The sequence below is a fragment of the Halorubellus litoreus genome, assembly GCF_055378595.1.
Genome location: NZ_AP043835.1, coordinates 1 through 115,343, shown reverse-complemented (window position 1 = coordinate 115,343; position 115,343 = coordinate 1). Strand labels below are relative to the sequence as shown.

The window sequence follows — 115,343 nt, the reverse complement described above, 5'->3', positions numbered from 1 at the left end:
CGGCGAGACCACCGTCGACGAGAACGGGAATGTAGAGGCTTCAGACGACGATGAATCGGATGTCGAGGAGGGCGAGCCACCAGCATCGCCGCTGCCGGCGGCATACAGCCCGAAAACCGAGGACGAACTCGACGAACTCGGGCTCACGCGCGACGACGAACACTTCCTTCTGCTCGTCCTGCGAGCGATGAACGGCGACCTCGAGGACTACGATCTCCTCGAGAGCATGACCCAGCTCCGTGACGGCGCTGGCGACCCCGACGTCGACCTCTTGGAGGCCGAAGGCTACCTCGATACGCACCGCGTGCTTCGGAAACGCTACTACACTGTGCTCCCCGAGGGTCGACGGCATCTCGAACGGACACAGACCGTCAGTCCCGGCGAGGGAGATCTCGGCGAGAAGACGCCGCACAAGGTCGGGGTGGCGCTCCTCGCGAGAGCGTTCGAGGACCGCGAGGAGGTCGACCGGGTCGAACGCTACCATCGTGCGTCGGAGGATGTCAAGTACGACGTCGTCGGATTCGACGCAGACGACGAACTCGTTCGCGTGGGCGAAGTCGAGACCGTTAGCAACAATCGCGAGAGCGTCGTGACCGACTTTGAGAAACTTCGGAATGCGGACGCGACCGCCGTCTGGCTCGTTCGCAACACCGACGCAGGCCAACACGTCATCCAGAGTCTCATCAAGAATGGGGACTTCCCCGATGTCCCAGAGCACGCTCGCGGCGGAACCATCCGTGAAACCGTCGAAGAACACGGAATCCAGGGTCTCACCCAACTGGAGACGTATCGCCAACTCCAGAACCGACTCGACACATGATGTGGCGCCAGGCAACCCGCGAGGAGATCCAGACGTACTATCGCGAGGAGTTCACTCAGCACCTCGCTGAACGGCCAGAGCACATTACGGCGACCGGTCCACTGCAGTTCGCGCTGGCGTTCCGGGAATCGTATCCGACACGAACCGACGGCCGCCCGCCACGGGACTTCATCCGTCGGGACACTCGCACGGACGACGGCCACAGCACGCACTTCGACCACATGGGCGACGTCCTCGATTTCATCCGAAACCCGGTGCGGAATGACCCGCTGGGCGACCTCGCCGACCCCGACACCATCGAGCAGCGCGACCCAGTCCCTGACGCCGTCTACTACGCGCTCGACCACTGGTCGCGGTCGTGGCTCATCATGGTCGACATCGACGCGAAAGACATCGCTCGCGACCGCGCCACCCGTCTGCTCCGCGACTCTGGCGTCGACCCCGACGGCTGCACGACCGACGACATACTCGCAACAGCCGGGGTCCTCGACGGCCCACCACTCGACTATCCCTACGAGTTCACGGACATCCAGACTGCCATCGAGCAAGGGTTCGAGGTAGCCGACGTGTTCGAGACGCGATTCAACGCCGAGGAGACACAGGTGTTCTACACGGGCCAGGGCGTCCACGTCTACCTCTACGACGACGACCACCCCCACGCCTGGGATGAAGCCTCGCGTGAGGTCCTCAACACAGTTCTCACCGAACGCCACGGCATCGCGGTCGACGAACAGGTCACATCTGATCGCCGTCGCGTCGCCCGCCTCCCTGGGAGCCTCCACGCCGACGTCTCCCGCATCGTCACACCAATCGACAACCCCGGGTTCGACCCGCGAACCGACGCCACCCCGGAATTCCTCGCATGACCACCAACGCACCAACCGTCACCGACCACTTCGACGCCCTCCAGCGCGCCGCCCTCCCGGGCGAGCACAGCCAGCTCGCCCTCCAGTACCTGTTCGACCACGGCTACACCGCCTTCCACACCCAAGATGGGGACGTCGATGCAGACTCCCTGGTGAGTGCGGTCGAACGGTTCGCGCTCGAAGCGTTCGACCCCGGCGACCCACGCAATCGTGACGGACCGTTCGTCGAGGACCCGGCCGTGCTCGCGACGATCACATCGCTTGCGACTGTCTGCGTCACGGACCACCCAGCACTCGCGGACACGCCCACCGACCGCCTCCAGCTGGTCGCAGACCTTCGGTCGCTCTATGCCGCGACCATCCAAGACCTCGCTGTCGACGCCGGCGACGACTTCGTCCAAGAGCTGGCCGAAGTCATCTACGCGAAGGACCCCGGCGAGCAGGGACCACATCTCGGACGCGTCTGCACAGGTGTCGTCCATAACCCCGAGTTCCTCGACGACGATGGGACGTTCGTGGAGATCCCGATGCCAGCAGCGTCGCCCGAGTGCATCGTTCGCGTCACTGATGATGGAATCGGCGGTGCGTACGATACTCGGAAGGGGACCGTCGACGGCGAGTTCGCCACACGAGTCTGGGATAACAACGTGTACGTGCCAGTGGAGGATTGTCGGCGCAAGCACTGGGAGCGCCTGAAACGCGGGTTCGGGGCGCTCGTCGACGCACAGAACGCGAGTCTCGACGAGGATCAGCGTGAGTGGATTCGGAATCGTGCTGATGGAGTTGGCGAGCGCATCGATCGCTTGCTGCAGGCTGGCCGTGAAGGTCGCGTCTGGAAGGGCTGGGATGGCGATGATCAACTGGTTCAACTCGTCTCTTCGGCGTTGTCTGCATCGGACCTCGATAGGGACGGCGTCTACCCGGCCGATGTATTCTTCGAGGCCTTGCAGCGGTACGAGCCGTCGGCTGGCTGGGAGGCGTCGCTATGCCAGCGCATCTCGAGTGCGAGCACGCTCGAAGCGCGCCTCGTCGACGCCGACAGTAATCGACTAGAAGTTATGGAGAGGAAGGGTCGGCGACTATTCAGTCTCGAGTCGAGAACCGGCGGGAACGAGGTGCTGGTCGAAGCGATCGAGGACCTGTTCGAGTTGCCGTGTATGGGGAAAATGGACGAGCGGCTCAGGGAGCGTGGGCCGGTCCGGAAGGACCTGTTCAATTTCGTCCGGATGGTACTCTGGTTGCCTGAATACGAGTCCGCCTCGGTGGACGAGGTGGTCCGTGATCTGCAGTGTGTGTTCGACCGCTGGCCGTGGCACGACCCGGCCGAAACAGAGTACCAGATTAGGTATGAGTTCGGGAATACAATCAGTGGGGAGACACCGCTGCCGATGAACTGTGACAACGACGACATGCAACGCTACTGCATCGGCCAGGACGAGTGCCCATACTCTATCTGGGGGAGTGTTCCGTTCGCTGAAAGTATGTACGAAGCGGTTGACGCCCCTCATCGTCATCCGGATTACTGACTCGAACTGGCATACCGACCTCCTCGTCTCGCCCACTACAGACTTTTCTTATATAGAATCAAGAATACCAATAATCCGTTCTTGGAACTGGCCAGCTGAACTTGTCTTGATGACTCTGGGAAGTCACGTCTCGCTCAATTAGATGACTCCTCGCTCACTCTACTCTATTTTCCGCTGTTTACTCGGATATATCGAACCCCTGCAACGGACCCTGAATCGGTATCGTTCCTCCACAACCGGGCTAAATTGCCTGAGGTGCCTTATTTCGGTGTCCTCGGACAATATTGGCGCTTCTAGAAACCTCTCAGACAATCTCTCGTCGCTAGAGGTACCGAGGACGACTTTCCGGTGCTTAATTCGTTACCCCGGCCACAATATCAGGTGTGTTTTCTCCAAAGGAGTGGGGGTATCGGGCTGTCGTGGGGGTGTGTGCGTGGCGGTGTGCGTTGGGGGTTGGTGGGTGTGTGGTGGGTGGTGGATACCCGGGGTGTTGTATCAGGTGGGTGATGGTGTATAGGGTGGGTTGGTTTGTTGGTCTCCGGGCGGGGGTGGAGAGATGAGTAGTGATCTTCGTGGTACGGGTTGTGGTGCATCAAGTAGTGAATATCTCAGTTCTGTGACTGACATGGTGGGTGGCCTTTCGGGTGGTGGAGTTGGTGAAGTAGTGTTGAGTTCGGGGGTGTCGAGAGACGGTGTTCGTACGGTGCACGAGCTCCCGTTCGGTGTGTCAGGTGAGAGAGTGCTTTCGCTAGTGGAGCACCTCTTGGTGGATCTCGAGTACGAGCCGGTGGGAGTGGCCTATCGGCGCGGCACGGTGGGTGGTGTGGAGCGGATCGAGTACGTGGCGGTGCCGGGGTCGAGTGGGGAGGTGTTCGAGCGCCATCGGTACGTGCCGCGACATGGTTGGGTGAGTGAGACGGTGAGTCGGGCGACGGTTCGGGAGGATTTGGTGACGGTGTGTCATCGCGACGAAGACGCCGTGCTCGTGGTTCGAAATCGGGAGTCGTTGGAGAGTATCCGTGGTGGGTTCGCGCTCCGGGCATGGCAACCGGGCGGTGGCGACCACGATGGTGACGGGAGCGCTGGCGTGGCGGGAGTGTAGTCGATGCGGGTCTGGTTGTACTAGCGAGAAGCGCGATGCTCGAAACCGCTCGCGAAGAGAAGGTGAGTTCTTGGAATCCATCCATCACGTCGTTGAACCCACTATCTCCTGCCATCGAACTCACACGAATAGTAACTACTTTGAGTGTTGCACAGATATATGCAACTATAGGATGTACGAGGGATGTGGCAAGAAGGAACTCAAGGTCCTCCTTGCGCTCGACGCGGGTGATTCGATCTCGGGTGTTGCGCGGAAGATCGACGAGAACCGGGAGACGATCCGACGTGTCGTGAACCGTCTCGAGGACGCTGGATACGTTGCGTACGACGGTGGTCTCCAGCTCATCGACCGGACTGTTCAAGACGCCGGTCTTGAGTTCCTTGCGGCGGCAGCATCCGTCTCGCGACCTACGATTCCTGAGGCGTACGTCCTCCCGCAGTTCGCGAATATGGAGTACGCGTATACTGCCATCGATGCGGTCTACGTCTGGACGCACGGTGGCTACCAGGTTGCTCGCAACCCAGATGATTATCCGCTATTCATTGCCGTCCACGAGTCCGACCTTGACGCCTGGGCGGCGTTCTTCGACCGCTTCGGTATTCCGACTGCAGAAGAACGCCTGCCCGCTGAGGACCTCGATGGCGCCATCCAGGTCGTTCTAGAGCCACGAACACAGATCGATACCGAGATGGTCGACGGATACCCCGTCGTCCCACTTCAAGAAGCGGTGACGTTTGCAACCGAATACGACGCGACCTTCGAGCCGGCTCTTGAAATGCTCGACCGGATGTACGACGACGTTGATACTGAGGCAACCTATCGGATGGAGTCACCTACGAATGAGTAGAACCGCTCAGAATTAGACTGGACACATGACGAATGCTACGTAGGCTGGCTTGTCTTTCTACCCTCTTGCGGTCAAATATTCGTTGAGCGATGTTCTATGCGTCCATCGGTTACCGCGACAGCGTCTTTCTCTTCCAGACGCCTCACAATCTCCTGTACGTCCGCTGCAGGCCAGTCGAGTTCCTGGTACAGGTCAGTTACCGATTTCGGTTCATCGAGTGCGTGCAGCACTTCGAGTTCCTTGTAGACGCGCTCGGTGATCTCTGCAACTGGGTCGTGCAATGGTGTCGTTACGTTGTGTTGTTCGGTGAGATCGGTTAACGCTTCGTTCACGTACGTCACGAACAGCTCTTGGTCTAGGAGTTCGACCTGTGTCTCGAGTTCTGCTTCGACGATGTCGAACGTGAGACCGGTCTGCATCAACGAGAACATATCTTCGATGTCGTCGACTCGACCGGCGACCGCTTTGAACAGGAAGATGTCTTCTGTACTCACGAGTTCGACCACGAGATTACCCGGGTCAAGGTACCGTTCGCTCCGTTCACGAATGCCTGGAGACAGCATCAGTTTGCCGATCACTTGTCGGTTGAAGATGTCGATGCGACACCCATCCTCGTTCTCGAGGATTCGCTGGGCGCCGAGTTCTTCGTACTCTTCGTCCGGTTCCTGGACGATATCGTATCCCAGGTCGAGGAGCACTGCTTGTAGCTGACTTAGGTCGTTGCCGGAGGAGACGATGAGGTCGATGTCTTTGGTCGTTTCTTTGAGTCCGCGAAACGCCATCGACCCACCGCCAATCAAGAAGACGGTGAGTGGGTTGTCGAGCTGCTGGCCGATGCGCTCGAGTTCTGAACGGATGTACGCGCTATCGAAACGCGCTCTCATAGTGACACCTCGTACTCGTCAGCCAGTTCCTGGAAGTCCTCCCACTCGGGGAGTCGAGGCGTCCGCTGGGCACCGCTGGTGTCGAGATAGGTACAAAGCTCGACGACGGTGTCGTCGACGCCGTACTTGGTGGCTTGGGCTCTTAGTTCGTCGCGGTCGATGTTGACGTGACTGAGCAAGAGTAGACAGTATGACTGCGTTCGTGCGCCCGAATCAATCACGAGCATGTGGCAGCACAACCTCTCCGGGGAGAGCTCATTCGTTGTCTCCGAGTAGAGGTAGTATCGACGGTCACGTGCCAACAGCGGGAGGCCATATCGCTGGAACTGGTCTGGCCCTGTTGGAACGAAGTGCTCCTCGCTGATCTCAGTCGTTGTCTGTACGAGGAACTCGTCGAGGGATTCCCACAGGATGGTGTAGGTATCAGCCTGTTCTTCGACAGTCTGCCGGTGAGTGTGATGGGCAAGCTCGCGAGCGAATACACTCAGCTGTTCGAAGCCGTCATTTAGTGCATACGCACCGTCGTCAGTTTGGTAGATGAGTCCGCGATGCTGAAGTGGGGCAAGCGCACGGTGGACGGTGCTTCTGTGGACGTCGGCGTGGCGTGCGAGTTCGGTCGCGGTCCGTGGGGTATCGAGATAGTAGCACACTCGAAGGGCTGCTCCTGACAATAACTCCGGCCAGTCGATGTGTGAATACTGCTGGGTGAGGTCCGTGAGTAACTCGAGTGCCTTGGTGTCCGACAGTCGAATCTGCTTTGTCTTCCCCCGGCGGCGTGTCTCGACGAGGCCAGCCGTTTCGAGCCGTTCGACGAGTTCTGAGGTGTAGCTGAGACTTCGATTGATATTCGTCGCGAGTTTAGAGACGGTTTGCTCACCGTGGAGAGCAGTGAGGGCGCGAATCTCGCCTTCCGTGAGCATACTGTTGCAAAATACCAAACCAAGATATAAATGACTTCGGTATTATGCAACACAACAGGAGCTTAGAGACGAATACCCATGCCTTCGCATCATTCGACTACAATCGCCACCCCGCTTGTGTTGTGCCTTCTCCGGGAAATCAGTCTCGGCAAGGCTAGCGAGCGCGTTGGCCGCTCACGTTGGGATATGCAGATCGTTCTCGAATCGTTCGCCGTCGACACGTGACAGGGATTGCGGACACTCGAGGAGCCCACTGCGGACGCTGCTGTCGAATTCGAACTCGAATGAGGGTCAGATGTCCTGTGGGTATGCCGCCCCGAATCGATGTGCAAAGCTTGTGCATGCGGACGCAACACCTATGATGCTGTGTGCAATACTTGCACATGAGATGGGTGCGAGTGACGAACCACGACGGGTACACTTCCAATCCCCGGAGTACCTCGTGGAACGCCTCGATGCAATCGCGGATCTCTTCGACAAGGATCGAACTGACCTCCTCGTGGAAGCGATTCGCGAATACCTCGAGGAGACCGCAGAGAGCGAGACGTTCCAGGAGCTCGTGGCGACGAAGTACTACGACGACCAACTCGAGTTCGAGACGGTCAAACAACTCGTTGGCGCCGAAACCGCCCAACGCCTCCGGCTTCTGAAAGCGGACTTGGAGGGTGAACCACTCGACCTCGCGGCACCTGACGACGTCGACATCTATAGCGAGGACGTGACGACTGCTGGTGACGACGATTCGCGGGAGACGGAATGAGTCGGTCGCGTCTCCAGACGGTCGTTGCGGATACGAGTGCACTCGTCAGTCTCGCCGTCCCAAGCGCTGCCCCGAACTACGATACGACGTCGAACCCTGACCCCCTCCAGTATCTATTGACGTCGTGTACGGTTACGGTGCCCCGCGAAGTCGTCTCGGAGCTCGAAACGCTCACACAGTACCAGGATATCCACGCTGCTGCCGCCGCGAACGTCCTCGCCGCCAGTGACTACTACACGGTCGAAGACCCCTACGAACGAGCCGACGCATCAGATACACGCCCGACGTACGGGCTCGACGCCGGCGAGACTGACGGTATCGTCCTCGCGAACAGTCTTGCTGTCGATGGCTTTCTCACCGACGAGTTCGGCGGCACGAACTTCGCGCTCATCCACGCCGTCCTCACCGGACCTCGAATCGTCCCCACCCCTCGACTCATCTGTGACTACGCCCGCAACAATCACATGACGCACGACCACGCCCAGACACTCCTCACCACAATCGGTTCCCACCGGAGCTGGGAGAACAGTCCATACGTCACCCAACTCCGCTCCCTCCTCGACTAGCACTCTCTTGGACTCGCGTCGAGCAGACGCGTCTCTGCCAGGTCTCCGGAGTTTCATTACGTTTCGTCGTCGCTTGGTGGTCGACTCGATAACCGATCAAAGCGATTCTGGGCGGCCTCTTGCCGGTCCTCTGTCTTTGCAGGCTCATAGCTCCAGTCGACGACCGCCTCGTCTCGAACGATGACTGTGAAGAGGGCGTCTGCGTGCCGCCCATCCTCAGGGAGGTCACTCGCCTCCCGGACGTCGCTGGCGACGTCCTCGCCATCCTGTTCGTAGAAGATCGTGGCGAGCCCATCCTCGATCGAATCCACGACCGCCGTGTAGGTGCCGTCATCGAGGTCGATCATTCGTATGCCTCCTCTAGCACGATATCGCCTTGGCTATTCCGCACGATTACGGTGTCGCCACCATTGTTCCAGATTGGCGAGCCACTCCCCCAATAGAGCGCGGCGGTGGTGTCAGCGCCACTTCCTGTGTAGAGGGTAAGCGTCTCCCCTGGCGCGAGCGTCGTCCCGTCGGGGACAGTATACGTGTGACCTGCTGCATCCGCGATCGTCCACCCCGAGATGTCGAGCGTCTCACTCCCGGTGTTCTCGAAGACGAGGTACTCGTCGTTGAGATTCTCTCCATCCGACCCTTCGGCGTCCGCATGCACCTCCCGGAGGACGAGCTCACCGTCAGCCACTGTGGTTGTACCGCCGTCCGTCGCGACCGCCGTCGTCGACGAAGGCTGGAGACTACGCCCGTTGAGGACCGTGCGTTCGACAACCGCACCGCTCGACCCCGGTTCGACAGCGTCACCATCCCGAAGTCGACCTGGGGTCGTGGGCGCGTCAGATTGCGTCCGAACGGACACTCGCTCCCCGTCACTCACCAAGACGATATCGCCGTGTGTCGCGGTCCAGTACGCTGGGATATCTCGCGTGCTCAAGCGCTGGAGCATCTCCTCAGTTGGATGCCCGTACTGGGAGTCATACGCGCTCGAAATGACCACGGTCTGTGGCTGGACTGCATCCAGCAGGCCGGGGCTCGTCGACGACGACGACCCGTGATGGCCCGCCTTCAGGACCGTCGCATTCAGTCGCTCACCGTACTCCTCGACCAGGTATGCTTCCTGGTCGTCCTCCGCATCGCCCGTCAAGAGCACACTCGTCGTCCCATAGGAGAGTTTCAGGACGATACTGTTCTCGTTACGCGCTTCACTCTCCAGATACGGCTCCGGTGGGCCGAACACACCCACATCGACGCCCTCGAATTGAACTGAATCACCCTCCCGTGTCTCATACAACGTCACCCCATGCTCTTCGATTGCATCGAGGTACTCGCTATACGTCTGCGTACTCGCCGCAATCCCCGGATCATAGACCGCTCCGATACCGTCGGCCTCCGTCTCATAGTACTCGATGATCGCCGCATTCCCACCGATATGATCCGCGTCATTATGCGAGACGACGAGGTGGTCGATGCGGGTGATGTTGTGCGCTCGCAAGTACTGGAGGACGTGCTCGCCATCGTCCTGATAATGCCCCGTATCATACACCAACGTCTCTCCCGTCGGCCCAATGACGAGCACACTCAACGACTGCCCAACATTGATATAGTGAACCTCCACCGATCCGTTCACACCCCCACCCCCACTACTATTCGTCCCCACTCCAGACGTCGTCGTCACCGTCGACTCCTCCACAGTCGCATCCGACTCCGTCTCCGTCACCGGCACCGCACTCGAACACCCAGCCAACACCACCACCAACGCCACCAAGAGCACACGGAGCGAGCCGCCCGAATCTTGCATACTCACCCCTACAACACCCACGCATAAGACCCTCAGCCCGCCCTATCCTGTCGACTATTGCAACAGCTGGGGTACCTTGAGGCGGTTGGAATCAAACGAGGAGCTTCGAAGTCGTTGAAGCCAGACACAACAAACTATCAGCTGAAATCCACCGTAGTGCGGTCACAGTGGTCGCCGATAGAGTCAATATTTAATACCCGAATTCATTATATGATGGCAGTTGTTCATGAGTATGTCCCGAATAGTTCGAAATCTGGGTTCTATATTCGGGACGGGTTTGATGGAAAAGTCGTCACCTATCAGGTCTCAGTCCCTGCGGAAAACCTTCTCCGAGCCTTGGACTTCGAGGACGGTGATTCGCTCCCAAATGAGCTCTTTGGTGTTTTAAATAAACTACAGCTGATCTACACTCACCACTCAGGAGTCGAACCAATTGAATCTCTCAAAGAACTCTCTGACCTCGACAGCGAGATCGGAGTGCTGGAAGCAGAAGACCGCGAAGAGATGCTGGAATACCTCCTCAACCATGTGAAACTAGAGGACAACGAGGAGGCTGAGATCCGAGAGTATGCAGCGGACCACGACATTTCTCTGAAAGAACTTTCAACAGCCAAGTCTTCGGATCAGCGTCCAGATACCGACGACGCAACCCCGGGCCACGAAGATACTAGCGACCCCAATCGCTCCGCAACCAAGCCCCCGTCACGGTATTCAGGCAAGAATCTCGGCAGTCCAGAGATCGAGTGTGAATATTGTGCGGCGGAGTTGAACGCTGTCGATTATCTGAATCACGTAAAACTCTTAGGTGGAACTCATTCCGAACCTGGGGAGTTCCCAGATGACTTCACTCCTGGCACGGCCACGGTACTCAAAGACGCTGGAGCAGATATTATTTATCCAGAAGATTCTGATGACGGGTATCGCTACTATCCCGTCTGTCGGTGGTGTGGACAGCGGTTCTTCCGTTTCCCCGCTTTCGAGATTCATCTGGACAGTAATCGCGAGGGGAAGGACTTACAGGTCCATGAGATGAATCCAGAACGCTACTCGCGGCCTGTGTTACTACCCTTTGATGGCGATGACCTTGCAGTGTCTCGCCAGATTCTCGCTGAAGGATTCACCGACACAGCACTTTCAGACATGTCCTTCGCGACTGATTCCTTGGGGCGTCCCCCGAATGATTGGGGTCACGAGACGTGGCGGGCAACTGAGTCCGACACGGAACAGTCCGAGCGTAATGCAGGAAGCCAAGGACCCGCCACGGTTCCTGAGCGACGTGAGGCATACGAGAAACGGTGGCTGTTAGTCGGACTATCGCGGTTCTTAAAGATTCTTAGTAAGTATACTGATGATGAATCGATTCGAACCGAACTTACTCAACAGCAGGAGACAATAATCGACAGACTTCACGAACTTCGAGCAGAGACCGAAGATACCAGTCTCTCACTCCGTGAATACCGTGAATCATGGACTCAGCCGCAGGATGGGTTGAAAGTACCAGATGAACTGCTTGATGAACTCTTACCTGGGAAGTATCGCGGAGATCTGTATGTTCCGCCTGGCTATTGCTATCCAATTGAGAGCGTCTACGACCGAATGGAGCGAGCATGGATTGAACAACAATTCCCAAGCGGAAACGAGAGTTCACCATCCCCACACACGTCTGACACAGCAGTTCCAAACCAAGAACAGAACGGGACCGAAGAGACGGCGGATTCAGGTTCTGTCATGGTCTCACTTGACGTGATTCAAGATACCTTGGAGACCTTTCGAGCACACGAAGACGCTAAACGAGAATCCTCGTGGTTCCACGCCGCTGAGATTCTCCGAAATAATTTAGATCAAGACACCAACAAACAACTTCAGTCCGATTCCGAAGCTACACTCGAATCCGACACATCTCAATGAATCGTCGTAGATGACAGCCCCGGGCAGATTGGAGATTGCCGGAACCAGCTTTGCTCTGTCTCTCCCAATTGCTTTTAATTCGCTATCCGTCTAACCCCGAGTAGAGATGGTGACTGACGCAGGGGTGTACGACGAGGACTGGCTTGATCTTGAGTGGTCGCCGTGGGTGAGTCTCGAACCCGAAGACGAAGCATTAGGCATCTTCTCGACAGACCCAGGGCTCTATCGCGTCCGACACCCAGCGTACGATGGCCTCATCTATATCGGTGAAACCGGGCGCAGCCTCCGTGGCCGACTCCGCGCCCTCATCCGAGGTGTCTTCGACGACCAGATGCCGTACAGTGACCCACATACTGCATCCCCCAGTCTCTGGGCAATCGCAGACCGCCACGGCCGTGGGTTCGAAGTCTCAGGCACCACAACCGAGCACGCTGCGGACAAACACCAACGGAAAGCCATCGAAGAAGCCCTCATCGCACGCCACCGCCGAGACACCAACACGAACCTCATCGGGAACTTCGGCCGCATGCCCCCCGGCTACACCAAATCCAGATCCAGATCCACCGGCGACCGCGGCACCAAATCGCCCGACGCCGACCGAGACTACACCACCGGCGTCGACCCTCTCCCATGGACCAACGCCACCGACGTCCTCGCCCCAGACTGGATGGGGCTTGACTGGTCAAACCCACGCCCGCTCAGCGACGTCACAGACACCGTTCCACCAGCCCCCGGCCTCTACCGCATCTGGAACCCCAACACCGCACCGCCACTCGAATACATCGGCCAATCCGTCACCCTCAAAAACCGCCTCACTACTCACCGCCGCAACCGAGACCCAACCCTCCACTTCTCATACACCCCCCGCCCGGAGAACAACGAGAAATTCCAACTCAGCCAAACCGAATCCGAACTCATCGGCGCCCACTGGCTCGCCACAACCCACCCACCAACCGACCAATTCTAACAACCCAACTACACACTCCCGTCTCAGGGACCCCACGTAGCAAGCCCTCAGCCGGCTCGCGGCCGCTCCGCGACATATCCGCGCTCCCAGCCAATCGCGCGGATAGGGGTCGACGGAGGCGACCACGCCAGGGGCGCGAGCCGGCTTCGCCCTTGCATCCACCAGGCCTGCACGAATTCGGCCGAGCGTGTGACCGCTGCAGTTCGGGTGTGAACAAAGACAGGCCGCCCGGGCTGGCTTTCGTGGGGTTGACCGCCGGTCGGATCGGTTCCGCATCGGCGTTTCCTCGCGGCGGCCGTCTCGCGAGTCGACGCGCACGCGCTGAGCGCGCGCACGGATTCCATGTCGACCCCATGCGGGGTCGTGCCTCGTCGGCCGCCGCGAGCGCTACGCCTCGCACGCCGCCGACCGCCGGGCGGCGTGCTCGCCCACGGCGCGTCCGCCACGCCCACCCATATCCTCCAGGCTTCTCTCTCGGCGCGCCGCCCCGCGGGGTCGCGACAGTGGTCGCGACTGCCGTTGCGTTCACGACGCCCTCGACTCCTCGCCTGGCGGCGAGATTCTCGACCGTCGTGACGGACGGGCCGGCGCGCCGTCGGAGACACCTCACCCGTCCGCCGCGGCCGACACCCGTGGGGTGCTGGCCGCGACGCACGGGGTTGCGGTGCCACTTCGTGGCTTCCCGAGGCGCTGTCGCGCCGGGGGTTCCAAAGAAAACCCCTTGAAGCGGTCGATAGCTCGCGGTCCGCACCGCCCGCGAGCGATTCGCTTTCCGAGCGATCTCGACGCCCGCAGTCCGCCGCGGACCGGACGCGCCCACTACGGGGGCGCGTTGCGCTCCGCCGACGGCCTGCGGGGTCGAGACGACCAGCATCAAGGGGTTTGTCTTTTCGAAACTTCCAGGTGTGGTTCCCGGGGCGAGAACAGCCCGCAGGGGCCGCCAGCAACCACGTGGTGGGCGGTCGACCAAGCGCGTACTCGGCGCGAGGACGTGGTCGGTCGTGCTGCCAGTTTGTGTGCCCCACGGTGGGGTGAGGGGCGACGTGGAAACGCGTGGCTCAGCAGTCGTAGAAACGAGGCGTGGTGATGACACGCCTCAAGCGGAATCCTAAGAGGAATTCCAATGTACGATACGAGTGATTTCGGTAAGACGGTTTCGGTGGCAGAGAGCGAGACTGACGAGTTCACGCGGTCGGTGCACGAGGCGACGCCGCATCTGCGGGAGACGCCGGTAGCGCAACAGGTCGAGGACCCACAGGGCGTGCTCGCGAGTGCGGCAGCGGAGACCGAGCGCGGTGAGGAACTCAGACCCTCGAACGCCCAGGAGTTCCAGGGCGAACGCGATTACGACTGGAGTACGCGCGCTGGTCTGGACCATCCGTGGGGGGCGACGCTCGCCCAGGAGGAACGGCGACTCGCCGAGGAACGGGAACTCAGAGCACAGCGTGAGCGGGCACTCAGAGCGCACGATGCGGGCGTGGACCGTGCGGGGTCGAGTCGCGTGCAGTGCGAGGCGGAGGCGCGTGAGCAGCGAGTGAGGATGATTGAGCGCGGGCAGAGGGACGAGGTGTCGTCGATTCGGGCGGACCCACGGTCAGAGCTCGACGCGGGCGCCATCGGGGAGTGCAACCGGGACGCAGACAGGTTGTCGAGTGCGCGGTCGTGTGCGCCATCGCGAGCAGCACTGAGTCGGATGCTCGCCGAGGAGCGAGCGGACGGGAAGGGAGCGCTCGCAGCCCTCCTGGCGGTCCAAGAGCAGTTGGATGAGATGAGTGGCGTCCCACGTGCCATCGAGTCGTTCGAGTCGTGGATGGGGAACCCGGGATACGACGTGCGGGTGACGGTCGAAGCCCGCGTCGAGACGCTGTACTATCCACACTCGACGAGCCAACAACAGGTCGCTATCCTCGACGATGGAACCTCGAAGGCGAAGTTGACGGTGTGGCGAAGTTCGCTCGAAGACACCATCCTCCGCGAGGGCGACCGGGTGCGGGTGACGGGCGGCCTCGCAGGATGGTACTCGGGACAGGCGCAGGTGGCGGTGGACTCGAAGACGCGCATCAGCGTCCTTGAGCGCGGCGATGGACCAGCGACCCGGCGGAGCGACGGCACCGTCTTCGGCGCCAAGTACCACAAGCGCCAGAACCAGGCATAGACCCACAGCACTCTTTTTTCGCTGTCGACCACCTCCCCGCCCACCGCTCCCGCCCCCTGGCGGGGGCGGCAGCCACAACCCCGACGACCGCACCACAGTGACCGCAGAAAACCCATCCACACACGTCGAGGTCGCGCGCGAAAAAGCCCAAGGACCGCACGACACCACCTCCCACCCGCCTCCAGGTTCCAGGCGACTCACCCACCGGGTAAGTCGCCGGGCTTTCCCTTCCGTCACCACGGCCACCTTTCAGATCCTGACAACATTGGGCGCTGGGTAGAGCGGTTCAGTACAGCACGACGGACTGGTTCTATCCACAGACCTAGCGCTGAATCTCCTGGTAAGTAAGATTGCGAGTTGAACACCGGTCGCGGTCAGGCGTACGCCGAGCGGAGCGAGGCGTTTCACCGCCGGAGCCGTCGGAGACGGCGGAGGCGGCCTTTTTCACCCATGTTTTTGCCGCGAGCGGTTCGCGCGGAGCGCGAACCCGAGCGGGAAAAAGATGGTCTGTATCTACCGCTTTAGAGGACCGAAATCAGGCATATTGGTTTGCTGTTTCTTCTCTGTCTGGGGCGTTGACTCATAGGCCTTCTATAGGTGACCTGCCGTCTTCCTTGTTTGAGATTTTCCGGTGTCTGCTCACCGTCCCCGGCACCACCTTTTTATGCCGTTGCACAGTATCAGACAGTATCCGAAGAGATGAAACAAGGTATAAACATATGCGTAGATGTGCCCTCGTCGAGCGATGGCACGGTCTTCCGGATAGAAGCAGCCGACGAGATACTTCGACTGCTCGCTGACGCCCATGAGACCGAGTTCACGATTCCAGAACTCGTCGACGCAACTGGCGTGACCAGATCGACCGTGTGGCGGGCCGTCGAATTACTCGAGAGCATCAGTGCTGTCCAAGTCCGCGAGACCCCACAGCGAAACTACGTCTCAATCCATCCAGAACGCCTCCAGAAGAATGACCCGCTCTTAGCCATCGAGCAACCGGAGTTCCGCGCGCCGATCCGGGAATTCGTCGACCGAACGGTCGATGCTGTCGGAGCGACCGACGAGGTCGAAGACATCGAGGGAGTCCTCGTCTTCGGGAGCGTCGCTCGCGGCGAGGCTGACCGCCGCAGCGACATTGACCTCTTCGTCGTGGTTCGTGGCGACCGAACAACCGCCAGACGAACAATCACCGACGTCGTGTCTGAACTCGAAGACGAGAGGTTCGATGGCGATCGTTTCGAGTTCGAGCCCTACGTCGAGACTACTGAGAGTGCAACACGGGCAGGATCGAAACTGCAGGAGATCTTCCAGGAAGGCATCACCGTCTATGGCGGCGACGAGCTAACTGACCTTCGGAAAGCGGTGTTCAGCGATGAGTAGCACGCGTATCGACCAACTCATCGACGACGTCAGGGCCGCGTTCGACCGTCGGCCAATGAAAATCGAACCCGGGCTGGATGTCAGCAGCCCTGCGCTCTTGCAACTCCGGAAAGCATGTCGGCTCCTTGCTGGCGCAGACGCACTCCGTGATGCGGAATTCTATACCCTCGTCATCGAAGCGTCGTTCGTCGCCATCGAACGCACCGTCGAATTTCGACTCCTCGAGCAAGGCACCACAGACCCCGACGACCTCCCAGGCACGCACCCGGGTGTCTATGAGGAAGCCGCTCGGATTGGGATTTTCTCCGAGACGACAGCGAACGAGCTTGCGGAGCTTTGGCGGGATCATCGAGCGAAGACGTACTATCAGGATGGGCTTGCTGCTGCTGACCGTGGTGAGAAGATGCACGCACTCGCGCAGGAACTCCACGCCTACATCGTCGGACAGTCTAGCCAGGGCCACGAGTGCATCTGCGAGTGACGATCTACCGATAGACGCCAATTTTTGTTCCCCCGGGTGGGGTGCGGGGTGAGATGTGTGGTGCCCCGCGTGAGTTGATTCCAATGCCTGCAAGCAACTATGCCGAGATGGCTGCAGAGATCTCCGACCAGTTCGACGACGCCGGCGCCGACCTCATGCACAGCGAGCGCGAGATCGCCGAGCTGCTCGCGACCCTCATCGATGACTACCAGGTCCAGCGCGACGAAGCCAAGTCCTCGGTCCAGCATCGCCTCCTCGAGGACACCAATCTCGACGCGACGACGTTCTTCGGCGGGTCCAACACCACGCTCGACGCGGGCGACCTCAGTGGGGCTGACGTCTGGGGTGGCATGGAAGTTCAGGTCCTCCAACTGTGGGACGTCGACCACGACGCCATCGCCCAGAAGGGGCTCATCGGCGACGAGACGGGGACGACGATGTTCACCGCGTTCACATCGAGCGACCTCCCCCGATTGGAGGAGGGCGCGTCGTATCGGCTGACGAACGTCGTCACCGACGAGTACGACGGCGAGTACTCGGTGAAACTCAACTCGAAGACCGGTATCGAGCCCCTCAGTGAGGGCGTCGCGGTCGAAGATGCGTCGACGACGTTGGAGGGTGCGCTCGTCGCGATCCAGTCACCGAGTGGGCTCATCAAGCGCTGTCCCGAGGACGACTGCTCGCGCGTCGTCGGGTCGGGGTCGTGTCCGGACCACGGTGACGTCGCCGGTGAGTTCGACATGCGTCTCAAGGCCGTCCTCGACGACGGTGAGGACGCTCACCGGGTGCTGTTCGATCAAGCGGCGACCGAGGCCGTCACGGGCATCTCGATGAGTGAAGCGAAACAGCAGGCGATGGACGCCCTGGACACGAGTGTGGTCGAGGACCGGATGCGTGACCTCCTTGAAGGCCGGTACTATCGCGTGGAGGGCCGGCAGACGGGGTCGTGGTATCTCGTCGATGGCGCCGACAAGTTCCACAAGGACACGGACGTGGACGCGCTCCAGGCCGAAGCGAGTTCGCTCGCCAACCAACTCGGCGACGAGATAGCCGACGCAGCAGCCTGACCGGTCAGACGCGGCCCGTTTTGTATGCCCCCTGTCGGGGTGGAGGGGTGAGACGAGAGCCCCCGACGCAATCGAGGTTCACTACTTATGGAACGACAACCAGCGGTTCGACTGTTCGCCGAAGAGCTGACTGACTGCACCGACGAGTTCACGGAGTCCGACGAGGAACGAGCACCGTCGTTCGTGACGCTCCCAAGCGGTGGGAAGGCCAACCGGGTGTTCATGGTCGGGACGCTCACGAACGTCGAGGATATCGGGTCGGATTCGGAGTACTGGCAGGCTCGAGTGGTCGATCCGACGGGCGCGGTGAACGTGTACGCGGGCGAGTACCAACAGGAAGCGATGGCGACACTCCGCCAGCTCGAAGCACCGACGTACGTCGCGGTCACCGGCAAGCCCCGCGTCTACGAGCCCGAGGACAGCGACGAAGCCTACGTGTCGCTCCGGCCAGAGTCCATCCAGGTCGTCGACGAAGACACGCGAGAGACGTGGGTGGTGGAGACGGCCGCCGCAACGATGGAACGCATCGGCCGGAGCATCCACCCCGACGAGTCAGAGGGCGAACGCGCCCGGGAGGTCTACGACGACCTCGACGTCGGGGCGTACCACGAGAGCGTCGAGCGCGCACTCGAGAGTCTGGAAGTCGAGGCTGACGCGGACGTTGGCCCGGCGGGGACGCCCGCAAGCGCGGACTGACCACAGCGAGCGCGAACATTTTCGCGAGATAGTTTCGCAACTCCTGTTCGCTGTCTACGAGAAAGCCCACCCACGCGCGTCGAGGTCGCGCGCGAGGAAACAGGCACCCTAGCGCCGCGGCTTCCCCGCCTCCCCACCCTCCGCTCCGTGCTCGCTTCGCTGCGCGCGCAGCCACGACCTCACCGCACCGCCTCACATCGACCGGTGTTTCTCACTCGCCCAGCCAGCACGCGCGAGATTCGCCAAGCGCGTTCAAATCCATGTCTCAGATTGTCTCCGACACTGTCGAGTCCAGCAGTCGAACCGACACCAAGTCACGCTCGTGTCCCGAGTGTGACGGCACCATCGCGACCACCGACCACGAGTCCGTCTGCCAGCGCTGTGGGCTCGTCGTCGACGACCACCACATCGACCGTGGTCCGGACTGGCGGCCCACCGACGACACCGAGAGCAAACGCCACACTGGGACCGCGCGAACGGAAACCCTTCACGACCGCGGGCTCACCACCCAGATCGGCCACGGCCACGATGCGAACGGCAGGAGTCTCTCCGGGAAGAAACGCAGCCAGCTCAACCGGTTGCGTCGCGAGCACAAGCGCGGGATGTTCGAATCCAAAGCCGACCGGAACCTCGCCGAGGGGTTCACCGAGGTTCGACGCATTCTCAGCTGTCTCGACCTCTCGACGAACCTTCGCGAACAGGCCTGCCGGCTCTTCCGAACCGCCCAGTCCGAAGAGCTCCTGGTCGGCCAGTCAATCGAGCGCGTCGCCGCAGCCTGCGTGTACGCCGCCTGTCGATGTAACCAGACGCCTCGAACCATCGACGAGGTCGCCGAGCCCGCGAAGGTCGGCGCCGATACCCTCCAATCGACGTACAACACGTTGAACGCCGAACTCGACATCCCTGCCCCACCCCGCTCGCCAGTCGAGTTCGTCCCACAGCACGCCAGCGCGCTCGACGTCCCGGATCATGTCCGACAGACCGCGCGCGAGCTCGCCACCGTCGCGACGGAGACGAACGTTGCGATGGGGTGTGACCCCAGTGCGTTCGCCGGAAGCTGTCTCTACCAGGCCGGCCGCGACCATTCGTACCCAATCAGCCAGGATGCGGTCGGTGACGTCGTCGGTACGTGCGCGAAGACCATCCGCTCGCATCTTGCGCGGCTGGACGGCCTCGAGGACGACGCGTAATCACTACGCTGCGGTTTGTTCCTCGCCGAGCGAGGTGCGCGAACCTGTTGATCATGTCCACGACAACCCAGACTCCAGATGCAGCAAGCACGGGCACCGAACACGACGCACCTCTCGATTGGAGCGCGTTCACCCTCACGGCCAGCGGGCCAGCCACTCGACTCGCCGTCGACGACGACGCTACGTGGTGCGAACAGACCGAGACCACCCTCCACGTCAAACGCACCATCGACGACTACGACGACCTCCTCGCATTCGTCGACGTCTCTCGAAGCCGTCAGACGCGATACTTCGAATCCAGCGAGACGAACCGTCGCGACGACCGCCACGACGATGTCGTCGACACGCTCTTCGAGGAAGCCAGCGACGACCACCACCTCGGCGACCACCACGCCGAAGACTGGACCGTCCAAATCCAGGCCTCACTCAGCGCCTGGACCGACCTCTACAACAGCCTTCACAAACTCGACGACGCCGTTGACGACACCCACAGCAGCCGACTCGACCGCCTCGAAACCTTCCAGGAACACGACGTCCCCGGCCCGACGCTCGACATCGTCTGCGCCGTCGCCGCCACCCACTGCGGGAACGATTACAAACAGACCGACCACCTCATCGCCTACACCGACGCCACGAACACTAGTGAGCGTCTCACCGTCGCTGAGTGATTACTGTCGAGCGCAGCAATCGCCAACGTCTCTGCCCAGAACAATAATTCTTCTCTCCTTGTGTGGAATCAACTTGTTAAACCGCTATCTCTAAATACGGGGATACTGCAGTCAGTGGTCCGCACAATGTCCACACACGCTGACCCGTCGATTCGCTACGAGTGGTCGCTCGACGCCCTCAACGCCCACCACGGCGCACGCTGTTCGGGTGGCGCCAGCAAAGACATCTTATCCTTGTTGTTTGCGATATGGCTCAAAGACCAGGGCGACGTCTCCGACTGGGAACAGGCACCCGTTTTCGGGAAAATCGTGCATACCCATAGTACGCTTGTCTTGCCGACTATTGCCGTCTGGCTCGGGATCGACCAGAAGACCATCTACGATGCGCCTGCAGTTGGCACACCACCATATGAATTCCTCGGGCCCGATGGCGACCTCCTCAAGCTCGATCGAACCCTCTCTACTGACTGAGCGAGCAGGATAACCCCGCTACTCCTGTTCGAGAACGTCCCCAGACCCGAGATCGAGATCTTCCCCTACCGAGTCGATAATCGCCCGCCCCTCGTCACGGAGTTGCTTTGCGCGCTCAAGTGAGAGCTCACCAGCTTCAATCGTGTCGATGATCTCGTGGACGCGGTCCATCTTCTCGGAGATCGATGCCTCAGGGTCGATATCAGATTCAGCGTCGGTCATAATGGATGTCTTGGTTATGCCAGGATGATGTACGCGAGGAGCAAGAGTAACACGGCGACAAGCAAGGCGATAGCGGCGCGCTGTAGTCGCTGTCGCCGTTCATACTTTGCCTGCACGGCTGCTTCAGCCTCCTCCTGTGTTGCTTGCACGGCTTCCTCGACAGCCGCTTCTTTCGCTTGTTCGTGTGCTTCGGCTTGTTCGAGCGCGTCGTAGGCGTACTCGAGTCGATTCCCAAGTTCGGTCAGCTCCTGACTGGCCTGCGTTTCGAACGCTGCTTCCAGGCCTGTCTCGGTCCGCGTAAGGACACGCTCAGTGTGGCTCGTGTAGACGCGCTCGAGGTCTTCCTGTGCCCGATCGAGCTCTGCCGTTGCGTGCCGACTGAATGTGTCTTCGAGCCTAGCGGTCGCGTCTCTGAGTTCCTGTTCGAGCGTCTGTTTCTCTGGGACGACCTCGCCAGCATGTGTCGGTGTCATCACCCGCCTGTCGGCGACCTCCTCAGCGAGCGTGCGGTCGCGCTCGTGACCGATGCCGACGACAACCGGCGTCTCGGTGTTGAAGATTACACGACAGAGCGGGGTCTCGTTGAACACGCGGAGCGTCGTGTCGGCACCGCCGCCTCGTGTGAGGACGAGCACGTCGACGGCGGAATCGCGATCGAGGACGCTGATGGCCTCCATCATCTCCGTCATTGCTGCGTCTCCCTGCACCGTCGCGTGCTGGACGATGATATCCACGTCGGGATGGCGCGCGTGAATGCTCGTCACCGCGTCCTCCCGCGCATCACTATCCAGACTCGTCACGAGCCCGACTGTCTCCGGATGCTCAGGGAGCGGCTGTTTGTGGTCATCGTCGAGGGGGCCGTCGTCGGCCAACGTCGCCCGATTCTCCGCGTATATCTCGTTGTACTCGCTCTCGCCGAGTTCGATGGCGTCGTCGACCATCACCGAGCAACTCCCACGCGCCTCATAGTAGGTCAAGTCACCACTGACGGCCACCTGGAGGTCATCTTCGAGTTCGGCATCCACCCAATCCCGGCGATACCCGAGCAACACACTGTGAATGCTGTTGCCGTCGTGCGTCAGATCGAAGTGAGCGTTGCCGTTCGCCTCTCGATAGTCACTGACGTCCCCGACGACGTAATCGAAATAGAGTCCGTCACTCGCAGCCAGCACCTCACTGATGGACGAATTGAGCGTCTCAACCGTGACAGCTGTTGATCCATCCAACTCCTCGTGACCAGAGAGAATTCCCTCGAGCACGCTTCAAAACAGACGAAGTACACTCTCCACCTCTAGGGAACTTCCTCCAACCACCTATGCCCAAAACAGACGAAACCCACTCTCCGACTCCTGCTCGACAATACCTCAATCTCGTCCTCTGTCTGGTGGTGGCGATTGTCTCGGACTTGATCGCGGTTAGTTTGAAGTCCGAATTTATCGTCCAGTTCCTCGTAAGCGCGTTTCTCAAGAAGATCTACCAAGAGATCGACGCGACGTTCCTGAAGTTCGTCGATTGTTCTGAAGCTATTGAAGTACTCTGTGAGGTCGTCGTCGATCGCGTTGCGTCCGCCGGTGGTGACTAGAGGAAGTGGTTGGTGGTTCGGAGAGTCCGCCTGATGGGTTGGAGAGGCGGTTTCTGTGGTTCCCATATAAGCGTTGCAATACTGCAACAGTTTTATTACCCGTTGTGTAGAATGGCTATATGTAGACAGAAGAGCAGGGACCAAGCGTAGTAAGTGCAGTGTGAATCAGCGTCCCTCGCAGATAGAGTGAGTCAATCAGCCCATCCAGATCACCAATTTACAAATTATGAGTGCAAGTTCGGACGCGTCACCGTTGCAGCGGTTATTGGGTAGTGATGCACGTGCGGAGCTGGTCACTGCGTTCTTAAGCCGGCCCGGGAAGGAGCTTAGCGTCTCGGAAGTCGCAGACCTGGCGGATGTCGATCGTGCCAGCGTCTACCGTCACGTTGACACCCTTGTCGATGTTGGCCTCGTCAAGGAAGTTGAGGGCGGCAGTGGGAGATCGTTTCGCCTGCAAATGGACGACGAGCTCACCCAGTCCCTGGGGAAGTCACACCAGCTCTTGGTGCAACGCAGCCAGGCTGTGTCACCCCCCGATTCCGAGGAGGCAATTCAATCCGAAGACTCCCTAGAGAGCCTGCTTCCGGGACCACTAACTGTGGATCTCCTCAGACAGCTCTTGAAGGGGTCACAAGCATTCCGGCGTGGGGTAATAACCCTCGCTCAGGAGTGTTACGGAGATACGGATCAGGACGACACCGGAGTCAAAACCACTCTCGGTAACGTGAGCAGCAATTTGGGGGCTGCTCAGAGTCTCAAGAGCCGTATCAATTCGTGATCCCCATGTACGAAGGGGAGAACTTCGAAGAGGCCGTCGAAAACTTATTGTTCGATCTCAATAGTCTTGCCAGTGGTTCGGTCGACTCGACACTTGACCAGAATGGTGATGATCCTCGTTCTATCACAATTCATGTCGAAGAGCCTGAAGGCCCCGATTATTATATCGAAGGCAAAGAGGGAGACCGGTTCTTCTACATCAAGTGTTATTACAACCTTGTCATCGATATCGCGAACACACTAGGTCGCGATCAGATTCGTGACAAGCGAGAAGCTAGTTCATACCAGTATAGTGATAACGACCTATTTATATACCTTCCATCGGAAGTCACCTTAGTTGACGAACAAACAGAGGAGATCTGGAATAAGGACGGACAATCCAAAAACGGTGAGGAAAGTACTGACGAACCGGACGATGACACTGAGTTAGAAGACGTCAAAGTGTGGCGAAAGCGAATCGCAGCTGCACTTGATATTGTCAATGGGGTCTCCGATAAAGAAGAACAGGAGATTATATTCAACCTCGTCGATATCTTCTCCAACGTACCGGTAAAGTTCCGTGTGAATTCGGCAGCCAATGGGGGGCTAACAGGACTCGAAGTCCGTGAACGGATCTTCCCGTACGAGGAGAGCTTTAATATCAAATCACTCGATGAGTCAATTGTCCGGACGCGAATTCCAGCGAATATGGGGATGCTGTTCTTCCAATACATATATGACGTGAATATCCGCCAAGACGAGGATGGGACAATTGCAGAAAATCCCGCAGAACGACCAAACTTCCCGAACTAGCTCATTCCGTCGTCAAGTCCTTGGGAGCGTCGAATACCTGGACTTACTCGTCAAGCTGATCCCGGATGCGTTCTATCCAGTATTGGTCACCCTGCTCCCATGCAGCTATGAGAGATGGCTTTGAAAGGGGGTCCTCCGCATTAAGTCTCTTCGCAGGTTGCAGATAGAGTGTTTCTCTGTCACTGTTAGTCGAGGAACTAAGTGCGGTTTGGTATGTCACCACAAACCCAAATGCGACCTGATCGACGCCGGAATCCTTGGTGAGATCTTGGAGGAGATTTCCCAGTGGCGTCGGCGACTTATGACCGTCCCACTCACCAAGCCCCTTTGAATCAAGAACCGCTTGAACTCGCTCCAGGCAATCAAGATCCGGTGGGCGTTCGATGACTTTCGTTGATGCAAAGAACGTATGCTCTTCCCCGTCTGGACGGATCGAACTCGTCCCAGCACTTGTTTGAGGGCTACCACTAGTTGACAACAGGTCATTCCCCGAACGAAGGAATGTACCGTCATACTCGCCTTCAACAACAAGGAAGCATTCGAGTTGTAGATTCGTAGCCACGTCATTACCAGTGTTCGTGAGGGTAAGCTCAATCCATTCACCACCCGGTGGCGTATCATTCGGGAATTCGTCGTTCAGAGGATGTTCATCAACCGGTTCTGGCTCGGAAGTAGCCTGTACTAACGGCCGGTGTGCAGCTTTTAGAATGTCTGACTGGGAATCGAGGATGCGGTTCTGACGGAGATATACCCAGCCGAGAAAGAGGGTGAGCAAGGAACCCACGATGACGTCAGCGGCCGTTATCACCGTGCTGGCGCTAGGGGTAGAAGATGCAGTGTCTTGGTTAGCGTCTTGTAGTGCAGGTACATTGTCGAGTAAAATCTGAGGGTAGAAGAGCGAGAGGAATCCAACGCTAAATACTGCTAATAGAACGACAGCGACGGTAAGCCGGTTCGAGGTTCTGGTATTCATGTTTGGATGTGATGTAGGGCAAGGAGGTATCAGAACGGAGCACACATCGAGTAATAGTTTTTCGCTCGGTTTCTATTTTCAAGGACTAGATCCCCATTGTCGTAGGTTAGTCCAGAACGATCGCCGGCAAGTTCATCAGCGACATCATTTACGTCTTCGTCTGGGTAGTCAGAGATCGCAGAGCGAATCTCATAGAGCGGCTTCGAGAATTGGGAGTCGGCATGTTCGTCTTCTTGATATGGGATCAGAAGTTCTTCTAAGATGGCCGCCGCTATAATGTCTCGTTTACTGATTCCATCGACATCTGACACAGTCGTTGAAACTTTTCTTCATCAGCAATATAATATTTTGGGTCTCAAGGGACTGTCTAGTTAAGCCAGTTTGAGGAACGAGCAGGTCGTTGAGTTAATCGACCAAGATGCTCGCAGACCTGCTCAGTGAGTGCTATGAGGCGGATTTAGAAGAAGCATAGTGAACACCACGTAAAATGTGTCTCCGAGCCCGACTCTTGGATTGGTTGGACAGAACCGACCTTTGTTATAAAGCCCGAGGATGAATTCAACGTCGGTAGCCCGACAGCAGAGGGTCTCGATGAGATTTTGGACCGCTTCGAGGCGGTTCCCGGGGGAAGCTGATGTCGTTGGTGTTGGTCGGTATCGCCGCCGACTCACAGAACGCGTCGAATTGTCCTCCGATCTTCGAGGACGGTCGATTCGAGTACATCCCGATACCAGAGCAGTACGAAACCACAGAAACTGCGACGTACGCGAGTGAGGGGCACGATGACCATCTCTCATACGTGGTATATGACGGGGAGGAGACGGCGTCATTTGATGACATTCGAATCCACCACGATCCCAACTTCGATGCCCTCACGTTCGGCGACCCCGGTAAGTCTCGAAGCAAATTGCTCACGCTTGCGCACGATGATGTCGTCGGATTCTACTCTGGGCTGACTCCTCCGAGACAAAAACGACCGAAGCACCGATACCTGATTGGTTACTTCGTTGTCGACCGTGTCGTGGATTTCAATTCGCTCGATGAGGAACAAATCTTGGCCGAAGTCGAGCGGAACCGGCAGAACGCTCACATCAAACGCTACTTAAGTAGCATGGATCGTAGCCACCTCGAAGACCTCGTAATCGTCCAGGGCAAGAGGCCAGGCGGATTGTTAGATAATGCGGTGAAGCTGAGTGGCGGCCGGCCTGACGCTTCGAACTACTACTTTGAGACGGAGTGGCTTGACGCTTGGAAACCCTCCACCGAGTATCTGGGAGGCATCAAGCCCGTGATAACCGCTGATATCGGCAAAGCTGATTTCATCGAATCACTTGAACACGTGGCGGGTATGGACAAATGAGAACGGCATAGCGAAGATTCCGCCCAGCACGTTCGTCTCATCCAGAATCGTGATTAGGTCTCGACATCAGCTCGTACGGAGTGGTGGTCGAGGGTCGTAGTGAATACGTCGTCTGTCTACACCGACGACCTGAACGAAGTCGGGGAGATCGATTGAATCATCTCAAGTAGAACCCAAGAACACCTCACTTGGGGATGAAGTGCGGTGATTGGATCCTATACGTAGTTCTGATTTTCAATCGACTCAAGGCAACCGTTCAGCGCTTCATAAATCTCGGTGAAATCCCCCGTTGTCCGTTGCTTCGTCCAGGATGTCGTATCCATGGTATGAATCAGTGGCTGGTAGTGAGCAACAGAGACACGAAGATCGTTGATGGTGGATGGTCGAATCCCCAGGTTCGACTGGTTGAATCCGATTTCCTCCTGTATCATGCTGTTTTCGACAATCTTGATTAGATCAGACAACAGTAGGATGTCAAGCACGTCCTGTGCGACTTCGGATTTCTCACTATACTTCTCGCTGCGCTCCTTGACGTCGTTCCAACTGATTCCAGCGTCCATGAGTGCATCTTCCCAGTCAATACCGTAGTCACGGATGGCGTTCCGCAGCCCAATCTCAAACCGAGCGAACTTCGCGTACAGGTGGAAGTACACCTCCATGCTATTGAGGTCGAAGCGGGTGACGATGCCTCGGACGTCATCTTTCGGTCCGACCAGACAGAACCGCCGTTCTCGTAACCGGTCAAGAGTTTCATCGAACGACGACGTAACGGGGACGAGTAGGCTCTCTTTGATTTCCTTGATATAGCCGTCAGCGAGCGTACCAGTGTCGGCCCCAGTTAGGTCTGCTTTCGACACGAGGCCGAGGCAGACCTTACTATCCCGCTCCCGGACGGGTGCCGCGTCGTAGTCGTTCTTCACCAGGGAGAGGTAGACATCGTGGACGTCGTCATCGGGGTAGAACGACATCGGGCCCTGGGTCATGATGTCCGCGACACCAATGTCATAGGGGACCGTCAGAGCCTCCTGTACACCGTCGAAGTCAACCTCCGATGCGTACTCCGGGTCTGGCTCTGCATGTGCGACGGTCGTAATGACGACATCCAGTTCAATCTGGTCGTACGGCGATTCGACGGGGCTCGCGTCAATGTCCTCGATGTGGAACGTTGTGAGCCGCCTCTTGAGCTCGGGAATCGCGGAGTGTCCGCGCTTGCTCGTGAAGTCGGGGGTGACGAACACCAATCGTCCCTCGCGTGCGAGCATTCCCAACCCCTGCTCGAAGAACGCGAGGTACAGATCCTCGTCCCGACCCGGTTCGTCGGCGGAGATGGTATCGAACCGCATCGCCAAGTCCTCCCGAACCTCCGGAGAAAGATCACGCAGTCTGGCCACCGGAGGGTCGCTCAGGATGTATTCGAACTCCCCGAGGTCGGGCAGACTGCCGAGAAAGTCGAGGTGTCGAATGTCAAGGGGCAGTTCGTCAAACAGTTCTTGGACTTCTTCGACGAGGCCCTCGTTAGTCTCTAAAGCGACGCTCTCGGGAAAGTCGAGATCGTGACGGTCACAGTACCGGGAAACAGCTTCGACGAGTTCACCGCGTCCAACGCCAGGGAAGAGGATGCGTTCATCGGGATCGGGGGTACCGTCTGCAAACAACCGACGAACCATCTCATCGGCAACGTCGGTCGGTACCTGTCCGACGGATTCTGGAGCCTTGGGGTCCCTCATTAGGAGCATCAAGACACTTTGGGACGAAAAAGGTGGACCCTGGCCAGAGGCCGGTAGCTCGTGATGTCACGTTACTGTATACACCCTCTGTATCGAACGATTCGTACCTCGGAATCGTTGTCGGATTCCATGATTGATTCGAGTCAATGGTAAGGATGTCTACTGAAATATCGTACTATTCGCGGAATCAACGGCGCCCGCCGAATGCGCTGTCCGACCGCGTTTTATTGACCCCCTCGTGGGGTGGAGGACGATCAACCATGAGCACGACCGAAAGCACTCCCAGTGACACCGACGAACCGACCACGCCAAACCAAGCGGAAGCAGGCACTGACTCAGACGCGGACGACACCGAGCAGGCGTTCTTCGACACCGAATCGGCCGCTGACAGCTTCGAGGCGACCGTCGAGGCGAGTCTCCTTCAGGACGTCGTGACGGCGGTTCGGGCGTTCGTCGACGAAGCCCGCGTCCACCTCTCCGAGGAGGGCATCGGCATCAAGGCCGTCGACCCAGCGAACGTCGGGATGACCGAAATACGGATGCCCACGATGGTATTCGAGCAGTATGAGACGCCCGGCGGTCTGATCGGGCTTGACCTCGAGCGCTTCGCGGAGGTCCTCGGCATGGCGAACAAGGGCCAACTCGTCTCCCTCTCCCTCAACGAAGCAACCCGGAAGCTCGAAATCAAGGTCGATGGTCTCGAGTTCGAGTTGTCGTGTCCCGACCCCGAAACCATCCGGTCGGACCCCGAGATTCCCGAGCTAGAGATGGACGTCGACGTGACGTTCGCGAAGGCCGAGTTGAGTCAGGCGTACAAGGCGGCGAATCTCATCGCCGACCATATCGAAGTCGCAGGCAGTCCCGAAGACGAGGCGGTGGTGTTCGCCGTCGAGGGCGACAGCGACGACATGCAGTACACCGTCGACGACGAGCTCGACACAATCGACAGTCTCACAGATAGTTCATCGCTGTACAGCCTCGACTACGTCAAGGACGCCCGCAAAGGGATGCCTCGGTCGTGCCAGATTGGGATGCGCTTCGGCCAAGACCACCCCATCGAGTTCACGTACCAACTCGGCGACGCCATCGACGTCCGGACAATGATAGCCCCACGAATCCGCCACTGACTCGCCCACGCCGGTTCTCACAAGGGAGGGAAGCACGCGACGACACCGATTTGTAGCTCCCCTCGGCGAGTGGAGGGACCACGAAATGGCCACGACACCCACCGAACCCGAAGAGTCGACAGACTGCACGTCTGAACAGGACCGAATCCTGCCAGGGAGTGAGTCGTTCACGGACGTCGACGACCGCCGCGACGCAATGCACGAGACGATCGACGCCTGGCTTGACCAGCTCGCCAGCGGCGTCGACGACGCACAAGCGAGCGAGCACTTCCAGCAGTGGCTCGACGTCCAATCCCAGTTCCACGACTACTCGCTCAACAACACGTTGCTGATCTACGCGCAGATGCCCGAAGCGACCCGCGTTGCGGGCTACAATACGTGGCGTGAAGAGTTCGACCGGCACGTCCAGGAAGGCGAGCAAGCGATCTGGATCTGGGCTCCCATCACCGCCGCGAAATGCCCCGACTGCGGGAACAGTCCCTCGTACCACGACAGCATCGACTGCGAATACGACGACGCCCCACCAGCGGAGTGGTCGACGGGCGTGGTGGCATTCAAACCTGTCCCGGTGTTCGACGTGAGTCAGACCGAGGGCGAACCCCTGCCCGAACTCGACACCACGACGCGCGGCGAGCCGGGCGACCTCTTGGAGCGTGTCCGTGCGGTCGCTCTGGACCGCGGGATATCATTTGAGGTCGTCCCGAGCGGGGAGTGGACTCACGGCGATGCTGGCGGTGTCTACCAGCACGATGCGGAAGCGATCGAGGTCGAGGCCCAATCGAACGACGCCGATGAAGCGCGTGTCGCCGTCCACGAACTCGCCCACGCCATCCTCCACGAACCGAGCCTCGACGAGAACGAACGGCCGAGGCGCGAACTGGAAGCCGAAGCCACTGCGTACGTCATCGCTCGCCATTTCGGGCTGGACGCATCGAAATCGCGGTTCTACCTCGCCGCGTGGGCCGATCAGGACGAGGCGGACGTCCGCGAGCGCCTCGACCGCATCCAGTCCACTGCCGCGTCCCTCATAGAATGCCTCGACGACACGCTCGAATCACATCGGTGAACCCCGTTTGGTTCGACCAATTCAACGTTGAAAACGCTGTGAACTAGGTCTGCGAATTTACCACCGGAGTTCCCGCCAGTTTCAGTGGAGATTCGTACCGCCGTGCAAGATACATAACGCGAGTCTTAGCATAGAATGAAGCAACCACGGTCTACTTTGCCAATACCCTTTCAAGAAACCATAGTACCAAAATATTATTATAGTACTTATAGAGATATTTTTTATGCGAGAGCCTCTTTCAGGTCGATGCGGATATACCTGGCCCGAAGACTACGACCCTCAATTCACGTTAACTCCTAATCTAGAACTCGGTATCGGGGTAGAGAGCTGTTGCTATCGGAAATCGCTTCCAGACACCAATTACTGTGCTTGGCACGCAAATCCCAGAGAAACTGAGCATAAAACCGTCGAAAACCTTCGTGAAGCTAGGGCCACACCACATATTCGGGAGTTGAATTCTCCTTTCGATGAACTCTTAGATGGGGCTCAGCTCCCGAAAATGAAGCTCACAGACGCGTTCATGGTCGGCGAAGATTCTCTGAGGAATTGCTCCCTGCGAGAAGGGAACTTCGAAAACGCAGAGTTAGAGTCTTGGGATTTGCATTCTGCACACCTCTCGCGAGCAAATCTACGAGATGTTAGTCTTTGGGGAACCGACCTGTCTGAAGCTAATCTCACCGAGGCAGATCTCACCGATTCCTTCCTATCAGGGGCTCAATTCGACGATGCAATTCTACGTAGGTCAACCCTCACGTCTGCGAATTTAAGAGGGACGCAATTACCTAACGCTGATCTCACTAAGGCAAATCTCACAAACGCAGAATGTAGCGACGCACAGTTGACCCACGCAAATTTAACTAAGGCGACCTTGACAGATGCCTCACTCCAAAACACCAATTTATCGAACTCGAACTTAGAACGAGCTACTATGATTCGTACAGACTTATTTGACGCCATACTGCCAAACGCGAAAATGGAGGGCACTTTGTTCGCTGACGCACGTGTTAATGAATCTACCTTCCAAAACCTCGCCTCCGAGGAAAATCAAAAGAAGGATCGTAAGCTTCGAACCATTTTTCGAAGATTAATTTTAGGACCAGAAGGCAGAGGTGCTTATAGGTGTGCATACGACCCGAAAGCGCTCAAGAACATCGCAGAATCAGATAACTCTGACTACAATAATCCGGAAGTCCGTGCCGGTGGAGTGTATTTGGAACTTGAGCGTCTAGCAGACAGAAATGCCTTACAAAAATGGGAAGGTCGATTTTTTATCCTTCGACAAGATATGCAATTGTATAAACTGAACCGGGAAAGTAGATATTCTGCAGCACTTTATCACTCTATGGAGAAGTCGATATTTGGATACGGTGAACGATTTAGCAGAGTAATTGGATGGTCTATAACCATTATTTTGCTATTTGCGCTAACATATCTTCAAGGTGGATGGATTCGCCCGGTAAAGCCAGGAGGAGCATTAGGTCCGGCTATTTCTTCGAGTCGCTTATCAGAAGGATTGGGAGTCATTTGGGAGAGCATATATTACAGTACCTTGACCTTCACTGCACTCGGGTTTGGTGACTTCCGGCCAACTACTTCTATCGGTCAGTTTTTTACTATAGCCGAAACCGCCCTTGGTGCCGTTATGATTGCTCTTTTAGTGTTCGTAATGGGACGCCGTGCTTCACGATAATCTTCATCTTGATATAAATTTTCCATTTTATGCACATATTAAATCTTCTTTGCTGAATGTGCCTTCTGTATTCAGCACCCGGTTTTGACGGATTCGTGGAAGGTTACCACATAGAGTGATAGATCGTTTACCTGTATCTATCAATTGGCGTTTCCAGGACTCGGAAGTGGAGCGCACGGGATTAACCAACAAGAAACCACTACACGGCCCATTGTTGGTTAACCCAGGGTAAGGCCTCCAGATTATCCTAAGCAAAAGAGAACGCAGCGTCCACAGGAGGCATTCGAAGTCGAATCTGGGGGTGAAGAACGTACTTTATCAGATTTCTCGTGTCCCGTGCGGACTGGGACATACCACAGATGACCGAGAGTACCCACAGTTCGATCGACCAGCAGTTCGCGTTCACTGACGATGGCGAGCTCGAGCCGACTTATGAGTCCGTCAAGACCTCACTGGCAGACTTCGGTGCCAACGTCGACACGCGTGAACGCGAGTCGCGACCTGATCAGCCTACCGCCAGTAGCATCCTTTGTGACGACCGCCCGCTTGACGATGCCGAGGATGACGGTCAGCAGGAGACGTTGTATCCCGATGTCGAAGACGACCAGCAAGCCCTCGACGGTAGCCAGGCCAGCACCATCTCGACGTTCTCGACCGTCGAGAGCGACGAGACGTCGCCCGGCCCACGCTACGGTCAGGCACTCGCCCAGACCGTCGAGATGCGGGGCGTCGATACCGCGTTGCGGGCCGTCGAGGGTATCGGCGAACAGACCACGAGCGTGCTGATGTCGGCGGGTGTCACCGACCAGGTCGACCTTGCACTCGCCTGGACGAACCCCAGCGAGCGCGCCAGTCTCGAACGCGCACTCGAGGCACTGCCAGCGAACTGCCAGCACACCGTCCGCGAGACCGCAGCCAGCCTCTGGACGCACCTCCACCGCTAACTCAGTCTCGCGTTTTCTCCACTAATCCTCTGCCTCATGTTTAAATCCGATTCCGCGTACAGACTCAGTAGCCCGATGGTCACGGACCCGAACCCACACTACGACCCCGAGGATATCTACGGAATCGGTGCCGTCACCGACCCCGTCCTCGACGACCACACCCCTCGTGACGAACGCGAGTGCCCCCGCTACGGCCAGCCGATGCCCACGGACCGCGACCGCTGCGAGGACTGCCAGTTCGACCACAGTACCGAGACTCTCGCCTCGGAATCCCAGTCACCAGCCTACGAGTGGCAGGCCGACCGCGTCGCCGTCGTCCACGTCGACGAACCACTGGCGACGCTCGCCCAAGCGTTCGCCCGGACCGCGATCCGCCGACGTGACCGCGACGGCTCTACGCCCTCACGGTCGAAGCAGAGCGTCCGCCTCCTGGACGACCTCGGCACACTCGAACAAGACCACCTCGGCAGTCCGGATTGGCGCGAAATCGACGCACTCGCGAAGGCGGACAGCGCGGACGCCAACGCCCTGATCGATGCTATTCGCGAGCAGAACACCGACCGGCCTGTCTTCTACGATGCTGACGGCGATCCGCTCGATGAGGTCGGTGACGTAGACAACGGCTGGCTCGTCGCTGGGGTCCTCCGCACGAAGACTCGAACACTGGCGGACTGTCCAACGCGCGTCCTCAAGTGCCACGACTGCGGGCCCGGACCCCATGCCCACCGGGGGCGCGAACGCGCCGACACCCGCGTCGACGACCCACTCGTCACCGGTGCCAACCTCTGGACGTGCAAACGCTGTCGCCGAACGCGAACCGGCCCACCCGCCGAGTCCGAGACCGGGAGTCGTGACCGAGAGTGGCCCGACACCACCGCACAGGAACGCGCCCACGAGGAGGACGCAATCGGCACCGAGATGGTCGAGTACATCGAGACGCATCGTCGCAACTGAACGCAGTTACCGATGTATACGGTGGTTTTCGGCCTCTGAAGGGCTGACAGGCAGTTCACCAACACCGTCCAGTGGTCGATATCGCCGCAAGTTCTATAATCTACTATCTCATTAGAGATAACTAAGAGCAAGCCAATTGACGCGGCTATCTGGAGGATCCAAACAATGATAGAGATGATGGATGCCACCGCTGCGAAGATCGTTTTAGCGATACAGCGTGGTGATTCTATCAATCGTGTTGCGAGCAAGATCGGCGTCTCGTACTCGTGGGTGTACGACTGGGTCGAACGGTTAGCAGAGGCTAATATTATCAGTAATGAAGATAGCGGGCTCCGAGTTGTCGACCATGAGTTGCGCCAGCAGTACGCCGAGATGATGGCTGCATTGTACAGTCGCGAAACCATCTCTCAGGAGGACGCGTACGTCATTCCGCACTTCGCCGGCATGGAGTTCGCGTACACGGAGATCGACGCGGCGTACGTCTGGACGCACGGCGGCTACCAGATCGCCCGGGGCCACGACGACTACCCGGTATTCATCGAAGTCCACGACAGGGATATCGAACGGTGGATAGCCTTCTTCGAGCAGTTCGGTGTCGACACGACGATCAACGAACGCCCGGACGCCAGCGCCGTCGACGGGAACGTCCACTACGTGTTGTTCCCACAGACAAACGGTATCGAAGTCGAGTGGGTCGACGGCAATCCCGTCATCCCGTTGGACGATGCCGTCGACCAGATGATGGCGAACCGGCCAGCGTACGAGCCGGCCTTGGAGATCATCGCCGACGAGTACGACAGGGACATCGACGCCTCACACCACGAGGCCACGGGCGTAGATGGTTCGTAGCTCCCAGTCTGTCATGGAGCTCCTTTCGCCGGGTGTGCGAACTGGTGGCCGCCGAAATCTGAGAGAATATAGTATTACCCGGAAGTCCTATGTTCCTTCAATGTGATTGGTGAGATATGAGGAATCCAGCGGACGCGCCACCATACGAGGACGTCAACGACGCCGTTACGGAGGACTGGGTCGACGAGACGACTCCGTACGAGCGTGTTCGACAGGTGGTCGCGCACACGTACTCTCCAGTCACAGCCGAGACGGTCGCTGACCAGGCCCAGACTGCAACAAAGACTGCCCGCAAGCATCTGGACGCGCTCGCAGACGAGGGCTTCGTCACCACTGCGCCAGGCAAGCATGGCGCGACGACGTACCGTCGCTCGCCCGAGTCACTCGTCGTCGAACAGGCCGCCGACATCCTCCAACACGTCTCGACAGACGAACTCGTCTCCCGAATCACCGACATGCGTGAGCAACTCGAGAACTATCGGGCCGAATACGGCGTCGATTCGCCCGAAGAGCTAGCAGTCGAGCAGACGAATCAGATGCTAACGGATACCGACGAAGAGCACACGAGGATTGAGCCTGAGGTATTACAGGAGTGGCAGACGACGCGGCGTAATCTCGCATTCGCAAACGCCGCATTGTCGATTGCGAACGCTGAACGGTTCGTCGATGGGGACCGACAGCAGACAGACGGCAGTCTCACCGCCTGATCGATGGCGCGAACACCAAGAACAGACGAATCCCACTCTCTGCGCGGCCCGATCGACCGCGCGGCCCTCATCTCGATTCGTGACGTCATCGACCGCGAAGAGCCACTCGCTACGCCAGCACTCGACGACTACCTGAACCCAACGGCTGTCGAGGTCCAGCTGGATGATGGCCTTCGAGCAGCGACGGCGGCGCGCATCGACGTCCAGTGGACTACCAAAGACGACTACAAATTCCACTACACGGACACCGAGGATGTCAACTTCCGTTGGGGCAAACATCACCACGACGGCGACTACATCCACGCTGAGGGACTAGCGCACTATCATCCACCGCCGGATGCATCCTCGAACCCTGACGAGGTGGAGGATTCCTGCATCGAGCAGTCCCTCGAAGTTCTGGTCACCCGTGCCGTCCTGAGACTCTGGCGGACAGCCTACCACCGAGATTCGTTTGAACCCCTAAACGCCGCTAGCAATCCGCCCTGACAGCCACCGTTTCCCATCCATGAGTGACAGATATCGCGGGGATGCTGGACCTTGAGGCAACCCGACGTTCTCGCTCACGAATCCTGTTTATCAGTCCCCTGGCGGGGTGGAGGAACTCTCAGATGGCATCGAATCCACCAGCCGACAGTCCAGTTGCACCTGCTCTCCGACTCAAGCTCCCACCCGCAGTCGAGCATCAACTTGCTCAACAGACGGGCGAAATCTTCGCCGGCGGTCCCCACCAGAATCGATGACGACGGTCGCTATCGACTCCGACGACGACGACGTCACGGTCCCAAGTTACGGACGCAACGCCGAACAGTCGCTCGCGAGTGTGCTGACAGCGGTCCGTGAAGATGTCCTCAGGGCAGACTGCACTGACCAAGACGACGTCGTCGGCGCGACGCTGCGCGCACTCGAACGCCACCTGCCTGGCGTATCGCTTCCAGACATCCTCGAACTCCGGGTGCTCGTCGACACGAACGCCACGGACCCCGAGTCAGTATTCGCCGACACGACCGAACAGGCACTCGACCACCTCGCCACCTGGCACTAGCCTGCCTCGTACTATCTATATGTCCACGCAATCAGACCACCAGTCGACTGTATCGTTCACCACCCGCCACGACCTCACGTTCACGCCGACCGAACCCCCGGACGACCATCGCTCGTTCCCACGAGACACCGACATCGAGGGCGTGGCGTGCAAGCAACTCAGCGGCTACCAGACCGTCCAGGGCCGCAAGCGCGAGCTTAGCTGTTCGCCCGGCGACGGCTACTGGGTCGTCGACGACGCCAAGACCGTCACCAATTACGTCGACGAGTACGGCGACGCGGTGTGGCCCATCCCAGAGACGTACACGGCGTTCGACGGGTTCGAGCGGTATCTCGGCGAGATGGACGGGGCGGGCCGCCGGTACGGCTACGGCATCGACGCCACTCAACTCGAGAAGGCGCTTCGACTCCTCACCGGCGGCGGGCATTACGACCACGACGCGTACACGCTGGTCGCCTGCGGACGGAAGCCGTTCGTCCTCAGCGGGCCAGAAGGCGTCCTGCTCTCGCGTCCCGGCCACATCGCGCGGCCACAGGACGACAGCCAGTGCCCTGAACGTACCGTCACCGGCACGCGTCCACGCTCGGACACCGAGTACGAGCTCGCCGTCGAAGAAGCCAACCCAGTCGTTCTGGATGGTATCGAACGGTTCGTCGAAACGCTCGACTACGTCTACAACTCCCCGATTTCGAGCCACACTGCCGCGCCGCACTCGACGTCCTCGTTCCACTTCTTCGAGACCGAAGCCGAGACGACGGTCAAAGTGAGTGCGGAGACGCTGCTGACGGTCGGCCAGCTCAAAACCCACCACACCGACGTCTCCGTCTACGGGGGTGCAACCGTCGACGCGCCTCACTCCTCAACGAGCGTCGATGTCGAGTGGACTGGCCCGGACCAGTACGTCGGCGACATCCATCGCGGCGCACCGGTCGTCGGCTACGACGTCGACTGGGAGACCCGCGGCGGCCGCCGCCGCTCCGTGCTCGTCGTCCGCACCCATCGCCTCGTCGAACGCGACCAACTCGATACCAGCCTGTACGTCCTCCGGTCGCAGGATCAGGAACTCGGCTGCGTCGAACACTGGTGACCAGGGATGGCCGCCACGACGGACCGGACAACCCCCGGCCAGCCTGTCGCGGTCTTCGACGCCCTCCCACCAGAGACGCTCGTCCAGACCGCGAACACCGACCTCATCCGAGCAGCCGTCGAACTCCTGGACTCAGTCGACGACGTCAAGCGCGTCGTCGCCGCCGAAAACCAGCACCGCGCCCGCCCGGGCGTGCTTCGACTCTGCCAGGAGCGCGCCAGACAACTCCGTCACTCCTCGAGCCCAGACTGACCCTCAACAGTGGGATCAATTCCGTCGGCAAGCCCTCGCAGATACTCCGCCACCACTTCCCGTTCTCTACCTGCAAGGTCGCTCCACACTCGAACTTCGCACACGATTCGCTCCTCGCTCCCCTCCAAGACGGCATCCGGAAGGTACTCCGTCAGGTCAAGCCGGTCGTGATGCCAACCGTCTTCGCTCATACCGATGCTCGTGCCGCTTCCGTCTTGGACCTGTTTATTCACCCCCATGCGCGCTGGAGGCGACGATGTCTCACACCATTGACCCACACCGAACGCCGCCCAGCGACGGGCCTGAACCGTTGATCGACACGACCACCCATCGGCTCGCTCATGGCATCACGCTGCCGGGGCGAACTCAGCGTGCGCTCGAAGAGCCGATGGCGGTGACGCTCTACAAGAAAGGCGGCGTCTATCAGGTCCGAAAGCAAGACAACTCCACGTACCTCGTCGACATCGTCAACGGGACCTGCACCTGTCCGGACCCACACGACCACGACAAGCACCAGCGCCGGGTCGAACGAGAACTCGAGCTCGACCGAGTTCCGACCATCGGTGGCAGCATCCCGTGAACCAGAGAACAGAGACGGCGAGGAATGTGCCTGCCAAGCTGCTGGAGTATCCACAGTGGATCGTCTGGCGCTCGGAACTACGCGATGGGAAGCGCACGAAGATACCGGTCGACCCGTCGACACAGCAACGCGCGAGCGTTGACGAACCCACGCAGTGGGTCGACTACCAGACCGCACGCCGGTCCCTTCGTGTCGACGGCTTCGACGGCCTCGGCTTCGTCTTCACCGACAAGGACCCATTCGTCGGTGTCGACCTCGACGACTGCCGCAACCCCGTCACCGGCGAGCTCTCACCGCTCGCCCACGACATCACCACCACCCTCGACTCCTACGCCGAGACCTCACCGTCAGGACTCGGCGTGCACGTCCTCGCGAAAGCCGACCTCCCGGGAACACGACGTCGGCGGGGGAGGCTCGAAGTCTACGACAACGCCCGATTCTTCACCATCACGGGCCGGCACCTCGACCACACCCCACAGAAACTGTGCGAGCGCGACGACGCCCTCGCACAGGTTCATGAGCAGTACCTCACCGGCGATGACACCACCGGCCAGAGCGACGAGCAGGCTACCATGTCCACTCCGCGGGATTCGGACGACGTCAGTTCCGTCGATGGAAGTGGCGACGCGGTGGCGGCCGTCGTCGCACGTGCTCGGAACGCCGTGAATGGTGGGAAGTTCGACGCCCTCTGGAGTGGCGATACTACGGGGTACTCGAGCCAGTCGGAAGCCGACATGGCACTCGCGTGCCTCCTGGCGTACTGGACGAACCAGAACCCCGCCCTCGTCGATGCCTGCTTCCGCGAATCCGAGTTGATGCGCGAAAAATGGGATACAGTCCACTACGCCGACGGCAGCACGTACGGCGAACGAACCATCGAGCGTGCACTCGCATTCATCGACTAAACTCCCTCTTGCCCTCAGTTCCCGCTCCGACTCACTGCTGTAGTTTGTCAGCAGCCGGGCTGGCTCGACTGATGGCCACCCCACAACAGCCCGCTGGCGGTGCCTCCGCGAGCAAGACGATCGAGCAAGCCCGCAAGGTCGGGTACGTAGCGTTCCTGCAGCGGGTTCCGTTCGCGGTCGACGCCCACCGTCTCGGGTACGCAACCGGCATCTGCGAGGATTACACGCTCCAGCAGTCCCAGTACGCGAACGTCGACGTCCCAGTCTCGGTGCTGGATAACGATTTTCGCGACCCCGACGTCGAGCGTTGGACGCGTGTGTTCGAGCGCCACGAACCGAACGTCGGCATCATTGGCGACGCCTTCACCGAAGCGGAAGCCCGAGAATACGTCGAGGTCGCCCAAGAGCTTCGGCGAGCGTATCCAGAGGCGACGCTGGTGATCGTTCCGAAGTGCGAGGCTGCATTCGACGTCATTCCCGACTGGGTCGTGCTCGGGTATCCGGCTGGGAGTCACGCCGGGAAAGCCGACCACACTCCCGAGGAGTATTCAGCACTCGCGGACTGGCGTGGGCGCAGGCTCCACCTGCTCGGCGGCGCGCCACAGCGTCGCTGGACGCTCATCCAGGAACTCACGCAGCCGACGGTCACCGGCCTCGAACCAGCGAATATCGTGGGAATGGACTACAACGGCTTCTTTGCGAACGCTCTCCGATATGGCGATGTCTGGTATCCCGTCCAGCCACACTGGCGGACCCACGACGACAGCTCGCTCCGCGAGCGCGTCCGGATGAGCCTCGAGCACGCCAAGGCATACTGGCAGCAGCGCGGCGTTTGGGCCACTCACGAGGACCAGAGTGCGGTCCTCTCACCAGACGACCCCGTCTTCGCAACCAGGGGCACACCCTTCGACCCGACCGAAGCAGAGCTCTTCGATTGCGAATTCGGCCAACCCGGTGGCGACGAAGGAAGCGGCGTACTCGTTGAATACGACGATGGGATCGTACTCGCCTACACCAGCCAGAAGCACCGACGGTTCCTCGAGCACCGTACTGGCGTCTATCGCGAACATGGTGACCCACAACGAGTCCGTGCCCAGCAATCTTAGTGGAGAACTGAACTGTCCACAGCTAGAGGCCAAGTCCATTGGTGATTGCTATCACATCTCAGAAGACTCATATCGTTCGATACATCTAGTCCTAGTCATGCACGACCTGACCGGATTCCAGCGCGACCTCCTGTACGTCATCGCTGGCCAAGACGAACCTCACGGCCTCGCAATCAAAGACGAGCTCGAGAACTACTACGAGAAGGAGATCCACCACGGCCGCCTTTATCCCAATCTCGACACCCTCGTTGACAAAGGCCTCGTCGAGAAAGGCGAACTCGACCGCCGCACCAACTACTACACCATCACCCGCCGCGGCAGCAGAGAGCTCGAAGACCGACGCAACTGGGAGACGCAGTACGTCGAAAGCGCCGAAACTTCTGTAACACAATAGGGAGTCTAGTAGAAAGCCAAGAAGAGACCTACGGGAGATACCGTCGAGGAAGACAGTTGGAATCGTTCGGTTCTAGAGTCCGGGAAGCGGAAAACTGATCGAAAAAGAATCTGCGTCAAGCCCCTTAGGGAACGTTCTTCGATTTCGATAACGTGTAAGGTGTTGCTTGAGGGACTCAATTACTGAATGACCTCCATGTCGATGTTCCAGACGAGACCATCCCAGACCACCATTTCCATGATCGACATCGAAAGGCCATCGAGATACTCGAGGACGATGCGCATTCCAAGATGGTGGGCAACCTGATACGGTGATTTACTCCGTTTTTGTGGGTTCTGTATGAGTTCTCAGCCGATGGGCCTGGACGAGAAATGCTACAGAAAATAGTGCTGACAGGAGTCTACCGAGTGGTGCTTCCAATGAAGCAAGAATCGCTCGCGCTTGCCATGGAAGCCAATCTGGCCCCATAGTGTACGAGACGTTGGGATAGGCAGACGAGAACACCTGATTACGGAACTGATACCTATTCTCCCGACTCGACGTTGGTTCAGTCTGTTGGTTTACCCACTGTTCAGCTGTTCCACTCATCGAGAACCCACGGTTGTTCAGGTGAGTGATTAGTGAACCCACAGTCTGGTTTGACTCCGATAGCCGATGGTCTAAGTCTGATAACAGAGCAGCTCCCCAAAGATACGAGCGCTTTGAGGTCGCGTCTGCTTGGTTCAAAGCCGTTCCATTCGGGACCTCGCGATAGCGAGCTAGCATCCCATCATACTCCCGTGGAGACATATATCCGCTCTCAAGTTGGAGCCGAAGTCCGAGGTACTGAGCACTGCCCTCCGTGAACCATTGTAGTCCGCCGGTTACGCGAAAGTCTTGGCGTGTATGAACGTACTCATGAAACCAAATGTTCATCTCCTCAGGTGACCCCGACGAATATTCTGCTGGGGCGATAAACTCATTTGCAACGGCCCACCCAGGATGATCTCCCTGGGGTACTGTCGGTGAGGCGAACACCCGAACGGTTTGGTCGGTTTTACCGCCATGGAGTCGACGTGAGCTTTCGTTCAAGACACTGAGTACAGTCGCTGGTGAAACACTACTCTCTCGGGAGATATTTGGCTGGACGAAGACGTGTTCTTGACATCCAATCATCTGACGCGATACAGAGACGTTCCCTAAATAGACGAACTGTTCGCCAATCGCTCCTGCAGAGGCTGGACGTACCGAAACATTTCCTCCAGCAAGATCAAGAGCAGGCCCAAGCAGCCATCTATCTCCAGATGGATACGACCGATTTGTGTCCCTTGGGTTGTACGTCTGGGAGTCATCTGGGTTAATCTCCACCGTAATCGATGCGTTTCGATTATCTCCATCCCATCGGAACCGAGTTCCTGTCTTACGGAATCCTGTTGAGTTTATGATGGCGCCATCGCCGTTTAGCCCTACTCGGAAGGTGGAGTTTCGGGTCTCAGATATGTTGAACACGACTCGATACTGAGAGGTGTTCGAAGTTCGTTGATAAACTGCAGTCACCGTACTTGCAGTGAAATTGGAATTCTCAAGGTCCGGGAGGAACGTTGGGTTCTGATAGTACCCCTGTTCTTGAGTACACTCTTGAGGGAGACCCTGTCGAGGATATCGCTCTTCAAAAGCTCCAGTTCCCGCTCCGAACGCCGGACCAAGTGCCGCCAACCCAAACAGGACAGCCAATACAACAGATAAAATCAACCGCAGGTGACTACGTTCAATGGCCATACATGACAAGTGCTCGTATCATAGACTGATAGATTCTCTGACTTCGGCACTATCTAGTTTAGCACCTCCGCAGCTGGCGTGTGTCCATCGAGCGCTTGATGCGCTCGTTGGTGGTTGTAGTAGTGCATGAACTGTGCAAAACATTCGTGGACGCTCCACCGACTGCCTACCCACGAGTTATGGAAGCGTTCAACCCGTATCTTGGAACGCCTTCATATAGGGGAAACCCGACGTCGGGAAGACCGTCTCCACACGCTACAAGCTCGACGAACTCATGGCCTCCGCCCAAGAGTACACCATCGCCTGCGACTTCATCTGAATCAACTGCAACGGCCTCACCTCCTCCTACCAGGTCGCCATCAAGCTCACCAACGACATCGCCCCACCCCAAGGCCAACTCCCCGCCACCGGCCTCCCACCGAGCGAAGTCTACAACCGCATGTGGGACGTCCTCGACGGCTACGAAGACACCGTCATCATCGTCCTCGACGAAGTCGACAGCATCGGCTCCAAAGACGAGCTCCTCTACAAACTCAGCCGCGCTGAAAAAGAACGCGACCTCACCGACACCGAGATCTCCGTCATCGGCATCAGCAACAACCTCTCCTTCCGCGACAAACTCGACCCCCGCGTCCAGTCCTCACTCTGCGAACGCGAACTCCAATTCTCCACCTACGACGCCGGCGAACTCCAGGCCATCCTCCGCGACCGCGCCGACACCGCATTCAAACCCAACGCCCTCGACGACGGCGTGATTCCCTACTGTGCCGCACTCGTGGCCAGCGAGTCCGGCGACGCCCGCAAAGCCCTCGACCTCCTCTACGAAGCCGGCCAGATCGCACGCGCCAACGACGCCGACGTCGTCACCGAAGCCCATGTCCGCGACGGCTGGGACGAACTCCGTCGCGAACGCATCGTCGAAGGCCTCGCCGAGTGCAACCAACACGAAGATACAGGACCAGAAGAACGCCACACCCACACCCACCGCCTTCCCGTCGGTCGGTGACCCGGATCCGGACACCACCGTTGCACGTGACCTCGACGCGAGCGCGCTCTCCCGGCACGTCCCCGACGGCTACCAGCCCGCACAGATTCCCGACGAAGCCACGCCCGCGTCGCTGAGCTTCAAGGACGTCGACGACCTCTTCGATGCCGCCGCTCGCGCGCTCGCCGAACACGCCTACGAGGGCCTCTACATCGACGAATTCCGCGAACAAGACTGGTACATCGAGATATGGTCGGAGAAATCCGACGTCGTCTCCGAGGGGCTCGCCAGCGAGTACGGCGCCACCATCCGACCCGCCGGCGGCGGCGAGTTCTCACTCTCTATGTGCCAACAGGCGCTCGACATCGCGGACGCGCGCGGTCAGGACCTCGCAGTCATCATCATCTCCGACTTCGACGCCAAAGGCGCCGACATGCCCGTCTCCGTCGCCCGCAAGTTCGAACTCGAAGGCGCGCTCCGCGGTATCGACGTGGAACTCGTCCACGGCGCCGTCACCTTAGAGCAGGTCAAAGCGTACGGTATCCCGGGCGACCCGGCGAAGACACCCGACGGCCTCGAAGACGACGTGCGTGGCGCGAAGGGCTACGAGACGCACAAGGAGTTGTTCCGCGAGTTCGCCGGTCAGTACCCTGTCGAGATCCGCGCCTTCCAGTCGCGCTACCCGGCCGCGTTCAAGACCGAACTCGAGGAGCGCCTCCAACAGTACGTCGACGACGACCTCCCTGACCGCATCCGCGAACACGTCTGGCAAGCCAGGAGGACGCCTACGACGCCCTCCGCCGCGCCTTCGAGGACGACGCTCAGGACATCGAAGCCGCCTACCGAGCGCTCGACGATGCACTCAGTCGGTATCGGGGCCGCGTGAAGGCCGATGTCGAGGCGACGAACCAGGGGTTAGCGAGACTGCGAGACCGCGAACACATCGTTCGCGAAGACGAGAACATCGAGCGTGCTCGGTGAGAGTTCAGCAAGGCCCTCGGCGACGTCGACGTCCGCACCGCCCCCGACGCCATCGACCTCCAACTCCCCGAGGCTGACGCACCCGGCGACGACGACCCGCTCCTGGACACAGGCCGTGGCCTGCTCGACCAGCTCGCCGCGTACCAGGACTACAACATCCGCGACTAACCCGATCGTTCTTCTCCGCACAGCTGTGTGATCGACGTCGACAGCCACGCCCACTCAAGCCCACGCCTCAGATATCATGGTGAGGGTGGCTGTGGGTAGCCTGAACCACCCCCATGACCCGACCCGACACCAAGGTGTGGGGTAGAATCAAAACTATTTCTTGATGGCGCCGTACCTTATCGGATAAGCCGTACACCGCACGGCCGTGAACTGAATCTTCGGGCCGTGACTCGATAGGATCGAACGGCAATCGAACTTCACGATTTGTGGTGCGAACGTCCTACAAGAATGAGACTGAATCAGGAATCACCTTTTCAGATGAGTATGATACAATCGCGATACTTGGTGACATAGAACTCAGGACGCGAAAATTAGCAGACTGAAGAGGCGGTGTTGACGGAAATATACTTGACCGTAACTATTTTCGTCACGAAAATCGAACTGATAATATGGCTACCCGAAGACATATCGTGACAAGTTTAACAGGTTTCATTGCGGTAAGTACTGGATGTCTCGAATCGGTTTCTGAGGGTCCAAAGCCTGAAGCCTCGGCAACAAAGACCGTTGCTGAAAAGAGATTTACTCAGTTGGAGGAAGAGCCAGCGCATATCGAAGCTCGGCTCTCTGACTTAAAACCAGTAGGAACGACAAACAAAATTACTCCGGCTGATGGATGGGTTCCATCAAATTGGAGTATAAATAAACAAGAACATCTTGAGGGTGTTGATATTGATAATACTATAGATAACTCAGAAGAAGTTAATAAGTTCTTGACAGATATAGGTTTCTCTGAATATTCCTTATTAGTTCATCAGTACCCGATTTTGTCATGCCGGAGTCGAAATCTCGAAACTCTGCAATGGGGCGATCCTGCAGAACAAGGAACTCCAATTAAACTGAACTATTCCCTCTCCAAAAGAGAATGTAATACGAGTAGTGAGGAGCATGTAGAAATGACTATCGTAAGGGTTCCTGCAAATATCCCCTTTGTTGGGTATTTTTCAAGTATGGTAACTAAATAACGTAATTGTCGGCGCTCCCAGTAGGACCATCCATATCGTATGTATACTATTACTTGAGATGGTTATGTTTGATTCGCAATTAACTAAATGGATTAATTAAAAATTCTATGCGTGGCAGCCTCTAACGCTATTCGGAGGTGATGGAATCTCCTACTATTTATACTTGATTTTCGTTAAACATCACGAAGAGTTCATCATCACAATATTGGTGGATATTATATTCACTCTCCTCGACACAAGGAATACCTTGCATACGCCCGTAAAAATAACTTGGGGCGATAGCGTCTCCGTCACTAGGTCTATCCGATACCCACCCCGTAGTTAGTCCCAGAGTAACGTCGTTATCATAAGCCGCCATAGGAATACCCCCATTCCAATACTGGTATTCGGAACGGACTCTCCTGTCATCAAGATAATCTACCTCCCTCTCTAACCTGGGATGGTCGACGTTAGCACTGACCGAAATTCCTGCTGGGACTGAAGCAGAGACAGAGCCAGAAAGTGAAGTCGTTTTTGATTGGGATGGGCTGTAGCTTATGTTCCCCAAATTAAGAAGGTCTGACCGTCTCCAATTTTGAGTTTGTATAGATTTGTCATTCTCCCAGGTGTCTGAGTTCGGTTCTTCTCCCCACCATTCATTTGCGGTAGCCGGGAGCATCTTACTCTGCTGGACCATCCCCCACTGGGACCTCTCTTCATCATTCCCGTTTACTCCGTCATAACGAGATAGGCCAGTGTAATGTTCCAACTTGCCGACTTTCATAGCACAGTCGCCCTCTAAATACCAGAGCGGTTCTTCCTGGCGTAGGAATACGTCGTCATCCCAACTCATTACTCATCACCTCCGAGATCCAGGAAGTCATCGATGTCCTTATGTGAGGTTTTCACATCTTGGTATGACTCTTCTACATTATTTTGAACGCTTGGATGACTCAGTCGTCGAACCGGTTCAGGAACCTTTGACGGGGCGTATTTAACCAGAATATCCGGTGAAGAACCCTTCCAGTTGACCCCGTATCCTACAATTGTCTTTTTTCTTTTAGATTTCTTTTTTTTGGGTCGGGCGTGAACATCAGGAAGCGCAGCAGAGTTCACTCCCTTTTCCTTCATAATCTTATTATGGAGGATTTGAACGGATTTCTTCGTCACCGGAACATTCCGGTTGCCTTTCACATATCCCTGTTTTTTATTTGTAGTAAGAACCGGCTGATCGGGGCCTGCTGATATGGTGCCACGCTCCTCTCCAACCGATTGTGCTTTTGAACCGGCTCCGGTGGAAACTCCAGCCAATCCAGCGAGCGACGAGCTGGTTAATTTCAGTACCTTTCTCCTCGACTGATTCAGATGTTTACGCGCCACATTTGCTCCAGGAAGAGACAGAATAAATATGTGTCGGAATTATATTATTAAAAATATAGCCACGCCTCTTAGAGTATTTTGGATATTTATCTTCTCAAGTTTTCTTGATTAAACTCCTTCTGATAGTAATTTGGACCTGATTGTCCAAACGGGACTGCCCAGTTTGGCACCTATCCGACTGGCGTGCGTCCATCAAGCTCGTGGTGTGATTCGTGGTGGTTGTGGTAGTCCCTGAACTGCGCAAGCAACTGACGGACTCTCCGCCGGCTGTCAACCCAGGACTTTGGAAGTGGTCGACCCGCATCTTGAGCGTGTGAAACCACTTCTCAATCGGGATTCGCTCCGTGTAGTTCACCCGACAGCTCAATCCAAGTCGGGCAAAGGCAGCCCGATAGCCGTACTGGTCGACGAGAAACACCGCCTCCGAGCAGTCGTGTTTCTCCGTCAGTCGTGCAGGAACGCAGCCGCTGGATCAGTGCTGTACCGGCCAACCAACGCGACGTTGAGGATCAGCTTCGTGTCGACGCCTATTGCAGCGTGCAACCAAGACTGGTCGCCATTGATTTTGAAAGCGGTCTTGTCGACGGCGACCCGCGACGGCTGTGCCGTCGGCGGGTCGCAGCCGCTGTCAGCGAGCCGATGCACCCAGTTCCAGACCGCTCCATAAGACCGTTCGACGCCTAATTCCGCGAGAATCGTTGCTGTTTCTCTGACTGAACACCTGGTCTGGTGGAGGCGGACGGCGAAGGCCCTGACGGGCGCTGCCGTCCGCTCGCGCTCCCAAACTTCTTCTAAATCCCCGTCATACGTCTCGTTGAGCAGGTCTGGAGCATCTCTAGACAAGCTACTCAACGAGCTGCTCGTTCCTCAATCTCCACTAACTAGACAGTGCCCTGGCCCAAATCCCTACAGCGAAATTGTTCGGTAGTACCATTGACACGGCCGACAAATTGTCTGACTGGCGGGTGGTGCCTCTGTGCATCCTGCCCACACTTGTTGAGTCACGTCCCCGCCTGCTTGTTCACTCACAAATGCACATTAACCTCACATCCCGTAGCCGGCACTGGCGTTACGGTGATGAGGTTGTGGATGGGTTCGGGAATAGCTCAAGTAGATTTGTGAGTGTCGACTCTACTAGGTCTTGGATTGCTGTTTCGAACGCGTCGTACGTGTCGCCGCCTGTTGGGAACTCTTCAACCCAGAATTCGGTCGGCGACCCACCTCTATCGTTGCTGTGTTCCACTGAGTACCGGCCTGAGATGGTGCCGTCTTAATCTGGATAGAACATCACTGGTGGTGCGTCAGCGTATCTTTGGTACGCGACGACTTGATAGAGATTCTCGTTTGGGAGTGCTATCCTCTCTCCACTTGGCGTCCGCAACCCATACACGGCTGCCACGTTCTAAGAGGGACACGTCCGGTTGCAGCTCTTGTAACTCAGTCTCCACCCACCCGCCACGCATGCTCCGCCACCAACCCTTCACCCGATAACTCCCGCCGCTCGGGACTAACCGAGTGAGTCACAGCGGCCGCCAGATCGCGCGTATCCAGATACCAATATCCATGCGTCGCACAGAAATCACGAGCTGCCTCAGTCAACGGCTGCGGACGCTCACCAGGCACCGCCTCCCGATGCGTCGCCGCGACCAGAACCATCTGCACCTCATTGTCGAAACCAGCAGTCTGAGCTCGCTCCTCCCAGTCTTTGAGTTGCCGCACCTTCTCAATCGCAATCGCATCGTTCTGCCCAGTGATTTCGAAAATATAATCGCGGTCCTCGCCTGCGAGTTCAGCGTCCCACTCCCCATCTCCCGCAGTCATTACTAGCTCGCTTCCAAGTTCCTCAAACGCCCACGCAACCAGTGTTTCTAATTTCTCGCCGGACGCCCACAACAACTCCTTCGCCTGCTGCACCACCTCATAATCAGCATACACTGACTCCAAGCGCTCTTGAACAGCTTGCTCACCGTCTAACTGAACACTCTCCACCCACGCCGGGCGTGTCAGATCACGCTCTGTCGTTACACCGAACTGATGCTCGAGCGTCCCCGCAATCACGTCGGAGGGAGTCCAATCGCCAGCCACTGGCACCAACCCAATACGACCATCCCAGAGTTGCTCGCGAGATTCCGATGCCACTGCTGTGACGGTCTCACGCATCGGTGTCATGTCGACCGTACACGCAATCGTCGCTCCCGCAACTGTCCGTGCAAGCGCCTGCTCACTGGCGCCTTTGGACATGAACACCTCAGCAAATGACGGCTGTTCATCCCCTCTGGCCGGACCCACTTTTTCAATCGTGTACGCCCGTTGGAACGACTCCCCAAAGTACCACTCCCAGTCAGACGCAACCGATCCACTATCCACAGACTCGCCGGAATCCGCAGCCAATGAAATATCCAACGGCAACCACGACAACAAATCCACCTCCCGCATCTCAGTGTCATCACTAGTAGAGACGTACCGTAAGTCAACGGTTCGCTGCCCTGGCATGAGTACAAACAGCCAGTTCCCAGCCTCCACCAGCTCAGAAATATCTCCCGAATCTGGGAACGAGACCGCATTCGATGGCGCACTCCCCGGTGCCGTCACCTGCGAATTCCCCACCAAATCACACAGATTCGCGAATACAACCTCGTAATCCAACAGATTATACTCTTCAGTCCACCGTCTCGACGCCGTTGCCCCACCCACATCAGCCCCAATCACCAACGAACGCATCGTACACCAGCCAAATACGGCATCCCCTCCTTTCCCTCTACCGATCCCACCACCCAACGAGACACAGATGCCCTCCAAAGGAACAACCAGACCGTCCTTCCAGCACCCCCACTCGAGCATATACACCTCACCCCCTCGCTCGTCAATCATCGACTCCACAACCACACAGCCCCTATTCGCTCAGGGGAGCCGCTGCTTCCGCAGCAGCTGAATCGATATCACGAAGCCCAGATTCACCGCCACGCACATCTACCACACACCCAACTCAACAACCAACGTCCCAGCCACCGTGTCGAGGTGTTCAGATTGGTGTGCGAGCAGGGAGAGGTCGTAGAATCAAGCTGTTTTCATCCCCACGCGCAGGCGGCCAGACGACAATACCCGTCACGTTAGAAAGGGGAATCAGCCCGCAGTCTTATCCCAATTCACGACGAGCATCTGGTCGTGTCCGACGGCTCACTCGAAGCGACGCTCCAAACAATCGAAGCGCGGCTTACCGACGTCGAACAGCGTCCCGCAACCACCCTCGGCGTCCTCGGGGAAGCCACCACCGAACGTTACTGGGAGGCGATGTTGGTGTACTTCCTCGACCCGGCCAATCCGCATGGCTTCGGGACAGATGTGCTCGCTGCGTTCCTCGACGCCCTTCGAGCCCACGACGGCACTCGAATCACTCCCTCACGGCACGATCTTGACAGCGTGCAAGTGCGCTCGCAGGTAGCGACCACGGACGGACTGGTTGACATCGTGCTCCGGCAGGAGGATGCGTGGTTCGTCTGTCTCGAACTGAAGGTCGACGCCCGAGAGACGAACGCGCAGACAGAGCGGTACGCGGACGCGTCTGCATTCGGCGACCTCGTCGTCGACGACCACGACGGACTTGGGGAGTACGTGTATCTCGCCCCAGAGCGCGCCCGGGCATCGACCGCTGGGACCTTCGTTGACGTCGCCTGGGAGCACGTCGTCCCGTACTTCGAGGACGTGGTACGCGCCAGTTCCGGCCGGTATCCCGCGAAGAGCCACGCACAGTTCGCCGATTTCATCGATACGATCCGCCGTACACTCACCATGGACGACGAGACCATCATCTCCGAGGAGACCAGACTGTACACCGAATACGCGGATATCATCGACCGCCTCACCGGCGCGTTCGAGGACGACAAAGGGAAGATCTTCACGCATCTCAAGACCACGTTTCTCGCCGACAGCCGTGGCACGCATGAGGAGTGGGCGGTGAACACCCGGCCGAGTTCGTATATCAACTTCTCGAAGGACGCATGGAAGAACCTCCCATCAGGCACGACCATCGAGTACGAACCTCACGTCACCCTCACCCGAGACACCCAACAGATACGGCTCCGACTCGATATTGAGCACGGCGACAAAGACGCCATCCGAGCCGCCCTCTGCGACCGCCTCTCCGAGTCGGAACTGGAGTCGATTCACACGGCCGGCTGGGAGTTCACAGACACCGCCTACGCGTATCTCGCAAAGACGGTACCACTCGACCTAACCACCCCCGAAGCCTCCATCACGAACGCCAGCGACGACCTCCACGCACTCCACAGCATCATCGGGCACCACATCGACGCCATCGCCAGCCAGCGTCGAGACTCCTGAGAGCTAGCAGATCCCATATCATCCACAGCAGTCCTGTCGCGTTCAACTCCCCCAGCCACCCTGTACTGTGATTTGATTGCGGTAATCGACACACGATCACCGACCGCCTAAGGTCGGTTGTGGAGGATGTGGCGACGAATCGGACGTGACGTGATTCTTGAGACCGCATGACAACAGATGACGGGTTCGCTGAGGAGACACCGCGTGGCGGTGAAATCGTCGGGCGTCAGCCACGCGACGCTGAACAAACTGGCGGGGTAATCCCGGGGGGTCTCCTCGACTGGTTTCCAGACATCATCATAGACACGAATACTAACTGGCCCTTTCCTCACATACGAATCCCCAGTGCAAACTCACAAACCAGAATCAATACGCACTGTAGCGTGCCTGACGGCTCCAGCGACGGAGCTGACTAACTGCGAATGTAGACTCCGCCGCAATCGCATACGGGTCCACAACAGCGAGATCCTGAGCAGACTCAATCCCCAGCGATTCAAAATCGTCTGCACGCTGTGCCCCAATATTCTCAAGTGACTCAAGTGGAATCGATTCTTCTGGCAACAGTTTCCGAACAAGCGCCGTATCCCCGCGGAGATACGCTGCCTCCCGAATCCATTTCTTTACCGTCTCAACTCGAGACTCGGTATACTTCGCAACGGCCCCCGGATCAGCGCCCGCTAAATCCGCAACCGTCTCAACCCCCGCAGCAGTCAAGGCCGCAGCCTTCTCCGGCCCAATCCCAGTTATCCGCGTAATTGACCCCCCATCCCAGTCTTGCGCCGCCGAGACCAACGCAGCCAGGCGACTCTGGGACAACGCGAACTTCGAACTCTCCTGTGCAACACCTACGGTAGCGAGGTCCCCAATCGTATGAATCCCCTCTCGGGCCAGGGTGTTTGCGGTATCATCACCCACCCCATCTAGCGCTGTTACTGACTGAAAGCGCCACGCAGCCCCATCTTCGTCCGCCGAAGTTTCGTGATCTTCGTCACGTGCTGGCGGTGCGTGTGGGCCAGTCGGGAAATTCGGGGCCGGTGAGTACAACGGGACTGACCCTTGGTAGCTCGCCAACTCGATCCGACTCCAGTCCTCGGTGGCCAGATACCTGTCGAGAACCCGTTCACACCCCAGTTGCTGGATGAGGTCCGTCAGTTGGTTGCCGTCAATGAGTTTGATCTGGTTGAAGTCAGCCGCAAACTCCACCGCTGGACCGGTGAATGAACTGGTGGTGATAATCGCGACCACGTTCACATCCCGACTCATCGCCAGGCCACTGATACTCCGGACGTCACTCGTATTCAATTTCGATTCTGGCCTGAATCGCTTCACCTGCATATGGACCTGCAAGTCGAGCGGGAACGACTGGGAGGCAATCACGTCAATTCCCTTATCGTGACTGTCTGGCGTGAGTTCTGTCTGCCAACCCTGAATCTCCCAGAGCGCCGCCACGAATTCCTCAAACGCCGTCGGCGACAGCCGCCGGAGCTTCGAAAGCATACCCAACCCCGCGGGGTCAACACCTATTGTTATGCAATGCTGAACCCGTGCTTTACCTGCTGGTCCACTGGCGGACAGCCATCACTCCAAAGTGTCGTGACTACCCGTCTGCAAGTATGGACGTGTTGGGGCGACGCCGGCCACGACCCTCGTTTTGATCTGGCAGTTACGGCAGCGGTCCAAGCAGTTCACGACCAAATTTGAGGACGAACTAACCCAAGAATATTGCCTCCATCTTCGGTGTATACAGACCGTTGCCGTCAATCAGTCGCAGGTGTGGTTCTATTTCTAAGTGCTGTCAACTTCGGCCATCTCCTGACCGTCACAGGCAACTGACCAGCTCGCATCCAGACATAACTACCCGCGGTACACTTCTGCTAACAGGAGCTTATCAATATCTACGTCGCAAGCCCGTACAGTATCTGCATCATCGATTGCACCAATCGAGATAAGATGGGCGATTGCAGCCTCTATCTCGCTCTGAATCCGTTGTCCACGGCGTGACCAGCCGAACTTCCTGGCCGTTTCGAGCACCAGATCATCCTTCGTCATCTCAAGGCCGTTTTCCAAGATGTGGTACGCCGCCTTCGCGAACTCTTCTTTCGGAATCTCATCTGCCGGGCGATTATCCGCACCGGTGTTCGTCCGTACGGACACCTCCTCAATATCCGTCGGCCACAGATAGCCATCTTGCTGGACGATCTCGTCTCCGACGAGGTGCGTGATGATCCCGTTCAGGCTGCGGCGGATTTTCTTTCCAACACGCGAAATGCCGTACTGTTGAACCAAGAGGGTGAAGACGGCGTCCTTCTCAATTGGGCCGTGGTCTTCGACAATTTCCAGGAGTGCACTTCGAACCCTCCTGTTTGGGATGTCCTCGAAGTCGCGATTCCCACGGGACCGCTCTGGCGGAGCTTGATACGGCTCGAAGAGATCAGTTCCCCCATCGGGCTCTGCTGGTTCCGGTACTGCTTCGGCAGATTCAACGTCGACATCGACCTCGTGCTCCGGTTCGAAGTTGTCCGCAAGCAAGTCGTCAACCTTCGACTCTATCTTCTGGAGCTCTTGTTCTTGGTTCGACGCCCAGTCCGGCGACCAGATTCGATGAATCGTCCACCCGAGATCCTCCAATATCAGTTGCCGCGTCCGATCACGGTCACGCGCGGTCTTCGTCGAATGATAGGCCGCACCGTCACACTCGATCCCGAGCAGGTATCGGCCCGGATACTCGGGGTGCTGGATTGCAAGGTCGATACTGTATCCTGAGCTCTGAATCTGGGTTTCGACATCGTACCCACGGTCCGTGAGCGTGTCGTAGACGGCTTCTTCGAACTCCGAATCGAACGTGAGCGTGGTCCCTGGGTCATCGTCACGGACGAGCGCTCGCTCCCCCTGCTTTGCGTACTGGAGGTACGTCTTGAAGTCGTGCACGCCCCGGGCTTGGGTGCGGCTCAGATCGATATCGCCGGGCTGTAGCGAGGAGACGACGACGACGCGCTCCTTTGCGCGAGTAACGGCCACGTTGAGGCGGCGTTCACCGCCGTCATTGTTGAGGGGACCGAAGTTCATTGTTATCTTTCCCGACTGGTCCGGGCCGTACGTGACGCTGAAGAGCATCACGTCCCGTTCGTCGCCTTGCACGGCCTCCAGGTTCTTTACGAAGAACCCTTCGAGTGCGTCGTCCTCGTCGACGAAGGCATCGAGTGCTGGGTCTTCTTTCCGACGTTCTTCGATGGTGTCACGAATTGCGCGTTCCTGTGCTTTACTGAACGCCACAACACCGACACTCTTGTCTGGTTTCTCGGTCGCGTACTCGTGGAGAATATCGACGATTCGGTGGGCTTCGGGCACGTTCTGCCGGGAGCCACCGCGGTCGTAGATGCCGTCCTCGACGAACTCGAAGTCGACGCCGGTGTCGACGGCTGCATCGTTATCTGGGAAGGTGTTGAGACGGCCGGCGTAGTATTGCTGATTGGAGAAGGCGATGAGTTCGTCGGAGCGACTCCGGTAGTGCCAGCGGAGGTGCATCTCTGGCAGTACTGCCGCCGCTTCATCGAGGATGCTTTCGAGGTCCTCGCGGACGTCATCGTCGGCTTCGACGTCGCTGCTGAAGAATTGCGTTGGTGGGAGTTGTTTGGTGTCGCCAGCGATGATGGCTTGGTCGCCGCGGATGAGGCTACTGATCGCATCCTGGGGCATGACTTGGGACGCTTCGTCGAAAATGACCGTATCGAACTCGATTGCGCCTTGCCGGAGGTATTCGGCCACTGCGAGTGGACTCATCATGAAACACGGCTTCAACCGCGTGATCATGTCGCCTGTCGTCGCGAAGAGTTCGCGGAGCGGTTTCCGGCGGCGCTGTTTCTCGATTTCGCGGCGGAGAGTCACTTGCTGTGAGCTCGATGCGTGTTCCAGGTTCATCGACGGGCGCTGTTGTGTGACGCGGTGTTGAATCTCGACCTTCGAGAGCTCGAGTTGTTGTTTGTCAAGGCGACGGAACTCTTGGAGGATCTGCTCGTGGTGGTTCGTGTTGAACTCGCCGAGGTCCGTGCGCTCGTAGATTCCGTTCAGGAAGGCCGTGTAGAACTGTTTGCGGAATCCGGAGACGAGGGCGTCAGCTTCGTAGTCGCCGTCGAGGAAGGCGTCGATGTAGCCGCTTGCGATGGTGTCCGTGGCGGACTCGAGGCCGTTCGAGAACTGAATCCAATCTTTGAGTTTCGGGAGTGCGTCTTCCAGATCCGCGAGCGTGGCTTTCGTCGCTTCGAAAGAGGCGGCGTACAGCTGCGTTCCGTCGGGTGTGGTGAGGTCGTCGACGGCTTGGATGCGCGTGAATTCGTTCGCGGCGTCTTCCAGCTCTGATTGGAGCGTGGTGGCCTTCGTGTGCCAACTCTCGAAGTCGGGAGGAGTGGCTGCCGTGCAGAGCAGCGATTCAATGCTGGAGAGGTCGACTGTGTCGTTCGTGCTGATTGTGCGAACCCACTCTTGTGCGTGCTTGACACGGTCCCAGTCGGTGGCGGTCTTCTCGTAGAGTGGCCCGAGCGTTTCAATGACGTCCTCGTAGTCCTCGAGTTCGCGTTCCAGCTGTGTAATCTCGATGAGCGTCTGGAGGTCGTCCAAGAGCGCCGATTGCCCGGGATTGTAGTCGTCTGTTGCGTGACTGAGGACGCGTTTTTTGAGACGCCGGTAGGAGGGTTGGATGTATCGAAGCAGCCCGTACTGGGCCAGCTCCCCGTGTAGGTCGCTTGCGGGGAGTGAGTAGATGGACGATTCGTAGTGCTCGCTGATGGAGGCTCGTTTCGCGGCGAGTTCCTGGCTCGTCGCCGCAAGTGAGGCAACCTCTGATTCGCCGTCGACAAACGCCGGGTCGAACAGCGCGTCGTGCCAGGACACGTCGGGACGGTCCACCAACTTCGCAAGTGCGTCAATGAACGCTCGGAACTCTCGGACGGAGTCCGGAGCAATCCCGAGTTCGTCGCGTGCTGCAGCGGCGGTCTCTGCCATAGCATCAACCACGTCCTGTTGGGCGGTGAGTGAGTCACGGAGTCGGTCTCCGGTGTTGACCTGCCACGTCGTGGTGGTGGTGTGTCGCCAGGGGTGTGAGTCGTAGTTGGAGAGCTCGTCCGAATAGTTTGCAAGCTGTTCGAGCGTCTCGATCGCAGTATCGAACTCGGTCCTGGTAACCTCGAATGCGGTTGGTGGGGTCCACAAGGGCGCGTTGACGTCACCATAGCTGGCGAGTGCACCGTGGGCGTCGTACGCGGTTTCGTTCAACGCACCGTAGGACTCGTGAAGGATCTCCCCGTATTCGTTGAGATCATCTCGCCGTTGCCGAAGTTTCCCAAGTTGGGAGGCACGCTCGGATGGCGCTTTGACGGTTGGCGCGTTGAGTTCTGTCTCGAGGCTGGACAGAATCGAATCCTTCGTTGCATGTTTGCCGTGGGCTGATAGACAGAATCGACCTAGGTCAACCTCGTCGAGTCGGTCCTTGACCACGTCCAAGGCTGCTTGCTTCTCACTGACGAACAGCACCGTTTCGTTGGCGGCGAGTTTCTCAGCGATAATGTTCGCAATCGTCTGACTCTTCCCAGTCCCCGGCGGCCCTTGCAGGACGAAACTCACGTCGGATTTCGCTGCTTCAATCGCCTCCTGCTGGCTCGAATCGGCCTCCAACACTTGGTGCGTTTCCATCGGGTCCACGGCCTCGTCAAGCGTTTCCGCGCCCGGAACGCTGCTGGCATCAGCATTCAGCGCACTCTGATCGCCGTTCAACGCTCTGACGATGGGATTCGATTTAATTTCCCCGCGATTCTCGTCGAGATCCGTGTACAGACTCAGCTTCGCGAAGTCGAAAATCCCGAGCACGACGTCATCACTAATCTCCCACCGGTCTCGCCCCTGAATAAGCGATTCCACCGCAGACACCGTCACGTCAAGCTCAGCCAGGTCAACCGTCTCATCACCAGGTAGTTCAATACCGAATTCGCTGGTGAGCTTCTTCCGGAGCGCCGGGTTCAGAATGACCTCATCCGTCGAACTGATAACGTAGTCATGACGGTCCGGATCCGAAACCGTCTCTCGCTCAAGTTCGACAGAGACCAGCGCCAACGGCGACCGAAGTTGTTCTTCGGCATAATCAACGCTATACCACTCCAACATCCCGACCGCGAGGTAGAGTGAATCGACACCCTTCTCCTGGACGTGCTTGCGCTGATTCAAGTCCACGTTGTATAGCGAGCTCTCCGTCGCCTCCGGCTCTCGAATCGACACTAGCTCCGTCGCAGGCCGCTCCGTCACAACTGCCCCATCACTCCGCGCACCGCTATCTGCATCCGCAGGTTGCTCCTCAGCGGGTGCGTCACCTGCCGGATCAGACGTCTCGTCAACATCTGGTTTGTAGACGTAGAGATCATCCCCCTCGGCAAGGTGAGTCGTCAATTCGAGCCAGTTATCGTTCTTCGTCGGCAGTGACTTCGTCTTCGTCGCCGAGAAATCGACCATGTTGTTCCGCCGCGTCAAATCCAACAACTGCTCCTGCCAGCTGTCAATCTTCTTGTCCAAATCAGTCCCCATCACGCACTACCATCCCACATTAGTCCGCCACCCATCAGTGCAATCCTAGGGTACCAACAACCACACCCCAATGAAGGTACTGGCCACCACAACACCCGCAATCAGCAACGTGAATCCAATTGACTCCTGCCCCCAGTCCCCACGGTCCGGTTCCACCAGGTCTAGCGGTGCTACCACCTGAATCGTCGGAGTGTGTAGAAACCGTCGAGTTCGTGCGTACCTGACCAGTCTGAGGTGAGGAAATCTCGGGGTGGACGTCTGGATGTGCTTTCAGTCCGCGACACGATCACCGGAACAATCGTTCGACGAGAGGAGCATATCAGCCGGAAGCTCCAACTCGAGTTTGGTGGTCGGAATGGTCTGCGAGATGGTCTCGTGGCGATGGCTGGGCTGGTGAGGTATAGTCGGGCAAGACAGCGTCGCAAGCGTCCCCTCGGAGCGCGGATTCGCTGAGGAGACAGTGTTGGGCGCTGAAATTGTCGGGCGTCACCAACGCGACGCTGTAAGACGCGGCCAGATGATCCAGAGTGGTTGAATCCGACGAAGGCGTCTGCACCAAGATACGCAGCCAGCGACTCGTCACGAGCCGGGACGCGCCGCTCCGGCCCGACCTCGGCGGCGCGGTCGTCAAACAGCTGCCAGAGTCGCGACACCGTCTGACTCGTCAGCTTTCGATGCACGCCACTCTCACCGACCGGCCCACCCAGATACACGCCCAATCGGGTTGTTCTTTGATTGTGGTCAGATTCCGAATTGTGGAGCGTGGCTAGATACTAAAAACAATTAACAGGCCAGACTGTCTGTGGCTACCAAGGAAATGCTCGGTCTTGACCCGCTTGTTGATAATGCAGAAAGCACACTCGAGGATGTCTATCAGGAGTTGCTACCGGAGACGGAAGAGGTGCGTATCGCGACGGGTTATTTCTACCTCTCAGGATTCGACCTTTACAAAGACGATTTGTCAAGCCTGAAACGGCCAAAGGACTCCGAGACGGCGCCTCTCCGAATCCTCATGGGCCGGCAAACGAACATGCAGACAGCTGATGAGATTGAAGAGGGGCGATCACTCCGAGAGCAGTTCAAAGCCGAAGTGAAGGCCGACATCCAGGACCTCAATAACGCCCAGTTGGATCGGCTCGAACGACTGCGCGATTTTATCGCTGATGGGCTCGTCGACGTCCGCGTTCGAAACCCTGAACAAGGCTACTTCCATGCCAAAGGAGCGTGTTTCAGGATGGTTCCCGACGACCCCACTACGCGAAAGGGAGACCGCGACCGACGCCCGAGAGCAACCATCGTAGGATCGTCGAACTTCTCACAGAGCGGGCACCAGAACAACATCGAGCTGAACCTCACCAGTGCAGACCTGGGAGACGCTGAGGAGTTCGAGCGCTGGTATGACAACCAGTGGGCGAACGCTGAGGATTTCAGCGAAGAACTCGTCGACGTCATCGAGAACAGCGACCGATATCAGGAATACAAGGACCAATCCACGGACGACGACACCGAGCTCGGCACGTACATCGAACCGTTCGAGCTCTACAAGCTGCTCGCATACGACGAACTCAACGGCAACGTCAGTATCCGCGATAGCCCCCTCTACTACTTCCAGACGCTCGGCTACGAGAGTGCCAAGGAGAAGCTCGCACAGTACGACGGCTGTATCATCTCCGACTCCGTCGGCCTCGGGAAATCTTTCATCGGCGGCGAACTCCTGCACGACTATCGCCACGCTGGCGACCGGTGTCTGCTGATTGTTCCAGCGAACCTCACCGACCAGTGGCGGGACCTCCTCCAGAACGACACCGACGAAGACGGCAACCCGTACTTCGGGCTCGAGGTCGACGGCACCCACCTCGATGTGATGAGTATCAGCAAGTTCCAGAACCTAACCTACGAGGAAATCCAGGACGTCAAGAGCGAGTTCGAGGTGGTGCTCGTCGACGAGGCCCACCGGTTCCGGAACCACGGCAAGTGGCGTCCCCAACCCGACCACGACGACGATTACAAGGGGACGCGTCGGCACGCGAATCTCCGCCAGCTTCGCGGGAAGACGATGATCATGCTGACGGCGACGCCCATCAACAATTCAGCGACGGACCTCAAGAATCTCATCAGCTTGTTCACGAGTGCTGAGGAGTTGCGGAATAAGGCGTCGCTGGATTTCGATGCGTTCGACGAGTACATCGAGCTCTCTGAGGAGCGCAAGCAGATTGCGGCGGGGAAGGAGGAGGTAAGCGACGAGGAACAAGCGGAGCTGACGAAGAAGCTCCAGCAGCGGTCTGGGGAGATCTCGCGGATGCTGAACGAGGTGATGGTGTTGCGGACGCGGAATCACGTCAAGACCCAGATTCAGGATGGCGAGGACTTCGAGATGAGTTTCTCGCCACCGACGCTCTCGAAGGAGGAGTACTCGCTGCCGCGAGCGTACCAACCCATCTATCGGATGTTGCCGGACGTGATGGATGCGCTGCATCTGCCACATATCACGGTGAAGAATCCGAATGCTGGTGGGACGCTCAAGGCGTTGTACAAGCTGAATCTGTTGAAGCGCTTGGAGTCCTCGACGTACGCGTTCGTGCAGTCTATCGAGACGCTGCACGGGAGTGAGCGCCAACTCCTGAGCGTGCTGGATGGGCTGCCTGAGGACGAGGATATCGACGTGTTGCGGCGCGTCCAGGCTGGTGAAGATTCGAAGACAATCGATGACTTCGTTGAGGGCGCTGATGCGGCGGAGGATCTGGAACAGACCTTGGAGGAGTTCGGGTTCGACACGACGGCGGTTCGCGCTGACGACGCCCAGAGCGAGCCCGAGGACGAACTCGCCGACGCTACCATCGGCGAGGTGAAACAGTACATCCGCGAGGACCTCACGCTGTTGGCGTACTTCCTGTCGCAGTTCATCGGCGACGTCGCTCGTGACGCCGGTGCGGTCAACGACCACGCCGTCGACACCAGACGGTGGTTGCACGAGCACGACGCTGGGACGCTCCCGGAAGTGCCCGAGGACGAACACAATCCGATTCTCTACCCGCGCAGCGACCTAGAAGACGTGGTGGCGGCGACGGCTGAGTTCTACGATGCGGTTTTCGCGCTGCGAGAGTTCCGCGACCCGAAAATCGACCGACTAGCGGACGTGCTCAACGAGCACGATAGGAAGGTCCTGATCTTCACGCAGTATCGCGGGACAGCCGACTACGTGTATCGCACGCTGCGAGACGACCCGAACTCGCCGCTGACGGCATCGAACAGCGCCGTCGTCAAGGGTGGGGACGAGAACAAACAGCAGATCATTCAGCGGTTCGCACCCGAGGCATCTGGCTATCAGCAGACCCTCGCCGAATCTGGGGAATCAGAGTTGCAGTACGTGGTCGCGACAGACACGCTGAGTGAAGGGGTGAACCTCCAGGACGTCCACGTGGTCGTCAACTACGATTTACCGTGGAATCCGATGCGTATCGTGCAGCGAGTTGGGCGAATCGACCGCATCGGGTCGACGGAGGAGAAGTTCGTGCACAACTTCTACCCGGACGGGGACATCGAGGCGGCCATCAAGCTCCTCAAGCGCCTGCAAGCGAAAATCAACGACATCGCGCTCATCGTCGGGAAGGAGAACAACATCCTCGACCCGAACGAGGACCAGATACTTGAGCAGGCGGGCGTGGATACCGAGAAGACCATCGGCGAACTCGAGGTCGAGGAGATAGAGGATTCGCTCCGGCGGAGTCGGGAGGTGACGGACGTGAACGAGCTCGACGACACCTCGAAGAATCCACTCTTGCGGAATGCGGGGAGTGACGAGGACGCGGCGTTCGAGCGGTATCTGTTGAAACAGGAGCTGAACGAGGACTTCGGGCTGGATACCGAGGACTTCGAGTTCGCAGAGGACTTCTTCGACACATCACCGAGCGAACGCGAGCACCTGTACACGAACGCGACCGATCACACCGAGGGCCCGCTCCCCGGCGTGTTTGGCCTTGCACATCTCTGGTTCGAAGACGACGACTCCCCACGGGATGCACCGCTCGGGCGGACGCGGCGGGCGCTCTACTACAAGCGGTTCAGTGGCGACGAGGTGAAAGAGCGTCCCGTCCGACACATCGGACTCACTCCCGGCGTGGGTGGAGAGCCGATTTCTGGTGATGGGGAGCATGCGGTGGCGAACCGTGACCGTATCGGCGCCGTCCTTGAGGAGCGATTGGAGTCCGTTCGTGAGAGCCAAGTCGGTGGCGCGTTCAAACACGGCGAGAAGCTCTCGCCCGAACAAGAGACCATCCTGGACTTCATCGACCAGTACGTCAAACCCAAGTATGGAAATGACGAGGCTCCCGTCGACGCACACGAGACGGTCGAAGAGTGGGCGACTGTACTCGCGGACGATCTCCAAGGGGTGAAGCTCAAGAACACCGACGAGGACCGCATCCTCCGAGAGACGTTCCGCGAGCATGACGACTACGAGTCGTTCACCGACTGGCCCGTCACCGAATTCCTCGAGACCTTGGAGACGTTCCTCGCGGAGAATATCGCGGCGTCCGCCGAGTATCAGGAAACGCTCGTCGACGAGAGCGACGTGCAAGGGCGGCTCGTCTGCTGGGGTGTCATCGACCGCTAACCACCGGCTCCCTGTCGTCGGACAACATTGAATGGTTCACATCTGTAGTTGCTACTGGCTCAGCCGCTTTTGTATGACCTATCGTTTCACCAGAGGAGTGGCCGATTGCATCAGGTTCCCGCACGTGGGTTTTATGTGACCTCCCGGGTTGGTGTGGGGCATGGCTGACCAGATCTCCGCTGGGGATATCGCGGACTGGGATTCGCTCGACGACATCGCGGCTTCGTTTGAGAAACGCGGCTTGAAGCGGTACGACGGGCTTGACGCGGAGAACAAATTAGCGCTGCAGATCGACGACGGCGAGTTCATTGTGTTGGTGGAGGCGGGTGCTGGGGAGTCGGCGAACGACTTCAAACCGGAGAATCGGGCGCGACGGACGAATCTGGTCGCGACGAACGACTACGAGTCGTTCACGTTCCTCACTCGGATCCGGAGTTGGGAGGGCCAACAGCACGGCCGCATCAAGCACCAGAAGCTCTCGTTCACGAAAGAGCAGATGACGAGCGATAGCGGTCAGAAGAACACGGTGCTCCAGAAGCTCAACAGCATCGAGTACGGTAATCCCGACACGGTCGTCGACACGCTCTACGACACGAAGCAGGTCGTCAAGGAGTTCTACGAGGACTTCGAGAAACTCCGCACGGACCTCGTCCAGGAGGTCGCTGGTATCCCCGACGACCGCGGGGACGCGAAACAGCGGTACGTCCAGATAGTCCTGGACCGCATGATCTTCCTCTACTTCATCCAGGAGAAGCGCCTCCTGGACCGGAATCGCTCCTATCTCCACGACAAACACGAGGACGTCGTCGAGGACGAGGGGGACGTGTACGCGGACTTCTATCATCCGTTGTTCTTCGAGATGCTCGCCGAAGGCGTGGACCGCGGGGACTTCGGGAGCCTCCCGTACCTCAACGGTGGCCTCTTCTCGAAGAACCCCGTCGAGGAAGAGTTCGAGGACGCCCGCCTCGGTGAGACGACCGAGCGGACGAACGAGCTGTTCGGGGACATCCTCGACTTCCTCTCGGACTGGAACTGGAACGTCGACGAACGACTCGACATCGTCGACCCGAAGAACCTCTCGCCCGCCATCCTCGGCCACATCTTCGAGCAGACGGTCAACCAGAAGGAGATGGGCGCCTACTACACCCCCGAAGAGATCACCGGGTTCATGGCGCGCCGCACGATCCACCCGTATCTACTCGACCAGCTGAACGACGCCGTCGGCGCCGACTACGAGGATATCGACGAAGTGTTCGCACTGGACGACATCGAGAGTGGGGATGCGAGCGAGGCGCTCGCGGACGGCGGCGCCATCACCGCCCAAGCCCCCACCGACAGCGTCGACACCAACCACGTCGAGACGCTCTACCACGACGTCCTCACCGAGATGAGCGTCCTCGACCCCGCCGTCGGCAGCGGCGCCTTCCTCCTCGCCGCCCAAGAAATCCTCCTCGACATCTACCTCCAATGCATCGAGTACTTCCAACACCTCACCGACACCGGCCACGGCTGGGAACTCACCAGCAAAACCCGCGACGAACTCGAAGCCATCAATTCGAGCTCCGGCGGCCCCTCCCTCTACGCCAAACGCAGCATCATCCTCAACAACCTCTACGGCGTCGACATCGACGACGGCGCCGTCGAAATCTGCAAACTTCGGTTGTGGTTGTCGATGGTCGCCGACATCGAAGACGAACCCAACGAGGTAGAGCCGCTACCGAACATCGACTTCAACATTCGACAAGGGAACTCCCTTATTGGATTTTCGGATTTCATTGAAATCGATAATCAAGGGAATAAGCCATTGTCGAACTGGGGAGAAGGAGTCGGAACTGGCGTTCGAGAATTATTTGAAGACGTGATTGAAGCTATAGACAGTTACAACACCGCTAAAGATCCTGAATCCCGACGTGATGCTCGTTACCTTGCTGAATCACGTATAGATTCGCATGCTGACTCCTTGGATGAGAAGGTCCTTGAAGAATTCCATGAGGCCGGGTTATCATCGTTGGGTATAGAGGACATCCGTGAGTTTGACCCATTCCACTGGGTCCTGGAATTCGCACCAGTGTACGACACTGGCGGGTTTGACATCGTAATCGGGAATCCACCGTGGGAGGTTCTCACTTCGAATCGGGAGGATTACTTCACTCAATTCGATCCAATATTCAGAACGCGGGGGAAAAGTGACAAAGATTCGAAGCAGGAGGAACTCCTCAAAAATACAGCAATAGAGAATGGCTGGGAAGAACACCAGGACCAAATGCAAACACTGTCGACGTACTTTACTAACGGCTCAAGTTTTTCGCTTCAAAGCCCGGAAGTAGGAGGACACGGAAAGCACGATCTCTCTGCCCTCTTCATGGAAAGAGTATTGGACTTAGTAGGGGATCAGGGGTATGTATCACAGATTATACCTGGAAGAAATTTCATAGGCACCTCAGGAAAGGACTTACGAACTCACTTACTTTCCGATACATCAATTGAACATATAGTCTCATTCGAAAATCATGGCATATTCGAGGATATCGATAACAGATATAACTTCGGCATAGTAACGCTACAGAATTTTGGGTCGACGGATTATCTTAGGGGGATATTTAAACAGCATGACCTAGAAGTTCTATCGTCATTTGACAGCAGTTCGTTTAATATATCAAGTGAAATATTGCTAGAATATTCCCCAACAGTCCGGCTCTTCCCGCAAATAGACTCTGAAACCGAAATCGGTATAATTCAGAGTATAATCCAGTTCCCACCCTTGAGTGAAAAACAACAAGAGAATTGGTATATAGATATCTACAAAGAGGAGTTGAACCAGACCAGAGATCGTGACCGGTTCGTAGAAAATCAACAAGAAGGCGATTATCCTGTTTACGGAGGCGAGAACATCTATATGTTCAGCTATGATTCAACATTTTTTGAGGACATCAATTCGCCTTCCCTGTGGAGTGTAGATGAGTCAAAGGATCAAGAGATAAGTGCAAAATATAGGATTCGGGAGAAGAATTTGAGGTCACTTAAAAAGTCTCTCTATCAAGAGTTTGAAGGCACCGGTTCACAGATCGGATTTGTAAATAGCCTTTTGGAAGATCACGGCCGTGGAGAGCTAAATGAAGAAGATGTGTTATTAGATTGTACTGAATATCGGATAGGGTTTAGGCATATATCAAGAGCCACAGACGAACGTAGTTTCATAGCAACAGTACTACCTAAAGGTGTTGTATGTTATGAGAAAGTCCCCGTGGTCCGTCCATACAAAATTAAACCTGCACTGGAAGATCTCGGGGATTCACCACTTCATAGCGTTTACGAACGAGTTTTCTCAGATGAAGAACTTTTCGCAGCAGTTGGTCTACTGAATAGCATCTGCTTTGATTACTTAGTCCGTACTAAGCTTGACACTAGTATGTCTAAGTATGTAATTGAAGAGTCACAGCTCCCACGACTCACTGAGGGGGATGCGTTGTTTAAATACATATCCCACCGAGCCGCTCGGCTTAATTGCTACGGCAAAGAGTTTGCAGAGATGCGTGAACGTCTCGGAGGAATTAATCCTGCAACAAATACCGAGGAACGTCGAGACGTACAGGCTGAGCTTGATGCGGCCGCTTTCCACGCCTATGAGCTTAGTAGGCAGGAGGTGGAATATATCCTAAACGACTTTCACAGGGTTAGTAACCCCAGAATAATGACTGAAGATTACTTCGAGAGAGTCATTGAGAAGTTCGATTCGCTCAGTAATCAAGCTCAAAATCCTTGATTTCCAGTATCCGGGGTGTCGAATAACGTTACGCTTGGAACAACTTAGACCCGAATTTACCCACTCAGATGTTTATTGACTTATACTGTAAGTGGCAAGTCTGGCATCGTCGCTTCGCAGTTCAAATACAGGGTGGAATAATGCTGCGGCGTGAGCCGGGTAAAAGAATCCAATCGTTGGAATCAACTGCGGTCTAGACGCCCTCGTCTTCCAGTTCGGAGACGTCGAGATCGCCAGCAAGGTACGCGCGTCCGTGGTCTGAGAGTCGGTAAATGCCTGCAGCTTCGTCTTGATATTCGATTAGATTGTGGTCACGAAGGAGGACCACGTGTTCGCGGATTGTATCTCTGGCCCAGTCGGAGTTTTCAGCGATCAACCGAGGGGTCAGAACTAGCTCGCGGTGGCCGCCCTCATTTGCGAGGATTTCGAGGATATCCCGGTCTGAGGGAGTCATCCAATTGGCTAACCGGGGTTGCATTAATCATACGCCATAGCGCGCCCCAATTGACTGTTTTCATCAAGAACTTTTTCCACCCTATCCAAAGTAAAAATCACACAATCTCGGGGGTAAAGCGTAAGTATCCGGCTCACACAGGACTGTGTGACGCGAGCTTCATCGCGGACCTGTCGCTCTCCGAGCGTGGGTCCTCACGAGAACTGCGGGCCCCGATGCGTGGACATCGGGCCCGCGTGGGCTCCGTCGAAGTAGGCGACGCAGCCATGAGCAAGGATGCTAGCGCGGGAGAAAAACCTCCCGCACCGACCCGAGACGCACCATCCACCAACCAACCCACTGCGGTCATCGTCGAACAGACGCATCGCGTGACGCGCGACGGCATCACCACCACCACCACCACAAGCGTCACCACCCCCACCCAATCACAGCGGATCAGCGAGGCGGTGGCGGACCAACTCCACCTCGCCTTCGACATCTCCCCCGAGGAGCACGACCTCACCACCACGCCGGCGTGGACGTACGCCGACCACGCCCTCACCCGCCTCACCGGAGGTGACGGGCGGTGAGCGACGACGACCCGGAGTACGGGGTGACGGACGCGTGTCCGCACTGTGACGCGGGCCCAGAGGCGTTGTATCGGCGGGCGCCAGGCTTCTCGAAACCCACACGCGGGGAGGACGCCGACAAGGACTGGTACTGCCGCCGCTTCGAACACGCCTTCGACACCCAGCGCGGCCCGAACGCCAACACCCCGGCGGCTTCAACCATGGGAGCGTCGCCGATCGGCTCATCCAACCCCCACTCAGCGCCGTCACCAGCGAGAACACCCGATGACTCCCTACACTCGATGGACGATCACCGCCGCCACCACGCGCATCGCCCTCGCCACCACGGGAGGACTGCTATGACCCCCACCGCGGTGGTCGACGACGACACCACGCTCAACGCTGGCATCATCGTCGACCACGCCAAAATCGGCCCCCTCCAGGTCACTCACAGCACGCGCGGCTACCCCACCAGGGTCGAATCCGCGGTGCTCGACCCGCCCGGGCGCTAGTGGGTCACCTTCCGCGCCGACCACATCCACGCCGCGTGGAATCAGACCCTCACCCCACGAGCGAGACCAGCCCCGCCCCCGGAGCGCACGCGGAACCAACGTAGGCCCGGATGGCGGATGGCTCGTCGACGACACGCACGACTGCATCCCACGGATCGACCAGACGACCGACCACGAGCGCAGCCAGCTCTGCGGCCAACTCATCGACCAATGACGAACCACACTCCCCCCACCGACCAGACGCACACCCACACAACCGACAACGAACAGAACGAGCGCGACGCCAACCGCTTCGACACCCTCTCCGGTTTCCAACGCGCCATCCTCCGCGCCCTCGACGCCACGCACCCACAGGCGAGCGAGACCGCCACCAGCATCCGCGAAATGCTCCGATCCTACTCCCACTACGACGCCGACGAACCATCGTCGAGTCGCTTCTACCCCACCAAGCTCTGCCTCGAAGACCGCAACTGGGTCTGTATCCAGCACGGCCTCGAGGACGCCCGGCGCCGCCACTACCACCTCACCCGCCCCGCCATCCAAGTCCTCACCGCCATCACCGCCGTCGAACTCGGCCACAACACCACCACCCAGCCAGACACCACCACTGCGGACGCTGGAGGTGATGCGGGATGACCGACCACGAGAGCCTCGAGGAGCGACTCGACGAGCTCGAAGACGACGTCGGCGAGCGCCTCCAGGAACTCGAAGCACGCGTCGGCACCCTCGAAGCCGAAGTTGAGAATCTCGACGAGACCGTCGAGGAGCTTGAGAGCGAGAACGATGCATTGAATCGCGAGGTGGATAGGTTAAGAACGAAAGCTGAGCGAGAACAGCGGAAACGCCGGGGTCTCCAACGCACCATCGCGCACGTCGAACGCGACATCACGGATCGCCTGGACTTCATCACCACCGACGTCTGGGAGCTCGAAGACATCGTCTACGGCGAGCTCGACGGCGCGGCCGCCGACGTCCACGTGCAGAACGACGGCGACGTCTTCACTCGGCTCGAACACCTCGAGACGCGCGTCGAGGAGGTCGCCCACGGCGAGGTCGACGCCGCAGAGCTAGCAGCACAGCAAGCCGGGCCGAGCGTCGAGGACCTCACGCCGTTGCATCAGTTGTACACGACGGCGACGAATCTGGAGCCCTACGAGCACGAACTCAGCTCGAACCAAGAGATCGCCGCGCGGCTCTTCCCACATCTGGCGCAGTATGCAACGCCACATGGCGACGAATTACATCTGTCGTCGAACAAGCTCCAGGACGTCATCGAACGCGAGGTCGCAACGCCCGAACTCGCGAAGCGCCTGGACGTCCGCCATCCCAACCGTAACACGGTGCGGCGCGTGATGGAGTTCATCGGCCGCTTCGGCAAGGACCTCCTCGAGTTCGCACCAGCGAGTGGCGACGAGCGACGGAACGATCGGAACCTCATCATCATCGATAGGGACGCGTGGCACGAGTACACCAGTCAGTTCAGCGAGGCCGACGCTGTCAACGGTGTGACCGCGACGGCCAGTGAGGGCGATAGCGGACAGCAGGTGTTGACGGATGACGGGGGTGATGTTACGGTGTCGTAACCAGCCACGAGCGAACACCGTAACACGCTGATCTGGGCGATAGCCCCAACATATCACACGGCCAAGTAATTCCACCGACGCCGCCGCTGTATGCATCTATTCGCTAGTGGTTGGTGCGTGGACTCGTCCGGGACTCGTCCGGCTAGGGGCAAGTCTCGGACGAGTGGTTGTGCGTTACGACCTGGGTGACGAGCGTGTTACGACGGCGTAACACACGACGGGAGAACCCCTAATATGGATTCTGTGATGCGGGTGGGAGCGAGAAGGCCGTGCCGGCATCGCGGACGTGCACGGGCACCCGGATCGATTTCGGGTGTCGATGCTGGAGGGACTGCAATCGGGCCGGGTGGGGGAGGGAGCACGTTGCGTAGTGTCTGCACGTGGTCGCCCCCGCATGGACAAAGCTCGTGCGTGGAGAGGTTGTGGGTTGGAGAGGGTGACAAGGAGGTGGTTGGTGTGCTGGGGGGCGTGAGTAGTGGTGGGCTGTGTTGCTGAAGATGTTCGGTCGGGGGTGGGAGTCGGTGTGGGGTAGGGCCGGGAGTAGGTCTTTGGGTCTGCAATGCGAGTGGGTTGGGTATGGGATTGGGATGGCTATGAGTGTGGGTGGGAGTGAGTGGGCGGCGATTGATGCGTGGTGGCCTGAGTCTGAGTGCGCAGCATTGGTTAGTGGGCGGTATGCGGGAGATCGCGTCACGGTTGACTCGGAACCCGGGTGTGGGGCTGTGGACGAATGGTGGGCGGCAAGCGAGGCCGGGATGGGGGTCGGTGTTGGTGTGGGGGAGAGCGTGGTGGGTGAGTGCGATGGTGGGTGGTGGGGGTCGGTTGATACGTGGTGGGGTGACTTTGCTGGGGCGGGGCGTGAGACGGCGGGTGCGGTTGTGGCGGCGTTCGAGCGGGCGAATGAACAGTGGGCGGCTGGGGAGGGGCCGTTCGACACCGACCCGTTAGCAGGTGATACTAACATGAGTCGTGGCGAGCGCGGCCCACTCCCCCCAGCCACAGAACCCGACTGGTCAACGTGGCTGGCCCGAACACTCAGACCCTCCCACGCACTACCCGAGACACTGTTCGACACCACACTCAACGACAACCCAACCACTGTCCGAACCGAAGCCGTCCTCCCAAACGCCGACGGGACCGACCGCCGCGCGGACCTCCTCATCTTCCACGACGACCGCGCCGTATCCATCGAAGTAAAACTCGGCGATGAAAACTACGCGAAAACAGCGGAAACCGTCGCCCTCGTCGAACACCACTACCCCAACTACGAGTGGACACACGTCTTACTCCTCCCCGAGCAACAGCAAGACGCGCTCACCGCCACCCTCGACAGCACCACTATCGACACGGATACCGAGCGGCCGCGGCTCGACTGGCCGGGGAAGCCCTCGGTGCGAGTGCTGTACTGGCGGGACGTCGCGGTGGCGTTGCGGTCCTGTCTCGTACGCGGGGCATGTGTGGATGCGTATTGGGCGGCGAATGCGTATCTGTTGTGTGCGAGTATCGAACGTCGTGTCGTCGGCTTTCAGACGGCGGCGGTTGTCGCGGAGTTAGCCGGCCCGACAGGGATCGTGGATTTGTTGCCGACGGCACAGCGGACGCGCCTGTTGAGCAAACAACTACGGTACTTGCGTGAGTGGGTTGAGGCATGAGTGAGGATGTGGTCTCGAATGGGTTGGTGGATGATCGGTACGTGAAGGCGCTCCGGTTGGTCGAAGAGTTCCAATCGCAGGTTGGCGCGCTCCTACGGCAGTTTGAAGCCCAGATGATGCAGGCGCAACCGGAGCTGTTCGAGCAAGGTGAGACTGCACGGCTAAGGCAGAGTGAGAATCCGGGGAGTGGCTTGGCGAATCATCGGATTAATCACTCGTTGTCGGGGCCGGCGGCGCCGGATGGGGTAGATTTGAACGTGCATCTGTATTGGATGCCGCCGGCGGAGTACAACCGGACGGATATCGATGGGGCGCTCCGGGCGTTCGGATACAAGCTCAAAGGCGCCGATACCGGGATCGATGAGTCAGTAGCTGAGCAGACGCGTGCAGGTGAGTGGGAGCTGGAGATGGCGCCGAATCCGTATGATTCGAACACGGTGTTTTATCGACACGTCAGTTCGAAAGCCGAGATCATGGATGCGATGACCGTGTTGGTTGACCACTTTGAGACGTTCGGCGATGCGTACCACATGGAATCCCAGTCGTGAAGACGCCAAGGAGAGAGTCAGCAAGCCCACCACCGGGCCGAGTATTGGTGCCGAGAGAGCCTGTGTGAAATGGGTCGTATCGCTGGGCTGCTCATTGCCCCTCTCCTGAGTTCGGAACTGGGTGAGTGTGAGAAAGCGTAGAGTTGAGACGATACGACAGAGGAGAGTGTGATCGGATTGGAGCTGCTGACCGCCACAACGAGTGTTAGCTGTAGATGTGCCCTTCCACTGGATTGTGGGGCGTGACTGAGGCGGGAAATGATCGACTTGTGTCAGGACGGTTGCCAGCGGGCTCCTCCCGCTGAAGAATCACGACACCGTTATTGACTTCATCCGGCGCCATGGATACACCAATCTCGAAGCCGGCCACGACCCCGTCATGCCCGGCGTGGATGCAAACATCATCGGCTGGCGACTCCCCGAGGTTCTCGACATCGATAGCGACACTGGCACCCAGGATGCTGCCGAGCGAAAGCCGACGAATGGCTACGCCCTCGCAACCGGCGTGAAAGAAGAACTCGACTGGCACTACAAACAATACAATACCCACGAGCTCACGGCAGCGTTCGGCGAGGAGTTCGCACGCCTTGACAACCAACCCGCCGGCGCTAACCGCGAGGGCCTCCTCGGCTTGTACGAGTATCGGCGCCTCCGCACCCACCGCTCTGTCGACATTATCGAATGCAACACCGGCGACGATGCGATTATTGAAGCGTACAAGGCGTACAATCGTGAGAGTCGGAAGACGGCAATCTTGCTGAGTAACGATTACGGGTTCGTTGAACGCGGTCGTGACGCTGGGGTGCCCACCCAACACATCGCCTATCCGGTCGACATTCCACGGAAGGCGACCGGGTCCTGGACACTAGCCACCGAACTACTGTACTATCTCGCCGTGTTCTTCGGCGTGGTTGTACTGCCGAAGGTGACAGTGTATGGCGTTTGGAACGGCAAAGGCGGCCGGAATTGGCAGCATGAAGAACTTGATCTCGATAGTCGCAGCCCGAAACTCGAACCCGTCCTCCAACGCGACCGCATCCTCCTCAACGCAATGCCATAAAAATCCCCAACTCCTTCGTCGTAACGAAGGTACACGGGGTCGTCAAGAACTCTGTCCGCCACCGCAACAACACGATCCCTCAACATCTGAATGAGCAAGACCATGCCAGGATCAGACAGACCGTCAATATTGGCGGTTAGTCTGTTAAATTGATATCGGGCTCTAGAAGCGCCTGCTCAATCTGGCGTTCGACCTCTCCAACATCGATTCCTCCCGGGTACGTCGTGGTTCGTGCTTCGTCGAGTGCAGTGTAGTATAGAGTCGTTGTAATTGAATCGACGTGCGCCGTCGCAGTGAGCATTGCTGCGTACGCGTCGAGTTGCGGCTGGTAGTATGCGGTCTTCTCAGCGAGGTCCTCCGGTTTGTGGTCGCCGGTCTTGTAGTCGATAATGTGGTAGTCGCCATCGTCGACGAGTAGGCAATCGATGAAGCCATAGAGTTCACCATTAGGGAGTTTGGCGGTGAGTTCCAGTTCGTCGTAGCGACGCGTCCTAGGGGTCAAATAGTTCTCTACGAACGTAATGGCGCGCGATGCGTGGGTTGCGACTTTCGATTCATCTGTAGCCGTGATCTCGTGTTCGACATCCATCGCGAGCAGGGTATCTTCGATTACGGCACGCCATGCAGACCGTGGCGGCTGCAGTTCACAGATGCGATGCACTGCCTCTCCGAACACTCGACCACCTAGTACGTCGTCGGCACCACCCCCAGTGGTGGCGTCACCTGTGGATGCTCCCGCACCCATAGTGTCTGCATCTTCGTCTCCGCCGTCGGCCGCTGCAGTGCCTTCGTACTGGATCGTGTTCGTGTCCGCATCGTAGATCAGCTCGCCGTCAGCGTGGTCGCTTGCGAGGTCGGCGAGTTGGGATGGGGCCAGCCGATAGGTTGGCGCTGCGGGGTCGACTTGTGTGAGGTCCGCGTGGAGCGACGACGGGGGCGAGTTTTCGGCCTCCTTGATCGGTGCCGGTCGTGGTGGCAGCGAGATGGTGTACTGTGGGGTGACAGTCGCGCCCTCGCGCTGGAGCTCGCCTGGCAGCGTGCGTGTGAGGGAGCCCGTTTCAGACGCCAGCAGCTCCGAGAGATCGTCATCAAGCAGGAGTGGCTGCACCAGATCACCCCAGGACCCAGGGTTGTCAGGGTCGGCTGCGTCGAGGTTGAGGTTGCCGGTGTCGGTTATCTCGCCACCGTGTGTCCCGGCCAGAATCAAGTGGTCTTCAGCGCGCGTGCAAGCGACGTAGAGCACGCGTTTCTCTTCGGCTTGCAGGCGTTGCATCCGAGCGTCGCGAATCCCCTGTCGCGCCACCGTCGAACACGACTCGAAGGGATTCGCGGGGTCCGGAACTTGCAACCCAAGTTCCGGCTGGCCGTCGATGACTTCGAACTCCAGGCTGTTATTGATCGGGCTCTGCGTGTTGTACGCGTCCATGATGCCGGGCACGATGACGACGGGAAATTCGTCGCCTTTCGCCGCGTGCACGGTCATGACTTGTACACCAGGACTGCCCTCGGGGATGGCAGCTTCTGGACTGTAGTTCGCGTGTTCATGCTCGGCGTCTAAGCGGTCACGAACCGCCCCGAGGGTCGCATGGTCATCGTGTGCAGCGACAAGATCGAGGAAGTGGTCGATATTCGCGACTGCCTGCCGTGGGCGAGCGTCCGCACTCACACTCGCTCGGTAGCCCGTCCGCTCCAAGACCTCTTCCACGAGCGTACTCCACGCGTCAACAGTGGCTGGGGAGCCATCACAACCACCCGCCGTGCGGGCGTGTTCGAGGACGTCGATCGCTCGAGTGATCGCTGGGTCGTCGCTCTCGTGAAGCCGGGCCCAAGCGCTGTCGGCGTCCGCGGTGGCGAGGGCGTGTGCGAGGATGTCGTCCTCGATCCCGAACAGTGGTGAGCGAAGGACCCCATAGAGCGGGATCTCAGCGTGGGGATCAACGAGGACATCGAGTAAGTTCAACAGCGTCTCGACTTCTGGCGTCTCGAAGAACCCATCGCCCTTAACGACCGTGTACGGTATGTCATATTCCTCGAATGCGTGTTTGAACGCCTGGAGATGCGTGCGCTTGCGGAGAATCACCGCGATGTCATCGAACGACACCGACTCGGTATCCACTACGTCTGCGTTCGGCGCCGTGGTGTCGTAGATTTGGGTGTGGTCGTCGACGAGGGTGGTGATGCGGGCGGCGACAGCGTGGGCTTCATTCGATCGCGTATGGTAGGCAGGCTGGGTTCGAAGCGGGTGCGACTCATCAAGTACGTCAGGTGCAAGATCTTCATCTGGCACGAGCAAGTATTCGGGTATGGTCTCGATGTTGGCTGGATTGTCGCGAGCGGCCGTGAGGGGTTGTGGTGGGGCCTCGAAGGGGTCGCGATCCGGCGTATCAGCGTCGAAAATGCCACTGAACAGCGCGTTAATGAATTCCAGGGTCCCAGGGAGGGTTCGGAAGTTCGCTGCGAGTTCGAATCCGGGTCGGTCGCCGGTTCGGACGCGGACCGCAAGGTCCTCGTCGACGAGCGCAGCCAACGCCTGGGTGTTTGCGGTGACAAGCTCAGTTCTAGAGGCTTCGAACACGGCGACGTCGGCGCCACGGAACCGGAAGATCGACTGTTTCTCGTCACCGACGACGAACACGTTTTCGCCACTGTAGTGCCCGCTGTCCGCCCCGAGTCGCGTGAGTTCCCCGACGATCTCCCACTGCGAGGGATCTGTGTCCTGGACCTCGTCGATCATCACGTACTCGAACTGCGCTTGGAGCGCCGCACGGACAGCTCCCGCGCCCGCGTCGGCAGTGAGGAGCCGCTGGGTCGTCTGCACGAGGTCTGTGTAGTCAACGAGGTTCTGGTTACGTTTCCGTTCTTGATACCGCTCAGCAACCGTGTCGAAGGCAGTTGCGAGTGCGAACACGAGCGGTGTCGTCTGGCGGTCCACGTCGAGGTCGACGTCCCCGAGTGCCTCCTGCCAGCGCTCCGCCTCCACGGCTGCGACAAGCTCTTCGACAGTCTCGCCGACTTCCTCGCGAGTCCTGGTCGATGCGTTCCACCCGCCTTGTTTCGGACTGTAATCCGCATACGTACCACCGCCGCTCTTGGTGAGGATGTCGCTCAAGTCAGCGATCAGTCGGCGCCGCGCCGCAGGGGTCTGCGGACCACCGAGTCCCCCGGCAGCATCGATGCACTCGATGACGTCCTCGATCCGGCCGATACTCGTACCCGGGTCACTCGTCGGTGGGTCAGCGAGGAACGACCGTAGCGAGTCCACAGCCGCCCGAAGCGCCGGTTTGGAGAGGATGGCTTGGGCGTCGTCGTCTGGAAGCGGGTGGAACGTTGCCTCGACGTGCTCGATGTACTCATCAGCGGTGTGTTCACTGTCGGCCCAGTACGTGGCCCAGTCGCGGCTGCGTGGTCGTTCACTGAAAAGATCTGAGAGAATGTTGTGGAGACCCGACTCGCTCGTTAGATTGGCATCGAGGAGCGTCTGCACGCAGGGCGGTTGAGCAGCAATGAACTCGTCGATACTGTCGGCTTGGAGTTCAGCCCCCTCGACGTCGTCGACGAGTTCAAAGCCCGGCTGAATCCCTGGTGCGTCGAGTGCGTGCTCTTCGAGGATGCGCTGGCAGAACGCATGCAGCGTATGCACGTATGCGTCAGTGAGTTCATCTAAGACCTGTCGCCAGCGTTCGATGTCGGTCGTGTCGTCGGGATCTGCGCTGGTGATACGATCCAGGACGCGCTCTCGAATGGCGCCAACGAGGTCACGTGCTGCACGTTTCGTGAACGTTGTCACCAAAATCTCACGCGGTCGGAGGTCAGGGTTCTGCTCGAGGAGTGCGACATACCGGAACGAGAGCGTTGTGGTTTTACCGGTGCCCGCACCAGCAATCAACGGATAATTTGCGCGGGTTGTGCCGACAGCGTGGCGCTGCTCGTCGGTCAAGTCACTCGGCTGCATCAGGCATCACCCCCATCCAGCGACTCAGTTGTTGGTTCATACTCCTCGCCACGTGCGGCCACTGGGACGTACACATCTTCCTCTGGGCGGGCGTCAAGTTTGTCGATGAACGCATGCCGGCGATCAGACCGCACGTCACAGATCTCGCTATACTCACAGTACGAACAGCCAGCAGCGTCGGGGTCGTTCACAGTGGGGTGGAAATACCCCCGATTGATGTTCTCGATGATTCGCGTGATCCGCTCTGGGATGGTCTCAGTCAGGAATTCTGTAAACGCTTCCTGTGTCTCGAGTCGCGGCGTGTTATGCCGACGGAGTGGGCTTCCCCCGTGTTTGTGCCAGACGGCCGTCTCGGCACTTGCGAGCACGGTGCTGTAACTCGAGACGTTATTCGGGCCGGCGAGCTGATAGTATGTGCCGCCGAGTGGTGTGTGTTCGAGATCCGCGGTTGCGAGCAGGAGGTAGACGGGGAGTTGGAACGCTAGCCCGTCGAGAACTTCGTCGGCGCCTGGTGTGTAGCCAGTCTTGTAATCGCGGACGACAAACTCGCCATCCGGCGTGACATCCACTCGGTCGACTTTTCCGTGTAAATCGACTCCGTCGATCGTTGCTTGGAGATACCGTTCGAAGTACGCTGGTTGTGTCGTGAGTGGCTCAGTCATCGCGTCTGTCACACCCCGGAGCGTGCGTTCTTCCGCAAGGAAACTGGCCAGCGTCCCAGCAACAGGCTCAGCCATCCCCCATGGATTGTAGTACGGGTTCACGGCGTCGCTGGCGAGGCCCGCCAAGAGCGATCGCTTCCAGCGGTCAGTGACCGCATCCGGATCATCTACATCGGAAAGCACCGAAGTTGCTACCTCGAACAGGTGGGCTTCGAGGGTCTCGGGGTCGTGTGTGCTGAGGTCGATTGGCGTGTCGTCCTCACCCTGGAGCGTCGTGTAGAATTCGTCAAGGATGTCGTGAACGATCGTTCCCTGGTCGGCGCTGGTCGTGTCTTCATCCTCGCGTTCGAGATCAAGCAGATAGCTGGCGTAGTGTTTGAACCCGCACGCAGCGTACGTCTCAATCTCACTCGGCGACATCGCGCCATCGGAATCATCCTTGAGCAACCCGACGGTCTCCGATTCGAGCCACCCATTCCGAGCGCCGGGCTTACTCCGCGCCCGGCTCGTAGCCGTGTCGACGCCACGGGATACCGTCGAACTCCGTGCAGCGGCCTCATCCTGACTCAGATACGTGGTGAGGACATCCTGAGTCGAAGTGTGGGCGGTGGTGAGTGCGTCGCGGCTCTCGCCACCCAGCACGGCGAGGGCGCGCCAGGTGTCACTGCTGGACCCAATCTGTTCCGACGGTGCTGCCTCGCTGGTCAAGTGGTCGTATTCATCAACACTAGTCGACTTGAGGGTGGTGTGTCTGCGGAGTTCCTGCAGGAGGCCAGCAGGAATGTACTCGCTGCCATCCTCGCGCGTTCGTGGGCGAGTGAGCGTCGCCGTCTGCGCACTCGTGATGAGTGAGGCAATGCGGTGATCAGCACGCTGGTCGGGGTTCGTCCGATCAAAATCCCGGTGCGCTTCGTTCAACCGCCGTGTGAATGCCAGCCGCCGCCCACCACTCGGATAGTGCGCTTGCGTAAGCCCTGCAATGTAGACATGCTCAAACGTGCGTTCAGTCTCATCAAGCACACCTACGAGGTCCACACTGGCATGCTTGGGGCCGTGTGTGGTCGAGACGGTCGCGTTCGCGAACGCACGTCGTAGCGCTTGCACCCAGTGGGGGCGCGACTCAAGCATCGGACGTGCTGTCACAACGTCGATCGTACGCTCGACCGTCTCCCAGGCTGCCGCCCCCACCTCAGACGCCGCATCTTCGTCCTCCGGCTCCAACCCGAAGGTTTGTCTGATCGACTGGAGGTCCTCGATGGATCCAGCGGCGACCGCACTGGCCTGTTCTTGCAGCTCCGTAACGAGTGCGGTCGCGTCAGCGTCCAGCTCTGCAACTGCATTCTCCGCGATCGCTGCTTGGAGTGTCTCCCCGAGTGTGATCGCGTCGAGTGCTGGTTCGTGGCTGGTGAGGTCCGTGCAGGGACTGGTGAGAACCGCTGCCAGTGCAGTCGGGTCAGCCGGGTCAGTGAGAAACGCAAGCAAATCAAACATCGCCGCGCCCGGTCGGGTGTTGTCAAGGTCTCGGTCGTGAGTGTACCGGAGGGGGAGCTCGCGCTCGGCCGCTGCCGCAGCAAGCGGCTCAAGATATGTGCCCGGGTCCGTCATCACGATCCCAATGTCTCCAGGGGGAACCGCCTCAGTCGTCACGAGTGACTGCACGCGCCGCAGAATGTGTCGTGCTTCGTGCCCCACGTCCATTGGTGCAACAAGCTCAACTCCGTCGCCGACTGGCACGGGGTCTCTCGTGGTTGGGTGATAGAGTCGCCCGAACACGGTGGGGTCGAGTGGGGGCGCTGTGGCTGTGTTGTCGCTGACCCGGTGTGGGGTGAGGTCGAGTCGTGTGGTGTATGTGTGCCAGAGGTCTTGGAGTGTCCGATCAGTCCCCGTGGGGGTCGCTTCAGTGAAGCGGGTACTGATCGCGTACGTCGGCCGGTCCGCTGTGAGCCACTCGAGGAGCTCGGCCTCAACTGGTGACAGTCGCGAAAACTGGCCGACGATGACGACGTCCACATGAGAGAGATAGTCCGCTGGCGTCTGGCTTGTGACGTGCGCGTATCGTTCAGATCGTAAGGATCGGTCTATGGTGTCGGTGAAGCTGCTGCGAGCGGTTTCGAATGCGGTTTTGAGTGCTTCGAGGTCAGTGGCGAGCTCGGGGAGGCCTTCGGTCTGCAGGCGGTCTGCGATAGCGGTAGGTGAGTGGAGCCCGGCGAACTCTGTGAGCGTGAGCAAGTCATCGAGTTCTGTGAGGTGGCCGGTACTCATCGGGTCGGCAGGGGGTGCGAATCGATGGTCCGACTGGAGCGTATGGAGTGCGGTCTCGACGGCTTGTCGGTGATGGGGGCGAGTGAAGTGCGTCGCCTGACTCGCGATCGTGCTTCGATCGTAGACCTGATCCACGATGGCGTCAAGCCCTCGCGCCGCGAATTGAATTGGGCGGCTGTGCTGACGCCAGTGGTCTCGAAGCCAGTCAGCATCCTTGGTATCTGGCGTGAGGTATAAGACTGAGCCTGGTTGCGGTCCCGCGTGTGTTGTGGCTCGTTCAAAGGCGTGGTCTCGCAGTGTGGTGGCGTCACTGCCAACGAGAATTAAATCAGAGGGTGGGCGTGCAGTCATCGTCCGGTCTCACCGAAGCACTCGTTGAAGATGGTACACCTATCAGCCCAGTCATCAATAATCGTTTGCCCTCAGCAAGGGGTCGTGATCAGATTAGCTGATTCCATACGAAGGCGAATTATTTGAGCCACTCGTCAGCAGTTCCCGCCTCGGTATGGCTGAAATCGTCCGAGAAAGCGGTAGTTCTGCGTTTTACATCCCGAAAGACACGTTCGACGCGATTGCAATTTCCATGGCGTTCGTAGCGAAAATCGAGGCCGTGACGCGTGCAGGCGTCTTTCAGCGGTTTCGCACCATCGATGAGAAACACGACGTCGACGACGCCGTGTTTCTCGGGTAGTTCCGCAAAGAACGTGTGCGCGGACACGTTCGTTGTGGTCGGTTCGAGCTTGGTATGCAGCCGTTCATTGGTTATCGAGGCTGACTACGCATCGGGCGACCTAACCATCACTGTCGAACGAGCCGACGAATCCTGAAAATCCGCCGTCCCGACGAGAGTTTTTCGAGCGCCGGCGATGGGTGCCGGCGCAGTCGGAGAAAGCGAGTAACGAACACCGGTGCGTCGGCGTTTCGAGGTATTCGAGATGCACATGGTAATTTACGCGCTCGTAGAGGCATCGACAAATGAAAAAGCGTTAGCTGCGGGGAAGGCGGTGTTCGATCGATTAGTCGGCGTTGACCCACACGCTGGTGCAGTCTTTGACTATTACGTAACTTTCGACGAGAAAGACACGTCCGTTGCGGGGAAGGCGCGATGGGGAGAGTTGCCGACTGTGACCCCCGTCGACTCTGATGCTGGTCAGGATCTCCTTGAGCATGGCTGGAAGGCAACGAAAGAGGAATTCGAGCGTAATCTAGATCGGGTGAAAGAGGCCATCGACGAACTCTCCGACGAGGAGATCATGCGCGACGAGGACCTCGCCCGGCACGCCTTCCACCAGGTCGGTGCGTACGACGGCCCGACCATCTATCTGTACACCGAACACGCAACAGGGATTCGCCACCGTGGACAGCTTGACAGAGTCCTCGAGGAGAGTGAAGAGCTCTGGATCGTGCCCGCTGACGTCCACTACTGAAGAATGCTCGGCATCATCAACTGGCGACGCGAAAGCCGTTCCTTGACACTCGCGTATCAGAACACCGAGGCCGGTTACCGAGCCATCTTGTATCGCCCGTCCGAGTCCTACTGGTACAAATGGCGTGGGGTGATTCCCGTCGACGGCTAGAGGGTGTGGTCGGGGAGATCGGAGATGAAGGACGCACCCTCGTTCCGTGACGTGCTTCGGGGGCATCCTGCCCCGGAGCTCAGCTGTCCGGAATGGCCAAGCGACGACGGTCACGTCTGAGAGAAGTCAGCAGACGGGGCGACACAGCGGTGGTACGACTGCCCCGACTGTGGGTACCAAGCCCCCTCACGCGTCGTCTACGGCGCCGACCGGTGAGTAGGTGGCCCCCGCTGGCGGCTGTTTTTGTCCGGCCACGAGAGGGTGGCCCGGGACGGCCGGGGTGACCAAACAATGAGTCTCGAAGTACGTGACCGGTATCGTGAGGCACTGTTCGAGTTCCTCTGGTGTCCGGTCTGTGGCAAGGACGTCTTCACTCACATCCCCTTCGAGGGGGTGTTCTGCAAGAACTGCAACACGCAGGTCCAACTCCAGGAGTCCCGAGAGACACGCGGCTACGAGGCCGCCGTGCTCGCCTGCTTCGATACCACCACGACCTGGAACCTCCACGTCGACGAAAAACTGCGTCGCGACTTGCCTGATGGGTCCGCACGCGTGAAGGTATTGGGCGCACCGGGTGCCTATGAGGTTGATTGGTGGAGTCCAAAGCCAGGTGCGGACTGGAAACCGCTGGAGCGCGGCGAGTTCGACGACATCGAAGAGTCAGACGAAGTGTCGCATCTGGCATAGCCCCCCAGAGGTCTTTTCGGAGGGTAACAGAGTGCTGTGGTTCGGCCCAACCAGCTTTATAATCGGATGTTGTCTTCTGCCGACAATGTCGGACAGACGATCGAAAGCGAAGGTCTGGGATGAGTTTGTGCAGAGGACAATTCTCGCAGACATCCAGTCGACTGCAACCCCGGATCCGGTGCCGATGGTCGACGACAGCGGCTCGACGTTGTCGATGACCGACGAGTACGATGCGTATCGCCTCGGGCGGGGGAGTGGTGACTATCTGTATCTGTTATACCTCCTTGACGAACCCGTAGCCGGGCCTGTCGACGTGATTCCGGTGTATATCGGCGAAACAAGCAACGTTGCGAGTCGACTGATGAACCACTTCAGAAAGCTCCGGGACGCGCTCCCCATTTCGGAGTGGGAAGACGATGGGTCGTGGGGGAGTTACGGAAAGTATGATCACATCGCGACCACGTACGAAAAATCGACTTCACAGCTGTACGCGTGGGTAGTCAACGTTGACGACCTAGAGGTCGGTCCGTACGGCTACCCAACGTACCGGCACGAACTCGAAGGGAAACTGGTCGGGCTGGTGCACTCCCTTCCCCGGTACAACCGTGTGTTCGCCAATCGCGACTTCGTCCCCAACCGTGTCCCCCACGAGATGGGGACTGTCGGTCACGAGTGGGTTGACACGGACCTCACATCAATGAATGAGGAAGCGGCACGTCTCGCCGAGCTCTCCACTGAGAAGGCGCCTGCGGAAAGTAAGACGGAACTCTGGTTCGAGTGGGTTGCGAAGACTATCTGTCGAGACATCGCCCACTCCGAGGAGGTCGATCCGATACCCCTCTTCGAGACTGATGAGGACCTCGTTGTCGAGACGAAGGCACTCGGGTCCTCAACGGTCCTCAAGCGAAGCGACGCTATTGACGACCGGATTCGGCGAGAGGGAAAACGATGTGTTCACACGAACGGCGTGAAAGAGGGGGCGAGTGGCTTACTCTACGTCCTGTTTCAACTCAACGCTGCGAATCCCTCCCCCAGAGATGTTGTTCCACGGTACATCGGAAAAGCTGAGGCGTACGGAAAAAAGAACGAACTGAGTGCGAACTTCGAGGAGATTGCGAAAGACCGGAGCGGGACACGGAGTTTCGCTCGGTGGGGAGACGGAAGTTTCTGGCACGTTGGAGAACTCTCGGAGACCGTATTCGGCGAGGACTCGAAGAAACTCAGTTGGGCGAGCGAACTCTTCGAACAAGGCACGCGCCAACTCAAACAGGAGACGTATCTGTGGATTCGCGCCTGGGATCCAGAAGCGTATCCAGGGCCGTACGGCTATCCAGCGTATCTCGCAGAAGTTGAGCCGCTCCTCGTCGGACTCGCATACGAGGCGTGGCCTGAGTCCCTCCTCAATCACAATGAGGTCCCGGGTGATGCACCGGCGAACAGCCGCGAGATCGAATTTCGACCAGTAACTGACGGTACCTGAAGGCTTCCTCATAGCGACACAGCCTCCCTTTCACCATCAGCACCCACACGCTCCGCCAACCGCTCTACTCTCACCGCAGACAACGTGCCCCATCCACTATCCCACTCTACATATCAGAGCGCAGGCAGTAACTCTCGATGCCAGACTACCGGACCAAACGTAGACATCCCCGCCGTCCCCAACTCACCCACTCCCAACTCCTTCAATCCGGGACGAGGGTGAGGCATCGCAGCTGGCAGTCCCAACCACGTGGTGCTTCAACCCCGCAAGGATTCGTGAGTGATGCGCGTTAGATCGGGGGTCGCGGTTACGTTCAGTGTCCGTTCTCGAATTCCCTGTCTCGTTCGTTGACCCAGTCTTTGACCTGGGTTGCGTCGTGGAGTGTGAGTCGGTAGCCTTGGAGGTGGTATTCGTCGCCGGCCTGGGTGCTGGTGATCATGTCACCGGCGCCCTGGAGGTTTTCGGCGCCAGGCTTGTCGAGGATGACGCGAGAGTCCGTGTTCGACGGCAGCCGGAAGCTGATACGGCACGGGAAGTTCGCCTTGATTTTCCCGGAGACGATGTCCGCGGAGGGGCGTTGGGTTGCGAGGAGAATGACGAACCCGAGCGCCCGGCCGACCTGGGCGAGCCGGGTGACGGCGTCTTCGAACGCATCAGCGTCGTCCACGGACATCTTCAGGTCGGCGTACTCGTCGATCACGACCACGTGGTACGGGACAGGGTCGTGACCCAGGTCGGCCGCGTGCTCGTTCAGTTCCGCAACTGACGTGGCACCCACTTCCTTCAGGAGCTGTTTGCGTTCCGGGATACGGTTCTCGACGAGGTCGAGGAGTCTCGTTGCGCAATCGTTCGAGGTGTCTTCGTAGGTTTCGACGTGCGGGAGGTCTGCGAACCGCCCAAAGTCGACGCCTTTCGGGTCGAGGAGACTGATCTCGACCTCCGACGGGTCGTTGGTCGCGACGAGACTACAGAGCACGGCGCTCAAGAAGTTGGACTTCCCGGACCCCGTAGCGCCAGCGATGAGCGCGTGCCGTTCGTCGGGCAGCGAGAGCGCGTGGTGCTCGCGTTCCGTGTCGACGCCGAGCGGGATCGTCAACGGCTCCTCGAGTTCGGGTGCGAGCGCCTCGAGGCCTTCGCGGAGATAGATGTCCTGTGGGTTGTCGTGGGGGATTTCCAGCCGGACCGCGCCTTTCGACGGGATTGGCTTGCCGACGATGTTCCCCTGGGCCTGGATGTGGACGCTCAGCGAGTCGAGACTCGAGAGAATACCTTCGACCTTCTGGCCTTCCTTCGGGAGCACGTCAACGCCGATCTTGCGAGGGCCGACCGAAATACTCGACGGATTTGGCGGGTGGACGTCGACACCGAGCGCTTCGAACCCGTCACGGATGTTCGACGCGAGCGTCCCCGTGTCGAACTCCGTCTCGGGCTCCGGACTCTCGTCGAGTCTCTCGACGACCGACTCCAGTCGCGACTGCCCCTCGCCGGAATCAGGGCTCAAATCATCAGCTGACGACGGTTCTCCGTCAGCCGGATCTTCGCTTTCGTCGGGTGGATCATCGGCAGATGCTCCGGGTGAATCGTCAGCTTGCTCCTCGCTGCGAGCGTCATCGCCCGACGAGGTCTCCGTCACCGGCTCAGCCGAAGGTTCTGGTTCCTCGGGATTTGATTCCCCCGTCTTTGCATCTGCTGGTTGAGGGTCAGACTCAGTGGTTTCGGCCGCTCTTGCAGATACGGCCGACGCATCGGATGCGTTGTCGTCCGGCGTTTGAGCGTCGGTGAGCGAATCCGCCTTGGGTTCGCTATCCGGACCTGTTTCGTCACTATCGCTTCCAGATGGCCGACTGTCATCGCCGTCACCTCCGGTTGAGGCATTGGGGGTGGCTGCGAGTGGCTCGGCGGTGTCGCGGGATGTGTCCTCGCCGTCGGGGGCATCGCTGTCGTCGGATGGCGACTGCGCACTGCCGGCGTCGATTTCGAACGATAGCTGATCCAGATTGAGGTCAGGGAGGACATCTTCGATGTCGTCCGTCCGGAGGAGCCGTAACGCGTCGATAGACGTTTCGATGGAGCGAACGCGATCTTCGAATCCGACCTCGGATTGGACGGTGTTCTCGCGAACGCGGATCACTTCCCCGAGCGATCCATTCCTGTCCTCGACGAAGGACACCTCGAAGTCGCCCTCCTGCAGCGACCGCCATCGTTGTTCCACCCACGAGCTCGCATCGTCGTCGAAGACGTCGTAACTCTGCATTCGTCGCGCAACGTCCAGTACGACTTTCCCGAACTCGCCGTGCAGGATGTCTTCGTCGGCGTAGTTCTCTCCCGGATCGAAGATCGCCTTGAGGTTCTCGACGGCGCCCACGACCTGGTCGCGACCGGTGGAGATCTGCGAGGTCCCGCCTTTTGTCTCGACCACCCAGAGCTTCAGCTCGTCGTCGGATTCGTCTCGGGGCACACCGACGAAACAGAGGTCGTCGCTCGCCTTCCCCGTCGAATCGTACTGCAAGAGGCCGTCACTGCCACCGCGATACGACCGGTCGTGCCGAGTGAGCTCATTGAGGCTGAGTGGAATCCACAGGTGGTCGGGCGCCGACCGCTCGAGGAGCCGCTGGCTCAACGCGAGCCCGCCGACGAACCCGATCGTCTCGATTACCTCAGTGCCCTCTGACTGCTGGAGGTCCAGCGCCATCTCGCCGTCGATCGAGACGAGAATCGAGAGCACGGTCTCAGGATCCATCAGGTGGTCCAGGTTCGCTTCCGAGAGCGCTCGCTGTAACGCAGTCAGGTACGGCGTGCGCTTGCTCGTGGAGGTGATGACGTCGTAGTCGGGCGACGAGGAGTCGTACTGGTCGCTGTAGTGGATCATCACGCGGTCGTCGAGGTCTTCGAGCTCCGTGTCCGACCGGACGTAGAAGTCGATGCCGACGTTCGGCTGCACGTGCACCACCCACAGCGAATCGTCCCACAGCTCCGCCAGGTCAGCACCCTGCGTCGACTCGATGTTCTTCTTGACGGTCTGACCGGCGTGATAGGCGTTGCTCCACTTCCCCGCTTCCAGAGCGTTCGTGCGACGCGCAACCTCGTGGATGAGGTCGCGTTCGCCACCGTCACAGCTGAAGCCGACGGTGTAGACCGTCTCACCCTGCGTTACTTCGACGTCGATCGATTCCCGGGGGAACAACCCGTCGTTGAGCATCCCGGACGGCAGTTCGCCGACGTCGATGACGCCGGGGTTCTCTTCGAGGAGCCCACGGAAGAACGTGAGATGGGCTTCCGTCTGCGTGTCGCTACTGTATTCACCGGCCTGAACGTACGTGACATGCGACCGGAGCCGGTCGACGAGTTCGTCGTTCTTCTTCTCGAGGTTCTGTCGGAGCCGCGACTCTGCACTCTCCGTGAAGAACCGTTCGAGCGCTTCTCCTTCGGCGTCGCTCCCGTAGATCCGCAGGAGGACGCGCGGCGGGTCGACGTCGGCCTTCTCGATTTTCTTGTAGAACTCGTAGAGGCCCTTGACGACGGGCCGCAGGTCGCCCATGTTGACGAGATTGAGCTGGATCTGGCGTCCCGAGTGCAACTGGAACAGGATCGGGAACGCCTGCACGAACGTATACAGCTTGTCTCGAACCACACGCTCCATGTAGCGCGGCGTCACCGACCCCGGCGATTCCACCGGCGAATAAACCGTCCACAGCGGCGTCTCGGCGTACGGCATCCCACGCAGTAACGAACCGGTGGACCGTTCAGTCGTCCGATACGGGTGAAGACCGTTCGCGTTGAATTTCGAAATGAACTGCTCGCGCCGGAACCCTCCAGTCACGTTTCGCGGAACGAGTTCGTCGTCGCGCCACTCTGCGATCCGAAGTGCGTACGCCAACAAGACGGGATGGAACGGCGTCAGCCAGAGTTTCTCCGTCGTCGTCGACCGGATCGTACACACGTCCCGCAACGGCTCGTACTTCGTGAACGCTTTTTGCGACGAGATATCGTCGACCGCATCGTTGTAGGCTCGCACGACCGCTCGCGCTCGCTGCTGGGTCGGCTCGTCCCAGGGGTCAGTGGACGGCGTCCGGTTACGCTCCGCGAAGTGTTCGAAGAGCTCCCCGTATGCCTCGCGCAGGGCCGCGTCTAGCTGGGACTCGTCGCCCGAAAGCGACCCAAAGTCCGGGTCTTCACCCTCAACTTCCCGTGGCCGGATGCTCCCGTCGTCGACAATCTGCTCTTCGATCTGCAACAGCTCCAGGGCCTCGTCTTCCAGTCGAATCCCGTCGTCGCCGGCGGTATAGATCTCTCCCCGGTCGGTGTCGATGTCCATCACCTCCGGCAGCTGCAGGTCCGTAGCGGCCCAGCGGTCGGGTTCGACGATCGCCGCGAGCATCAACGGGAACACCACCTCTTCGGACTCCGCCGTCGATACTTCCGTCAGGAACGCGATCTCGATCGGGACCCCGTCCAGTGGAGCGAGCTGGCACGCGACGCGTTCCACGACGTCCGGCGGATTCGGATCGATGGTGATCGGCCGGTCGAACTGGATCGTTTGTTCCTCGCGCAGGTCGACGACCCGACGCTCAGATTCAAACCGCAAGTCTTCGAGCGGCTGTAGTTCGATTTCGCCGTCACCGTTCGAGACCAGCGCCTCCCCGTCGACGTCGACGTCGAGCGAGATACCACGCGTCGCAGCGAAGAACCACTCCGGGACGACGGCAAGGTTGAATACGTGTGTCGGCTTCCCCCGCTTCGTCTTCTTCCCAACCCAGAACCGCAGGGTCCCGAACCACGGGCGGTCTTCTGGCAGCCCCTCGACGGTGGCAGTCGCTCGGTTCTCCCGCTTGGAGAGCCGGCCAACGTCGTCGCCGTCGGGCCCCCAGAACGCTTTCGGGGTCTCTTCCAGATCGTTCGCGAACTCGACAGTGAGCGATAGCTCTCCATCGTCCGAAACGGCGAGGATCGAGCGTTCCGTTCGGTCGCTATCCAGCGGTTCGTAGATCCGGTGTTCGGCCGCGTTGATCGATAGCTCCCGGAATTGGATCGGTCCACCCCCGGTATTCTGTGCTTGCCTCGCATCGGAGTGCTTGAGTTCGGACCAGTCCGGCGACTCCAGGACCTTGTTCACGAACGTCTCGTCGTAGGTGGAACTCAGCCGACTCTCGGTGTTTGTGCCGGCCTGATGCGCACGCCGCAAGTTTTCGGCGTGATCCTTGTTGTCCGAGAGTGCTTTCGACACACTCTCGTAGAGACTCTGTTCGTCCTGTCCCTTCTCGAACCAGTCGTCACCGAGCTGGTCCTCGCGGAGATACTGCGGCAGATCACCGATGAGCTCCTGGACGCGCTCCGCGTCCTTCGAGTCGATCGCATCCCGGAGCTCACAGAGCGTTTCGAGCACCGAGATGTCGTCGCTGTACGCCGAGTCGCCTTCGAACGAATCCAGCAACCCGTCGAGGAGCGCGCGTCCCTGACGGTGCTTGCACGTGCCCGGATCGAGGACGCTCTCCCGGAACGAGTCGAGATTGATCGGTGCGTCGTCGCCGAACAGGGCTTCGGACGCTTCGAGTGTATCCAGACTCGCATCCGTCTCCAGCACCATGATCATCGCCTTCGGGCTGTCACCCTCGACCGACGCAGCGATCTGGTTGCGCATCGTCGTCGCGAACCCCTGCGTCACCTCGTAGGCACTCGCGGCCGCCCCGTCGCTCACGTCAGGAACGACGCGCACGATCGACACCGGCACCCCGTCGGCCGTCTCGAAAACGGGGAGTTTGTCGCCCCCAGGGGTCTGGCTTCGACTCCGACCCTCGGCCAGTTCTTCGACGAGCCCAGCAGCGAACGAGTCTGCTAACGCGCCACTGTGGAACTCGCCGAGCAGTATCTGTCCACCACGCGGCGGATTGGTTTCCAGATACGCTCTGACGTGCGCCGCAAGTGCCTGCTCAAAGAGATCGGACATACACAGCACCTCCACTGTCACTCTGCCGGTCAATCATCCCCATCTCGTCCAATTCCTCGAGCGCGTACCGTTCGCTCTTGGAGTCCAGGAAGATCCCCCGTCGTTGGAGATAACTCACGAACTCGTCGTAGTGCGTGTCGTCTTCATTCATAGCAAATAGCCTCGCGAAGAACCGGAGCGCACCCCGGTTCAGTCTGAACGTCGGCCCGATCTTCCGCTGTGTCCGCCAGTACTTCCGATCCCCGCCGTCGCCGAGCTGGCGGACGACGTTGATCCCCATCGAGATCGGCGTCTGGTTCGACTGGGTTTTCTCCTCGTAGTACGACCGAACCCGGTTCGTCATGCGCTGTGCCACCGTCGGCAAGTCGACATCGTCAGACGGCTCGGTATCCGGCAAGTGCTCGCAGAGCTCGACGACAACGGTCCGTCGAACCGAGTCGGGGAGCGCCATCGCTTCCGACAGCGTTACTGCCGTTTGTTCCCGGTCCGTCTTTCGTTCGACCACCGCTGCGATCTCGTTGAGGACAGCGAGTCGACCCCACGAATCGTAGACGTGGCCCTCCACGCCCCGTTGGTCGCGCGCCCGCCATTCCTGCCTGAATCGACGGTCCTGGGACGCTTTCTCGTCCCAGAGCCCGAAGTACAGTTGTTTGATCTCCGGTTCGTAGTCCCGTTCGGGGTCCTTGGCCAGCCGGTCGAACTCTCGTTCGAGATTCAACGCCAGCTGGGCGTAGTACATCATGAAGTGGAAACAGAACAGGTCACGCGTCGACTGCAACCAGTTCGACGGGGAATCGTACTCGTCGTCGAGCCACCGCCGCAGGTCGCTCTGGAACGCGCTCGCACACTCGTCCACGTAGGGGCGCAGCGGATCCGTCGCCGGCTCACCGACTGCTTCGGTTTCGATACGACCGATCACGTCGACGAACACCTGTTCGAACAGGTTCGACGGTTCCAGCCCTTCCAGCCGGGCCACGAACGCATCGTGTAACTCTTGGTTGAACTCGGCAGGGCGCCCGCTCGACATCAGCATCCGATACCAGTCGCCCCAGTTCCGGGTTTCGTGCGGTTCGACGTGTTTCGCGATGACGGGGTGAAACGGCACGACGTACCGTTTCGCTTTCTTCCCGCGTGCCCCCCGTGATCCGGTCGTCGTGTAGGTCGCCTCGAACACGTCCCAGACTTGTTCTGCAACGTCGTCGTCCACCGACTCGTGGCGTTCGAACACCGACTGAATCTCCTCCAGGTCACTGGTGGAGGGTGACGCCCCGAGGACGCCCGCGAGGATCTCCGAGAAGATCGCTTCGCGCAACGTCGCCGCAGGCGACGTCGGGAAGAACCCGTCGTCGATGACTCGACTGATCTGTCGTCCCAGAGATTGGTCGTCGCTCATAGCTGCTCACCCGATTTGATCTCGATGGTGTCGAAGCCACCTTCCTCTACGCGGAAGAGTTCAGTATCCAGCTTGTTGACGACGCGAACCTGCTCCTGTTTGTTCGTGAACTCGGAGAGCCGCGACTGGATGAGCCGCATCCCTTCCGATCGCTCTAGGTCGAGCGCGTTCGGATTATAGCCATCTCGGATTCGCGTCATCAACTGATAGAGCTCGAACGTCACTGGCACGGGCACCGTGACGTCGGTCCCCTCGGGCTTGAGGACGAGCCAGAGCTGGCCTGGCGTCGTCTCCTGCTGGGTTTGTCGATGTGAGGCTGCACGGTCCGGGTCCGGTTTGCTCCACTTCGAGAGGAAGCGGTAGTCCGTGGATTTGATGCCGTCGACGAACTCGATGTAGTCGTCGTCGGTAATCGACCCACTCCACCCCTGTAGGGACGCCTGCACCGTCCTGAGAACGTCGGTGACGTACTGCTGGAGTTCCGTGTCGTCCTCGACGGTCGATGGCTCCTGGTTGAGGTAGGTCAACGCACCGAGGAACTCGTCGAACTGTGGCGATTCGAGCGCCGTCTCGATGGGTGCCTCGATACGCTGTTCGTCGACCAGATACAGCCGCCGGAGCGCAGTCCGAATCCGGGTTGCAGTCTCGACGCGCGACCCTAGTGGCGTCTCCCCGAGCAACGTCGAGACGCGGTCCGGGGCGGCACCCCAGCTGAGGAGGATCTGGTCGAGCGAGACGCTCGAGCTCGCCGCTGGGTCGAGCTGGCCAGCGCCGGGATCTGACGGATCGTCTAGCCGCTCGAAGATAGTATTCCAGAGAAGCGATTCCGGCGGAACCGGGTTACCTCGAATCCCTGCTCCGACGGGACACGCGCCCTCAACCGCGAGTTCCTGCAGCGACCGTGGGAGGATCATCGACGTGACGTGATCCAGGATCGACCGCGGATTCAGGTACGTCGTGTTGACGACGCCACTCGTCGCCAGTAACTTTGCGACGCGTTCCCTGACCGTCTCCTTCGTGAACTGACTCGCGTTGTAGTGGAGCGGGCACTTTTCGCCCGCCGGACACTGGTCTTTCTCACGTTCGAACGCTTCGTGGAACGGACTGGCCGGTGAGTCGAACGCGAACTTCTCGACGATCTCACGGAGGAGCCCCTCTCCGAGTTCGTCCGGGCGAGTCTCGTACAGTCGTCGGTGACCGAGGTTGATTGCGTGTACGTTCTCGGTTTTGTACTCTCGCTTCGTTCGGACTGCGTCGATTGCCTCCCAGAGGCCGGGGTACTGGTCGGCGTACCCCTGGCGGTCGAAGAAGTCGATGGCGAGCCCGAGGTTGATAGCGAGCCCAGACCGCGGCCCTCGTTGCCGTTCTGCGTTCCGTGCACGCTTTCGGAGGAACCGGTTGAGTGCCACGTCGTAGGTTTCGTGTTTCGTATCCGCTGCTGTGGCGTCCATTCGGATGTGGGATTCATCCACCGGTTTGTCAGCGTCCATCGCCCGTTTGAACGCCCGAGAGAGGAGCGCACTTTTCCCGTCACCCGCACTGCCCGTAATGACGAGTAGTGATCCATCCTCCCGGTAGTCGTCCACGAAGAAGTCCTGTACGGCCTGATCTTCGATAGTCGGGACGTACAGTTCCTTCCGCAACTCGTTTCGGTCAATGTGGCCACCGACGATCGCTCCCGCTTCTCCCATCTGGCAAGATCGCAACAGGTGGAAGAGGGACCGATCAGAAAGTGACCCCGCGTCAATCGCACTTGCAGTCATATCAACGATAATTTACGGATCGTAGTTCCTCGAAGCCTCATTTGATCAAGCGATTGCACATCTGCCCCCCAACGTTAGATCTTTTTGGCTAGCAGTTGCTTTCCCCGGATTACCTCGGTGCAAGATCGGGAAGTCTCTGTGAAATAAGGGCTGGTGGTCAACCGTCTACGTCGGCGACGAGCGCTTCGAAGTCCGCGCGGATGAGTGGGCCGACGTCGTGGCGGGTGCCGGTTTCGGTGTGGCGGACACTGGCGGTGAGCCACTGCCACACGAAGAGGTTCGTGTCTTCGTTCACCAACGAACTCGTGGTAGATGGCTGGGTGTCGCCGCACCCATCACCAACAAGACCGTCGAAACCGTGAGCCTCCTCCCCCACTCGAAACCTACGCCGCACTCCCGTGGACCAGCCCACAGTCACACCCCGATCGTACTGTAATCCCGCAGTTTCGTCTGCTACTCTACCGTGCTCGGCGCCCCATCACAAGAGAGGTTCGAGCTCTGTCAGGCACACGAATGGATTCCGGGCCGGAACTCCCTGAGAAGGTCCCCGAGTCACGTGATTTTCGGCCGTTCAGATGGGGCAGCTGTCGTTTCACCCGAGTAGTTATTATCGTCGGCGAGAGTGAAGGTGTCATGTCACTCTTGGGGTCGGAGGATGCAACTGCGTCGGGGGTTGTCAGGGACGTCACCTGGCACGAGAGTCAGACGCCGTCGAATCTCTCGTTCCGGGTCGAGCAGACGGACGAGACGGGGAACGTCACGGGGTACACGCAAGCGCGTGCTGGATCCATCGACGCGAAGAACGTCGTTTCCGAGGGGGACGAGGTGACGGTTCACGGGAGTCTCGGTGGTGACGGGCTGTTGGAGGTGTCGGAGGTGGAGAACGAGACGACGGGTGTGACGTTCTCGCCGGACGGGGGTGAACTTGGAGGGCTCGTCTTCCTCGGCCCGCCGGTCGTCGGCGCGATGCTCGGCGGCATCGGTGGCCTCATCGGGATTGTGCCAGGCTCTGCGTCGGGCGGGGTGATGGCTGGGATTTTCGCGGGGGCTGGGCCGGGGCTGGCGGTTGGCGTGGCGTGTACGTTCCTCGTAATCCTCGGGCTCGCGGTGTACGGTGCGGTGCGGTGAGGGTGTCGTATGCCTGGCCCAAACGTCACGACGGAGCACGTGAAGTACGTCGAGCGAGCCTTCCTCGACGACGCCGGGACCGCGAACCTCGCCGGGGGTCCGACGCTCGGACCGGACGCTGGCTCGCTCCAGTTGTGGCGGGTTCGCAGCATCCCTGACCACGATTGGGACGGGCGAGCGAACCCCCTCGAGGGTATCGCGAGCGTCCTCACCGGACTCGCCGGCACGGGCCACGGGCTCGGGCTGGCGGTCGTCGGCGAACCTACGGGCGTCTCGGTCTACCTCGCGTCGTGGCCAGCGATCACCGAAGCGACTGCCGGACAGGGAGGACGGCCAGTCCCGCTCGACGACCTGCTCGCGGGTGCGTATCCGGGTATCGAACTCGACGCGGTGGAGTCGTCGACGCTCGCTTCGAGCTTGGACCCGCTCACGGCGGGTGCGGTCGTCACTGGGAGTCCGGCGACGCCCCTCGAGTTCGGGGCTGACCGGGCGCCGGGTCGGGACCTCGACGCGGACACCGGTGCCGGTCTCGACCGCCTCATCCGGTCGCTCGGGAGCGACACCTGGGCGTACGTCCTCTGTGCGTCACCGGTGTCGGGCGAGGGCGTCGAGGGGTTGTCGGACCGGACGCTGAACGAACTGCGGAGCGTCCAGAACAGCGTGCAGCGCGCGGAGGGGGAGACGCCGATCGCGTCGGCGTACCAGCAGGTGCTCGACGGCGTTCGCGAGAAACTCGCCGCTGGACGGGCGAGCGGCGCGTGGCACACCGTGGGGTACCTCCTCGCCGCCGACCCCGTGACTCGCGACCGTGCCTGTGCGGTTGCGACCGGCGCGTTCGGCGGTGTCGACTCGCGCCCGGACCCCATACGGACGATACCGACACCCGATGCCGCCTCGCTCGCGGCCGGGTTCGCCATCCCCGCCGCACCCGGACCGGACGCGCCGGGGACGTTCGAGTACCCGTATCGGTATCCGACCGTCCTCTGCTCGGCCGAGGTCGCGGCCATGCTCCACCTCCCGACGCGCGAGACCTCGGGGTTCCACGTCCGCCCGCAGCCCCAGTTCGACGTGACACCACACGGCAGCGACCCCGACGCACCGGGCGTCAGCCTCGGGACCATCCTCGACGAGGGCCGACCGACCGACCACGAGTACGAGGTCCCGATAGCGGACCTGAACCGGCACGGGCTCGTCGTCGGGACGACCGGGAGCGGGAAGACGAACACCGTCTTCCACGTCCTCCGCCAGCTCGCCGACCGCGACGTGCCGTTCCTCGTGGTCGAGCCGGCGAAGACCGAGTACCGGCGGTTGCTCGACAGCGAACTCGGCGACGACCTCCAGGTGTTCACGCTCGGCGACGAGACGACCGCCCCGTTCCGCATCAACCCCTTCGAGATACGGCCGGGCGTCTCCGTCAGCAGCCACATCGACCACCTGACCGCGTTGTTCAACGCGACGTTCGTGATGTACGCGCCGATGCCGTACATCCTGGAGCGCGCCATCCACGAGGTGTACGAGGACCGCGGCTGGGACCTCGTCACCGGCACGAACCGCCGCGGCCACCACCCGAACGCTCAGCCGACCATCACCGACCTCTACGAGAAGATCGACCCGGTCGTCGACTCGCTCGGGTACGACCAGGAGATCACGCAGGACGTCTCGGCGGCGCTGAAGACCCGGCTCGACAACCTCCGTATCGGGAGCAAAGGCTTGCTCTTGGACACGCACACGTCGGTCCCCATAGAGGACTTGCTCGGGCAGCCGACCGTCCTCGAACTGGATGCGGTCGGGAACGACGACGAGAAGGCGTTCCTGATGGGGCTCGTGTTGTTCTCGCTGTACGAGCACTACCAGTCGAGTGGGGCGATGGATGCGGCAGGGGCGTCGTTGAATCACGTGACTGTCGTCGAGGAAGCCCACCGGTTGCTGTCGGCGTCGAGTTCTGGCGGCCCGGAGTCGTCGAACAAAGCCGGGCAGGCGGTCGAGTCGTTCACGAACCTGCTCGCGGAGATCCGCGCGTACGGCGAGGGCGCGCTCGTCGTCGACCAGACCCCGGCGAAGCTCGCGCCGTCGGTCGTGAAGAACACGAACCTCAAGGTCGTCCACCGGCTGCTCGCCGACGACGACCGCCGCCTCCTCGGCGGGTCGATGGGTGCGAGCGCCGAGCAGACGCGCTGGCTCGGCCTCTCCGGCGTCGGCGAGGCCGCGGTGTTCAGTGGCGCCGACGACAACCCCATCCTCGTCGACGTCCCGTTCCGCAAGGTCGACACCGGCGTGGACGCTGCTGCGGCAGATACCACGGATTCAGTGGAGGATGCGTCGCTGGAGGCGCGGATTCGCGCGCGTTCGGAGCGGACGCGGGCTGCGCATCCGGCGAAGTACGAGGCGTACCCGTGGATTGCGGCCGACGGCACGACGGTCCGACGACTCCGCCGTGAGGTCCGACCCGTGGTCGAGGCGGCTGCCGTCCGGGACGCCCTTGCGCGGACCGTTCACGCAACGAGCGAATCGCTGCAGTCCGTCGATGCGAGCGCCAGCGCGCTGCTGGACGCGGTCGCCGGTGAGCTCTCGACCGCGCGCGTCGACGACCTCGCGGTCCCGGCGCTCGTCGTTGCCATCGAGACGCACTTCGAGTCGCTCGGCGAGTCGGTGGACGCGCCCTACGAGACGATCCAGGCCCTGAAGGCGTCGTTCGCGACCCTGCTCGCAGACGCGATCGCCGACGACGCGCGCATCGACGCCTCCCAGCTCGCCGGCACCACACCCGGAGGAGGTGGCGACGATGCGTCGAGCACGGCGGCGGTGACGCCGGCTGGGTTCGCCGAGACGTACGCCAGCGTGGTCGCCGTCGACTCGTGTCCGTGCATGGCGTACGAGGCCGTCGACGGCGGGTGTCGGTACTCCGTCGACGCTCAGCGGCTCGTCGCCGACGGGGTCGGTGACGACCTCACCGACGCGCTCGCGGCGTCGAGCGACGGCCTCTGGAAGCGGGTATCGGGCGTCGTCGGCGACGCCACCGGCCGGTTCCTCCCCGCGGACGCGTCGGCGACAGCACGGTGGCGTGGCGCACGCTGCGTCGCCGTCCAGGCCGCAGCGGAGGTCGAGACCATCGACGCAGCACTAGAGGCGAAACTCGTGGACGGCATCGAGTCCGTCCTCGCACCAGAGAGCGATGACACCCAATGAGTGAACGTAATCCAGACCCCGACGACGCGGACGAGAGCGCGACGGACGAGACCGATTCGCTTCCCGAGATGGTCCAGGCGGCCGTGGACGGCGACATCAGTCCCGACGAATTCCGGCAAGCCGTCTGGGAGCACAACGTCGAGGTGGTCAACGACGTCCGCGAGGCGGCCGCGGCCGGCGACCTCGACGTCGACAAACAGGAGGACGGCGATGGGTCGAGCGACGGGACGGATGCCGGAAGCGACCGCGGCGAGTACGGGTCCGAGTCCGAGGGTGAGGCTGCAGATTCGACCGAAGAAGCGGGTGGCGAGGACGGCACTCCAGAGTTGGGTGCCGATTACGAGGGGCTCGGTGACGCGGCGGAGGCGATGGTGAGTGGCGAGCTCGACCGTGATAGCTTCCAGCAGATGGTCGAGTCCCACACGGAGAACGTCGTCGACATGGTCTCGAAGAAAGCCGCCATGAACGCGGAGACCGAGGGAGACGAGTCGGCGGGCGAACCCGGAGGCGACGGCTCGGCTACAGGCGCTACTCCGGGGGCCGGTGCCAACGATGATGTCGACGGTGACGATGCGAGTGAGGAGGGCGCTGACGCCAGTAGAGCAGTAGATGGTGACCTGGCTGGGCAATTCGATTCGCTCGATGCGGCGACGAGTGCGGTCCAGAACGGCGATATCGACGCCGAGACCTACGGAGAGGCTGTCACGGACTACAACGACCAGATGATGGACCAGATGGTCGGGACCGCCGAGCAGGACGTCGCTGGCGCGGGGGCGACCGATGCGGATGCGCCGATGTCGGTGGACGGCTCCGACGACGTTGGGGAGGCGGGCGCTGATGGCGAGGCGCCGGGGGGTGCGGGCGACGAACTCGCGGGACAGTTCGATTCGTTCGATGCAGCCACCGAGGCGTTCGAGGCCGGCGACATCGACGCGGAAACCTACGCAGCGGCCACCCGCGACTACACGGAAGACCTTATGAACCAGATGGAGGCAGCCGCCGAGCAGCCGCTCCCCGACAGCGAGGTCGGCTCACCGGATGTCCCCACTGAACCGGGCGACGCGGCCGACGCCGCCGATGGGACCGCGGGTACCGAAGTCGCTGGTGACGCCGAGACACCTGACGGTGCGGGGGACGCGCTCGCCGGCCAGTTCGACTCGATGGAGGCCGTCCAAGAGGCGATGATGGCCGGCGACATCGGCGTCGAGACCTACACCGAGGCCGTCACGGACTTCAACAATCAGGTGATGGACCGCATGGAGGCGAAGGCCGAGCAGGCGACTGCCGACGCGGTCGATGGCGGCCAGGCGGCAGCAGGCGAGGAGCCCGCCGAGGCGAGTCCTGAGGGTGATGGCGACCTCGCGGGGGGGTTCGATTCGCTGGACGAAGCGACGGAGGCGATGGCGAACGGCGACATCGACGCCGAGACGTACGGGGAGGCCGTCGGGGACTACAACGAGCAGATGGTGGAGCAGGCGATGGCGGCGGCCGAGCAACCAGTCGGTGACGCCGACGAACCGGCGGTCGGAGACGCCAGTGAACGCGCCGACGGCGAGTCAGTTGGCGGCGACGGTGACGACCTCGGTGGGGCGTTCGATTCGATTGAGGACGCGGCCGATGCCGCGGCACGCGGTGATATCGACGCCGAGTCGTTCGGAGACGCGGTCGAGGACTACACCGAACAGGTGACGAACGAGGCACTCGGGGACGTCGAAGCGGCGAGCGGCGACTCCGACCAACCCGTGTCCGGGGACGAGTCCGCAGAGGGGGTAAGCGATGCCCTCGGTGCGGCCGCTTCGGCGGAGTCCGACGGCGCCGTCGACAGTGGTGAGCACGCAGCGGCCGACGGGGATGCGGATTCCGTTGCGGGTCGAGCCGCGGAGAACCTCTCGAACGCCCCCGTCGAGGGGGCAGGCGCCGCTGACGATACAGAAGGCACGGGCGATGGTGAGGCCGGCGTTGAAGCTTCGGGCGACCCCCGCGAAGGTGAGAGCGACCCCGAGGGCGGTCGCGAGGGCGATCTGAACCCGGAGAAGGACGCGACGGGCATCCACATGGGGCCCGCGTCGGACGACCCCGAGGACGGCGGCGATACCGGGACCGAGGAGGCAGCTGACAGCCTGCCCGAAGGCGGCACCGAACCCGAGACCGAGGGGGCTGGCGAAGGCGGCCACACGCGCACGGTGGAGGCCGGAGACACCCTCTCCAGTATCGCCGAGGACGAGTACGGTGACCCGGACATGTGGGGCGTGATCTACGAGGCGAACAAGAGCCAGGTCGACGGCGAGGATGCCGCGGCCGAGAGTCTCGGCGACGCCGAACTCGATGCGGACTCCGTCGACAGCGAGGAGGCGATCGACGAGGAAGCCGCTGACGCCGAGTCGGAAGGCGACGCGGAATCCGACAGCGATGACGTCGACGGCGTGGATTCGAGCGCCGAAGACCTCCAACAGGCCGCCTCGGACGCCAGAACCGAAACGGACGTCGAGACGGACGGCATCGACGACCCCGACCTCATCCACCCGGGGGACGAACTGGAGATTCCATCCAAGGCGGACGCCGAACAGTTCGACCCGAGCGAGTACGAGGCCCCCGACTCGTTCGGCGTCGGCGAAGGCCCCTACTGACGGGGGTCGACCTGTCCGACGCGACCCTCGATACCGCTCGGCGCGGCGGGGTACGTCACGGTCGCCGATTCGACTGTACCAACGTCGATGACGCCGTCCTGTTGCACGTCCCGTGAGTCGGGTGTGGTGGTCAGGCGAGTAGTTGGCGGGCGAGCGAGCGGAGCGTCGCGTCGAGCGAGCTGCTGTCGGTGTAGACGATGCGGTCGAAGAACCGTGCGTGCGTTCCCGGGTCGCCGTCGACGTAGACGCCGTAGACGGGGACGTTGCAGCGGTCGAGCTGGTCGAGGAACGCGTCCTCGTCGTCCGGTGCCCCGTCGGTGACGACGACGATGAACGACCGGGTGCCGGAGCCGGCGTCGAGTCTGTTGCGCGCGATCTCGAGGGTGTCCGTGAGCGGGGTCCACCCGGAGGCGCGGCCGGCGGTGATGGCGTCCGCGTAGCGGTTGGGCGTCCCGCCGAACGGGAGTTCGAGGAACGGGGCGTTCTCGAGCAGCGAGAGGACGGACACGTCGACGCCGACGTCGTGGAGGGCGTGGACGAGCTGGGCGGTCGCCGATTCGGCGTCCCTGATGCGGTCGCCGTCCATGGAGCCGGAGCGGTCGAGGACGACGAGGCACCGGTAGTCGCGTTCGTCGCCGCGGACGCGACGCTTGAACACGCGGTCGCGGCCCTGGGCGGCGCGGGCGAGTCGCTGCGGGTCGATGCGTCCGGTCCGTTGCCCGGCGCGCTCGTCCGCGCGCCGACGCCGCCGGAGCGTGCTCCGAAGGTCGTTCGCGAGCGGCTCAGCGCGGCGCTTCGCGGCCTCCCAGCGTCCTCTGTCCCCGTCGACGTCGTCGACCTCGACGACGCCGGTGCGGTCCAGGCCGACGTCCTCCGCGTGCACGAGCTCGAGGAGCTTCGCGGCCTCCCGCTCCAGCGGCGATTCCGTCCGGTCGTCGTCGAGGAGAGACGTGACGGAGTCGTCGCCGCTCGGTCGTCCCCCGGTGGCGTCGTCACCGGAGTCCGCCGGCCGCGACGCGTCGCCGCGCCGGCTGGTGGTGCCCGAGCCAGTCCCGGGACCGGCCCCGCGGGTCGCGCCCGGTCCTTCGGGGAGGTCGGTCGCGCGGCCGGCGCTCCCGAGCACGTAGTCGCCGGCTTCGATCGGCCTGAAGCCCTCGGTCTGCATGCGGACGGACTGCACCGTCGGCAGCTCGTCGAGGTGGTCGCGGACGGTCTCGAAGAACGCGACGCTGCGGTCCACGCGGTCGCGGCCGGACGGGAGCGCGAGCACGTCGTCGACGAACGCGGCGACGTCGGGGGCGAGCGCGGCGACGACGTCGCGGCGGCCGTCGTGGACGCGATAGCGGTCCGCCCCTGGGTCGAGTATGGCGCGGAACCGGGACTCCGCGCCGAACCCGTGCTCGAGGATGCCGATGCAGAGCGCCTCGTACACGGTGTACGTGAAGGCGTCGTCGGGCGCGTACGCCTCGACGTACCGCTCGTGGTCGCGGTGCTGGAGTCGCCGGAACGTCTCGTTCAGCGTCTCGAAGTCTCGAGTCAGCGAGAACTCCGCCGCGAGCTGGGCTTCGATGACGACGTCCTCGGCGGCGTTGAAGAGGCTGCGGTAGACGTCCCGATGCCGGGGGAGGACCTCGGACTGTCGTTGGTCGAACCGCTCGAAGTCCGAGTACATGACGTGCCCGAGCTCGTGGAACAGCAGCCCGAACTGGACGCGGCGGTCCCAGACCGCCGGCGCCTGGTCGGTCTCGACCTGCTCGAAGCGCTCGACGGGGATGTGGATCTCGAAGTCGTGCGGCGAGCCCTCGGGGGCTCGGTGCGCGAACGCGCCCGAGTGCTCGAACGTCACGCGGACGTCCAGCGCCGGGTCTGTGAGGACGTTCGCGAGCCGCTGGAGTTCCGTGCGGCGTCGCTCAGAGCGACTGTCCGTGGTGGACAGCCGCGCGAGCTCCCGACGCGACGTCGTTCGGTCCAGCTCCACGGTTAGAGTGACTTCTCCAGGAGCGTCGCGACCAGTGATTCGTCGTGGTCGTCGACGCGAGCGAGCAGTTCGCTCTCGGTGGCGGTCCGCATGTCCATGAAGCCGTCCTCCATGAACGTCGCGATGCGGACGAGTTCGCGCGTCGTGATCGGCGTGGTCAGTTCCCCCGCGACGTAGGCCTCGCGGAGCCGGCCGGCGAACTCGACGAGCGATTCGACCTCCGCGCGCTTCCGGCGGTCCAGGTCGGTTCGTTCGAAGAGTATCTCCACCTCGACCTCGGTCGGGAGGTAGTCGAGTTCCACGTGCCGGAACCGCCCCTCGAACGCGGTGTTCTGCTCGTAGGTCCCCTGATAGCCGGGGTTGGCGGTGGCGATGACGCGGAACTCCTCGTGGGGGTCGACGACTTCGCCCGTCTGCGGTATCGTCAGCGACCGCGTGCCTTCGCGCTCCATGACGGCGTTGAGCGCGGCGGCGGTGTTCGCGTCGGCGGCGTTGATCTCGTCGAGCAGCAGGACGCCGCCGGCGCGGACGGCGCGCGTGAGCGGGCCGTCGACCCACGACGTGACGCTCTCGCCGCCGGGCGCGGAGACGAGCTGGAGGTGCCCGAGGAGGTCCTCGCGGTACGTGGTCTCCGAGAGCGTCACGCGATACAGCGGCCGGTTCGTTCGCGCACAGAGGTACTTCGCGAGGTAGCTCTTGCCGACGCCCGGGGGGCCGTTGAGGATGACGTTCATGCCGGCCTCGAGCGCTCTCGTGACGACCTGGACGTCGGTCTTGTCGGCGACGGTCTCGCGCTCGTAGTAGCCGTCGGCGGGAACCGATGGGACCTCCCTGTGGCCGACGTCCTCGAGGACGGCGAGGTGCCCGAACCGGTCGTCGGTCCGCGCACCGGCTTCCTGCGGCGGGTCCGACGGGCCGGCCGTGGCGTCGTGGTGGCCGTCGGCGGGACGGAGCGAGAGCCGTGGGTCGTCGCGGTCGTCGAGCGGGGTGCAGAGAACGGCGAGACACTCGCTGACGGCGTCGGGCGCGGCACCGTCGACTGCGGCGCTGACGTGGTCGACGACGTCGCTTCGACGGGGTGGCGTCGCGGCGTCAGCTACGTAGCTGGCGGCGACGGCCGCGATCGGTCGGGAATCGGGGTCTGTCATCGGGGTCTCCGTACGCTTCCCAGTGGCGTATTCGTCTTCAAGGCGGTGTTGGGCTCGGGGCCGAACGCTACCGTCTCGAGTCGACGGGTCGTCCCGGTGGGGGTACGATACGCGTCGTCTGCGTGTCGGTTCGATGCTGGATTCGACCGGGTGCGTGATGTGGTATTCATTGGATTGGTTTCGGGGGATGGGTGTCGTTCAGCCGAAGGCGATCGAGGGGTGTCGTTCAGTCGAAGGCGACCGTTCTGGCGGTCGTGTCGACGGCGTAGACGGTGCCGTCGGCGACGACGGGCATGGATTCGAGCGGGTCGCCGACGCTGGTCCGCCATTCCTCGGTGCCGTCGCTGGGCCGCAGGCAGTGAACGGTGCCGGTGGCGTTCCCCGCGACGACGTGGTCGCCGACGACCGCGGGGAACACGCGGCCGTGGTCGCCGACGGTTCGCGTCCACTGGACGCTCCCGTCGGCGGCGTCGAGCGCTCGGACGTCGCCGTCGTCGAGTCCGACGAAGACGCGGCGCGGCCCGACCGCCGCGGTCGCAGCCGTCGCGTCCGCGACGTCCGCTCGCCATCGCTCGGTGCCGTCGGTGGCGTCGAGCGCGAGAACGGCGGACCCGCCCGGGCAGACGTACACCGTGTTCCCGCGAACGGCCGGTGGCGCGCGACCGCCAGCGCTCCCGCCGCCGCCGTCGAGGTCGACGCGCCAGCGCTCGGTGCCGTCCGTCGCGTCCACCGCGTGCAGGTGCGTGCCCTCCGCGAGGACGTACGCGGTCTCCCCGTCGGTCGCGGGCGTCGAACACGCACCGCCCGCGGTCTCGAACCGCCACCGTGGGTCGCCGTCGGCGGCGGCCAGCGCTGACAGCGTCCCGTCGTCGTCGCCGACGAGCACCGCGTCGTCGACGACCGCCGGCGTCGATTCGACGCGGCGGTCCACCAGCCCCGTCCACTGCTCGCGGCCGGACTGGGCGTCGATCGCGTACACGCCCGGGCCGTTGGACCCGGCGTGTCCGACGTAGACGGTTCCGTGGGCGACGGTCGGCGCTTCGAGGCTGGTTCGGACGCCGCCGTCGCCGAACAGGTCGCCGAGGCCCTCTCCATCGTGCCCGCCGTCGTCGATGGGTGCGCGCTCGTACCGCCACTTTGGCGTGCCGGTCGCCGCGTCGAGCGCCCACACCCAGGTTCGGCCGTCGACGTAGACCGCGTCGTCGACGACGGCGAGCGCCGCGTGGGCCGGCTCCGAGAGGTCGACGTCCCAGTCTGGAGCGACGGCCCACGTCTCCGCCGGCGCGTCCCGCGGCGGGTCGCCGGCAGTGGCCGCCGTCCGCGCGTGATTGGCCCGCCCGGTCGGGACGCGCGAGGGGTTCGTGCCCGCAGTCGACGGTGCGTCGAGCGCGGCGTCGAGCCGGTCGCGGGCGGTGCGAGCGGCGGCCCGGACGGCCGGCCGCGGGTCGGTGACGGCCGCTTCGATGGCGGGCCGGTCGGCTCGCGTTCCGACGTGGCTCAGTGCACGGAGGACGTGCCGGCGGACGCCCGGGTGGGGGTCGTCGACGTGCTCGCGGAGCCGGTCGACGTCGCGTTCGGGGAGCGCGACGTGCAGGTCGAGGACGTCGACGAGCGCCTCCGCGCAGGTCGCGCCACGTTGGCCGTCGACGGTGTCGAGCGCGCGGACGAGCGCCCCGGCGACGACGGCGGCGTGAGTCCGGTCGTCGCCGACCGTTCGCAGGCAGTCGACGGCGGCGCGCGCAACTCGGGCTTCGACGTCCGCGACGCGGACGGCTATCTCGTCGACGCTCTCGACCACCGCCGTCGCGTCGCCGTCGGCGACGCGCGCCAGTTCACCGAGGGCGCACTCGCGGACCCTCGCGTCGCCGTCGGTCAGTGCGTCCGTCAGCTCGGCGACGATGCCGTCGCGGAGTCCGGGCTCGCCGGCGGCGAGCGCGCCGAGCGCCAGCACGCGCGCACGTTGGCGGTCGACCGACGCGGGCTCGGCGCCCGGCGGGTCCACGAGGCGGTCGCGGACCGACGCCACGTCCGCGCCGGGCTCGCGGCTCAGCGTCGCAATCGCTTCGGCGACGCGACGTCGCAACGTCGGCTCGGCCGCGTCGAGGTGCTCGAACAGCATCTCGAGGGCGGTCGTCGCCGCGATACCGTCGGTCGTTCCGAGGTCGGTCACCGCGTCGACCGCCGCCAGCGCGACCGCCCAGTCGCCGTCGAGCGCGTCCGCAAGCGCCTCGCGGATCGTCTCCCGCGCATCGCCGGCTGGGACGGCCGTCGCGAACGCAGGGAGGGCCGCCAGCATGCGCCGCGCCGCGTCCAACGGGAGCGACGGGAGCGCGTCGGCGAGCCGCGTGCCGACGGCGGCGACGAAGTCGGCGTCGGCGCTCTCGCAGAGCGTCGATGCGGCCGTCGACGCGGCCGGGTCCGTCGTCAGCGCGAACCACGTGGCGACCTGGTCGGGAGTCGGCTCGACCTCAGGCTTGCCATCCTCGTAGGCGCCGAGGACGCGGAGGAACTCGACGTGGCCGGTCTCGGCGAGGACGGCGACGAAGCTCCGTTTCGCTCGACGCCGCAGCTCCGGGGCGTCGCCGAGGTCGAAGTGGGTGACGTCGCGCTCGGCGAGGTCTGCGCCCATCCGCGCTCGCCCAGCGTCCTCGTGGGGGTCGAAGACGTTCCCGACGTCGATGAACGGGTACGCGACGCGGTCGCCGCCGTGGGCGACGGCGCGTTCGAGCGCGCGGAGGTAGTGCGCGAGGCCCTCCCGGCGCATCGGCGGCAGCGCCTCCGCCTCCCGCGCTTCGAGCGCGGCGACGACCGCCTCGGGCGCGGATTCGGCGACGCGCAGGAGGCGGTCGGTCAGGAGCGCGTACGCGCGACCGTCGTAGACCGCGTCGAGCGCCCCGAGCAGCGCCGCCGGGCCGCCCGCGGTCGACGCGATTGCCTCGCCGGAGAGGTGGCCGACGGCCTGGATCACGCGGTCCTCCGGCACCCCGTCGGCGGGAACCTGTTCGAGGACGGCGGGGGCGAGCGCCGCGTCGACCCCCGGCGCCGCCGCGAGTACGTCGGGAATCGTTCGGAGGGCGTGCGCGCGGTGGACCGTCGTCCAGTCGAGCAGTCCCGACAGCGACTCGGCCAGCGCCTCGGCCGCGTCGGGGCGCTGTGCCGCGACGGCCGCGACCGTCCACGTGGCGCGTGGCACGACCGCGGCCGGCCCGAAGAGCCGCGCCTCGAGCGCGCCGGCGTCGACGAACGTCTCGAGGGGGAGGTCCGCGGCCAGCACGCGGACGGCGCGCAGTGCCCGCCCGGTCACGAGCGGCGAGTCCGCGCCGATCGCGTCGTGGAGGTGCTCGCTGAGGGTGGCCGTCGCGAGCGCGCGGTCTCGACGAACGGTCGCTGCGAGCGCCGCGGTCGCCTGTCCGCGGACGACCGCCGGTTCGGCGTCGGCGGCGAGCGCGAGCAGCGCCCCGACTCGCCCTGGGTTCTCGGTCGGGTGGGTCGCGTCGTCCGGCGCGTGCGTCGGCGCGAACGCAGCCAGCGTCTCGGTGAGCGAGCCCGGCGACGCGTCGGCGACGACCGCGCCGAGAACGTGACAGGTGGCGCGAGCGCGGAGCGACGGCCGTTCGCGAGCGACCCGCTGGAGGGTCCCGAGTACGGCCGCCGAATCGACGGGTGCGGCGGTCGCCAGACCGCGAGCCAGCCGGTCGACGTCGGCGGGGGTCGCCTCGCTCGGCGAGAAGTCGGCCAGCCAGTCGCTGTCCGGGGCATCCGGTGGTGGCGACGGGTCGTTGCTCCGAGCGGTCGCGGCGCGTCGGACTTCCGCGTCGGGGTGGGCGGCGAGTTCGCGCAACGCGCCAGCGGCGCGCTCGTCGTCGGTCCACGAGAGCGGCGCGACGACCTCACGGAGGACGTCGCCGTCGGCGTCGTCGAGGCGGTCGACGAGCGCGTCGACGGCAAGCGGTGCGAGGTACGGCCACTCGGCGAGCGCGTCGCAGAGGGCGCTGGCGGCGGGGTCTCTCGCGGCTGGGGCTTCGAGCGCCGCGGCGAGCGCGCGGACGACCGGCGGGCCGGCCGCCGGATGACTCCCGACGAGCGGCACCACCACCCGGTCGACGAACGCACCCACGTCGACCGCGGGAGCGCCGTCGCGAGTGCACTCGCGCTCGACGGTGGCGAGGACGCTCTCCAGGGCCGGCAGCGCCGTCTCGGGGTGGTCTCCCGCCAGGTGCGCGAGCGCGCGACCGACGAGGACTGGCGCCGAAAGCACCCGCTTGCCGAGCCACGCCGTCGCCTCGGCCGCATCGCTCCCGTCGGCGACGACCCCATACGCAGCCGCCAACCGAGCCCGCACGGCGAGGCCGGCGTCGTCGGCCTCGAAGCCGGCTCGGAGCCGGTCCGCGTAGGGTGCGACCGACGCGGGCGACGTCCGAGCCACCGCGAGCACCGCGCGCGCCGCCTCGCGCCCGCTCTCGTCGTCGGGACCCGTCGCCACGAGGTCACCCACCGCGGCGTCGAGCGGATCTTCCCCCGACGCCGCGAGCGCGTCGGGCGCCGACGTCGCGAGTTCGCAGAGGAACTCGCTCGCCGCCGCCTCCTGCAGTTCGCCACGGTCCACGCGCCGCCGTAGTCGATCGACGACCGCAGGGAGCGCCGGCGGCGTCGCGTCCGCGACCGCCAGCAGCGCGTCCGCCACCTGCGTCGCATCGTCCGGGTACTGCGAGAGGTGCGCGACGAGCGCGTCGACGACCGTCGGCGCCTCCCCCTGCCAGAGCGCGCCCGCAGTCCCCAGCAGCGAGAGCGCCTTCCGCCGAACGCCCGCGGTCCCGTCGTGGCGCGCCCACCGGAGGTACCGCACGACCGCCGGCCGCGACCCCGGTGCACTCGCGCCGAGGTCCAGGAGCGTCCCGGCCGCCACGCGACGCACCTCCTCGGCGTCGTGACCGAGGAACACCGCGACCACGTCCAGGTCGAGCGCGTCCACCGTCACCGCACCGTGGGCGGAGAGCGTCGAGAGTAGCGCCTCCGTGAGAGCGCTGCCGGCGTCGTCGTCGCCGAGACGCGCCGCCACGCGACGGACCGTGCCGGGCGCCCGCTCGTCCGGCCGCCACCCCACCACGGTCCAGATCGCCGAGAGCGCGCTCCGAATGACCGCGGGGTCGTCGGTGAGGCGCGCGACGAGTTCTCGCACCGCGGTAGGCGCGGCCGCCGGACGCTTGGCGGCGACTGCGCTGAGCGCGCGGACCGCCGCCTGGCGTTCCTCCCGAGACGACCCCGTCGTGCCGTCGACGAGCGCGGAGACCGCCGCCGGCGCGTCGAGCCACTCGAGCTCGGCCGCCTGACCGTCCGCACCCGCTATACGGGAGAGCCCGTTCGCGGCGGCGACTCGCGTCGCATCGTCGACGTGCTCGAGCAACCGCTCGTAGGCGACCGACTCTGGAACCTCCCCGTCCAGCGCCACCACCGCCCCAGTCATCGACTCGACCGCGTCCGGCACCGGGTCGGCGTCCGCGCGCTCGACCGTCCACGCGGCGTTCGCCAGGTGCCGCCTGAGCACCGGCGGTTCGGCGACCCCGAGTCGCGCGAGCGTCCACAGCGAACGATCGGACCCTCCCCCGGCCGCGACGAGCGACTCGACCGCCGGCTTGAGGACCGCCGGGTCGCGGCCCGCGAGCGCACAGGCCACGTCCCGCGCGGCGGCGTCCTCCCGGTGGCTGGCGGCCGCGACCACCTCGCCGACGTGCTTCCGGACACCCGGTGGGTCTTCACGGGCCAGCGTCGCGAACAACTGGCCCTCCCGGCCATCGACGTCGTCCGCCGCGAGCGCATCACTCGGGAGCGAGTAGTCCGCGAGGAGCGACATCGGCGCCGGGTCCTCGAGCGCCAGCACCAGCTCCAGCCCCGCCTCGCGAACGGCTGGACTCGACGCAGTCACGGCTTCCACGGCATCGGCGCGCGCAGCAGCCGCGTCCACGTCGCCCCGGAGGACCCCGAACCGCTCACGCCGGAGCACCCTGACGTCGAGCGGCCCCGCACGCTCGACGTCCCGCTCATCGGAGCCACTCGAACGCGACCGGACAGACGCGCTGGACAACTGCTCGGTGATAGACGACGCTAACCAACGCCCCAGTAATCAACGGTAGGGCCAACCCACGAATCTCGTACCCCGGACGAAGCCGCTCGGACGAAGTTCAACTGGACCCCGGCCAGCACCGGGACGACATCGTTCCGATTCGTCCAGCCCCTCACAAGAACCAGAAGACGCTTGACATTAGAAATATTCGTTCGGCTCGTATGCCCTCCTACGAATACCGGACGATCGAGGTCGACAGTAGCATGATGGTCGCGGGACTCGGTGGCGACGTCCACCCCCCGGTCGAACAGTTGAACGAACTGGGCGCGGACGGCTGGGACGTCGCCGCGCCCATCACCGACAAGACCGGCGAAACCGTGAGCCTCCTCCTGCAACGAGAAACCTGATACCACCACGCCGATTCCACGACCGCTCCGGGACTGTGGCGGTCACGGGTCTGGGACGTCGGTGACGTCGAAGCGCGCCCCGCCGGTGGCGCTCTCGGTCACTTCGATTTGCCAGTCGTGTGCCTCGACGATCTCGCGGACGATGTTGAGCCCGAACCCGGTGCCATCGGACGCGGTCGAATACCCCGGCTGGAACACCTTCCTCGAGGCCGCGGCGGGAATCCCCTGCCCGTCGTCGGCCACGTAGAACCCGTCCTCCAGCGACCCGACCGAGATCGTGAGCGACGAACCCGCTTCCTCCGTATCCCCTCGCGGTGCGTTTCGCGCGTCGGCGGTGCCGTGGTCGACGCTGTTCCGGATGAGGTTCTCGAACACCTGTCTCAGGCGACTAGGGGCCGCCCGGACGGCTCGGTCGGTGTCGACGACGAGCGACGCGTCGCCGGTCTCGACGGTCCGCCAGCTCTCCTCGACGATGGCCGGGAGCGACACGACCTCGGCGTTCGTGACCGTCTGCCCGTCGCGCGCGAAGGTCAGGAGGTCGTCGACGAGGTCGAGACTACGGTCGAGTGCGTTGCGGACCTCCTCGAGGTTCTCGCTGTCGGTCGACGCCATCTCCTCTTCGAGGTAGCCGCGCGCGACGTTCAGGGGGTTCCGGAGGTCGTGGGAAGCGGCGTTCTTGAAGCGCTCCAGGCGCTCGTTCTGCGCTTCGAGGGTCTGCGTGCGGTCCCGGAGCTCCCGCTTGGTGGCGAGGCGGTCGAGTTGCGTGGCGGCGTGCGACATCAGGAGCTCGGTCAGCTCGAGGTCGGTCTCGTCGAAGGCACCCGTGGACCGGCTCACGGACTGGAAGACGCCGTGGTCGCCGATGGGAACCGTCAGCGCGGATTCGAACTCGCTGACGACTGGCGTCACCGAGTGCTGGCTGAGGTCGTCGACGATCGAGGCGTCATTGGTTCGATAGACGCGGGCGGCGATGTTGTCGTCGGCGTCTATCGGCGTTTCCTCGTAGTAGTGCTGGGCGTCGAGGTCCGTCGACACCGCCTTCGGGATGAGGACGTCGCCGACGGCCTGGTCCGCGATGGCGATGTCGAACTCGAGTATCTCCTCGGCGGCCTCGACGATGCGGTCGTAGACGGCGTCGCGAGCCTCGAGGGACCCGATGTCGGTCGCCACCTCGTGGAGCCGGTGGACCTGGGACCGGTGCCGTTCGACCTGCCGTTTCCGCGTCTTTCGTTCGGTGATGTCTCGACCGAGCGCGACGATGCCGGTGACGGCGCCGTGCGTGCTCGTGACCGGCGAGAGGCTGGCGTCCACCACGGCGCTGTCCCCCTCGGGCGCCACGTGTTCGGCTTCGAATCGCTGGAACTCGCCGGCTGCGGCCCTGCGGACGCGGTCGCGGAGTTCCGATTGCAGGGACTCGGCGTGGGTCCACCACGGCGTCTCCCAGAAGGGCTTCCCGGCGACGGTGTCGAGGGTGGCGTCGATGAAATCGAGGGCGGTCTCGTTCGCGGTCCGGAGGGTTCCGTCGGGGTTGAGGACGGCGGCAAAAGAGGCGGGGTGGTCGAAGACGGTCTGGAACTGTCGTTCCAGTTCCGATCTGGGCATCGGATCGGTGTGTCGGGGTCGGGTCCGTAGCAGGACCAGCGTCTGGACGTCGGTGGGCGAGAGTTCGATGGCGTCGACGTGAACGGGATAGGTGGCGCCGTCGCCGCGGTGGTGGACGCCGGTGTGGGTCTGCCAGTCCGTCGACTCGAGGTCGGCCGTGAAGGCGTCCCAGTCCTCGAGGTACGGGACGTCGGACTGGACGGCGTCGAGGCTGGTGCCGATGAGGTCGGCGTCGGTTCGGTCGAGGCGCTGGCACGCGGTGTCGTTGACCGCTCGAACCGTCGGCGCGCTCGTCTCGCAGACCAGGAGACTGGCCGTTCCGGCATCGGCCAGTTGCAGCGCGGACGCGACCGCAGGCGCCAGGTCGGTGTCGGTGTGTATCATACTGCCGGGAATCGTACTGTCACGGCGTCCGCTTCGTCGCCCGCTATCTCGATGGTGCCGCCCGCCGCGCTCGCGACCCAGTTCGCCAACCAGAGCCCGATACCGTCGGCGTGGAGCAGTGGCGTCTCCTCGCCCGCGGCGAGCACCTCGCGGTCCGGGTCGAGGGGCTCCGTGCTGTAGTCCGTGATCGTCGCTTCGATCACCTCGGCGTACTCGCTACAGCGATCGATGGACACCGTCGGCCGGCGGGGCGTCCCGTCACAGCGCTCGAGCGCGTTCCGCACGAGCTCCCTGAACACGACGACCGCGTTGCTCGGTACCAACGGCAGCGGGCCGCTCGGGACGTCGATATCCAGTTCCGTCGCCGGCGCGTGCGCGTCGAGCTCGGAGAGAGCGGTCTCGAGCGCGGTCGTGATACACACGCCACCGGAATCGTCGTCGAGCCCCTGGAGGACGACCTCCGTGTCGTGGACCCTCTCACTGAGCTCCGTCAGGTCCGCAGCGGCCGAGGCGACGGCGTCGAGATACGACTGCTCCTCGTTCCCCGAGACGTGCTGCTCGAGCAGTTCGCAGTACCCCTGGATGACGCCCATCCCGTTCCGGAGGTTGTGCCGGAGGATGCGATTCAACACGGTGAGCCGTTGCTCGCGGATCTTCCGGTCGGTCACGTCGGTCTGGAACCCGACGAAGCGAGTGACCTCGCCGTCGTCGTCCCGAACCGGCGCGACGTCGACCCGATTCCAGAACAACCGGCCGGACTTCTCGTAGTTCTGGAGTTCGACCGACACCGGCCGTTCCGCATCGATCGCCGCTCGCAGCTCCGCGACTGGCTCCGGACTCGTGTTCTCGCCCTGGAGTAACCGACAGTCCCGCCCCACCACGTCCGCCTCCGCGTACCCCGTGAGCTCCTCGAACCGGTCGTTCACGTACACGATGTCGTTCGAGTCCGAGCCGGCCTCGCAGATCGTGATGCCGACCGGTGCCGCGTCGATGGCGCGTTCCTTGATCCGGAGTTCCGACAGGGTCTCGCGGAGCTGTGCCTCGCGTTCGCGGAGTTCGAGCGACTGCGTGCGCTGTCGGAGCAGCGACGCCAGGCGCGCGTCGAGTTCCGCCTGTCGGATCGGCGCCTCCACGACGTCGTCGACGAACTCCCACACCTCGCTCCGCGAGAGCAACCCCGACTCCCGGCTCGCGACCAGCAACAACGGGAGGAACGCGAGGTCCGCGTCCGACTTGCAGTCCTGGAGTGCGTCCCGATGCGCCCGGAAGTGCGTCGCGTCGACGATGCAGAGATCGAACTCGCTCTCGAGTCCAGCAGGCGTCTCGGCGGTCGCCACGTCGTAGTCCTCGTCGGCAAGCCACTCCCCGAGCAGGCGCCGGTTCTCACCGGGGTCCATGAACAACAGCACCGTGCGCGGCCCGCGTACCGATGGCTCTTGCGCGACGTAGGAACTCGTGGTAGATGCATCGTTGGGAGGGTCATCCATCGCTATCAGGCTCCTCTCCGTCCGGTGGTCTCACGGTTTCGTCGCCGGGGTCGACGAGGTCGGGGGTGCCCTTGAGGACGCCCCGTAACTCCCGCAGTGGCTCACCGACCTCGATACCACGGTCCGTGATCTCGAACTCGCGGAGCGTCCGTTCGAAGTCGCTCGTCCGTTTCTTCAGTATCCCGAGGGCCTTCCGGAGTTCGCCCTGCATCTCGAGGTACCGGAGGAAGACGAGGTTGTCGGCGAGGTAACTCACGTCCTCCGCGGTGGGTTTGAAGTCGCCAGTCACCGATTCGGTGGCGTCGACCAGGATGACGGTCACGCCCATGTTCTTCAGGTACCGGCACAGCGAGTGTAGCTCTCTCCTGAGGTCGTCCTTCTGGCCGCGGAGCGAGAGCCGGTACCCGTCGATGCCGTCGATCATCACGATCTCGGCGTCGTTCGCTTCCACCTCCTCGCGGACTCGCGCCGCGAACTCGCTCGAGGAGATGCGGAGCGGCTCCATCTCCGCTATCTCGAGCGTGCCGCGGTCCCGCATCTCGGTCACGGGGATGTCGGTCTGCTCCGACCGCTCGAGGAACGTCTGCGTGTTCTCTTCGAACATGTAGATGACCGACCGTTCCCCGCGCTCGGCGGCTTCCTTCATGAACTGCGTGCCGAGCGTGGTCTTCCCGACGCCGGTGGGGCCACTGAGGATGGTGACGGTGCCGCGCTCGATGCCGCCGTGGAGTTGGTCGTCGACCTCGGGAATCCCCGAGGAGATGGTTTCGGTGTCGAATGCGGCCGAGTGCGTCCCGGGGACGAGTTCCGGGAAGAGGGCGAGCCCGTCGGGCGTGATCCGGAACGTGTGCGGGCCTCGCGCGGAGTCGGACCCGCGGAACTTCTTGACCTCGAGTTCTCTGCCGTGCGCGCCCTGGGAGAGGGCGATGGTGCCGTCGCTGAGGTACTGGAGGTCAGCGTCGGACCGGGCGGCGGTCGCCTGCGTGGTGAACAGGACGGTGGCGCCGGTGTCCCTGAGCAACTGGACGAAGCTCCCGATGAGCTCGCGGAACTGGTGGTCGTCCGGGGCGAGGTGCCGGAAGCGACTGAGCGGGTCGACGAACACGCGGTCGGGGTCGTGCTCCTCGATCGCGTCCGTGACGGCGGCCGCTATCTCCGGGCCTTCGGTCTCCGCGGCGCTGAAGATGTCGTATCGCTGGCCGTCGCCGAAGGCGTCGCTGCTCGGCGTGAGGTCGAGGAACTCGATGCCATCGAGGTCGAACCCGAGACTGGCGGCGTTCTGTCGGATGTCTTCCGTGGACTCTTCGAGGTTCACACAGAGAGCCGTCTCGCCGGCGTCGCGGCCCGCGGTGAGGTAGTGCAGGCCGAGAATCGTCTTGCCGGTGCCCGGGTCGCCGGTCAACATGTACGCGCGGGTCGGGATGAGTCCGCCGTCGAGTACCTCGTCGAGACTGTCGATACCTGTCGTGATACGAGTTGGTGCAGTCGGTGATGTCATGGGTTGGTGTGTGCGTGGGTGGTTAGGGGTCCACTGCGTCCGCGGGGTTGTGAGCTATCGTTGCGGCGGTGCCGGGGGCGAACAGGCGGTCGATGTCGGTCGCGGTGAGTGCGTGTGCGCCGTCGGTGACGGCCGGGGCGAGTTCGCGGAGGTCGGCTGCGAGTGCAGCGGCGGGCTCCGAGGAACCGGTGGGGGTCGAGTGCTCGTGGTCGATGACGAGTGCGAGTCTGTTGACTGTCGAGGCGAACCGATGGACGACGTCCGCGTAGGTGTCGCGCGCCAGGACGCGGTCGACGGTGTCGAGGAGCACCGGTCGCCTGACCGGCTTCTCCACGTAGTCGTCGAACGGCAGGTCGACGACGTCGGGGTCGCAGAGTCGATTGATGCAGAGGATGAGTCGTGGCGGTGACTGCGTGTGCCGCGTCGTGGGGGCCGTCGCCGTGTCGGTGACGGCTTCGAGAATCGACCTGTCGCAGATGGCGACGGCCGCACCCGTGTCCGTGATATCGGCGATGTGACTCGTGGACGCCGGCCGGGTGACGGCGTGACCCGCGTCTTCGAGCCAGTGCTCGTGGAGGGTTGCGAGCGCGGCGACGGTCTCGACGAGGAGGACCTCGTCGGTCGTGTCCGTCATCTGGACGACCGGTACGGGTGCGGTGCGTCGGCGTACACTGCGGTGACGGTGCCGGCGGCCGTGATGGTGACCGTGTAGCTGTCGTACTCGAAGGTGAGGACCGTGTCCGTGGTGACGGCCTCGTCGCGGACGGGTTCGAACAGTCCTTCGAGTGCGTCCACGTCGACGGCGGACTGGAGGGGTGCGTCGCTCGTGGCGTCGAAGGCCGGGTCCAGGTCGCTGATGGTCGCGAGGATGGCCTCCAGGACGGTCGGCGAGTCGCGCCAGTCGTATCGTGCCAGTTCGACGGACCGTGTGTCGGTGGGTCGGTCGTCGCCGCCAGTATCGTCGTGGTCATGTGTCATGGTGTGGGGTCGCCGAGTGAGATC

General features: G+C 61.0%; 87 protein-coding genes and 4 pseudogenes (1 of these 91 running past the window's edge). 57 read left to right on the top strand and 34 right to left on the bottom strand.

Features of this window, described 5'->3' with window-relative positions; genetic code table 11:
- From ACZ48X_RS03295 to ACZ48X_RS03275, 5 genes are all read left to right on the top strand, one after another.
- Window positions 1-820, top strand: the 3' portion of a protein-coding gene (locus tag ACZ48X_RS03295; protein ID WP_336351818.1) for a hypothetical protein. 3,233 nt of this gene lie to the left of the window's left edge; 820 of the gene's 4,053 nt are visible here — the last part of the coding sequence; its start codon lies off the left edge, out of view; it ends in the stop codon at window positions 818-820.
- Window positions 817-1,686 carry a DNA primase gene (locus ACZ48X_RS03290; protein ID WP_336351819.1) on the top strand — a complete coding sequence of 290 codons (870 nt, stop codon included), beginning with the start codon at window positions 817-819 and terminating at the stop codon, window positions 1,684-1,686. The genes ACZ48X_RS03295 and ACZ48X_RS03290 overlap by 4 nt, the downstream gene beginning before the upstream one ends.
- Entirely contained in the window at window positions 1,683-3,212 is a 1,530-nt protein-coding gene (locus ACZ48X_RS03285; protein ID WP_336351820.1) for a primase-associated protein, read from the top strand. Before ACZ48X_RS03290 ends, ACZ48X_RS03285 begins: the two co-directional genes overlap by 4 nt.
- Before the next feature lie 703 nt (window positions 3,213-3,915).
- Complete coding sequence (locus ACZ48X_RS03280; protein ID WP_336351821.1) at window positions 3,916-4,314, top strand: hypothetical protein; 399 nt, start codon at window positions 3,916-3,918, stop codon at window positions 4,312-4,314.
- 172 nt (window positions 4,315-4,486) lie between these two features.
- On the top strand, window positions 4,487-5,161 hold the full coding sequence (locus ACZ48X_RS03275) for a helix-turn-helix domain-containing protein (protein ID WP_336351822.1): 675 nt from the start codon (window positions 4,487-4,489) through the stop codon (window positions 5,159-5,161).
- 71 nt (window positions 5,162-5,232) lie between these two features.
- Here ACZ48X_RS03275 and ACZ48X_RS03270 read toward each other — a convergent pair whose 3' ends face one another.
- Both ACZ48X_RS03270 and ACZ48X_RS03265 read right to left on the bottom strand, forming a co-directional pair.
- Window positions 5,233-6,045 (bottom strand): DUF6036 family nucleotidyltransferase, encoded by an 813-nt coding sequence (locus ACZ48X_RS03270; protein ID WP_336351823.1) that lies wholly within the window; start codon window positions 6,043-6,045, stop codon window positions 5,233-5,235.
- Entirely contained in the window at window positions 6,042-6,965 is a 924-nt protein-coding gene (locus ACZ48X_RS03265; protein ID WP_336351824.1) for a helix-turn-helix domain-containing protein, read from the bottom strand. The genes ACZ48X_RS03270 and ACZ48X_RS03265 overlap by 4 nt, the downstream gene beginning before the upstream one ends.
- Window positions 6,966-7,353: 388 nt before the next feature.
- Here ACZ48X_RS03265 and ACZ48X_RS03260 point away from each other — a divergent pair, with 388 nt between their 5' ends.
- Window positions 7,354-7,725: a hypothetical protein gene (locus tag ACZ48X_RS03260; protein WP_336351825.1), complete on the top strand. Its 372-nt coding sequence runs from the start codon at window positions 7,354-7,356 to the stop codon at window positions 7,723-7,725.
- A complete protein-coding gene (locus tag ACZ48X_RS03255; RefSeq protein WP_336351826.1) occupies window positions 7,722-8,291 on the top strand; it encodes a hypothetical protein in 570 nt (189 codons plus the stop codon). The genes ACZ48X_RS03260 and ACZ48X_RS03255 overlap by 4 nt, the downstream gene beginning before the upstream one ends.
- Window positions 8,292-8,347: 56 nt before the next feature.
- Here the strand turns inward: ACZ48X_RS03255 and ACZ48X_RS03250 are convergent, their stop codons facing one another.
- Entirely contained in the window at window positions 8,348-8,644 is a 297-nt protein-coding gene (locus tag ACZ48X_RS03250; RefSeq protein ID WP_379762811.1) for a DUF3006 family protein, read from the bottom strand.
- Window positions 8,635-10,086 carry a lamin tail domain-containing protein gene (locus ACZ48X_RS03245; RefSeq protein WP_336351828.1) on the bottom strand — a complete coding sequence of 484 codons (1,452 nt, stop codon included), beginning with the start codon at window positions 10,084-10,086 and terminating at the stop codon, window positions 8,635-8,637. Before ACZ48X_RS03245 ends, ACZ48X_RS03250 begins: the two co-directional genes overlap by 10 nt.
- A 213-nt stretch (window positions 10,087-10,299) precedes the next feature.
- Between ACZ48X_RS03245 and ACZ48X_RS03240 the strand changes: the two genes are divergently transcribed.
- From ACZ48X_RS03240 to ACZ48X_RS03195, 10 genes are all read left to right on the top strand, one after another.
- Window positions 10,300-11,994 carry a hypothetical protein gene (locus ACZ48X_RS03240; RefSeq protein ID WP_336351829.1) on the top strand — a complete coding sequence of 565 codons (1,695 nt, stop codon included), beginning with the start codon at window positions 10,300-10,302 and terminating at the stop codon, window positions 11,992-11,994.
- A gap of 106 nt (window positions 11,995-12,100) precedes the next feature.
- Window positions 12,101-12,961 (top strand): GIY-YIG nuclease family protein, encoded by an 861-nt coding sequence (locus ACZ48X_RS03235; RefSeq protein ID WP_336351830.1) that lies wholly within the window; start codon window positions 12,101-12,103, stop codon window positions 12,959-12,961.
- Between the two features lie 1,159 nt (window positions 12,962-14,120).
- Window positions 14,121-15,116 carry a single stranded DNA-binding domain-containing protein gene (locus ACZ48X_RS03230; protein WP_336351831.1) on the top strand — a complete coding sequence of 332 codons (996 nt, stop codon included), beginning with the start codon at window positions 14,121-14,123 and terminating at the stop codon, window positions 15,114-15,116.
- A 699-nt stretch (window positions 15,117-15,815) separates the two neighbouring features.
- The gene (locus tag ACZ48X_RS03225; RefSeq protein ID WP_379762772.1) at window positions 15,816-16,493 is read left to right on the top strand and encodes a nucleotidyltransferase domain-containing protein; all 678 of its coding nucleotides are present in this window, start codon (window positions 15,816-15,818) and stop codon (window positions 16,491-16,493) included.
- A complete protein-coding gene (locus ACZ48X_RS03220; protein ID WP_336351833.1) occupies window positions 16,486-16,974 on the top strand; it encodes a hypothetical protein in 489 nt (162 codons plus the stop codon). Before ACZ48X_RS03225 ends, ACZ48X_RS03220 begins: the two co-directional genes overlap by 8 nt.
- 83 nt (window positions 16,975-17,057) lie before the next feature.
- Window positions 17,058-18,041, top strand: coding sequence for a replication factor A (locus tag ACZ48X_RS03215; protein ID WP_336351834.1), 984 nt, complete (start codon window positions 17,058-17,060; stop codon window positions 18,039-18,041).
- Between the two features lie 87 nt (window positions 18,042-18,128).
- Entirely contained in the window at window positions 18,129-18,737 is a 609-nt protein-coding gene (locus ACZ48X_RS03210) for a DNA-binding protein (RefSeq protein WP_336351835.1), read from the top strand.
- A 260-nt stretch (window positions 18,738-18,997) separates the two neighbouring features.
- Window positions 18,998-19,927: a transcription initiation factor IIB gene (locus ACZ48X_RS03205; protein WP_336351836.1), complete on the top strand. Its 930-nt coding sequence runs from the start codon at window positions 18,998-19,000 to the stop codon at window positions 19,925-19,927.
- On the top strand, window positions 19,867-20,595 hold the full coding sequence (locus ACZ48X_RS03200) for a hypothetical protein (RefSeq protein ID WP_464379814.1): 729 nt from the start codon (window positions 19,867-19,869) through the stop codon (window positions 20,593-20,595). The genes ACZ48X_RS03205 and ACZ48X_RS03200 overlap by 61 nt, the downstream gene beginning before the upstream one ends.
- 126 nt (window positions 20,596-20,721) lie before the next feature.
- Window positions 20,722-21,066 (top strand): hypothetical protein, encoded by a 345-nt coding sequence (locus ACZ48X_RS03195; protein WP_336351838.1) that lies wholly within the window; start codon window positions 20,722-20,724, stop codon window positions 21,064-21,066.
- 18 nt (window positions 21,067-21,084) lie between these two features.
- Here the strand turns inward: ACZ48X_RS03195 and ACZ48X_RS03190 are convergent, their stop codons facing one another.
- Entirely contained in the window at window positions 21,085-21,288 is a 204-nt protein-coding gene (locus ACZ48X_RS03190; RefSeq protein WP_336351839.1) for an exodeoxyribonuclease VII small subunit, read from the bottom strand.
- Window positions 21,289-21,302: 14 nt separating this feature from the next.
- The gene (xseA, locus tag ACZ48X_RS03185) at window positions 21,303-22,547 is read right to left on the bottom strand and encodes an exodeoxyribonuclease VII large subunit (RefSeq protein ID WP_336351840.1); all 1,245 of its coding nucleotides are present in this window, start codon (window positions 22,545-22,547) and stop codon (window positions 21,303-21,305) included.
- Window positions 22,548-22,603: 56 nt separating this feature from the next.
- Here xseA and ACZ48X_RS03180 point away from each other — a divergent pair, with 56 nt between their 5' ends.
- The 3 genes from ACZ48X_RS03180 to ACZ48X_RS03170 all read left to right on the top strand — a co-directional run bounded on the left by ACZ48X_RS03180 (window position 22,604) and on the right by ACZ48X_RS03170 (window position 24,439).
- Entirely contained in the window at window positions 22,604-22,870 is a 267-nt protein-coding gene (locus tag ACZ48X_RS03180; protein ID WP_336351841.1) for a hypothetical protein, read from the top strand.
- A 226-nt stretch (window positions 22,871-23,096) separates the two neighbouring features.
- On the top strand, window positions 23,097-23,648 hold the full coding sequence (locus tag ACZ48X_RS03175) for a winged helix-turn-helix domain-containing protein (protein WP_464379813.1): 552 nt from the start codon (window positions 23,097-23,099) through the stop codon (window positions 23,646-23,648).
- A 5-nt stretch (window positions 23,649-23,653) separates the two neighbouring features.
- Window positions 23,654-24,439 carry a hypothetical protein gene (locus ACZ48X_RS03170; RefSeq protein ID WP_336351843.1) on the top strand — a complete coding sequence of 262 codons (786 nt, stop codon included), beginning with the start codon at window positions 23,654-23,656 and terminating at the stop codon, window positions 24,437-24,439.
- Window positions 24,440-24,482: 43 nt separating this feature from the next.
- Here ACZ48X_RS03170 and ACZ48X_RS03165 read toward each other — a convergent pair whose 3' ends face one another.
- Window positions 24,483-25,412: a hypothetical protein gene (locus tag ACZ48X_RS03165; RefSeq protein WP_336351844.1), complete on the bottom strand. Its 930-nt coding sequence runs from the start codon at window positions 25,410-25,412 to the stop codon at window positions 24,483-24,485.
- 29 nt (window positions 25,413-25,441) lie between these two features.
- The gene (locus tag ACZ48X_RS03160) at window positions 25,442-25,723 is read right to left on the bottom strand and encodes a hypothetical protein (protein ID WP_336351845.1); all 282 of its coding nucleotides are present in this window, start codon (window positions 25,721-25,723) and stop codon (window positions 25,442-25,444) included.
- A gap of 323 nt (window positions 25,724-26,046) precedes the next feature.
- On the opposite strand from ACZ48X_RS03160, the gene ACZ48X_RS03155 reads away from it, so the two are divergent.
- Window positions 26,047-26,772, top strand: a complete 726-nt coding sequence (locus tag ACZ48X_RS03155) for an Nmad3 family putative nucleotide modification protein (protein WP_336351846.1) — start codon at window positions 26,047-26,049, stop codon at window positions 26,770-26,772.
- A 215-nt stretch (window positions 26,773-26,987) separates the two neighbouring features.
- Here ACZ48X_RS03155 and ACZ48X_RS03150 read toward each other — a convergent pair whose 3' ends face one another.
- Complete coding sequence (locus tag ACZ48X_RS03150; protein ID WP_336351847.1) at window positions 26,988-28,499, bottom strand: CBS domain-containing protein; 1,512 nt, start codon at window positions 28,497-28,499, stop codon at window positions 26,988-26,990.
- A gap of 260 nt (window positions 28,500-28,759) precedes the next feature.
- Between ACZ48X_RS03150 and ACZ48X_RS03145 the strand changes: the two genes are divergently transcribed.
- From ACZ48X_RS03145 to ACZ48X_RS03095, 11 genes are all read left to right on the top strand, one after another.
- Entirely contained in the window at window positions 28,760-29,626 is an 867-nt protein-coding gene (locus tag ACZ48X_RS03145) for a DNA polymerase sliding clamp (RefSeq protein WP_336351848.1), read from the top strand.
- 196 nt (window positions 29,627-29,822) lie between these two features.
- Window positions 29,823-30,692 carry an ArdC-like ssDNA-binding domain-containing protein gene (locus ACZ48X_RS03140; RefSeq protein ID WP_336351957.1) on the top strand — a complete coding sequence of 290 codons (870 nt, stop codon included), beginning with the start codon at window positions 29,823-29,825 and terminating at the stop codon, window positions 30,690-30,692.
- 223 nt (window positions 30,693-30,915) lie between these two features.
- The gene (locus tag ACZ48X_RS03135) at window positions 30,916-32,382 is read left to right on the top strand and encodes a pentapeptide repeat-containing protein (protein WP_464379812.1); all 1,467 of its coding nucleotides are present in this window, start codon (window positions 30,916-30,918) and stop codon (window positions 32,380-32,382) included.
- Between the two features lie 359 nt (window positions 32,383-32,741).
- Window positions 32,742-33,326, top strand: coding sequence for a hypothetical protein (locus tag ACZ48X_RS03130; RefSeq protein WP_336351849.1), 585 nt, complete (start codon window positions 32,742-32,744; stop codon window positions 33,324-33,326).
- Window positions 33,327-33,362: 36 nt separating this feature from the next.
- Window positions 33,363-34,280 carry a hypothetical protein gene (locus ACZ48X_RS03125; protein ID WP_464379811.1) on the top strand — a complete coding sequence of 306 codons (918 nt, stop codon included), beginning with the start codon at window positions 33,363-33,365 and terminating at the stop codon, window positions 34,278-34,280.
- A gap of 177 nt (window positions 34,281-34,457) precedes the next feature.
- A complete protein-coding gene (locus ACZ48X_RS03120; protein WP_336351959.1) occupies window positions 34,458-35,129 on the top strand; it encodes a helix-turn-helix domain-containing protein in 672 nt (223 codons plus the stop codon).
- 116 nt (window positions 35,130-35,245) lie between these two features.
- Window positions 35,246-35,836, top strand: a complete 591-nt coding sequence (locus tag ACZ48X_RS03115; protein WP_336351851.1) for a DUF7342 family protein — start codon at window positions 35,246-35,248, stop codon at window positions 35,834-35,836.
- Window positions 35,837-35,839: 3 nt separating this feature from the next.
- Window positions 35,840-36,322: a toxin-antitoxin system TumE family protein gene (locus tag ACZ48X_RS03110; RefSeq protein ID WP_336351852.1), complete on the top strand. Its 483-nt coding sequence runs from the start codon at window positions 35,840-35,842 to the stop codon at window positions 36,320-36,322.
- A 250-nt stretch (window positions 36,323-36,572) separates the two neighbouring features.
- Window positions 36,573-36,878 carry a hypothetical protein gene (locus ACZ48X_RS03105; RefSeq protein ID WP_336351853.1) on the top strand — a complete coding sequence of 102 codons (306 nt, stop codon included), beginning with the start codon at window positions 36,573-36,575 and terminating at the stop codon, window positions 36,876-36,878.
- A gap of 19 nt (window positions 36,879-36,897) precedes the next feature.
- The gene (locus ACZ48X_RS03100) at window positions 36,898-37,965 is read left to right on the top strand and encodes a hypothetical protein (RefSeq protein ID WP_336351854.1); all 1,068 of its coding nucleotides are present in this window, start codon (window positions 36,898-36,900) and stop codon (window positions 37,963-37,965) included.
- A 6-nt stretch (window positions 37,966-37,971) separates the two neighbouring features.
- Window positions 37,972-38,217, top strand: a complete 246-nt coding sequence (locus ACZ48X_RS03095) for a DUF8129 domain-containing protein (protein ID WP_336351855.1) — start codon at window positions 37,972-37,974, stop codon at window positions 38,215-38,217.
- Here ACZ48X_RS03095 and ACZ48X_RS03090 read toward each other — a convergent pair.
- Window positions 38,196-38,408, bottom strand: a complete 213-nt coding sequence (locus ACZ48X_RS03090) for a hypothetical protein (RefSeq protein ID WP_336351856.1) — start codon at window positions 38,406-38,408, stop codon at window positions 38,196-38,198. The two genes, ACZ48X_RS03095 and ACZ48X_RS03090, sit on opposite strands and share 22 nt — an antisense overlap.
- Before the next feature lie 197 nt (window positions 38,409-38,605).
- On the opposite strand from ACZ48X_RS03090, the gene ACZ48X_RS03085 reads away from it, so the two are divergent.
- From ACZ48X_RS03085 to ACZ48X_RS03065, 5 genes are all read left to right on the top strand, one after another.
- Entirely contained in the window at window positions 38,606-38,797 is a 192-nt protein-coding gene (locus ACZ48X_RS03085) for a hypothetical protein (protein WP_464379810.1), read from the top strand.
- Complete coding sequence (locus tag ACZ48X_RS03080) at window positions 38,794-39,702, top strand: phage NrS-1 polymerase family protein (protein WP_464379809.1); 909 nt, start codon at window positions 38,794-38,796, stop codon at window positions 39,700-39,702. Before ACZ48X_RS03085 ends, ACZ48X_RS03080 begins: the two co-directional genes overlap by 4 nt.
- Window positions 39,624-40,808, top strand: a complete 1,185-nt coding sequence (locus tag ACZ48X_RS03075) for a DUF6610 family protein (protein ID WP_464379808.1) — start codon at window positions 39,624-39,626, stop codon at window positions 40,806-40,808. The genes ACZ48X_RS03080 and ACZ48X_RS03075 overlap by 79 nt, the downstream gene beginning before the upstream one ends.
- Window positions 40,809-40,905: 97 nt before the next feature.
- A complete protein-coding gene (locus tag ACZ48X_RS03070) occupies window positions 40,906-41,202 on the top strand; it encodes a PadR family transcriptional regulator (RefSeq protein WP_336351860.1) in 297 nt (98 codons plus the stop codon).
- 182 nt (window positions 41,203-41,384) lie between these two features.
- Window positions 41,385-41,516, top strand: coding sequence for a hypothetical protein (locus ACZ48X_RS03065; protein WP_464379816.1), 132 nt, complete (start codon window positions 41,385-41,387; stop codon window positions 41,514-41,516).
- A 1,497-nt stretch (window positions 41,517-43,013) separates the two neighbouring features.
- Here the strand turns inward: ACZ48X_RS03065 and ACZ48X_RS03060 are convergent.
- Window positions 43,014-43,163 (bottom strand): annotated as a pseudogene (locus tag ACZ48X_RS03060) (IS6 family transposase); the annotation flags it as partial.
- Between the two features lie 116 nt (window positions 43,164-43,279).
- On the opposite strand from ACZ48X_RS03060, the gene ACZ48X_RS03055 reads away from it, so the two are divergent.
- Window positions 43,280-43,966, top strand: coding sequence for a Cdc6/Cdc18 family protein (locus tag ACZ48X_RS03055; RefSeq protein ID WP_464379815.1), 687 nt, complete (start codon window positions 43,280-43,282; stop codon window positions 43,964-43,966).
- Between the two features lie 894 nt (window positions 43,967-44,860).
- Here the strand turns inward: ACZ48X_RS03055 and ACZ48X_RS03050 are convergent.
- Window positions 44,861-45,142 carry a hypothetical protein gene (locus ACZ48X_RS03050; RefSeq protein WP_336351861.1) on the bottom strand — a complete coding sequence of 94 codons (282 nt, stop codon included), beginning with the start codon at window positions 45,140-45,142 and terminating at the stop codon, window positions 44,861-44,863.
- A gap of 401 nt (window positions 45,143-45,543) precedes the next feature.
- Here ACZ48X_RS03050 and ACZ48X_RS03045 point away from each other — a divergent pair, with 401 nt between their 5' ends.
- Entirely contained in the window at window positions 45,544-46,116 is a 573-nt protein-coding gene (locus ACZ48X_RS03045) for a hypothetical protein (RefSeq protein ID WP_336351862.1), read from the top strand.
- A gap of 157 nt (window positions 46,117-46,273) precedes the next feature.
- On the opposite strand, the gene ACZ48X_RS03040 is transcribed toward ACZ48X_RS03045, so the two are convergent.
- From ACZ48X_RS03040 to ACZ48X_RS03025, 4 genes and pseudogenes are all read right to left on the bottom strand, one after another.
- On the bottom strand, window positions 46,274-46,948 hold the full coding sequence (locus tag ACZ48X_RS03040) for a hypothetical protein (protein WP_336351863.1): 675 nt from the start codon (window positions 46,946-46,948) through the stop codon (window positions 46,274-46,276).
- Window positions 46,948-47,475 (bottom strand): hypothetical protein, encoded by a 528-nt coding sequence (locus tag ACZ48X_RS03035; protein ID WP_336351864.1) that lies wholly within the window; start codon window positions 47,473-47,475, stop codon window positions 46,948-46,950. Before ACZ48X_RS03035 ends, ACZ48X_RS03040 begins: the two co-directional genes overlap by 1 nt.
- Window positions 47,476-47,645: 170 nt before the next feature.
- Window positions 47,646-48,318 (bottom strand): annotated as a pseudogene (locus ACZ48X_RS03030) (IS6 family transposase).
- Window positions 48,319-48,912: 594 nt separating this feature from the next.
- Window positions 48,913-50,346, bottom strand: a complete 1,434-nt coding sequence (locus tag ACZ48X_RS03025; protein WP_464379807.1) for a hypothetical protein — start codon at window positions 50,344-50,346, stop codon at window positions 48,913-48,915.
- Between the two features lie 294 nt (window positions 50,347-50,640).
- On the opposite strand from ACZ48X_RS03025, the gene ACZ48X_RS03020 reads away from it, so the two are divergent.
- A complete protein-coding gene (locus ACZ48X_RS03020) occupies window positions 50,641-51,816 on the top strand; it encodes a PD-(D/E)XK nuclease family protein (protein WP_336351866.1) in 1,176 nt (391 codons plus the stop codon).
- A 366-nt stretch (window positions 51,817-52,182) separates the two neighbouring features.
- Here the strand turns inward: ACZ48X_RS03020 and ACZ48X_RS03015 are convergent, their stop codons facing one another.
- Both ACZ48X_RS03015 and ACZ48X_RS03010 read right to left on the bottom strand, forming a co-directional pair.
- Window positions 52,183-53,313 (bottom strand): DUF4332 domain-containing protein, encoded by a 1,131-nt coding sequence (locus ACZ48X_RS03015; RefSeq protein WP_336351867.1) that lies wholly within the window; start codon window positions 53,311-53,313, stop codon window positions 52,183-52,185.
- 357 nt (window positions 53,314-53,670) lie between these two features.
- Entirely contained in the window at window positions 53,671-58,383 is a 4,713-nt protein-coding gene (locus ACZ48X_RS03010; protein WP_336351868.1) for a DUF3320 domain-containing protein, read from the bottom strand.
- An 817-nt stretch (window positions 58,384-59,200) separates the two neighbouring features.
- On the opposite strand from ACZ48X_RS03010, the gene ACZ48X_RS03005 reads away from it, so the two are divergent.
- Window positions 59,201-62,995: a helicase-related protein gene (locus tag ACZ48X_RS03005; protein WP_379762814.1), complete on the top strand. Its 3,795-nt coding sequence runs from the start codon at window positions 59,201-59,203 to the stop codon at window positions 62,993-62,995.
- Between the two features lie 160 nt (window positions 62,996-63,155).
- Entirely contained in the window at window positions 63,156-66,758 is a 3,603-nt protein-coding gene (locus ACZ48X_RS03000; RefSeq protein ID WP_336351870.1) for an Eco57I restriction-modification methylase domain-containing protein, read from the top strand.
- Between the two features lie 193 nt (window positions 66,759-66,951).
- On the opposite strand, the gene ACZ48X_RS02995 is transcribed toward ACZ48X_RS03000, so the two are convergent.
- Complete coding sequence (locus ACZ48X_RS02995) at window positions 66,952-67,212, bottom strand: ArsR family transcriptional regulator (protein WP_336351871.1); 261 nt, start codon at window positions 67,210-67,212, stop codon at window positions 66,952-66,954.
- A 266-nt stretch (window positions 67,213-67,478) separates the two neighbouring features.
- Between ACZ48X_RS02995 and ACZ48X_RS02990 the strand changes: the two genes are divergently transcribed.
- From ACZ48X_RS02990 to ACZ48X_RS02960, 7 genes are all read left to right on the top strand, one after another.
- Entirely contained in the window at window positions 67,479-67,781 is a 303-nt protein-coding gene (locus ACZ48X_RS02990) for a hypothetical protein (protein WP_336351872.1), read from the top strand.
- Window positions 67,778-68,272 carry a hypothetical protein gene (locus ACZ48X_RS02985; protein ID WP_336351873.1) on the top strand — a complete coding sequence of 165 codons (495 nt, stop codon included), beginning with the start codon at window positions 67,778-67,780 and terminating at the stop codon, window positions 68,270-68,272. The genes ACZ48X_RS02990 and ACZ48X_RS02985 overlap by 4 nt, the downstream gene beginning before the upstream one ends.
- 210 nt (window positions 68,273-68,482) lie before the next feature.
- Entirely contained in the window at window positions 68,483-68,908 is a 426-nt protein-coding gene (locus ACZ48X_RS02980) for a hypothetical protein (protein WP_336351874.1), read from the top strand.
- Window positions 68,905-69,855: a hypothetical protein gene (locus tag ACZ48X_RS02975; RefSeq protein ID WP_336351875.1), complete on the top strand. Its 951-nt coding sequence runs from the start codon at window positions 68,905-68,907 to the stop codon at window positions 69,853-69,855. The genes ACZ48X_RS02980 and ACZ48X_RS02975 overlap by 4 nt, the downstream gene beginning before the upstream one ends.
- 722 nt (window positions 69,856-70,577) lie before the next feature.
- On the top strand, window positions 70,578-71,507 hold the full coding sequence (locus tag ACZ48X_RS02970) for a hypothetical protein (protein WP_336351876.1): 930 nt from the start codon (window positions 70,578-70,580) through the stop codon (window positions 71,505-71,507).
- Window positions 71,504-72,055, top strand: a complete 552-nt coding sequence (locus ACZ48X_RS02965) for a hypothetical protein (protein WP_336351877.1) — start codon at window positions 71,504-71,506, stop codon at window positions 72,053-72,055. The genes ACZ48X_RS02970 and ACZ48X_RS02965 overlap by 4 nt, the downstream gene beginning before the upstream one ends.
- 379 nt (window positions 72,056-72,434) lie before the next feature.
- Complete coding sequence (locus tag ACZ48X_RS02960) at window positions 72,435-73,115, top strand: hypothetical protein (RefSeq protein WP_336351878.1); 681 nt, start codon at window positions 72,435-72,437, stop codon at window positions 73,113-73,115.
- Window positions 73,116-73,251: 136 nt separating this feature from the next.
- On the opposite strand, the gene ACZ48X_RS02955 is transcribed toward ACZ48X_RS02960, so the two are convergent.
- From ACZ48X_RS02955 to ACZ48X_RS02945, 3 genes and pseudogenes are all read right to left on the bottom strand, one after another.
- Window positions 73,252-77,067, bottom strand: a complete 3,816-nt coding sequence (locus ACZ48X_RS02955) for a UvrD-helicase domain-containing protein (RefSeq protein ID WP_336351879.1) — start codon at window positions 77,065-77,067, stop codon at window positions 73,252-73,254.
- Window positions 77,067-80,126: a PD-(D/E)XK nuclease family protein gene (locus ACZ48X_RS02950; protein WP_336351880.1), complete on the bottom strand. Its 3,060-nt coding sequence runs from the start codon at window positions 80,124-80,126 to the stop codon at window positions 77,067-77,069. The genes ACZ48X_RS02955 and ACZ48X_RS02950 overlap by 1 nt, the downstream gene beginning before the upstream one ends.
- A gap of 334 nt (window positions 80,127-80,460) precedes the next feature.
- Window positions 80,461-80,754 (bottom strand): annotated as a pseudogene (locus ACZ48X_RS02945) (IS6 family transposase); the annotation flags it as partial.
- Window positions 80,755-80,926: 172 nt separating this feature from the next.
- Between ACZ48X_RS02945 and ACZ48X_RS02940 the strand changes: the two are divergent.
- The 4 genes and pseudogenes from ACZ48X_RS02940 to ACZ48X_RS02925 all read left to right on the top strand — a co-directional run bounded on the left by ACZ48X_RS02940 (window position 80,927) and on the right by ACZ48X_RS02925 (window position 83,735).
- Complete coding sequence (locus ACZ48X_RS02940) at window positions 80,927-81,418, top strand: hypothetical protein (RefSeq protein ID WP_336351881.1); 492 nt, start codon at window positions 80,927-80,929, stop codon at window positions 81,416-81,418.
- Window positions 81,419-81,421: 3 nt separating this feature from the next.
- Window positions 81,422-81,784 (top strand): annotated as a pseudogene (locus tag ACZ48X_RS02935) (DUF7568 family protein).
- 75 nt (window positions 81,785-81,859) lie between these two features.
- Window positions 81,860-82,255 carry a DUF7567 family protein gene (locus ACZ48X_RS02930; RefSeq protein ID WP_336351882.1) on the top strand — a complete coding sequence of 132 codons (396 nt, stop codon included), beginning with the start codon at window positions 81,860-81,862 and terminating at the stop codon, window positions 82,253-82,255.
- 85 nt (window positions 82,256-82,340) lie between these two features.
- On the top strand, window positions 82,341-83,735 hold the full coding sequence (locus tag ACZ48X_RS02925) for a GIY-YIG nuclease family protein (protein ID WP_336351883.1): 1,395 nt from the start codon (window positions 82,341-82,343) through the stop codon (window positions 83,733-83,735).
- A 313-nt stretch (window positions 83,736-84,048) separates the two neighbouring features.
- Here ACZ48X_RS02925 and ACZ48X_RS02920 read toward each other — a convergent pair whose 3' ends face one another.
- The 4 genes from ACZ48X_RS02920 to ACZ48X_RS02905 all read right to left on the bottom strand — a co-directional run bounded on the left by ACZ48X_RS02920 (window position 84,049) and on the right by ACZ48X_RS02905 (window position 93,130).
- The gene (locus ACZ48X_RS02920; RefSeq protein WP_336351884.1) at window positions 84,049-89,679 is read right to left on the bottom strand and encodes an FtsK/SpoIIIE domain-containing protein; all 5,631 of its coding nucleotides are present in this window, start codon (window positions 89,677-89,679) and stop codon (window positions 84,049-84,051) included.
- Complete coding sequence (dptG, locus tag ACZ48X_RS02915) at window positions 89,663-90,991, bottom strand: DNA phosphorothioation-dependent restriction protein DptG (RefSeq protein WP_464379806.1); 1,329 nt, start codon at window positions 90,989-90,991, stop codon at window positions 89,663-89,665. Before dptG ends, ACZ48X_RS02920 begins: the two co-directional genes overlap by 17 nt.
- 77 nt (window positions 90,992-91,068) lie before the next feature.
- Window positions 91,069-92,763 carry a DNA phosphorothioation-dependent restriction protein DptF gene (gene dptF, locus ACZ48X_RS02910; protein ID WP_336351886.1) on the bottom strand — a complete coding sequence of 565 codons (1,695 nt, stop codon included), beginning with the start codon at window positions 92,761-92,763 and terminating at the stop codon, window positions 91,069-91,071.
- A 229-nt stretch (window positions 92,764-92,992) separates the two neighbouring features.
- Window positions 92,993-93,130, bottom strand: a complete 138-nt coding sequence (locus ACZ48X_RS02905) for a hypothetical protein (RefSeq protein ID WP_336351887.1) — start codon at window positions 93,128-93,130, stop codon at window positions 92,993-92,995.
- A gap of 338 nt (window positions 93,131-93,468) precedes the next feature.
- Between ACZ48X_RS02905 and ACZ48X_RS02900 the strand changes: the two genes are divergently transcribed.
- From ACZ48X_RS02900 to ACZ48X_RS02890, 3 genes are read left to right on the top strand one after another with little or no spacing between them, the layout of a single operon-like run.
- Window positions 93,469-93,963 carry a hypothetical protein gene (locus ACZ48X_RS02900; RefSeq protein ID WP_336351888.1) on the top strand — a complete coding sequence of 165 codons (495 nt, stop codon included), beginning with the start codon at window positions 93,469-93,471 and terminating at the stop codon, window positions 93,961-93,963.
- A gap of 9 nt (window positions 93,964-93,972) precedes the next feature.
- A complete protein-coding gene (locus ACZ48X_RS02895; protein ID WP_336351889.1) occupies window positions 93,973-97,149 on the top strand; it encodes an ATP-binding protein in 3,177 nt (1,058 codons plus the stop codon).
- Window positions 97,146-99,776 carry a hypothetical protein gene (locus ACZ48X_RS02890; RefSeq protein WP_336351890.1) on the top strand — a complete coding sequence of 877 codons (2,631 nt, stop codon included), beginning with the start codon at window positions 97,146-97,148 and terminating at the stop codon, window positions 99,774-99,776. The genes ACZ48X_RS02895 and ACZ48X_RS02890 overlap by 4 nt, the downstream gene beginning before the upstream one ends.
- A gap of 130 nt (window positions 99,777-99,906) precedes the next feature.
- On the opposite strand, the gene ACZ48X_RS02885 is transcribed toward ACZ48X_RS02890, so the two are convergent.
- From ACZ48X_RS02885 to ACZ48X_RS02875, 3 genes are all read right to left on the bottom strand, one after another.
- Complete coding sequence (locus ACZ48X_RS02885; protein ID WP_336351891.1) at window positions 99,907-101,754, bottom strand: VWA domain-containing protein; 1,848 nt, start codon at window positions 101,752-101,754, stop codon at window positions 99,907-99,909.
- Window positions 101,755-101,756: 2 nt separating this feature from the next.
- The gene (locus ACZ48X_RS02880) at window positions 101,757-102,902 is read right to left on the bottom strand and encodes a MoxR family ATPase (protein ID WP_336351892.1); all 1,146 of its coding nucleotides are present in this window, start codon (window positions 102,900-102,902) and stop codon (window positions 101,757-101,759) included.
- A 226-nt stretch (window positions 102,903-103,128) separates the two neighbouring features.
- On the bottom strand, window positions 103,129-108,903 hold the full coding sequence (locus ACZ48X_RS02875) for an outer membrane protein assembly factor BamB family protein (protein ID WP_336351893.1): 5,775 nt from the start codon (window positions 108,901-108,903) through the stop codon (window positions 103,129-103,131).
- A 281-nt stretch (window positions 108,904-109,184) separates the two neighbouring features.
- Here ACZ48X_RS02875 and ACZ48X_RS02870 point away from each other — a divergent pair, with 281 nt between their 5' ends.
- Window positions 109,185-109,370 (top strand): DUF4177 domain-containing protein, encoded by a 186-nt coding sequence (locus ACZ48X_RS02870; RefSeq protein ID WP_336351894.1) that lies wholly within the window; start codon window positions 109,185-109,187, stop codon window positions 109,368-109,370.
- A gap of 42 nt (window positions 109,371-109,412) precedes the next feature.
- On the opposite strand, the gene ACZ48X_RS02865 is transcribed toward ACZ48X_RS02870, so the two are convergent.
- From ACZ48X_RS02865 to ACZ48X_RS02845, 5 genes are read right to left on the bottom strand one after another with little or no spacing between them, the layout of a single operon-like run.
- On the bottom strand, window positions 109,413-111,356 hold the full coding sequence (locus ACZ48X_RS02865) for a PAS domain-containing sensor histidine kinase (protein WP_336351895.1): 1,944 nt from the start codon (window positions 111,354-111,356) through the stop codon (window positions 109,413-109,415).
- Window positions 111,353-112,843: a PAS domain-containing protein gene (locus ACZ48X_RS02860; RefSeq protein ID WP_336351896.1), complete on the bottom strand. Its 1,491-nt coding sequence runs from the start codon at window positions 112,841-112,843 to the stop codon at window positions 111,353-111,355. The genes ACZ48X_RS02865 and ACZ48X_RS02860 overlap by 4 nt, the downstream gene beginning before the upstream one ends.
- On the bottom strand, window positions 112,836-114,341 hold the full coding sequence (locus ACZ48X_RS02855; protein ID WP_336351897.1) for an ATPase domain-containing protein: 1,506 nt from the start codon (window positions 114,339-114,341) through the stop codon (window positions 112,836-112,838). The genes ACZ48X_RS02860 and ACZ48X_RS02855 overlap by 8 nt, the downstream gene beginning before the upstream one ends.
- A gap of 22 nt (window positions 114,342-114,363) precedes the next feature.
- Window positions 114,364-114,975, bottom strand: coding sequence for a hypothetical protein (locus tag ACZ48X_RS02850; RefSeq protein WP_336351898.1), 612 nt, complete (start codon window positions 114,973-114,975; stop codon window positions 114,364-114,366).
- A complete protein-coding gene (locus ACZ48X_RS02845) occupies window positions 114,972-115,319 on the bottom strand; it encodes a HalOD1 output domain-containing protein (RefSeq protein WP_336351899.1) in 348 nt (115 codons plus the stop codon). The genes ACZ48X_RS02850 and ACZ48X_RS02845 overlap by 4 nt, the downstream gene beginning before the upstream one ends.
- Window positions 115,320-115,343: the final 24 nt, after the last annotated feature.

What these genes read in the sequence shown, in the direction of transcription:
- ACZ48X_RS03215 (WP_336351834.1), top strand. Translation starts at nt 17,058, where the DNA reads ATGCCTGCAAGCAACTATGCCGAGATGGCTGCAGAGATCTCCGACCAG.
- ACZ48X_RS02960 (WP_336351878.1), top strand. Translation starts at nt 72,435, where the DNA reads ATGCCCGGCGTGGATGCAAACATCATCGGCTGGCGACTCCCCGAGGTT.
- ACZ48X_RS03040 (WP_336351863.1), bottom strand. Translation starts at nt 46,948, where the DNA reads ATGAGTTGGGATGACGACGTATTCCTACGCCAGGAAGAACCGCTCTGG.
- ACZ48X_RS03000 (WP_336351870.1), top strand. Translation starts at nt 63,156, where the DNA reads ATGGCTGACCAGATCTCCGCTGGGGATATCGCGGACTGGGATTCGCTC.
- ACZ48X_RS03045 (WP_336351862.1), top strand. Translation starts at nt 45,544, where the DNA reads ATGGCTACCCGAAGACATATCGTGACAAGTTTAACAGGTTTCATTGCG.
- ACZ48X_RS02880 (WP_336351892.1), bottom strand. Translation starts at nt 102,902, where the DNA reads ATGACAGACCCCGATTCCCGACCGATCGCGGCCGTCGCCGCCAGCTAC.
- ACZ48X_RS03070 (WP_336351860.1), top strand. Translation starts at nt 40,906, where the DNA reads ATGCACGACCTGACCGGATTCCAGCGCGACCTCCTGTACGTCATCGCT.
- ACZ48X_RS02890 (WP_336351890.1), top strand. Translation starts at nt 97,146, where the DNA reads ATGAGTGAACGTAATCCAGACCCCGACGACGCGGACGAGAGCGCGACG.
- ACZ48X_RS02845 (WP_336351899.1), bottom strand. Translation starts at nt 115,319, where the DNA reads ATGACACATGACCACGACGATACTGGCGGCGACGACCGACCCACCGAC.
- ACZ48X_RS03265 (WP_336351824.1), bottom strand. Translation starts at nt 6,965, where the DNA reads ATGCTCACGGAAGGCGAGATTCGCGCCCTCACTGCTCTCCACGGTGAG.
- ACZ48X_RS03085 (WP_464379810.1), top strand. Translation starts at nt 38,606, where the DNA reads ATGGCGGTGACGCTCTACAAGAAAGGCGGCGTCTATCAGGTCCGAAAG.
- ACZ48X_RS03100 (WP_336351854.1), top strand. Translation starts at nt 36,898, where the DNA reads ATGTCCACGCAATCAGACCACCAGTCGACTGTATCGTTCACCACCCGC.
- ACZ48X_RS03120 (WP_336351959.1), top strand. Translation starts at nt 34,458, where the DNA reads ATGGATGCCACCGCTGCGAAGATCGTTTTAGCGATACAGCGTGGTGAT.
- ACZ48X_RS03275 (WP_336351822.1), top strand. Translation starts at nt 4,487, where the DNA reads ATGTACGAGGGATGTGGCAAGAAGGAACTCAAGGTCCTCCTTGCGCTC.
- ACZ48X_RS02965 (WP_336351877.1), top strand. Translation starts at nt 71,504, where the DNA reads ATGAGTGAGGATGTGGTCTCGAATGGGTTGGTGGATGATCGGTACGTG.
- ACZ48X_RS03150 (WP_336351847.1), bottom strand. Translation starts at nt 28,499, where the DNA reads ATGAGGGACCCCAAGGCTCCAGAATCCGTCGGACAGGTACCGACCGAC.
- ACZ48X_RS03090 (WP_336351856.1), bottom strand. Translation starts at nt 38,408, where the DNA reads ATGAGCGAAGACGGTTGGCATCACGACCGGCTTGACCTGACGGAGTAC.
- ACZ48X_RS03245 (WP_336351828.1), bottom strand. Translation starts at nt 10,086, where the DNA reads ATGCAAGATTCGGGCGGCTCGCTCCGTGTGCTCTTGGTGGCGTTGGTG.
- ACZ48X_RS03110 (WP_336351852.1), top strand. Translation starts at nt 35,840, where the DNA reads ATGGCGCGAACACCAAGAACAGACGAATCCCACTCTCTGCGCGGCCCG.
- ACZ48X_RS03195 (WP_336351838.1), top strand. Translation starts at nt 20,722, where the DNA reads ATGTCCACACACGCTGACCCGTCGATTCGCTACGAGTGGTCGCTCGAC.
- ACZ48X_RS02930 (WP_336351882.1), top strand. Translation starts at nt 81,860, where the DNA reads ATGAGTCTCGAAGTACGTGACCGGTATCGTGAGGCACTGTTCGAGTTC.
- ACZ48X_RS03165 (WP_336351844.1), bottom strand. Translation starts at nt 25,412, where the DNA reads ATGAATACCAGAACCTCGAACCGGCTTACCGTCGCTGTCGTTCTATTA.
- ACZ48X_RS02900 (WP_336351888.1), top strand. Translation starts at nt 93,469, where the DNA reads ATGTCACTCTTGGGGTCGGAGGATGCAACTGCGTCGGGGGTTGTCAGG.
- ACZ48X_RS03010 (WP_336351868.1), bottom strand. Translation starts at nt 58,383, where the DNA reads ATGGGGACTGATTTGGACAAGAAGATTGACAGCTGGCAGGAGCAGTTG.
- ACZ48X_RS03220 (WP_336351833.1), top strand. Translation starts at nt 16,486, where the DNA reads ATGAGTAGCACGCGTATCGACCAACTCATCGACGACGTCAGGGCCGCG.
- ACZ48X_RS03155 (WP_336351846.1), top strand. Translation starts at nt 26,047, where the DNA reads ATGTCGTTGGTGTTGGTCGGTATCGCCGCCGACTCACAGAACGCGTCG.
- ACZ48X_RS03135 (WP_464379812.1), top strand. Translation starts at nt 30,916, where the DNA reads ATGCGAGAGCCTCTTTCAGGTCGATGCGGATATACCTGGCCCGAAGAC.
- ACZ48X_RS03255 (WP_336351826.1), top strand. Translation starts at nt 7,722, where the DNA reads ATGAGTCGGTCGCGTCTCCAGACGGTCGTTGCGGATACGAGTGCACTC.
- ACZ48X_RS03225 (WP_379762772.1), top strand. Translation starts at nt 15,816, where the DNA reads ATGAAACAAGGTATAAACATATGCGTAGATGTGCCCTCGTCGAGCGAT.
- ACZ48X_RS03240 (WP_336351829.1), top strand. Translation starts at nt 10,300, where the DNA reads ATGGCAGTTGTTCATGAGTATGTCCCGAATAGTTCGAAATCTGGGTTC.
- ACZ48X_RS03130 (WP_336351849.1), top strand. Translation starts at nt 32,742, where the DNA reads ATGACCGAGAGTACCCACAGTTCGATCGACCAGCAGTTCGCGTTCACT.
- ACZ48X_RS02955 (WP_336351879.1), bottom strand. Translation starts at nt 77,067, where the DNA reads ATGCAGCCGAGTGACTTGACCGACGAGCAGCGCCACGCTGTCGGCACA.
- ACZ48X_RS02865 (WP_336351895.1), bottom strand. Translation starts at nt 111,356, where the DNA reads ATGATACACACCGACACCGACCTGGCGCCTGCGGTCGCGTCCGCGCTG.
- ACZ48X_RS02995 (WP_336351871.1), bottom strand. Translation starts at nt 67,212, where the DNA reads ATGACTCCCTCAGACCGGGATATCCTCGAAATCCTCGCAAATGAGGGC.
- ACZ48X_RS03025 (WP_464379807.1), bottom strand. Translation starts at nt 50,346, where the DNA reads ATGATTGACGAGCGAGGGGGTGAGGTGTATATGCTCGAGTGGGGGTGC.
- ACZ48X_RS03005 (WP_379762814.1), top strand. Translation starts at nt 59,201, where the DNA reads ATGCTCGGTCTTGACCCGCTTGTTGATAATGCAGAAAGCACACTCGAG.
- ACZ48X_RS03115 (WP_336351851.1), top strand. Translation starts at nt 35,246, where the DNA reads ATGAGGAATCCAGCGGACGCGCCACCATACGAGGACGTCAACGACGCC.
- ACZ48X_RS03190 (WP_336351839.1), bottom strand. Translation starts at nt 21,288, where the DNA reads ATGACCGACGCTGAATCTGATATCGACCCTGAGGCATCGATCTCCGAG.
- ACZ48X_RS03175 (WP_464379813.1), top strand. Translation starts at nt 23,097, where the DNA reads ATGAGTGCAAGTTCGGACGCGTCACCGTTGCAGCGGTTATTGGGTAGT.
- ACZ48X_RS02990 (WP_336351872.1), top strand. Translation starts at nt 67,479, where the DNA reads ATGAGCAAGGATGCTAGCGCGGGAGAAAAACCTCCCGCACCGACCCGA.
- ACZ48X_RS03290 (WP_336351819.1), top strand. Translation starts at nt 817, where the DNA reads ATGATGTGGCGCCAGGCAACCCGCGAGGAGATCCAGACGTACTATCGC.
- ACZ48X_RS03210 (WP_336351835.1), top strand. Translation starts at nt 18,129, where the DNA reads ATGGAACGACAACCAGCGGTTCGACTGTTCGCCGAAGAGCTGACTGAC.
- ACZ48X_RS03260 (WP_336351825.1), top strand. Translation starts at nt 7,354, where the DNA reads ATGGGTGCGAGTGACGAACCACGACGGGTACACTTCCAATCCCCGGAG.
- ACZ48X_RS02855 (WP_336351897.1), bottom strand. Translation starts at nt 114,341, where the DNA reads ATGACATCACCGACTGCACCAACTCGTATCACGACAGGTATCGACAGT.
- ACZ48X_RS02850 (WP_336351898.1), bottom strand. Translation starts at nt 114,975, where the DNA reads ATGACGGACACGACCGACGAGGTCCTCCTCGTCGAGACCGTCGCCGCG.
- ACZ48X_RS03205 (WP_336351836.1), top strand. Translation starts at nt 18,998, where the DNA reads ATGTCTCAGATTGTCTCCGACACTGTCGAGTCCAGCAGTCGAACCGAC.
- ACZ48X_RS02895 (WP_336351889.1), top strand. Translation starts at nt 93,973, where the DNA reads ATGCCTGGCCCAAACGTCACGACGGAGCACGTGAAGTACGTCGAGCGA.
- ACZ48X_RS03095 (WP_336351855.1), top strand. Translation starts at nt 37,972, where the DNA reads ATGGCCGCCACGACGGACCGGACAACCCCCGGCCAGCCTGTCGCGGTC.
- ACZ48X_RS03270 (WP_336351823.1), bottom strand. Translation starts at nt 6,045, where the DNA reads ATGAGAGCGCGTTTCGATAGCGCGTACATCCGTTCAGAACTCGAGCGC.
- dptF (WP_336351886.1), bottom strand. Translation starts at nt 92,763, where the DNA reads ATGGGAGAAGCGGGAGCGATCGTCGGTGGCCACATTGACCGAAACGAG.
- ACZ48X_RS02920 (WP_336351884.1), bottom strand. Translation starts at nt 89,679, where the DNA reads ATGTCCGATCTCTTTGAGCAGGCACTTGCGGCGCACGTCAGAGCGTAT.
- ACZ48X_RS02925 (WP_336351883.1), top strand. Translation starts at nt 82,341, where the DNA reads ATGTCGGACAGACGATCGAAAGCGAAGGTCTGGGATGAGTTTGTGCAG.
- ACZ48X_RS03140 (WP_336351957.1), top strand. Translation starts at nt 29,823, where the DNA reads ATGCACGAGACGATCGACGCCTGGCTTGACCAGCTCGCCAGCGGCGTC.
- ACZ48X_RS03015 (WP_336351867.1), bottom strand. Translation starts at nt 53,313, where the DNA reads ATGCTTTCGAAGCTCCGGCGGCTGTCGCCGACGGCGTTTGAGGAATTC.
- ACZ48X_RS02980 (WP_336351874.1), top strand. Translation starts at nt 68,483, where the DNA reads ATGACGAACCACACTCCCCCCACCGACCAGACGCACACCCACACAACC.
- ACZ48X_RS02975 (WP_336351875.1), top strand. Translation starts at nt 68,905, where the DNA reads ATGACCGACCACGAGAGCCTCGAGGAGCGACTCGACGAGCTCGAAGAC.
- ACZ48X_RS02860 (WP_336351896.1), bottom strand. Translation starts at nt 112,843, where the DNA reads ATGGATGACCCTCCCAACGATGCATCTACCACGAGTTCCTACGTCGCG.
- ACZ48X_RS03075 (WP_464379808.1), top strand. Translation starts at nt 39,624, where the DNA reads ATGGGATACAGTCCACTACGCCGACGGCAGCACGTACGGCGAACGAAC.
- ACZ48X_RS03170 (WP_336351843.1), top strand. Translation starts at nt 23,654, where the DNA reads ATGTACGAAGGGGAGAACTTCGAAGAGGCCGTCGAAAACTTATTGTTC.
- ACZ48X_RS03285 (WP_336351820.1), top strand. Translation starts at nt 1,683, where the DNA reads ATGACCACCAACGCACCAACCGTCACCGACCACTTCGACGCCCTCCAG.
- ACZ48X_RS03235 (WP_336351830.1), top strand. Translation starts at nt 12,101, where the DNA reads ATGGTGACTGACGCAGGGGTGTACGACGAGGACTGGCTTGATCTTGAG.
- ACZ48X_RS02870 (WP_336351894.1), top strand. Translation starts at nt 109,185, where the DNA reads ATGCCCTCCTACGAATACCGGACGATCGAGGTCGACAGTAGCATGATG.
- ACZ48X_RS02940 (WP_336351881.1), top strand. Translation starts at nt 80,927, where the DNA reads ATGCACATGGTAATTTACGCGCTCGTAGAGGCATCGACAAATGAAAAA.
- ACZ48X_RS03145 (WP_336351848.1), top strand. Translation starts at nt 28,760, where the DNA reads ATGAGCACGACCGAAAGCACTCCCAGTGACACCGACGAACCGACCACG.
- ACZ48X_RS03105 (WP_336351853.1), top strand. Translation starts at nt 36,573, where the DNA reads ATGACGACGGTCGCTATCGACTCCGACGACGACGACGTCACGGTCCCA.
- ACZ48X_RS03180 (WP_336351841.1), top strand. Translation starts at nt 22,604, where the DNA reads ATGCCCAAAACAGACGAAACCCACTCTCCGACTCCTGCTCGACAATAC.
- ACZ48X_RS03125 (WP_464379811.1), top strand. Translation starts at nt 33,363, where the DNA reads ATGTTTAAATCCGATTCCGCGTACAGACTCAGTAGCCCGATGGTCACG.